The sequence below is a fragment of the Cupriavidus sp. 05L411 genome (assembly GCF_056398045.1).
In genome coordinates this window covers 1-115,343 of record NZ_JBFTOQ010000022.1, presented here as the reverse complement: position 1 = coordinate 115,343, position 115,343 = coordinate 1, and the positions used below count along the sequence as shown (strand labels likewise).

Annotated in this window: 94 protein-coding genes and 1 riboswitch (1 of these 95 running past the window's edge); of the genes, 54 read left to right on the top strand and 40 right to left on the bottom strand. The window is 66.3% G+C overall.

Translation table 11 applies throughout. The features are described 5' to 3' along the window. From AC1DQR_RS24285 to AC1DQR_RS24245, 9 genes are all read left to right on the top strand, one after another. Positions 1–2,952: the 3' portion of a DUF4347 domain-containing protein gene (locus tag AC1DQR_RS24285; protein ID WP_477133943.1), read on the top strand. Its footprint begins 4,539 nt before the window's first position; the window shows 2,952 of its 7,491 coding nt (coding positions 4,540–7,491); its start codon lies beyond the left edge, outside the window; it ends in the stop codon at positions 2,950–2,952. A 64-nt stretch (positions 2,953–3,016) separates the two neighbouring features. Continuing rightward, positions 3,017–4,537 carry a TolC family protein gene (locus tag AC1DQR_RS24280; RefSeq protein ID WP_416050703.1) on the top strand — a complete coding sequence of 507 codons (1,521 nt, stop codon included), beginning with the start codon at positions 3,017–3,019 and terminating at the stop codon, positions 4,535–4,537. A gap of 103 nt (positions 4,538–4,640) precedes the next feature. Next, complete coding sequence (locus AC1DQR_RS24275; protein WP_416050702.1) at positions 4,641–5,408, top strand: efflux RND transporter periplasmic adaptor subunit; 768 nt, start codon at positions 4,641–4,643, stop codon at positions 5,406–5,408. Further along, positions 5,405–6,748: an efflux RND transporter periplasmic adaptor subunit gene (locus AC1DQR_RS24270; protein WP_477133942.1), complete on the top strand. Its 1,344-nt coding sequence runs from the start codon at positions 5,405–5,407 to the stop codon at positions 6,746–6,748. The genes AC1DQR_RS24275 and AC1DQR_RS24270 overlap by 4 nt, the downstream gene beginning before the upstream one ends. Position 6,749: 1 nt before the next feature. Continuing rightward, positions 6,750–8,849, top strand: a complete 2,100-nt coding sequence (locus tag AC1DQR_RS24265) for a peptidase M50 (protein WP_477133941.1) — start codon at positions 6,750–6,752, stop codon at positions 8,847–8,849. A gap of 38 nt (positions 8,850–8,887) precedes the next feature. Beyond that, the gene (gene cysC, locus AC1DQR_RS24260; RefSeq protein WP_416050699.1) at positions 8,888–9,472 is read left to right on the top strand and encodes an adenylyl-sulfate kinase; all 585 of its coding nucleotides are present in this window, start codon (positions 8,888–8,890) and stop codon (positions 9,470–9,472) included. Positions 9,473–9,986: 514 nt separating this feature from the next. Further along, positions 9,987–10,409, top strand: coding sequence for a hypothetical protein (locus AC1DQR_RS24255; protein WP_477133940.1), 423 nt, complete (start codon positions 9,987–9,989; stop codon positions 10,407–10,409). A 174-nt stretch (positions 10,410–10,583) separates the two neighbouring features. Further along, complete coding sequence (locus AC1DQR_RS24250) at positions 10,584–11,036, top strand: GNAT family N-acetyltransferase (protein WP_477133939.1); 453 nt, start codon at positions 10,584–10,586, stop codon at positions 11,034–11,036. A 150-nt stretch (positions 11,037–11,186) separates the two neighbouring features. Next, positions 11,187–13,661 (top strand): ankyrin repeat domain-containing protein, encoded by a 2,475-nt coding sequence (locus AC1DQR_RS24245; RefSeq protein WP_477133938.1) that lies wholly within the window; start codon positions 11,187–11,189, stop codon positions 13,659–13,661. A gap of 3 nt (positions 13,662–13,664) precedes the next feature. Here the strand turns inward: AC1DQR_RS24245 and AC1DQR_RS24240 are convergent, their stop codons facing one another. Then, complete coding sequence (locus AC1DQR_RS24240) at positions 13,665–14,393, bottom strand: TetR/AcrR family transcriptional regulator (protein WP_416050695.1); 729 nt, start codon at positions 14,391–14,393, stop codon at positions 13,665–13,667. 226 nt (positions 14,394–14,619) lie between these two features. Between AC1DQR_RS24240 and AC1DQR_RS24235 the strand changes: the two genes are divergently transcribed. From AC1DQR_RS24235 to AC1DQR_RS24190, 10 genes are all read left to right on the top strand, one after another. Further along, positions 14,620–16,470, top strand: a complete 1,851-nt coding sequence (locus AC1DQR_RS24235) for an FAD-dependent monooxygenase (protein WP_477133937.1) — start codon at positions 14,620–14,622, stop codon at positions 16,468–16,470. A gap of 41 nt (positions 16,471–16,511) precedes the next feature. Further along, positions 16,512–18,458, top strand: coding sequence for an FAD-dependent monooxygenase (locus AC1DQR_RS24230; RefSeq protein WP_416050693.1), 1,947 nt, complete (start codon positions 16,512–16,514; stop codon positions 18,456–18,458). Continuing rightward, complete coding sequence (locus AC1DQR_RS24225) at positions 18,455–19,051, top strand: VOC family protein (protein WP_416050692.1); 597 nt, start codon at positions 18,455–18,457, stop codon at positions 19,049–19,051. The genes AC1DQR_RS24230 and AC1DQR_RS24225 overlap by 4 nt, the downstream gene beginning before the upstream one ends. 13 nt (positions 19,052–19,064) lie before the next feature. Further along, a complete protein-coding gene (locus AC1DQR_RS24220; protein WP_416050691.1) occupies positions 19,065–20,039 on the top strand; it encodes a fumarylacetoacetate hydrolase family protein in 975 nt (324 codons plus the stop codon). Between the two features lie 71 nt (positions 20,040–20,110). Further along, the gene (locus tag AC1DQR_RS24215) at positions 20,111–21,436 is read left to right on the top strand and encodes an OmpP1/FadL family transporter (protein WP_477133936.1); all 1,326 of its coding nucleotides are present in this window, start codon (positions 20,111–20,113) and stop codon (positions 21,434–21,436) included. Positions 21,437–21,575: 139 nt separating this feature from the next. Continuing rightward, a complete protein-coding gene (locus tag AC1DQR_RS24210; protein WP_477133935.1) occupies positions 21,576–23,009 on the top strand; it encodes a hypothetical protein in 1,434 nt (477 codons plus the stop codon). Beyond that, positions 22,952–25,036 carry an indolepyruvate ferredoxin oxidoreductase family protein gene (locus AC1DQR_RS24205; RefSeq protein WP_477133934.1) on the top strand — a complete coding sequence of 695 codons (2,085 nt, stop codon included), beginning with the start codon at positions 22,952–22,954 and terminating at the stop codon, positions 25,034–25,036. Before AC1DQR_RS24210 ends, AC1DQR_RS24205 begins: the two co-directional genes overlap by 58 nt. Before the next feature lie 57 nt (positions 25,037–25,093). Continuing rightward, on the top strand, positions 25,094–26,017 hold the full coding sequence (kce, locus tag AC1DQR_RS24200; RefSeq protein WP_416050688.1) for a 3,5-dioxohexanoate:acetyl-CoA acetone transferase: 924 nt from the start codon (positions 25,094–25,096) through the stop codon (positions 26,015–26,017). 230 nt (positions 26,018–26,247) lie between these two features. After that, positions 26,248–26,577 carry a hypothetical protein gene (locus AC1DQR_RS24195; protein WP_416050687.1) on the top strand — a complete coding sequence of 110 codons (330 nt, stop codon included), beginning with the start codon at positions 26,248–26,250 and terminating at the stop codon, positions 26,575–26,577. Positions 26,578–26,709: 132 nt separating this feature from the next. Further along, entirely contained in the window at positions 26,710–27,984 is a 1,275-nt protein-coding gene (locus tag AC1DQR_RS24190) for an MFS transporter (RefSeq protein ID WP_416050686.1), read from the top strand. Between the two features lie 30 nt (positions 27,985–28,014). Here AC1DQR_RS24190 and AC1DQR_RS24185 read toward each other — a convergent pair whose 3' ends face one another. Continuing rightward, a complete protein-coding gene (locus tag AC1DQR_RS24185; RefSeq protein WP_416050685.1) occupies positions 28,015–28,581 on the bottom strand; it encodes a DJ-1/PfpI family protein in 567 nt (188 codons plus the stop codon). 123 nt (positions 28,582–28,704) lie between these two features. Between AC1DQR_RS24185 and AC1DQR_RS24180 the strand changes: the two genes are divergently transcribed. Beyond that, a complete protein-coding gene (locus AC1DQR_RS24180; protein ID WP_416050684.1) occupies positions 28,705–30,123 on the top strand; it encodes an aminotransferase-like domain-containing protein in 1,419 nt (472 codons plus the stop codon). Between the two features lie 60 nt (positions 30,124–30,183). On the opposite strand, the gene AC1DQR_RS24175 is transcribed toward AC1DQR_RS24180, so the two are convergent. Then, positions 30,184–30,657 carry an Lrp/AsnC family transcriptional regulator gene (locus AC1DQR_RS24175; protein WP_477133933.1) on the bottom strand — a complete coding sequence of 158 codons (474 nt, stop codon included), beginning with the start codon at positions 30,655–30,657 and terminating at the stop codon, positions 30,184–30,186. Between the two features lie 235 nt (positions 30,658–30,892). Here AC1DQR_RS24175 and hppD point away from each other — a divergent pair, with 235 nt between their 5' ends. The 3 genes from hppD (at position 30,893) to AC1DQR_RS24160 (ending at position 34,790) form a co-directional block, all read left to right on the top strand. Then, a complete protein-coding gene (hppD, locus tag AC1DQR_RS24170) occupies positions 30,893–31,966 on the top strand; it encodes a 4-hydroxyphenylpyruvate dioxygenase (protein ID WP_174426710.1) in 1,074 nt (357 codons plus the stop codon). 158 nt (positions 31,967–32,124) lie between these two features. Next, complete coding sequence (locus AC1DQR_RS24165; protein WP_477133932.1) at positions 32,125–33,522, top strand: amino acid permease; 1,398 nt, start codon at positions 32,125–32,127, stop codon at positions 33,520–33,522. Positions 33,523–33,587: 65 nt separating this feature from the next. Then, positions 33,588–34,790 carry an amino acid aminotransferase gene (locus tag AC1DQR_RS24160; protein ID WP_477133931.1) on the top strand — a complete coding sequence of 401 codons (1,203 nt, stop codon included), beginning with the start codon at positions 33,588–33,590 and terminating at the stop codon, positions 34,788–34,790. Positions 34,791–34,873: 83 nt separating this feature from the next. On the opposite strand, the gene AC1DQR_RS24155 is transcribed toward AC1DQR_RS24160, so the two are convergent. Beyond that, positions 34,874–35,221 (bottom strand): YkgJ family cysteine cluster protein, encoded by a 348-nt coding sequence (locus AC1DQR_RS24155; protein WP_416050681.1) that lies wholly within the window; start codon positions 35,219–35,221, stop codon positions 34,874–34,876. A 124-nt stretch (positions 35,222–35,345) separates the two neighbouring features. Then, entirely contained in the window at positions 35,346–36,161 is an 816-nt protein-coding gene (locus AC1DQR_RS24150) for a fused MFS/spermidine synthase (RefSeq protein WP_416050680.1), read from the bottom strand. A 327-nt stretch (positions 36,162–36,488) separates the two neighbouring features. Between AC1DQR_RS24150 and AC1DQR_RS24145 the strand changes: the two genes are divergently transcribed. From AC1DQR_RS24145 to AC1DQR_RS24130, 4 genes are all read left to right on the top strand, one after another. After that, complete coding sequence (locus AC1DQR_RS24145) at positions 36,489–36,692, top strand: ribbon-helix-helix protein, CopG family (RefSeq protein WP_043356304.1); 204 nt, start codon at positions 36,489–36,491, stop codon at positions 36,690–36,692. A gap of 78 nt (positions 36,693–36,770) precedes the next feature. Continuing rightward, positions 36,771–37,100, top strand: coding sequence for a hypothetical protein (locus tag AC1DQR_RS24140; protein ID WP_416050678.1), 330 nt, complete (start codon positions 36,771–36,773; stop codon positions 37,098–37,100). Positions 37,101–37,175: 75 nt separating this feature from the next. Continuing rightward, positions 37,176–37,559, top strand: coding sequence for an ArsR/SmtB family transcription factor (locus tag AC1DQR_RS24135; RefSeq protein WP_253928782.1), 384 nt, complete (start codon positions 37,176–37,178; stop codon positions 37,557–37,559). After that, positions 37,556–38,641: an SRPBCC domain-containing protein gene (locus tag AC1DQR_RS24130; RefSeq protein WP_477133930.1), complete on the top strand. Its 1,086-nt coding sequence runs from the start codon at positions 37,556–37,558 to the stop codon at positions 38,639–38,641. Before AC1DQR_RS24135 ends, AC1DQR_RS24130 begins: the two co-directional genes overlap by 4 nt. Before the next feature lie 16 nt (positions 38,642–38,657). On the opposite strand, the gene AC1DQR_RS24125 is transcribed toward AC1DQR_RS24130, so the two are convergent. From AC1DQR_RS24125 to AC1DQR_RS24115, 3 genes are read right to left on the bottom strand one after another with little or no spacing between them, the layout of a single operon-like run. Continuing rightward, a complete protein-coding gene (locus AC1DQR_RS24125; RefSeq protein WP_416050675.1) occupies positions 38,658–39,071 on the bottom strand; it encodes a RidA family protein in 414 nt (137 codons plus the stop codon). Further along, the gene (locus tag AC1DQR_RS24120) at positions 39,061–40,206 is read right to left on the bottom strand and encodes a DSD1 family PLP-dependent enzyme (protein WP_416050674.1); all 1,146 of its coding nucleotides are present in this window, start codon (positions 40,204–40,206) and stop codon (positions 39,061–39,063) included. Before AC1DQR_RS24120 ends, AC1DQR_RS24125 begins: the two co-directional genes overlap by 11 nt. Positions 40,207–40,227: 21 nt before the next feature. After that, on the bottom strand, positions 40,228–40,929 hold the full coding sequence (locus AC1DQR_RS24115) for an HAD family hydrolase (RefSeq protein ID WP_416050673.1): 702 nt from the start codon (positions 40,927–40,929) through the stop codon (positions 40,228–40,230). A 148-nt stretch (positions 40,930–41,077) separates the two neighbouring features. On the opposite strand from AC1DQR_RS24115, the gene AC1DQR_RS24110 reads away from it, so the two are divergent. Further along, on the top strand, positions 41,078–42,007 hold the full coding sequence (locus tag AC1DQR_RS24110) for a LysR family transcriptional regulator (RefSeq protein WP_416050672.1): 930 nt from the start codon (positions 41,078–41,080) through the stop codon (positions 42,005–42,007). A gap of 34 nt (positions 42,008–42,041) precedes the next feature. Here AC1DQR_RS24110 and AC1DQR_RS24105 read toward each other — a convergent pair whose 3' ends face one another. Then, positions 42,042–44,018, bottom strand: a complete 1,977-nt coding sequence (locus tag AC1DQR_RS24105) for an alkyl/aryl-sulfatase (protein ID WP_477133929.1) — start codon at positions 44,016–44,018, stop codon at positions 42,042–42,044. Between the two features lie 100 nt (positions 44,019–44,118). Here AC1DQR_RS24105 and AC1DQR_RS24100 point away from each other — a divergent pair, with 100 nt between their 5' ends. The 11 genes from AC1DQR_RS24100 to AC1DQR_RS24050 all read left to right on the top strand — a co-directional run bounded on the left by AC1DQR_RS24100 (position 44,119) and on the right by AC1DQR_RS24050 (position 63,932). Then, positions 44,119–45,009 carry a LysR family transcriptional regulator gene (locus tag AC1DQR_RS24100; RefSeq protein ID WP_416050670.1) on the top strand — a complete coding sequence of 297 codons (891 nt, stop codon included), beginning with the start codon at positions 44,119–44,121 and terminating at the stop codon, positions 45,007–45,009. Positions 45,010–45,201: 192 nt separating this feature from the next. After that, positions 45,202–49,119 carry a DUF4132 domain-containing protein gene (locus AC1DQR_RS24095; RefSeq protein ID WP_477133928.1) on the top strand — a complete coding sequence of 1,306 codons (3,918 nt, stop codon included), beginning with the start codon at positions 45,202–45,204 and terminating at the stop codon, positions 49,117–49,119. A 102-nt stretch (positions 49,120–49,221) separates the two neighbouring features. Further along, positions 49,222–50,331, top strand: a complete 1,110-nt coding sequence (locus AC1DQR_RS24090) for an ATP-binding protein (RefSeq protein ID WP_416050667.1) — start codon at positions 49,222–49,224, stop codon at positions 50,329–50,331. Between the two features lie 22 nt (positions 50,332–50,353). After that, complete coding sequence (locus AC1DQR_RS24085) at positions 50,354–52,813, top strand: DUF5682 family protein (RefSeq protein WP_477133927.1); 2,460 nt, start codon at positions 50,354–50,356, stop codon at positions 52,811–52,813. Then, the gene (locus tag AC1DQR_RS24080) at positions 52,810–53,970 is read left to right on the top strand and encodes a VWA domain-containing protein (protein WP_416050665.1); all 1,161 of its coding nucleotides are present in this window, start codon (positions 52,810–52,812) and stop codon (positions 53,968–53,970) included. The genes AC1DQR_RS24085 and AC1DQR_RS24080 overlap by 4 nt, the downstream gene beginning before the upstream one ends. Next, positions 53,967–56,162, top strand: coding sequence for an SWIM zinc finger family protein (locus tag AC1DQR_RS24075; protein ID WP_477133926.1), 2,196 nt, complete (start codon positions 53,967–53,969; stop codon positions 56,160–56,162). The genes AC1DQR_RS24080 and AC1DQR_RS24075 overlap by 4 nt, the downstream gene beginning before the upstream one ends. A 189-nt stretch (positions 56,163–56,351) precedes the next feature. Continuing rightward, positions 56,352–56,819 (top strand): cobalt-zinc-cadmium resistance protein, encoded by a 468-nt coding sequence (locus AC1DQR_RS24070; RefSeq protein WP_477133925.1) that lies wholly within the window; start codon positions 56,352–56,354, stop codon positions 56,817–56,819. A gap of 193 nt (positions 56,820–57,012) precedes the next feature. Further along, positions 57,013–58,284, top strand: coding sequence for a TolC family protein (locus tag AC1DQR_RS24065; RefSeq protein WP_477133946.1), 1,272 nt, complete (start codon positions 57,013–57,015; stop codon positions 58,282–58,284). A gap of 2 nt (positions 58,285–58,286) precedes the next feature. Next, positions 58,287–59,447 carry an efflux RND transporter periplasmic adaptor subunit gene (locus AC1DQR_RS24060; RefSeq protein WP_416050662.1) on the top strand — a complete coding sequence of 387 codons (1,161 nt, stop codon included), beginning with the start codon at positions 58,287–58,289 and terminating at the stop codon, positions 59,445–59,447. Between the two features lie 6 nt (positions 59,448–59,453). Beyond that, the gene (locus tag AC1DQR_RS24055) at positions 59,454–62,573 is read left to right on the top strand and encodes an efflux RND transporter permease subunit (protein WP_477133924.1); all 3,120 of its coding nucleotides are present in this window, start codon (positions 59,454–59,456) and stop codon (positions 62,571–62,573) included. 57 nt (positions 62,574–62,630) lie between these two features. Beyond that, entirely contained in the window at positions 62,631–63,932 is a 1,302-nt protein-coding gene (locus AC1DQR_RS24050) for a helix-turn-helix domain-containing protein (RefSeq protein ID WP_477133923.1), read from the top strand. Positions 63,933–64,079: 147 nt separating this feature from the next. Here the strand turns inward: AC1DQR_RS24050 and AC1DQR_RS24045 are convergent, their stop codons facing one another. Further along, entirely contained in the window at positions 64,080–64,577 is a 498-nt protein-coding gene (locus AC1DQR_RS24045; RefSeq protein WP_416050659.1) for a hypothetical protein, read from the bottom strand. A 16-nt stretch (positions 64,578–64,593) separates the two neighbouring features. Beyond that, positions 64,594–66,243 (bottom strand): S8 family serine peptidase, encoded by a 1,650-nt coding sequence (locus AC1DQR_RS24040; protein ID WP_477133922.1) that lies wholly within the window; start codon positions 66,241–66,243, stop codon positions 64,594–64,596. An 829-nt stretch (positions 66,244–67,072) separates the two neighbouring features. Here AC1DQR_RS24040 and AC1DQR_RS24035 point away from each other — a divergent pair. Beyond that, a complete protein-coding gene (locus AC1DQR_RS24035) occupies positions 67,073–67,423 on the top strand; it encodes an alpha/beta fold hydrolase (protein ID WP_477133921.1) in 351 nt (116 codons plus the stop codon). A 133-nt stretch (positions 67,424–67,556) separates the two neighbouring features. On the opposite strand, the gene AC1DQR_RS24030 is transcribed toward AC1DQR_RS24035, so the two are convergent. From AC1DQR_RS24030 to AC1DQR_RS24020, 3 genes are all read right to left on the bottom strand, one after another. Beyond that, positions 67,557–69,278: a dipeptidase gene (locus AC1DQR_RS24030; RefSeq protein ID WP_477133920.1), complete on the bottom strand. Its 1,722-nt coding sequence runs from the start codon at positions 69,276–69,278 to the stop codon at positions 67,557–67,559. 85 nt (positions 69,279–69,363) lie between these two features. Then, positions 69,364–69,630 carry a cupin domain-containing protein gene (locus AC1DQR_RS24025; protein ID WP_416050654.1) on the bottom strand — a complete coding sequence of 89 codons (267 nt, stop codon included), beginning with the start codon at positions 69,628–69,630 and terminating at the stop codon, positions 69,364–69,366. A gap of 208 nt (positions 69,631–69,838) precedes the next feature. After that, positions 69,839–70,573 (bottom strand): XpsR family transcriptional regulator, encoded by a 735-nt coding sequence (locus AC1DQR_RS24020; protein ID WP_416050653.1) that lies wholly within the window; start codon positions 70,571–70,573, stop codon positions 69,839–69,841. Positions 70,574–71,832: 1,259 nt separating this feature from the next. Here AC1DQR_RS24020 and AC1DQR_RS24015 point away from each other — a divergent pair. Continuing rightward, entirely contained in the window at positions 71,833–72,564 is a 732-nt protein-coding gene (locus tag AC1DQR_RS24015; protein ID WP_477133919.1) for a sulfite exporter TauE/SafE family protein, read from the top strand. A 480-nt stretch (positions 72,565–73,044) separates the two neighbouring features. Further along, positions 73,045–74,019, top strand: coding sequence for a YeiH family protein (locus AC1DQR_RS24010; RefSeq protein WP_477133918.1), 975 nt, complete (start codon positions 73,045–73,047; stop codon positions 74,017–74,019). A gap of 91 nt (positions 74,020–74,110) precedes the next feature. Here the strand turns inward: AC1DQR_RS24010 and AC1DQR_RS24005 are convergent, their stop codons facing one another. The 4 genes from AC1DQR_RS24005 to AC1DQR_RS23990 form a co-directional block, all read right to left on the bottom strand. Then, positions 74,111–75,649 carry a flavin-containing monooxygenase gene (locus AC1DQR_RS24005; RefSeq protein ID WP_477133917.1) on the bottom strand — a complete coding sequence of 513 codons (1,539 nt, stop codon included), beginning with the start codon at positions 75,647–75,649 and terminating at the stop codon, positions 74,111–74,113. A gap of 137 nt (positions 75,650–75,786) precedes the next feature. Next, positions 75,787–76,782, bottom strand: a complete 996-nt coding sequence (locus tag AC1DQR_RS24000) for a Bug family tripartite tricarboxylate transporter substrate binding protein (protein WP_477133916.1) — start codon at positions 76,780–76,782, stop codon at positions 75,787–75,789. 41 nt (positions 76,783–76,823) lie between these two features. Beyond that, positions 76,824–79,190: an acyl-CoA dehydrogenase family protein gene (locus AC1DQR_RS23995; RefSeq protein ID WP_477133915.1), complete on the bottom strand. Its 2,367-nt coding sequence runs from the start codon at positions 79,188–79,190 to the stop codon at positions 76,824–76,826. A gap of 11 nt (positions 79,191–79,201) precedes the next feature. After that, positions 79,202–79,630, bottom strand: a complete 429-nt coding sequence (locus AC1DQR_RS23990; protein WP_416050648.1) for a CoA transferase — start codon at positions 79,628–79,630, stop codon at positions 79,202–79,204. Between the two features lie 265 nt (positions 79,631–79,895). On the opposite strand from AC1DQR_RS23990, the gene AC1DQR_RS23985 reads away from it, so the two are divergent. Further along, on the top strand, positions 79,896–80,972 hold the full coding sequence (locus AC1DQR_RS23985) for an MBL fold metallo-hydrolase (RefSeq protein ID WP_416050647.1): 1,077 nt from the start codon (positions 79,896–79,898) through the stop codon (positions 80,970–80,972). A 43-nt stretch (positions 80,973–81,015) separates the two neighbouring features. On the opposite strand, the gene AC1DQR_RS23980 is transcribed toward AC1DQR_RS23985, so the two are convergent. The 5 genes from AC1DQR_RS23980 to AC1DQR_RS23960 all read right to left on the bottom strand — a co-directional run bounded on the left by AC1DQR_RS23980 (position 81,016) and on the right by AC1DQR_RS23960 (position 84,814). Then, entirely contained in the window at positions 81,016–81,420 is a 405-nt protein-coding gene (locus tag AC1DQR_RS23980; protein ID WP_416050646.1) for a cupin domain-containing protein, read from the bottom strand. 93 nt (positions 81,421–81,513) lie between these two features. Then, a complete protein-coding gene (locus tag AC1DQR_RS23975; protein WP_416050645.1) occupies positions 81,514–82,329 on the bottom strand; it encodes an AraC family transcriptional regulator in 816 nt (271 codons plus the stop codon). 68 nt (positions 82,330–82,397) lie between these two features. Continuing rightward, positions 82,398–83,246: a hypothetical protein gene (locus AC1DQR_RS23970; RefSeq protein ID WP_477133947.1), complete on the bottom strand. Its 849-nt coding sequence runs from the start codon at positions 83,244–83,246 to the stop codon at positions 82,398–82,400. 206 nt (positions 83,247–83,452) lie between these two features. Then, on the bottom strand, positions 83,453–84,079 hold the full coding sequence (locus AC1DQR_RS23965; RefSeq protein WP_477133914.1) for a trimeric intracellular cation channel family protein: 627 nt from the start codon (positions 84,077–84,079) through the stop codon (positions 83,453–83,455). Positions 84,080–84,229: 150 nt separating this feature from the next. Beyond that, positions 84,230–84,814: a TMEM165/GDT1 family protein gene (locus tag AC1DQR_RS23960; protein WP_416050643.1), complete on the bottom strand. Its 585-nt coding sequence runs from the start codon at positions 84,812–84,814 to the stop codon at positions 84,230–84,232. Between the two features lie 9 nt (positions 84,815–84,823). Beyond that, positions 84,824–85,012: riboswitch (yybP-ykoY riboswitch) on the bottom strand. A 166-nt stretch (positions 85,013–85,178) separates the two neighbouring features. Between AC1DQR_RS23960 and AC1DQR_RS23955 the strand changes: the two genes are divergently transcribed. Beyond that, positions 85,179–85,751, top strand: coding sequence for an NADAR family protein (locus AC1DQR_RS23955; RefSeq protein WP_477133913.1), 573 nt, complete (start codon positions 85,179–85,181; stop codon positions 85,749–85,751). A gap of 46 nt (positions 85,752–85,797) precedes the next feature. Here the strand turns inward: AC1DQR_RS23955 and AC1DQR_RS23950 are convergent, their stop codons facing one another. Beyond that, the gene (locus AC1DQR_RS23950; RefSeq protein ID WP_416050641.1) at positions 85,798–86,802 is read right to left on the bottom strand and encodes a Bug family tripartite tricarboxylate transporter substrate binding protein; all 1,005 of its coding nucleotides are present in this window, start codon (positions 86,800–86,802) and stop codon (positions 85,798–85,800) included. Between the two features lie 55 nt (positions 86,803–86,857). After that, positions 86,858–88,282, bottom strand: coding sequence for an amidase (locus tag AC1DQR_RS23945; RefSeq protein ID WP_477133912.1), 1,425 nt, complete (start codon positions 88,280–88,282; stop codon positions 86,858–86,860). Between the two features lie 205 nt (positions 88,283–88,487). On the opposite strand from AC1DQR_RS23945, the gene AC1DQR_RS23940 reads away from it, so the two are divergent. Continuing rightward, a complete protein-coding gene (locus AC1DQR_RS23940) occupies positions 88,488–89,183 on the top strand; it encodes a GntR family transcriptional regulator (protein WP_416050640.1) in 696 nt (231 codons plus the stop codon). Positions 89,184–89,213: 30 nt separating this feature from the next. On the opposite strand, the gene AC1DQR_RS23935 is transcribed toward AC1DQR_RS23940, so the two are convergent. Beyond that, on the bottom strand, positions 89,214–89,351 hold the full coding sequence (locus AC1DQR_RS23935; protein ID WP_174426420.1) for a hypothetical protein: 138 nt from the start codon (positions 89,349–89,351) through the stop codon (positions 89,214–89,216). A gap of 269 nt (positions 89,352–89,620) precedes the next feature. Between AC1DQR_RS23935 and AC1DQR_RS23930 the strand changes: the two genes are divergently transcribed. Further along, positions 89,621–89,932 carry a hypothetical protein gene (locus AC1DQR_RS23930; protein WP_477133911.1) on the top strand — a complete coding sequence of 104 codons (312 nt, stop codon included), beginning with the start codon at positions 89,621–89,623 and terminating at the stop codon, positions 89,930–89,932. Positions 89,933–90,010: 78 nt separating this feature from the next. Beyond that, on the top strand, positions 90,011–92,188 hold the full coding sequence (locus tag AC1DQR_RS23925) for a TonB-dependent receptor (protein ID WP_477133910.1): 2,178 nt from the start codon (positions 90,011–90,013) through the stop codon (positions 92,186–92,188). A 71-nt stretch (positions 92,189–92,259) separates the two neighbouring features. On the opposite strand, the gene AC1DQR_RS23920 is transcribed toward AC1DQR_RS23925, so the two are convergent. The 6 genes from AC1DQR_RS23920 to araD all read right to left on the bottom strand — a co-directional run bounded on the left by AC1DQR_RS23920 (position 92,260) and on the right by araD (position 99,075). Then, on the bottom strand, positions 92,260–93,198 hold the full coding sequence (locus AC1DQR_RS23920; RefSeq protein ID WP_477133909.1) for a 2-hydroxyacid dehydrogenase: 939 nt from the start codon (positions 93,196–93,198) through the stop codon (positions 92,260–92,262). Positions 93,199–93,250: 52 nt separating this feature from the next. Next, complete coding sequence (locus AC1DQR_RS23915; RefSeq protein WP_477133908.1) at positions 93,251–94,246, bottom strand: Bug family tripartite tricarboxylate transporter substrate binding protein; 996 nt, start codon at positions 94,244–94,246, stop codon at positions 93,251–93,253. 80 nt (positions 94,247–94,326) lie between these two features. Beyond that, complete coding sequence (locus tag AC1DQR_RS23910; RefSeq protein ID WP_416050636.1) at positions 94,327–95,316, bottom strand: tripartite tricarboxylate transporter substrate binding protein; 990 nt, start codon at positions 95,314–95,316, stop codon at positions 94,327–94,329. A gap of 153 nt (positions 95,317–95,469) precedes the next feature. Then, positions 95,470–96,474 carry a Bug family tripartite tricarboxylate transporter substrate binding protein gene (locus AC1DQR_RS23905; RefSeq protein ID WP_416050635.1) on the bottom strand — a complete coding sequence of 335 codons (1,005 nt, stop codon included), beginning with the start codon at positions 96,472–96,474 and terminating at the stop codon, positions 95,470–95,472. Between the two features lie 107 nt (positions 96,475–96,581). Continuing rightward, the gene (locus tag AC1DQR_RS23900) at positions 96,582–97,322 is read right to left on the bottom strand and encodes a ribonuclease activity regulator RraA (RefSeq protein ID WP_416050634.1); all 741 of its coding nucleotides are present in this window, start codon (positions 97,320–97,322) and stop codon (positions 96,582–96,584) included. Positions 97,323–97,335: 13 nt separating this feature from the next. Further along, on the bottom strand, positions 97,336–99,075 hold the full coding sequence (araD, locus tag AC1DQR_RS23895; protein ID WP_416050633.1) for an L-arabinonate dehydratase: 1,740 nt from the start codon (positions 99,073–99,075) through the stop codon (positions 97,336–97,338). A gap of 213 nt (positions 99,076–99,288) precedes the next feature. On the opposite strand from araD, the gene AC1DQR_RS23890 reads away from it, so the two are divergent. The 4 genes from AC1DQR_RS23890 to AC1DQR_RS23875 all read left to right on the top strand — a co-directional run bounded on the left by AC1DQR_RS23890 (position 99,289) and on the right by AC1DQR_RS23875 (position 103,649). Beyond that, positions 99,289–100,008 (top strand): GntR family transcriptional regulator, encoded by a 720-nt coding sequence (locus AC1DQR_RS23890; protein WP_477133907.1) that lies wholly within the window; start codon positions 99,289–99,291, stop codon positions 100,006–100,008. 428 nt (positions 100,009–100,436) lie between these two features. Beyond that, positions 100,437–101,654 (top strand): CaiB/BaiF CoA transferase family protein, encoded by a 1,218-nt coding sequence (locus AC1DQR_RS23885; protein ID WP_416050631.1) that lies wholly within the window; start codon positions 100,437–100,439, stop codon positions 101,652–101,654. Between the two features lie 61 nt (positions 101,655–101,715). Further along, on the top strand, positions 101,716–102,546 hold the full coding sequence (locus AC1DQR_RS23880; RefSeq protein WP_477133906.1) for a GntR family transcriptional regulator: 831 nt from the start codon (positions 101,716–101,718) through the stop codon (positions 102,544–102,546). Positions 102,547–102,653: 107 nt separating this feature from the next. Further along, complete coding sequence (locus AC1DQR_RS23875; protein WP_477133905.1) at positions 102,654–103,649, top strand: Bug family tripartite tricarboxylate transporter substrate binding protein; 996 nt, start codon at positions 102,654–102,656, stop codon at positions 103,647–103,649. A gap of 157 nt (positions 103,650–103,806) precedes the next feature. On the opposite strand, the gene AC1DQR_RS23870 is transcribed toward AC1DQR_RS23875, so the two are convergent. Together AC1DQR_RS23870 and AC1DQR_RS23865 are read right to left on the bottom strand one after the other, a co-directional pair. Further along, positions 103,807–104,268 carry a GNAT family N-acetyltransferase gene (locus tag AC1DQR_RS23870; RefSeq protein ID WP_253928830.1) on the bottom strand — a complete coding sequence of 154 codons (462 nt, stop codon included), beginning with the start codon at positions 104,266–104,268 and terminating at the stop codon, positions 103,807–103,809. A gap of 80 nt (positions 104,269–104,348) precedes the next feature. Next, positions 104,349–106,325, bottom strand: a complete 1,977-nt coding sequence (locus AC1DQR_RS23865) for a sensor domain-containing diguanylate cyclase (protein WP_416050627.1) — start codon at positions 106,323–106,325, stop codon at positions 104,349–104,351. Between the two features lie 285 nt (positions 106,326–106,610). Between AC1DQR_RS23865 and AC1DQR_RS23860 the strand changes: the two genes are divergently transcribed. Continuing rightward, complete coding sequence (locus tag AC1DQR_RS23860; protein WP_416050626.1) at positions 106,611–107,072, top strand: CopD family protein; 462 nt, start codon at positions 106,611–106,613, stop codon at positions 107,070–107,072. A 57-nt stretch (positions 107,073–107,129) separates the two neighbouring features. Here AC1DQR_RS23860 and AC1DQR_RS23855 read toward each other — a convergent pair whose 3' ends face one another. The 3 genes from AC1DQR_RS23855 to AC1DQR_RS23845 form a co-directional block, all read right to left on the bottom strand. After that, the gene (locus AC1DQR_RS23855; RefSeq protein WP_416053297.1) at positions 107,130–108,290 is read right to left on the bottom strand and encodes a GGDEF domain-containing protein; all 1,161 of its coding nucleotides are present in this window, start codon (positions 108,288–108,290) and stop codon (positions 107,130–107,132) included. 139 nt (positions 108,291–108,429) lie between these two features. After that, a complete protein-coding gene (locus tag AC1DQR_RS23850; RefSeq protein ID WP_416050625.1) occupies positions 108,430–108,921 on the bottom strand; it encodes a DUF2269 family protein in 492 nt (163 codons plus the stop codon). Further along, positions 108,918–110,240, bottom strand: a complete 1,323-nt coding sequence (locus tag AC1DQR_RS23845; RefSeq protein WP_416050624.1) for an NAD(P)H-binding protein — start codon at positions 110,238–110,240, stop codon at positions 108,918–108,920. The genes AC1DQR_RS23850 and AC1DQR_RS23845 overlap by 4 nt, the downstream gene beginning before the upstream one ends. Positions 110,241–110,713: 473 nt before the next feature. Here AC1DQR_RS23845 and AC1DQR_RS23840 point away from each other — a divergent pair, with 473 nt between their 5' ends. Then, positions 110,714–111,013, top strand: a complete 300-nt coding sequence (locus tag AC1DQR_RS23840; protein ID WP_477133904.1) for a hypothetical protein — start codon at positions 110,714–110,716, stop codon at positions 111,011–111,013. Between the two features lie 79 nt (positions 111,014–111,092). Here the strand turns inward: AC1DQR_RS23840 and AC1DQR_RS23835 are convergent, their stop codons facing one another. Then, a complete protein-coding gene (locus tag AC1DQR_RS23835; protein ID WP_416050622.1) occupies positions 111,093–111,578 on the bottom strand; it encodes a hypothetical protein in 486 nt (161 codons plus the stop codon). 1,176 nt (positions 111,579–112,754) lie between these two features. Beyond that, on the bottom strand, positions 112,755–113,816 hold the full coding sequence (locus AC1DQR_RS23830) for an acyltransferase family protein (protein WP_477133903.1): 1,062 nt from the start codon (positions 113,814–113,816) through the stop codon (positions 112,755–112,757). A gap of 641 nt (positions 113,817–114,457) precedes the next feature. Between AC1DQR_RS23830 and AC1DQR_RS23825 the strand changes: the two genes are divergently transcribed. After that, entirely contained in the window at positions 114,458–114,793 is a 336-nt protein-coding gene (locus tag AC1DQR_RS23825) for a hypothetical protein (RefSeq protein WP_477133902.1), read from the top strand. Between the two features lie 40 nt (positions 114,794–114,833). Here the strand turns inward: AC1DQR_RS23825 and AC1DQR_RS23820 are convergent, their stop codons facing one another. Next, positions 114,834–115,208: a hypothetical protein gene (locus tag AC1DQR_RS23820; protein WP_477133901.1), complete on the bottom strand. Its 375-nt coding sequence runs from the start codon at positions 115,206–115,208 to the stop codon at positions 114,834–114,836. Positions 115,209–115,343 lie beyond the last annotated feature (135 nt).

The window sequence follows — 115,343 nt, the reverse complement described above, 5'->3', positions numbered from 1 at the left end:
AACGCCGTTCCGGCAGCCCAGAGTGTCGATCAGAACAGCGCGCTGACATTCAGCGCCGGCAACGGCAACCTGATCTCGGTCAGCGATGTCGATTCCGCCGGCGGCGTCGAACGAGTGACGCTGACGGCAACCAACGGCGTGATCACGCTCTCCGGCACGTCGAGCCTGAGCTTTCTGACCGGCTCCGGTGTGGGTGACGCCACCATGACATTCACGGGAACACTGGCGGACATCAACGCCGCGCTGAATGGCCTTGTCTATACGCCTACGCCCGGTTATCACGGCGCAGGCAGCATCCAGATCACCACGAACGACCAGGGACTGACGGGTTCCGGCGGCGCCAAGACGGCTACCGATACGATCGCGATCACCGTCAACAGCATCAATCCCGTCGTCACCAACGTCGATGCCCTCACCGCCAATGGCACTTACAAGGTTGGCGATACAGTCAGCGTGGTGGTGACGTTCGACCAGGCGGTGACCGTCGACACCACGGGTGGCACGCCGACCCTGCTGCTGGAAACCGGCGCGGTGGACCGCAATGCCACCTACATCTCGGGCTCCGGCACCAATACGCTCACGTTCCGCTATACCGTGCAGGCCGGCGACAGCAGCGCCGATCTCGATGTGGCATCGTCAGCCGCGCTGGCATTGAACGGTGGCGTGATCACCAATGCCAGCAGCGATGCCGCGGTACTGACCCTGCCCGCCGTGGGCGGCGCCCATTCGATGGGCGGCCAGCATGACATCGTGGTCGATGGCATTGCGCCGACCGTGGCCACCGTCAGCGTGCCGGCCAACGGCACTTACATCGCCGGCCAGAACCTCGATTTCACCGTCAACTACAGCGAGGCCGTGGTGGTCGACACCACCGGCGGCACACCGCGCATCGCCGTGACGCTGGACACCGGCGGCACGGTCTACGCCAGCTACGTGTCCGGCTCCGGCACCAGCACCCTGACATTCCGCCTGACCGTGGCGAGCGGCCAGCTTGACAGCAATGGCGTGGCCGTTGCCTCCGCGCTGGATCTCCACGGCGGCACGGTGCGCGATGTCGCGGGCAACGATGCGGTGACCGCGCTGAACAGTGTGGCATCCACCACCGGGGTACTGGTCGATGCCGTGGCGCCGTCAGCGGTAGCGGTCATCGCCGCGGACCCCACGCCGACCGCGGGCAACGCCGTCCACTTCACGGTGACCTTCAGCGAAAACGTCACCGGCGTGGATGTGAGCGATTTCGCCTTGTCGGGCACCGGCACGGCCGCTGGCCAGATTGCCTCGGTGACGCAGGTCGATGGGCATACCTATAGCGTGGTGGTGAACAACGTGACCGGCGACGGCCAGCTGGGCCTGGACCTGAAGGCCAGCGGCACCGGCATTGCCGATGTGGCAGGCAACGCCATCGCCGGCGGCCTGGCCGGCCAGCGCTACGTGGTTGACCACACCGCCCCGGTGGTGCTCGGCGTGAGCGCGCCGGCCGGTGGCGACTACAACGCTGGCAAGGTGCTTGATTTCACAGTGAGCCTGTCCGAGAACACGGTGATCGATACCACCCGCGGCACGCCGCGCCTGGCGCTCGACGTCGGTGGCCAGACCGTCTACGCCGATTACGTGTCCGGGAGCGGGAGCACCGCGCTGACCTTCCGTTACATCGTTGCGGCTGGCCAGAACGACGCTAACGGTATCACCGTGACCGCCTTGCAGGCCAATGGTGGCACGATGCGCGACAGCGCCGGCAATGCGATCGATGTGTCCCTGCACGGCGTGGCGGATACGCGGGCCGTGACGGTGGACACCACGCCGCCCACGGCTGTGGGCATTACGCGCGTGGATGCATCGCCCACCTCGGGCCGCGCGGTGAGCTATACCGTGACGTTTGCCGAAGGCGTCACCGGCGTGGATGCCGCCGACTTCGTGCTGACCCGGACCGGCTCCGCAACGGGCGCCATCAGCAGCGTCACCCAGGTCGATGCGCGGACCTATACCGTGCTTGTCACCGGTCTCGGCGGCTCCGGGCAGATTGGCCTGACGCTCAATGCAAGCGGCACGGGCATTGCCGATAGCGCGGGCAATGCGCTCGCTGCAGGCGCGAGCGGCGATCCGTACGAGGTGCGCTCGACTGTCCATCTGACGACGCAACCCGCGCCAGCTCCGGCGCCCGTGCCGGGGCCGGCACCGCTGGCGCCAGCCCCGTCGGCGCCGCTGATCACGCTGACCGCGCTTGACTCGGCGCCAGGCGTCGACGCGCCGACGCTCAACCCGGCCGGCAACGGCACCGGCTTGGGCGCCGACGCCGTTGGCCGGAACCCGTTCAATGCGGATCCGCTTTCGGCCGGCAGCCTGAGCTATGCGCTGCAGGCGCCGGAAGGGCGCATGAATCTGGTCGACGTTGGCGGCGCCGGCAGCATTGGCCTGCAGGCCATGCCGGAGATCGGCAGTTTCTCGGCGCGGGCGGGCGAGGCGATCAGCATCGCGCTGCCGGCTTCCCTGTTCCGCGCGAGCGACCGCGAAGCCACGGTGACGGTGGAGGTGCGCCTGGCCAACGGGCGCCCGCTGCCGCCGTGGCTCAAGTTCGATCCTGTGACCGGCACGTTGGCCGGCAAGCCGCCGCAAGGCATGAACCAGCAGCTCCAGATCGAAGTCACCGCACGGGACAGCAAGGGCAATCGCGCCAGCAGCCATCTGGACCTGAACGTGAAAGCGTCGGCCGACTCACGTGCGGGCCTGGAGCACGCCGACACGCTCGCACAGGGCGACGGCAGCCATGCCGATCCGTTGGCCGGCCTCCTGCAGGCCGCCACGGCGCCGCCAGCCGGCAAGCCGGCGCTGGCGGTGCAGTTCGATCAGTTTGGCCGGCCCGCGCAACAGGCCGCCAATGCGGCGTTGCTGCGCCACCTGCAAATGAGCCGGCAGCCGCAAGCGCCAGCACAAGCACAACCGGAGCGGGCCTAGGCCGATAGCGAATCACGCCATGAATCAATGTAAAACGCAGCAACCCCGGAAAGAGGAAAATCCGTTGTCGAACGCTATCTCTCGCCTTGTCCAACCCGGACCCAAACGGCTGGTTTCCGTGTTGGCCGCCGCCGCGATGCTGGGCGGTTGTGCCATTCAGCCCGTCGCTACCACCCTGGCCGAGCGCCAGGCCGAGCTGCCTGACCAACGCCAGGCGATGTTCCAGAACCAAGAGGCGCTGGCCGGCCCGGTTACGCTCGAGGAGGCCATGGCGCGCGCGCTGAAGTACAACCTCGACGGCAGGCTCAAGCTGATGGAAGAAGCCATGGCGCAGCGCCAGCTCGACCTGTCGCGCTGGGACATGCTGCCCCGCCTGACGGCCGACGCCGGTTACGCCTGGCGCAGCAACGAACTCGCCTCATCCTCCAGGGACGTGGTCACCGGGCAGCAGTCCCTCGTGCCGTCGACCTCGTCCGAGCGCTCGCACTATAACGGCGACCTGAACCTGTCGTGGAACGTGCTGGACTTCGGCGTCAGCTACTACACCGCGCGCCAGCAGGCCGACCGCGTGCTGGTGATGAGCGAGCGCCGCCGCAAGGTGGTTCACCTGATGATGCAGCAGGTCAGGCAAGCTTACTGGCAAGCCGTGGGCGCGCAGCAGCTCGAAGCCAAGGTGGAACCCATCCTCAAGCTGACGCAAGCGGCGCTGGACGACTCCCAGCGCATCGAGAAGGAGAGGCTGCAGTCGCCGCTGGAAACGCTGAACTACCAGCGCCAGCTGCTCGACATCCTGCGCCAGCTTGAAGCCGTGCGCGACGAGCTTGCGCAAGCCAAGCCGCGCCTGGCCTCGATCATGAACGTGCCGCCGGGCGATGACTACACGCTGGCCGCGCCAACGGGCTTCAGCCTGCCCAAGCTACCGGTGGCTGCCGACAAGATGGAAGAAACCGCCCTCGTCAACCGGCCCGAACTGGTCGAGGCCGGCTACAACGAGCGCATTGGCCTGGATGAAACCAAGAAGGCGCTCGCCAAGCTGCTGCCGGGCGTGACCTTCCAGCTGGGCGCGAACTTCGACACCGACAACTTCCTGGTGAACAACGCCTGGAACAACATCGGCCTGCGCATGAGCTGGAACCTGCTCAACCTGCTCAACGCCGGCAACATCCGTGCCGCCGCCGATGCGCAGTATGAAGTCGCCAAGCAGCAGCGCCTGGCGCTGAACATGGCGGTGCTGACCCAGGTGCACGTGGCATATCGCGGTTACATCGGCTACAAGCGTGCCTTCGAGTTGTCCGGCAAGATGAACGACGTCGATCAGCGCATCCTGACGCATACGCAGAATGCCACCCGTTCCGATGCAACCGGCAAGCTGGCCGAGATTCGTGCGGGCGCCAGCGCGGTGATGTCCGAGCTGCGGCTGTATCAAGCCTATGGCGCGCTGCAGAATGCCTCTGGCCAGATGATGGCAACCCTGGGCCTGGACCCGTTGCCGACCGCGGTTGGCGGCTACGACTTGCCGACCTTGCGCGCGGCCATCGCCGAGCACGAGAAGACCTTGGTAGAGCCGCCCAAGCAGGCTCAGTAATCAAGCAATCGAGCAATCGAGCAATCGAGCAATCGAGCAATCGAGCAATCGAGCAATCGAGCAATCCGGTCATCCCGTAATCCAGTCTTACTGTCACTCCGTAATGAAACGCTTTGCATTAAACGCCGCTGCCTTGCTGCCGCTGCTGGCGGCAGCAGCGGCCGGTGCCGCACCCGTGGCCGCACCCACCACGTTTGCCGGCGCCGACAAGGATGGCCGTATCCGGACCCAGCTGGCAGCGCGCGAATTCGCCACCATCTCCAGCGAGATCAACGCCAAGATCGACCGCCTGCCGTTGCGGGACGGCGACAGCTTCCGCGCCGGCCAGACGCTGGTCTCGTTCGACTGCGCGCTATTCAGCGCGCAGCTGCGCAAGGCCGAAGCCTCCGCCGAGGCCGCGCAGCAGGTGCTCGCCGTCAACAAGCGCCTGGCGGAACTGAACTCGGTCGGCAAGCTGGAGATCGAGCAGGCGCAAGCCAAGGCCAAGGAATCGGCCGCGGAGGCCGCCTATATGCGCTCCACCGTCAGCAAGTGCAGCATCGCGGCGCCTTTCTCGGGCCGCGTGACAAAGCGCCTGGCGATGGCGCACGAGTTTGTCACGCCGGGCAAGCCGCTGCTTGAGATTGTCGATTCCAGCGATCTCGAACTGCAGATGATCGTGCCGTCCAGGTGGCTGGCGCGCATCAAGCCCGGCACGCCGTTCACGGTCCTGGTCGATGAGCTCAACCAGTCATTCCCGGCCAAGGTCAGCCGCATCGGCGCCAGGATCGACCCGGTGAGCCAGGCGATTTCCATCACCGGCAAGATCGACGGCAGCCAGGCCTCCTTGCTGCCGGGCATGAGCGGCTGGGCGAGTTTCCCGGACAAATGACGCAAGGCGCCGATGCACCAACGGCGGTTGCCCCGCTGCTTGCACTGCTGCAGCTGGAGCGCCGCGCGCGGGAAGCGCAAAGCGTGGAGGCGCTCGGGTTTGTGATGGCCAACGAGACGCTCAGCCTCGTGCCCTACCGGCAGGCGGCGGTCTGGCTGGAGAGCGGCCTGGGCCAGGTCTCGGCCGTATCCGGCCTGCCGCAGGTCGACCCCAACGCGCCTTATCTGCAATGGCTGACCCAGCTCTGCCGCGGGCTGGCTCATGCGCACGCCGATACCACGTCCGTCGATGCCGGTGCCGCGCCAGCTAAAGCCAGCGCGGACTGGGCAGACTGGCTGCCGGCGCACGCCCTGTGGCTGCCGCTCAAAGACCAGCTCGGCCGGCGCGACGGCGCGCTGCTGCTCGCGCGCGAAGCGCCGTTTACCGAGCACGAGCTGGCGGTGCTGGCCGAAGTCACGCATGCCTATGGCCACGCGCTGGCGGCGTTCCGGCCCGCGCAGCCGCTGGCCCAGCGGCTCAAGGCCATGCTGCGGCCGGGGAGAATGCGCCGCCGGGTCCTGCTCGGCCTGCTGGTGGTCTGCCTGATTCCCATGCGCCTCACCGTGCTGGCGCCGGCCGAGGTGTCCGCGCGGGATCCGTTCCTGGTGCGCGCGCCGCTCGATGGCGTGATCGAACGCGTGTACGTCCAGCCGAACCAGCCGGTGCCGCAAGGCGCGCCGCTGTTCAGCCTGGATACAGTGGCGCTGCAGACCCGCCGCGCCGTGGCCGAGCGCGCTTACGATACGGCGCAGGAGACGTACCGCCAGTCGGCGCAGATGGCGGTGACCGACGACGAGAGCCGCCTCAAGATGGCCCAGACCCGCGGGGAACTGGACCAGAAGGCGCTGGAACTCGACTACACCGCCAGGCAACTGGCGCGCGTGCAGGTCAAGGCCGAGCGCGAGGGCGTGGCCGTTTTTGGCGATGTGAACGACTGGCAGGGCAAGGCCGTCACCATTGGCGAGAAGGTTTTGCTGCTGGCCGATCCGGCCAAGGTGGAACTCACCGCGCAGATGCCGGTGGCGGAGCAGGTCAGCATCCAGGCCGGCGACACGATCACTTTTTACCCGGACGCCAACCCGACCCAGGCGTTCGATGCCCGCATCATCAGCGTGTCCTACGCCGCGGCCGAAACCGATGGCGGCGTGCTGGCCTACCGCGTGCGCGCGAGCTTTGCCGCCAAGGACCTGCCGCGGCTTGGCCTGCGCGGCACCGCGCGGCTGTCGGCCGGCTGGGTTCCTTTTCTCTATCATGCGCTGCGCCGTCCGTTGACGGTGGCGCGCCAGTGGATAGGCATCTAACGTGTTGCCCCCATTACGTCAGGACCTGACGCTGCACCCCGGTCCGGCCGACACCAGCGGCGCACCCACCTGGACCTTGCACGACCCGGCCGCCAACAAGTTCTATCAACTATCCTGGCCGGCATTCGAGATCCTCTCGCGCTGGCCGCTTGGCGACGCGCGCGCGCTGCTGGATGCGGTGAACCGCGAGACCACGCTGACCGTGGGCGAGGACGAGCTCGAAGCGGTGGTGCAGTTGCTCCACCGGCACAACCTGCTGCTTGCCTGGCGGGCAGAAGACAGCGCGCGGCTGGGCCGCATCGCGGGCGCGCACCGCGTGAGCAAGGCCATGTGGCTGCTCAAGCATTACTTGTTCTTCCGCGTGCCGCTGGTGCGGCCCATGCCCATGCTGCAGCGTTGCGCGCCGTGGGTGGAGTGGGCATTCAAGCCGCGCTTCTGGTGGGGCGTGGGGCTGGTGGCCCTGCTTGGCCTTTACCTGGTATCGCGCCGCTGGGATGAATTTACCCATACCTTTGCCTCCTATGCGGGCCTGCAGGGATTGCTGGGCATCGGGCTGGCGCTGTCGCTGGCCAAGGTGCTGCATGAGCTGGGCCACGCGTTTACCGCCTACCGTTACGGCTGCCGCGTGCCCACCATGGGGGTCGCCTTCCTGGTGATGTGGCCGGTACTCTATACGGATACCAACGAAGCCTGGAAGCTGATGCGGCGCGAGGACCGGCTCAAGATCGGCGCCGCCGGCATGCTCTCGGAGCTGGCGCTGGCCGCTTTTGCCACGGTGGCGTGGCGCTTCCTGCCGGACGGGCCGCTGCGTGCGGGCGCGTTCATGCTGGCAACCAGCACGTGGTTGCTGACCCTCGCCATCAATGCCAGCCCGTTCATGCGCTTCGACGGCTACTTCCTGCTGGCGGACTGGCTCAACATGCCCAACCTGCACGACCGGGCATTCGCGATGGCGCGCTGGTGGCTGCGGGAGCGGCTGTTCGGTTTCGCGGATCCGGCGCCCGAATCCTTTTCCGCCTCGCGGCGCCGCTTCCTCATTGTCTTCGCCATCCTGACCTGGCTCTACCGGCTCGGCTTGTTCTTCGGCATCGCGCTGACCGTCTATCACCTGTTCTTCAAGACGCTGGGGCTGGCCTTGCTGGCCATCGAGCTAGGCGTGTTCATCGTCATGCCAGTCGTTCGCGAAGTACTGGTGTGGCGCCACCGCCGTGCGGATATCCACTGGAACGCGCAGACCCGGCGCGCCGTGGTCTTGCTCGGCATGCTGCTGGCCGTGGTCGTGATCCCCTGGGGCGGCACCATTCGCGCACCGGCCGTGCTCAGCGCCAGCCAGAGCCAGTCGCTCTATGCGGCCCAGCCCGGCTATGTGAGCGGCGGCGCGGTGCAAGCCGGGCAGACGGTCGCCGCCGGCCAGTTGCTGGCGCAACTGGTCTCGCCGGAACTGGACTTCCGCCTGGCCGCCGCACAGGCGCAGGCGCAGCAGCTGCGCTGGCAAATGGAGCAGCAGCCGTTTGCCACCAAACTGCGCGATGAGGGCGATGTGCTGCGCCGCCGCTGGGCCGCCGCCCAGGCGGAGGTGACGGGCCTTGCCGAAGAGCGCAAGCGCATGGAAGTGCGCGCGCCGTTCGCCGGGCGCGTGGTGGATGCCAACCTGTTCCTCGCCGATGGCGCGTGGCTGGCGCGCGGCGAACCGCTTTACCATATCGTCGGCCAGGGTAGCGAGCTCAAGGCGGAGGCCTTCATCGGCGAGCAGGACCACGCCGCGCTCACCGCCGGCAGCAGCGGCGTCTTTGTCGCCAATCTCCCGGAATTCGGCTCGGTGCGCTGCGCCGCCGCGCAGACGGACCAGGTCAATGTCGCCGGCCTGGAGCAGCGCACGCTGGCCAGCCTCTATGGCGGCCCCATCGCGGTCACGCGCAGCCAGCACAACGGACTGGCGCCAACCACGGCCATCTTCCGCGTGCGCTTGTCGCATTGCGACTCGCTCCCTCTCACACGCGAATTGCCCGGTACCGTGCTGCTGGCCCGCCAGCGCCATAGCCTGGCGGGCGATGCCTGGACCGCGCTGCTGGGTCTGATGCAGCGCGAACGCGGCCTTTGATCGCGCAGCCCGACGCCAAATACCGGATCACGCACAGCATGCACCTCACGCACCTCACGCCAAATTCACCGCACGACACCGGGCACCGGCCGGGAACGGTCTGGATCACCGGGCTATCTGGGGCGGGCAAGACCACGCTTAGCCACGCCCTGCGCAAGCGGATGCTGGCCGCCGGCCATCCGGTGCTGCTGCTCGATGGCGATGAGATGCGCGCTGGCCTTAACCGCGATCTTGGCTTTTCGGACGCGGACCGCACGGAGAACATCCGCCGCGCCGCTGAAGTGGCCAGGCTTGCCAATCGCAGCGGCCTGTGGGTGGTGGCGGCATTCATCTCGCCGCTGCACAGCCAGCGCCAGCAGGCGCGCGAGATCATCGGCAGCGATGCGTTCGTTGAAGTGTTTCTCAGCGCCAGCTTCGCGGTTTGCGCGCGGCGCGATGCCAAGGGGCTCTATGCCAAGGCGTCGGCCGGGCAGATCAGCCAGTTCACCGGCCTGAGCGCCCCCTACGAAGCCCCCCTTGCGCCTGACCTGGAGATCGATACCGAAATCGTCGGGCCGGAGCAGGCGGCGGATCTGATCTGCGAGGCGCTGGCAGCGCGGCCACCGCGGGCAGCGCCGGCATGAAATGAAAGCGTCTGCCCGAGTCCGTCCTGGTGGAAGTCCGCCTTTGGGTGAATACGGAAGGACTCGTCTATCTGACCGCGATTCAACCGTCCTCGGCGATAGGGGCACTTGACCAGGCAGCCGGGCGCGCCGGCGCCGTGCGCAATCACGAGGCACTCGACGCCACGGCGTGATCGCAGTGCGTTGCGGAATCCGGATTGATGCATTGCGACAGGGGAAACGGAGGCGCTAGATCCAGTGCTGGCGCGGTCCGCGCGGCATTGTCTGGCGTGCAGGAAAGTGTATCGGTCTATCTCAGGGTTTCCCCTGATCCCCGGACAGGAGTAAATTCATGCATCGCCATGCCGCACTGGATGTCGGCGAACCCCCCGGGCGCGGCGTTAACCCGAGGGTGTCCAGTGATCATGTCGCGCTCTGCCAGCGGCAAGCAGGATTTCATGCCGTTGGCGGAGCCTCGTGCCCGGGCGCATCCCGGTGCGCCTCCACCCAAGTCAGCCGGAAAGGAAGTGAACCCATGAGCTCCACGATCGAAGCACTGTTCCCGAAGCAACAAGGCGGCGCCGACAGCGTCGTCTCCGCTCTGAATCACCAGGAGATCCTCGTCGCCCTGTCGGCACTGGTCGCCGACCGGCGCGTGGCCGTGTTGCACATGCTGTACCCGCGCACCGACGCGCGCACGCACCGAAGCCTCGACACGCTGGTCAGCACGCTGCACGGCCACGGCCTGCACGAGGTGGCCACGCTGGTCTCGCAGGAAGCGCATTACCTGGTCTTCAAGGACCCCGCCAAGGCATGGAAAGCGTTCCAGGAAATCCGCCACGACTCGCTGGCGATCGGGGTGCACCTGTACTACAAGGGGCTCTCGGGGGACGACGCGGAGAAGTCGCTCGACGCGGACGCGCACCAGAAGACGGATACGCCTGTGCGCCGTTTCTGAGCGGCTTTGTTGCCGGCGCTGCTGCCGCCAACCGGACGGGCGGGGCGCTGGCCGCCCGCCCGCCTGCCTGCCTGCCTGCCGATTTTCCGGCATGGCATGCCTCGGCGGGAACCCCCGTGCACGCTCAGCCGCACCGGCCATTCAAGGCATCCCTTCACGCCAACGCTACGCAACATGAACATCGCGCTTGAAAGCCCCAGGCAAGCGGAAGTCATCCGCCTGATCGACGAACTGGACGCCTACCAGAAGCCGCTGTACCCGCCGCAGAGCCATCACGGCATCGACATCGACGCGCTGTCTCAACCCAACGTTCTCTTTGCCGTCGTGCGGGACCAGCAGGGCACTGCCGTTGGTTGCGGGGCGGTGGTCTTGCAGCCGGAGTTCGGCGAGATCAAGCGCATGTTCGTGCGCCCGGCGAACCGGGGCGGCGGCATTGCGATGCGGCTGTTGGCCACGCTGGAGAACGAGGCCGTGGCCAGGGCCTGTCCGCGCTTTGTGCTTGAGACGGGCGTCAGCCAGCCCGAGGCGCTGGCGCTGTACGCCCGGGCCGGCTACCTGCGGTGCGGCCCGTTCGGCGACTATGCCGACGATCCGCTGAGCGTGTTCATGCAGAAGGATGCGGCTTAGCTTGCCGAAAAGTGGATGAAAAGTGGCATTGACAGGTGAGCGGAGTATCATCGGGCCGCCTGTCACTCTTCCCAGTCCCGGATGTTCCGCCTTCCTGCCACGGCTCAAACTCAAGCTCTCCACGTTTCCTACGTTCCCCGATTTTCCCGCTTGCTCGGCGCCGCGGCGCTGGCACTGGCCTGCCTCGCCGGCACGCCGCGCCCCGCGCTGGCATACGATATCGGCGCGGTGATCGAAGCCATGCGCCTTAGCCGCTATGCCCTGAACGCGCCTGAGCGGCGCGTGTGGGGCACCGAAAACGCGCGCGATGCGCTGCTGGTCGGCCAGGTCGAAAACCGCTTGTTCTTCTACCGCTATGTGCGCGAAGGCAGCACGTCCAGGCTGGCGTTCCGCTCGCCACCGCTGGTGATCGACCCGGGCACCTGGCGGCCTGCGCACGAGGAAAACGTGTCCGTCACCACGCCCAGGGGCGACGAGCTCTTTTACTGGGTGGCCTATACCTACAACGATGTCGACGGCAAGCAGGTGAACGGCTACCTGGTGGACACAGCCGGCGAAGCCATCACCGTGCGTGCCGACGCCAGCACCGCAACGGTGACCAGCACGCGGCCCTGGGACGCGGCGCGCCAGGCGCAGGCCATGGCCACGCTGCGCAAAGCCTTGGTGAGCTACCCCAGCCGCCTGACGGCCATGCCGGCCGACTTGCGCTTCGTGCAGCGCCCGCCGGTCGACACGCTGGCTGCCTTCCGGGCGCTGCACCAGGCAGCGCGCGCCATCCCCCGTTCGAAGACCGCGGAATTCGCCCGCGCGCTGGCGCAGTTGCGCACCTTCGTCATGGAGCAGGACTATCGCGAGATCGATCCCAAGGGCGAATACCCCGACACACTGGTCGCCCTGAACGACTATGGATTCTGGCTGGCCGAGGCCGGCGATGCGGCCCAGGCCGACCTGATCCTTGGCGAGGTGCTGCGCCGGGACCCGTCGCGCATCGCGGCCTACCTGAACCGCGCGGACGCGCGCTGGCAGCAGCGCGAGCGCGAGCGCAACCCGGAAAAGCGCGACTATTACCTGGCGCTGGCGCGCGAGGACTACCGCCAGTACTGCAGCCTGCGGCTGGTGTCCAACAATGCCATCCCGTCCAACGTGGCGGCCCGCATCAGCACCGCGCTGGACGAGAAGCAACTGACCGCGGCCACCTGCCGGCCGCGCCTGGAGATCTTCCCGGCGATCAAGGCCGGCGACCTGCAGGCGGTGCGCCTGCAACTGGCGCGCGGCCAGGATCCGAACGGGGTCAACGAGCATGGCGTCTCCGCGCTGAGCGTGGCGGTGTACTTCCAGCAGGAGGAGATCGTGCGCGCCTTGCTGGCCGGCGGCGCCAAGGTGGACGGGCCGAACCGGGGCTCGGCCTTGATGGCTTCGGCCATGCCGGACGGACGCGACAAGCGGCCCCTGGCGCAGCGCTACGCCATCGCGGACATCCTGCTGGCGGCGGGCGCCTCGCTGGAGGCGCCCGACATCAACGGCACGCCTTTGCTGATCACGCGCACGTCCTACTATGGGGATGATCGCGCCACGCTGGAATACCTGCTGTCCCACGGCGCCGATCCGAACACGCATGAAAAAAAAGGCCGCACCGTACTGCACGCCTCTATCAGCAACTTCCGCACGCGCTGGTTTGCGGATCAACTGCTGGCCAAGGGCGCCGACATCAACGCGGCCTACATCCGCATGGTTTACGGCAATCGCTTCATGTGGGAAACACCCTTGCTGGAGGCGTTGCGCGAGTCGAGCGGTGAGCTCAAGCCGGGCGTGGCCCTCGCCATCCCGGAGCGCGTGGCCTTTGTGCTCGATCGTGGCGCGGACGCTTCGGTGGGCGGCTATGGCGGCAAGGACACCGTGGCGCGCAACGGCCTGGACGAGGCGCTGAGCCTCTCGGCCTCCTATTTGCAGCCCGCGCTGGTAGACCGGCTGGTGCAGGCCTCGCGCAAGCCGGCGGCGCCGCTGACCAGCGAGCCCCTGTCGGCCCTGCTGCGCGTGTGGAGCTACCAGGAGGCGCGGGCGCAAGCCAGCAAGGACAGCCCTGCGTGGGACGGCTTGCGCGCCAGCGCGCGTGCCACGGCCGAGCGGATGGTTGCGGCCGGCGTCAGCCTCAAATACCAGAACAGCGCGCAGGGCATGAAGGACAACGCGATCGCGCCGCTGAGCGTGCCCTGGCTGCCGGATGACTTGTACCTGGCGTGGCTGAAGGCAGGGGCCGACCAGACCGACCGCAGCGACGGTGGCATGCGCATCAACGGCGTGGACCAGAACGACGCGCTGCCGCTGGTGATCATGATGCAGCTGGGCCAGCAAGCCAAGGTGAAGATGCTGCTGGAGCACGACGCCGCGCTCTACCGCGACCCGCAACGCTGCGGCATGGCCGTGGCGGATGTGCTGTCATGGCAGCTGGGCAATGCCGGCAAGGCCATCAGCCCGGAAATGGCGGGCGCGATCAGCCATGTCATGCAAGGCGCCGCCAAGGCCGGCAACTGCGACATGAGCATGAAGGCGCGCGCCAGGCCGTATATCGGCGTGAGCGCCGATGAGCTGGCGCGCTACATCGAAAGAGGCGTCGCCGCGCGCTGAACGCTACCTGGCGCCGGCCGTCCGCCGGCGGCTGGCAGGGCGCGCAAGCATGCCGTTGAGCAGCACGTCGATGACCTGTTCCGCGTGCTGCTCCGCTTGTTCGGCCGTCATGGGGCCGACGCCGTAAAGGCGCTGGATCAGATGCGTGGCTGACTGAACCGCCGTGAGCGTGGCGGTCATCGTCACGCTGGCGTGTTCGGGCGGGTAGGGCTTGAGCAACTGCGCCGCGTGGCACTGCGCGATCAGCGCATCGAGCTTGTCATGAAACGGCTTCATGTAGTTGTCCACCAGCCAGTCCAGCCTGGGGCCATCCTGCGCGACTTCCATCAGCACAAGCGAGTGTGCCGCCGGATGCAGGATATTGCTGACCGCGAAAGCCCTTAGCGCGGCTTGCAGCCGCGCGAGCGGATCGGCGGGATCGGGCGCGTCCGCCGCTTGCCGGGATGCCGTGAGCGACCCCGTGTACGCGTTCTCCACCACCGCGCGCCACAGGCCTTCCTTGCTGCCGAAGTGGTAGTTCAGCAGCGGCTGCTTCACGCCCGCGCGGTTGGCGATCGACAGCACCGAGGCGCCGTCGTACCCCTTTTGCGTGAACTCGAGCTCGGCGGCTTCGATCAGCCGTTGCCGCCCCGATGCTTCGGCGGCGCGGGATGCGCTCGCCGTGGCCGCGGGTGTCTGTGCGGCTGGCTTGCGGGTGGAAGTCTTGGGGCGTCGGGTCTCGACAGGGGTCATGTTGGCTAGCGACGCGTTTCGCACACGGTAACGATCCCGTCATTCTCCCACATGCCCCGGGCTTGAATCCGGGCGGCCGAACGCCGGTAACCGGCAACGCCAGTCCTTTGCCAGTCATCCTGATATAAGTATAAGTACCAGTGTGCCGTTGACTTATACTTGTATAAATTCACGTCCCATGGCGGCCGTGAGGCGGCTGGCAACATTGGGGGCAGGTATGCGGGAGTTGGAAGTTCCGGTTTTGATCGTGGGCGCGGGCCCGGTTGGCATGCTCATGGCGGCGCTGCTGGCGGACCAGGGGATCGAGTCGATGCTGATCGAGCAGCGCGATGACCTGCATCTCGCCCCGCAGGCGCATGTCATCAACGCGAGAACGCAGGAGATCCTGGCCGGCATCGGCGTGGCGGACGAGGACCTGGCCGGCATCACCACGCACGCGGCCGGGGCGCGCTTCGTGACCTGGCGGCGCAACCTGGCCGAGGCAGACCTGGCGCGCATCGATATCGCCAGCGACACTTACCTTGCCAATCTGGCGGCGGCCAGCAGCAAGCGGACCGCGAATATTCCCCAGCACCATCTGGAGCGCCTGCTGTTTGCGCAGGTATCGCGCCGCGCACGCTGCGAGGCGCGCTTCGGCCACGTGTGGCAAAGCGCGGAGCATAACGCGCACGGCGCGGCCTCGGTCGTGCGGGATGCCGCCACCGGCCAAGCGTATCGGGTGCGCAGCGACTGGCTGATCGCGGCCGACGGCGCGGGCAGCGCCGTGCGCCGTGGGCTGGGGCTGCCGATGGTGGGGGAGACCAACCTGGCGCATCTCATCACCATCAACTTCGAGGCCGACATCCGGCATCTGGTCAAGGACAGTCCGTCGATCCTGTTCTGGATCCTCTCGGCGCAGGCCCCGGGCACCTTCATCGTGCACGATGCGGCGCGCTACGCCGTGTTCATGACGCCGTATTTCCCGGCGTACGAATCGCCGGCCGATTTCCCGGTGGCCAGGTGCGAGCGCATGTTGCGGGCAGCGCTTGGCGAGCGCCATCTGCCCTTGCGCATCACGTCGCTGTCGAACTGGACGATGCAGGCGCACATTGCCGAGCCCTACAGCAAAGGGCGCACCTTCCTGATTGGCGATGCCGCCCACCGTTTTCCGCCCACGGGCGGGCTGGGGCTGAACACAGGCGCAGCCGATGCGCACAACCTGGCGTGGAAGCTGGCCCTTGTCATGCAGGGCAAAGCGGCGCCCGGGCTGCTCGACACGTATGGCGCCGAGCGCAAGCCGGTTGCCGAGACCAACAGCCGCGTCAGCGTGGCCAACCATCAAAAGATGGGGCAGGTGACCGCGGCGCTGGGCCTTGACGAAGCGGGCTTGCCGACGCTCGCGCGGCTGCGCGCCAGCGCACCGGCCCGCGTGCTGCCCGGCGCCCTGCGCTCGGCGGTCAAGCGCCTGCTGGTGGCGCCCGTGGAAGCGCGGACCCGGAACGTGCAGCAAGCGTCCTCGCCAAAGTTCGCCCGCATCCGGCAAGACGTGCAGCGAGCCGCCGAAGCGCAGATGGAACACTTCAATACGCTGGGGCTGGACCTGGGCTACGTCTACCGGAGCGCGGCAATCTGCGCGAGCGGCGCCGCAACGCCGGTCGTGCCCATCGCATCGCATCCCGTACATCCCGCACATCCTGTACTGGAGGTGGCGCAGTCGTTCACGCCGGGCGCACGCCTGCCGCACTTCCGGTTGCAAGGCGCCCCGGGGGCGCCGGCGACCTCGCACGATCTCGTTGGCAACGCGCACTTCTTGCTCGCCGGCTTTGGCCGCCATGGCAAGCCGTGCGCCGCGCTCGGCCATAGCGTGAGCCAGGCGCTAGGCGTGCCGGTGCGCGGCCTGGACCTCGATGCCATCGCGCATCGCGACGACCACCCGCAACTTTCCGCGTGGAATGGTGGCCTTCCCGACGCCGCCATCCTGGTGCGCCCCGATGGGCACGTCGCATGGCGCTACGCATTGCAGGCGGACGTAGCGCCCGGCGACGTCCTGGCCGCCCTGTGCGAAGTGCTGCAAGTCCCTGTGCCTGTCAGTGCATGACCGTGCCTGACATCACCCAAGCTCAAGAGAAAGGTCCACCCGTGAACATCGATCCCGAAGCCGTGCCTCTCCGACAGGCCGGGCAGCCCAGCCCCGTGGCGATCATCGGCGCCGGCATCGCCGGCTCCGTGCTGGCGCTCCTGCTGGCCAGCCGCGGCATTCGCAGCCTGCTGGTCGACCGCCAGCCTGGCACGGATACGCATCCGCGCGGACATGTCTGGTCGGCCCGCGCCATGGAGGTGATCCGCTCGATCGATGCGGAGCTGGCCGAGGCCCTGCGCGAGATCAGCTCGCCGCCGCTCAAGCTGCGCTACATCACGTGGTGCACGGCACTGGCAGGGGTGGATCTGGGGCGCTGCGTGCCGATCGGCAACGACCCGGTGCATACCGCCCGCCTCCTGGGCAGCGGCCCTTGCCGCCCGCTGCACTTGTCCCAGAACGTGGCCGATCCCATCCTGCGGCAGCGCGTGGCCGACAGCCCGCTGATCGAATTACTGGCAGGGCATGAGCTGGAGGCGCTGTCGCAGGACGATGACGCCTGCGCATTGACGCTGCGCGAGCTGCGCAGCGGGCGGGTCGTCCGGCGCACCGCGCGCTTCGTTGCGGGCGCGGATGGCGCGCACAGCACCGTGCGGCATCTGCTTGGCGTGCGCTCCAACACAACCCCAATGCAAGCGGTCGCGCAGATCCATTTCCGCGCAAAGCTGGACAGGCTGACCACGTCGCGGCCCAGCCCGTTGTACTGGATTCTCAACCCCGACGTCGTGGGCACGCTCACGGCCCACACCGCCGACGACGAGGACTGGGTCCTGTCGACGGTGGTGCTGCCCGAGATCGAGCCCGCCGGCGAAATGCCCAAAGCGCGGGCGCTGGCACTGGTGCGTGCGGCGATTGGCGATGAACGCATCGATGCCAGCATTGTCTCGATCCGCCCCTGGACGATGGCGCTGCGCCGCGCCGAGACCAGCAGGGTGGGCCGGGTGGTGTTGCTGGGAGATGCCGCTGCCGGCTTCTCCGCCATCGGCGGCTTTGGCATGAACCATGGGATCGAAGACGCCGCGAGCCTGGCGTGGCGGCTGCAATTGCTGCTGGGCGGGTATGTGCCAGAAGGCCTTGCGCACGGCTTGTTGTCCAGCTACGCCACCGAGCGCGCGCAGAGCGCCGCCGCCCACGCGCACCGCACGCAGCAGCTCAGCGACCTGTCCGACGAAGTACTGCGTGCCGCCGGTGCGGACCCCGCCGGCCTCAAGACGCTGGCCGCGCTCTCCCGCTCCACGGTGGTCCGCCTGCTGCCCAGGCGCGCTGCGCGCACCCTGTTGCGCACCGTGGCGGGGGCCGGCCTGAAACCCCTGCGCCATCTGGCGAGCACCGCGCCCGCGGGCGTTGCCGTGCGCGCCAAGCTCAGAAGGGCGATCGACAAGCAACGCGAAGTCTTTGTCACGCTCGGCACCGATCTTGGCTATGCGCTATCGAGTGGATTCGTCTGCCGCGAGCCGCATCCGCATCCGCAGTCCCCGCACAGCGGCACTGAGTACTGGCCGACCACCAGCCCGGGCTCGCTGATCCCGCATCTCTGGAGCGAGGCCGCTGGCGAGTCGCTGTCGACGCGGGACCTCGCGCGCCGCGCGCCGCTGACGCTGCTGGTGGGCGACAAGGAGCGGGTGCGCTGGCAGGCGGCCTTGACGCAGTTGCGTGCCGACTGGGGCATCGACGTGGCGTGTCCGCGCATCGGGACCGAAGACGGCGCGCAGTTTCGCATCGGCCCCTCGGCCTTCGCCACTGCGATGGAGATCGATGAGTCCGGCGCGGTGCTGCTGCGCGGCGACGGCATCGTGGCCTGGCGCAGCCGGCGTCAGTGCGCCGATCCGTGCGCGACATTACCGGATGTGATTTCGCGCCTGGTGTCCCAGTCCGCCATTCCCGCAGCACCGCGGGCAAGCCCTACCAGCCCCCCCAGCCCCATCAGCCTCACCAAGGAGATGCAATGAGCGACAGCATGGACCAGTTTCCTATCCCCTGCCCGGACCCGGAGGCCCGTGCGCCGCAGAAGCTTGCGCACATCGTGCTCACCACGCGGCGCTTCGACGAGACGATCCACTGGTGGAGCGTGGTGCTGGGCGCGCGGGTGATGTACCGCAATGCCTTGCTTTGCTTCCTCTCCTACGACGACGAGCACCACCGCCTGGCCCTGATCAATGCCGCCAACTTCGAGCCGAAGCGTCGCGAGAGCACAGGCCTGGACCATGTGGCATTCACCTTCGGCTCGCTCGGCGACCTGCTGCATACCTACGAGCGCCTGAAGGGCCACGGCCTGCGCCCGCAATGGTGCATCAACCACGGGCCGACCACGTCGTTGTACTACCGCGATCCCGACGGCATCCAGGCCGAGCTTCAGGTGGACAACTTCGCCGCACCGGAGGAACTGGAGGCCTGGTTCCGCTCCGGTGCGTTCGCCGAGAATTCTATCGGCGTTGAGTTCGACCCGGAGCATCTGCTGGAGCGCTACCAGGCGGGCGAGCCCGCCGCGCTGCTGATGCGTCCCGGCGAGGTGACCAGCCGCCAGTTCCTGACGTTGCGTTGAGAGGCCGGCTACCGTGAGACTGTGTACGTTTTCCACCGCGGACGTGGCGAGCCACGTCGGCCTGGCGCTAGCGGGCGACCGTGTGCTGGATGTGACCGCATCCTTTGCGGGCGACCCGCGCTTTGCCACCTTGCTGGCGCTGATCGAGCACCAGGACGAGACCCTGCCTGCCCTGCGCAAGCTGCAAGCACAGGGTACGAAACCGGGTAGCACGCAGCAGGTGCATGCGCTGCGCCAAGTCCGCATCGAGGTGCCATACCGTCCCCCGCAGATCCGCTGCTTCAGCGTGTACGAGCAGCATCTGAAGAATGCGTTCAAACAGGTCATGGCACATGGCGTGAGCCCGGCGACGGGCATGCTGATGCGCGCGCTCGGTGCCGGCAAGGTGCCCAAGGCCTTCTTTGAGACGCCAATCTACTACAAAGGCGTGCGCCTCAACCTGTCCGGCCACGGCAGCAAGGTGCTGCGGCCGGATCCCGGCGCCAGGCTGGACTACGAGGCCGAACTGGGCGTCGTTGTCGGGCGTCACGGCAAGAACATCGACGCCTCGGTGGCGATGTCGCATGTCTTTGGCTACGTGATCTTCAACGATTTCTCCGAACGCGCACAGCTTATGAGGGAGATGCGCGCCCGGCCCAGCGCGGGCCCGGCCAAGGGAAAGGACTTCGACGGCAGCAACAGCCTCGGCCCCTGGATCGTCACCGCGGACGAGATCCGCGATCCCCACGCGCTGGGCGTGACCGTGCGCGTCAACGGCGAGGTGCGCGGCGAAGGCAGCACGGCTGGCATGACCCATCGTATCGACCGCATCGTCAGCTATGCGTCGGCCAACGAGACGCTGCACGGCGGCGAGCTGCTGGCCACGGGCTGCGTGCCGAACTGCGCCGGCATCGAGCAATGGCGCTTCCTGGACGACGGCGACCGGGTCGACGTGGAGATCGCGGGGCTTGGCGTGCTGACGAACTCGATCACCGGGCATCAACCGTAGCACCCCCCCAAGAAAATCGCGAGGAGCGCAAAGACGATCCCGCTTTGATCACAACGACAATGGAGACAACAGTGAATTCAAGACAGTGGATCGTCACATCCGCGGCAGCACTGTGCCCCGCGCTTGCGTTGGCCGACAACGGCTACTTCCAGATCGGCTACGGCGCCGAAGCGCGCGGCGTGGCCGGCGCCGCGGCGGCGTCGACGCGGGATGCGTTCGGCGGCGCGAGCAACCCCGCCACCACAGTCTGGGCCGGCAACCGCTTCGACGGCAACCTGATCGCGATCAACGGCAGGACCAGCATGAGCCGCGCAGCGGGCCTGCCGGCGCCAGTGGCCGGGGTGCTCGACACGCGCACGGACAGCGAGAGCCGCTGGGTGCCGCTGGCCGATATCGCGTACAGCCGCATGATCAACCCGGACCTGTCGCTGAGCCTTGTCGGCTACAGCAATGGCGCCGGCACGTACTTCGAGGGCAACACCACCACCTGCCTGGCGCCGTCGCCGGCACCGGCCGGCACCACCTATCGCGGCAACTTGCTATGCGGCAGCGGCAGGGCTGCCACCACGATCAAGCAGTTGACGATGGCGCCGACGGTGTCCGCCAAGGTCTCCGAGTCGTTCTCGGTGGGCTTCTCGCTGCTGCTCGCGGGGCAGCTCTTCAGCGCGGAGGGCCTGCAGGCACTTGCGCCGCAGTCGGCGGCGCCGAACCACCTGACCAACCAGGGCACGGCGTCGTCGTTTGGCATCGGCATGCGGGTTGGGTCCTATTGGCGCGCCAGCGATGCGCTGAGCTTCGGCGCGGCGTACTCGCCCCGCATCCGCATGGGGCGGCTCAAGGAGTACGAGGGCTTGCTGGCGGATCAGGGTCGCCTGGATATCCCGGAGAACCTGCTGCTCGGCATGCAATGGTCGCCGAGGCAGGATCTCTCCTTCCTGTTCGACTACCAGCGCATCAACTACTCGGGCACGTCGGGCCTTGGCAATCGCGCGTTCGATGGCACCGCCTTGCGCGGCAGCAGCGGTGGCCCGGGCAATGGGTGGAAGGACATGAATGTCTTCAAGCTCGGCGTGCGCTACCAGGTGACGCCGGCCTGGCACGTGTCGGGCGGCGTCTCCTTGAACAGCGCGGCCTACGCGGATGTGGATACGGCCAACAACGTCACCTCGCCGGCCACGTTCCGCCGGCACTACACGCTCGGGCTGGGCTATGCGACCGCCGCCAATGCCACCTGGTCGGTCTTCTACTCCTTGTCGCCGGGCCACACCAGTTCGGGCAGTTCGGCGCTGGGGTCGGCCGTGGCCACGCAGCTCTCGGGCAACGCCACGGTCTCGGGCCAGGAGACCCTGGCAACGCGGCAGCAGAGCATTGGCGTGCAGTACTCGCAGCGCTTCTGATTGCCCCCGGCGCTTTTTTCTGTTCATTCATCACGGAGTTTGTTTCGATGACGGCTTGTCTTCTTCCGCGTTCCAGCGGCAACCGGCTAGCAGCCACCCCTGCAACCACCCCTGCAATCGTACACAGCGGCGGCACGGCATGAACGCGCGGACGGAGCCAGCGGCATTGCAGCCGCCCCGCCTGGACGACCGGTTCGAGCAGCCGGCCGGCAAGGTGTTCCTCACCGGCAACCAGGCGATCCTGCGCATCGCGCTGGACCAGCGCCGCATCGATGCCCGGTTCGGGAAGAACACCGGCGGCTTTATCTCCGGCTACCGTGGCTCGCCGCTGGGCCGGCTCGACATGGAGCTGTGGCGCATCCAGCCGTTGTTGCAGGCCGCGAACGTGCGCTTCCAGCCCGGCGTCAACGAGGACCTGGCCGCCACCGCGGTGTGGGGCACGCAGTACGTCGGCACCTTTGCCGGCGCCACGGTGGATGGCGTGTTTGGCATCTGGTACGGCAAGGGGCCGGGCGTGGATCGCAGCGGCGACCCGCTCAAGCACGGCAACCTGGCCGGCACCAGCGCAGCCGGCGGCGTGCTGGTGCTGGCGGGAGACGACCATAGCGCCAAGTCGTCGACCACCGCCCACCAGTCGGATTTCTCGCTGATCGCGGCGGGCATACCGGTGCTGTATCCGGCTAACGTGCAGGACATCATCGACTTTGGCTTGCGTGGCATCGAGATGTCGCGGCGCACCGGATGCTGGGTTGGCATGAAGCTGGTGACCGACGTGGTGGAGTCCGCCGGCGAAGTCGACGTGGGGCAGCACGAGCCATTGGGAGCGTTGCCTGACGCCAACGGGCCCTTGCACATCCGCGCCTTCGAAATGGCGCCGGCCGCGGAGGAACGCTTGTACGTGCACAAGCTGCCGGCGGCGGTGCAGTTCGCGCGGGCGGCCGGGCTCAACCGCCTGGTGTGGCCTGGCACGAGCGCCAGGGTAGGGATTGTCACCGCCGGCAAGTCCTACGCCGACACCATGCAGGCGTTGCAACGCCTTGGCATCGACGCCAGCGATGCGCGCGGCGCCGCGCTGCGGGTGCTGAAGATCGGCATGGTGTGGCCGCTGGAGGACGAGATCGTGCGCGCCTTCGCGCACGGGCTCGACACCATCCTGGTGATCGAGGAAAAGCGCCCGCTGCTAGAGTCGCAACTTAAGTCCATCCTCTTCGATGCGCGCATGGCGCAGCCGCCGGTGGTGCGCGGCAAGTTCGAAGGCGCGCCGGAATGGTCGGCCTCCCGAGGCGCGCCGGTGCTGCCTATCTGCAACGAGCTGAGCGTGCTGCAGATCGCCGAAGCCATCCAGCGCTTGCTGGGGCTTGAGACCGCGGCCCCGGATGCTGTTGCGGCGGACCAGCCGGGACAAGCCGTGCCGCTGCGCCGCCCGAGCTTTTGCGCGGGCTGCCCGCACAATACATCGACCCGCTTGCGGATGGCAGCCGGGCGCTGGCGGGCATCGGCTGCCATACGATCGCCATGCTCAATGACCCGAAGAAGACACACACCGTCTCGCACATGGGTGGCGAGGGGATGATGTGGATGGGACAGTCGCCGTTTACCAGCGAGCCCCATGTCTTTGCCAACATGGGCGACGGGACCTATTTCCATTCCGGCTACCTGGCCATCCGCCAGGCGCTCGCGGCCAATCTGCGGATGACCTACAAGCTGTTGTTCAACGGCTTTGTCTCCATGACCGGCGGCCAGCCGGTGGACGGCGAGCTTAGCGTCGACAAGGCCGTGGCCCAGCTGCGGGCGGAGGGGATCAAGAAGCTGGTCGTGGTCACCGACGACGTGACGGCATACGGTGCGCCGCGCCGGGCCACGCTGGGCGTACCCGTGTACGACCGGGCGGCGCTGGAGACAGTGCAGATCGAGCTGCGCGCGTATCCCGGGCTGTCGGTGCTGATCTACGACCAGGCCTGCGCCACCGAGGCACGCCGTTTGCGCAAGCGCGGCAAGCTGCCCGACCCGCAGGTGCGCACCTATATCGATCCCGAGGTGTGCGAGGGGTGCGGCGATTGCGGCGATCAGTCCGGCTGCCTGGCCATCGAGCCGCTTGAGACGGCGCTGGGCCGCAAGCGCAAGATCAACCAGTCGTCCTGCAACAAGGACATGTCGTGCGTGCGCGGCTTCTGCCCGAGCTTTGTCACGCTGCAGGGGGCAAAGCCGCGCCGGCCGCAAGGCGCGGCGGCGGCGGGCTTCAAGATTCCCGCGTTGCCCGATGCCATCATCCCGGGCGATTTCGAGCCCATGGCGATCCTCGTCGCGGGCATCGGCGGCACCGGCGTGGTGACGATTGGCGGCGTACTGACCATGGCGGCGCACCTGGACGGCAAGGCCGGGAGCTCGCTGGATGTCACCGGGCTGTCCCAGAAGTACGGCGCGGTGGGCTCTCATATCCGCATTGCCCCGAGCGCCGCCATGCTGCACGCCGCGCGCATCGGCACCGGCGAAGCCGACGTGCTGCTGGGCTGCGACCTGATCGTCGCGGCCGGCGCGGACGCGCTGTCCAGGCTGCGTCCCGGGCTGGCGCGCGCCTTCGTCAACACGGAGGTGGTTCCCACCAGTGACTTCACCAGCCAGCCCGACTGGGCTGCCGATGAGGCCGGGCTCAAGCACCGCCTGAACGAAGCGCTGGGCGGGCGCGCCGAGTGCATCGACGTGACGGTGCTTGCGCAGCATCTGCTGGGCGACGCGATCCTGTCGAACATGTTGCTGCTGGGCTATGCCTGGCAGCAAGGTGCGATCCCCGTGCAGCGGGCAGCGATGGAGAAGGCGATACAGCTCAATGGCGTATCGACCGACACCAACCTGAAGGCGTTCGCGCTGGGCCGCTGGCTCGCGCATGACAACGCGGCGGTGCGCCGCCTGATGGCGCCCGCGCAGGTCGTTCAGCTGACGATGAACGCCGGGGGATCCCTGGCGGCGCTGATCGATGACCGGGCACGGCGCCTTGTCGATTATCAAAACGCCGCGCTGGCGGATCGCTACCGCCAGCGGATGGAATCGGTGCGGCGCATGCTGGCAGGCCGAAGCGATGCCGACGCCCTGGTCCGACAGGTGGCGACGCAGTATTTCCGCGTGCTGGCGGTCAAGGACGAGTTCGAGGTGGCGCGCTTGTATTCGCGCCCGGCCTTCCTGCAGTCCCTGAACGAGGCGTTCGAAGGCGAGTTCCAGGTCAGCTTCCATCTGGCGGGCGGCCCGTTCGGCAAGCTCGACAAGGTCACCGGCAAGATCAGCAAGACGGCGGTTGGCAGCTGGATCCGGCCCGCCATGCGCCTGCTGGCTGGCGTGCGCTTCCTGCGCGGCAGCTGGCTCGATCCCTTCGCCCGTGGCGTGGAAGCGCAGCTCAATCGCCGTGTGCGCGATGCCTACGAAGAGGATCTGGATGACATCGGGCACGCGGCAGCGCAATGGCCCGAGGCACGCCTGCGGGAACTGCTCTCGTGGCCCGCCAGTGTGCGCGGCTACGGGCATGTCCGCGAGCGCCAGGCGCGCGCCGGATTCGCAAGGCGCGCCACGGCCCGGGATGCGCCGGCCGGCTCGCACCCGGAAAACTGACGGACCGCGGCATCCAATGCATGCCGCAGCACCACCAACCCAGACAAAGACGTCGCCATGAACAAAGTCATCATTACCTGCGCCATCACCGGGTCGATCCACACCCCGTCGATGTCGCCCTATCTGCCGCTCACGCCCGACGAGATCGCCGCGAGCGCGATCGGCGCCGCGCGGGCCGGCGCCGCCATCGTGCACCTCCACGCGCGCGACTCCGGGGATGGACGCCCTTCGCAGGACCCGGCGCTGTTTCGCCGGTTCGTGCCCGCCATCAAGGGGGCGTGCGACGTGGTGATCAACCTGACCACGGGCGGCGCGCCCACCATGAGCGTGGAGGAGCGCCTGCAGCCCGCGCTGCAGCTGAGCCCCGAAGTGGCATCGCTGAACATGGGCACGATGAACTTCGGCCTTTATGAACTGCTGGACCGCTTTAAAGACCTCAAGCACGATTGGGAGCGCCCCTACCTGGAGCGCAGCTACGACGGCATCTTCAGGAATACGTTCAAGGACATCGCGTATATCCTGCAGTCCTGCAGCGCAAACCAGACCCGTTTCGAGATCGAGTGCTATGACATCGGCCACTTGTACACGGCAGCCCATTTCCTGGATCGCGCGCTCTTGACGCCACCGCTGCTGATTCAGTCGGTGCTCGGGCTGCGCGGCGGCATCGGCGCGCATGTGGAAGACCTCATGCATATGCGCCGCACGGCGGACCGGCTGTTCGGCAAGGACTATGTCTGGTCGGTGCTGGGGGCAGGGCGCAGCCAGATGCCGGCGGCGGCGATCAGCGCATCGGTCGGCGGCCATGTGCGCGTCGGCCTTGAGGATTCGCTATGGGATGGCCCGGGAAAGCTCGCCAACAGCAACGCCGCGCAGGTGCTGCGGGTGCGCAGCATCATCGAAGCCTTGTCGCTTGAGGTTGCCACGCCGGATGAGGCGCGGAATCTGCTGAAGCTGAAGGGGCGCGACAACGTTGGGTTTTGAAGAGGGGCACGCACCGCTAAGGGCTTGGCGAATGCTGTCGATACTATGTTTGAGCTTGCGTTGCTGATACCGGGGCTTTGGCGCGGGGTGCCGCGCCCCCCGAAATAACGAGACGGCCCGGGATTCTGGTTTGTGATTAATCCGGCGCATGGATATAATTCGTCGTCAATGCCCCGGATCCGGGGCATTCGTTTTTATATCCGCTTGATATCCATACCCGGGAGTTTTCCATGTTTCTGATCTGGCAAGGTTTAGGTTTTCTCGTTGTCATCTTGCCCCTTGCCGTCCTGCTTGTCATGAGCCTGCTAGGCTCGCTGGTGAATCTCTCCAATATCGCGACCATCGTGCTATCGCTGATCCTGTCGGCCGCGGCAGTCTTCTATCTTGGCAAACGCCTCAATTCGCGTCCGGGCCGCATCCTGGTCGATCCCAACACGCAGGAATCCGTGGAACTGCGCAAGCGCCATACGCTGTTCTGGATTCCCATGCAGTATTGGGCGTTCCCCATCCTTCTGATCGCGATCATTGCCTCGTTCGCGCTGTTCACCGCCGGGGCATAGCGCGGGCGAGCGGCCGGCCGGAGCAGGCCAGCGGGAGCGGGCGTAGAATACCGGTCCTGCATCCTGGATGCTCCGGCAAGCTGCGGGACAAGCCTGGTAAAAGGCAGCCCTCCTACGAAATGAGACACCAAGTTGAACAATCCGGCCAGCGCTGCGCATCATCGCGAGCTCACCTCTGCGGCTGACGCCGAGACTCTGGCGCGGCGCGCGCGCCGGGGCATCGTCCTGCTGACCTTCGCGTTCGCGCTGAGCCAGTTCTATCGCAGCTGCCTGGCGGTGATGGCGCCGGAGCTCCAGCACGACTTCGGCCTGTCGGCGGCGGGCTTCGGCACCTTGTCTTCCTCCTTCTTCCTGGCATTCGCGGTTGCGCAGATTCCCGTGGGGATTGCGTTCGACCGGTACGGCGTGGGCAAGCCGACCTCCTTGCTGCTGGCCATCGGCGCGGTGTCCGCCGTGGTGTTCTCGCTGGCGCCGGACGGTACCGTCGCCATGCTGGCGCAGGCCGGGCTGGGGCTGGCATGCGCGCCGGTCTTCATGGGGCTGCTGCATTTTGCTTCCGAGCAGCTTTCCGAGAAAAACTACACGCGGGTCGTCAGCCAGTCCAATGCCACCGGCATGATCGGCGCGCTGTGCGCCACGGCGCCGCTCGGATGGGCCATGCATCTGCTTGGCTGGCGCGTGGCGATGTCCTTCGCGGCGCTGTGCATGGTGGTGGCCTGCTACGGTGTCTGGCGCTTCGTGCGGGATGATGGCCATGCCGAGGCGCGCGGTGTGCCGCTGGGCTCCATGCTCTCGCAAAGCGCGAAGCTGCTGGCCATTGTCCCCTTGTGGACCCTGATCCCGATGTGCGTCGCCATGGCGGCAGGCACGGCGTTCCGCAACGCATGGAGCGGCCCTTACCTGGCCAGCGTGTACGGCTTGAATTCCGGCTCGCGGGGCATCGCGCTGACGCTGCTGAGCGTGAGCGGGTTCCTGACGGCGTTCTTCCTGCCCGTGCTGGTCCGGCGCAGCTCGCTCAAGACCACCATCGCGGGATGGTCCTGCTTTGCGATGTCGGGCGCCATCTTGCTGAGCCTCTGGCCCACGCATGGCATCGTCTCCGGTGTGGGGCTGATGGCCTTGCTGTCGACCATCGGCATGCTGCATCCGCTGGTCATGGCGCAGGGGCGCGGCCTGGTGCCGCCGTCTTCGCGCGGGCGCGGGCTTGGCGTGCTCAACACCTTTGTGTTCCTCGGCTCGGCGCTGACGTCGTGGGGATTCGGCATGATCGCCAGCATGGGCGACGCCCGGCACTGGCCGGTGGCGAAGACCTATTCGACGATCTTCCTCACGGCTGCGATGGTAGTGGCGCTTGCCGTGGCGCCGTATTTCTTCAGCCCATCCAGCCCGTCCGTGATCAAGCGCTAAGCCAGCGCTAAGCCCCGCGGCCTCGGTTCGTCACTCGACCTTGGCGATCATCTCCAGCATGCTGTCAGCAATATCCTGGCCAAGCAGCCGCGAGACCATCCAGCCCGCCAGATCCTGCGTCGCCAGGCATCCACCCGCCGTGGCGATCTGGCCGTGCACCACGAGCGGACGATGCTCGGTCTCCACGCCCATGGCCTCGAGCTCTTCGAACACGCCCGGGTAGGTGGTCGCGCTCAGGCCATCGAGCAGCCCCAGGCGGGCGAGAAACAGTACACCCGAGTCGATCGCGCCAATCACCTGCCTGACCGGATCCAGCTTGAGCTGCCCCATGAAGCCTTGATTGTTGAGCTTGGCCCGCGACCCGGGGCCGCTGACAATGAACACAGCATCGGCCTTGGCAAGCTCGCTCAAGCCGCCATGCGGCGTGATGGTGATGCCGGTGTTGGAGGTCACCTGCGGCGTGTCTGCGCAGATCCGCACCGACCAGGGCTTGGCGTAGCCGACATAGGCTGGGTCCTGGACCCGGTTGAACAGGTCCCAGGGCAGGAACAGATCGACGTCGGTGAAGCCATCGTAAGCCAGCATGGCAATGTTCATCGGGTTCTCCTATTGGATCAATGAAGGGAATGTCCGCTTCGGAGACGAGATTCTCACCGCGCCCGCGACTTAGCTGTATAGTCAATCAATAAATTTTCATGGCTATACAGATAGCAGATAGAGATGGCGGACAGCTCCCCGAACTACCAGGCGATCGCCAACCGGCTGCGCGCGGCCATCCGCCGTGGCGACCTGGCACGCGGCGCCAAATTGCCGTCGGTGCGCCGGCTGGCCGAGATCGAGCAGGTTAGCGCGCCAACGGCGGAACACGCGCTGCGGGTGCTGGAGGCGAGCGGCCTTGTGGTGGCCAGGCCAAGGTCAGGCTTCTACGTTTGCGCGGACATGCCCGCCGAGCCGCTGGCCCCGCAACCTGGCGCCACGGCCCGGCCGGTGACGCTGACCGCCAATGTGCATGCGCTATTCGCCCAGGTGCGCGCGCCCGGCCCGGTTGCGCTGGGGGCCGCATCGCCGTGCGCGGCATGGCTGCCGGACAAGGCGCTGGCGCGCAGCATGCTGGGCGCGGCCCGCAGGCTCGGGGCGTCTGGCCTGGCCTACAGCGTGCCACCGGGCCGCCTCGACCTGCGTAGCCAGATCGCGCGCCGCGCGGCGCGCTGGGGCCTGCACATCTCGCCCGATCAACTGGTGCTCACACAAGGGCAGAGCCAGGCCATGCGGCTTGCCCTGCAGGTGACCTGCAAAGCGGGCGATGTGGTCGCGGTCGAGTCGCCTTGCTACTTCGGGACGTTGATGCTGCTGCGCAGCCTCGGGCTGCGCGCCATCGAGGTGCCCACCCATCCGCGTACCGGGATGGACCTGGCGGCGCTGGCGCAGATCCTGCAGCGGCATCGGGTTAGCGCCGTGGTGTCGGTGCCCACCGCCAACAACCCGCTGGGCTTCACGATGTCCATCGCCGACAAGCGCACGCTGGTGCAACTGCTTGACGATGCCGGGGTGCCGCTGATCGAGGATGACGTGTACGGCGATCTCTCGGCCGGCAAGCCGCGGGCGCCGGCCTGCAAGGCGTTCGACGAATCCGGCAATGTGCTGTATTGCACGTCGGTGTCGAAGACGTTGGCGCCGGGATGGCGCATCGGCTGGATCGCGCCGGGCCACCGCTTCGAGGCGGTGCTGGAGGCGCGGGTCGAGGCGAGCCTGGCCGGATCGCCGCTGTTCGAGGCGGCGCTGGCCGACATGTTCTCGAGCGGCGACTACGACCGGCATCTGCGGCGCTACGGCCAGCGGATCAAGGACTCGGTGCGCACGTTCTCATCCCGCATCGCGGCCGCCTGGCCAGCGGGGACGAAGCTGCGCGCGCCCGACGATGGTTTCTTGCTGTGGGTGGAACTGCCTGCCCATGTCAACGCGCTATCGCTGTGCGAGGCGGCGGCGAGCGAGGGCATCAGCATCGGTCCGGGTGCCATGTTCTGCCCCGACGGCAGCCGGTACGCGCATCATGTCCGGATCAATTGCGCCCAGCCGGCCACGCCAAAGCTGCTCGCCGCGCTCGACCGCATCGGCGCGCTCGCGGCGGTGCAAGCTTGATCGTGCGCTGGCTGTGACTGCCCCGCGGCCTCGGCAAGCCAGCAGGCAGAGGATCCTGGCTCAAGGCTCCAGCGGCATGGCGCTGGTGCACTTGATCTCGTCCAGGCAAACGCTGGATTTCACGCCGCTCACGCCCGGGATGCGCATCAGGGTGTCGAGCAGGAAGTCCGACAGCGACTTCAGATCGCGCGCCACCACCTTGAGCACATAGTCGATATCGCCGGTCACGGAGAAGCACTCCTGGATTTGCGCCAGCTCAGCGACCAACCCCTTGAAGTTCGACAGGTCCCGGATGTGGCCGCGCTCCATCGTGACATGGATAAAGGCCACCACGCCGAAGCCCAGGCTGGCGGAGTCCAGCCGGGCCTCATAGCGCTTGATGATGCCAAGCTCTTCCAGGTGCCGGTGGCGGCGCAGCGTCTGGGCTGGCGACAGGCGGATGGCCTCGGCCAGTTCCAGGTTGGACGCGCGCCCATTTTCCTGCAACGCCCCCAGCAGGCGCCGGTCGATGCGGTCTAGCTCATCTTTGTGCACTTTCGTTTCCTACATGCCATGAATCATGAAATTTTATCTCATGATCTAGGGTTTGCCTGCGTGGATTACGAAATCCTATTTTGCGGCCCGGAATATACACTGAACTCCAGATTAGCAGTGCGGACGGGTAAATGAGAGCCTGTTCCGCACGTGCCTGGCACTGCGCATCGACGCGCTGGCGCGCAGGAGCCGCAATATTATTTCTCTCGTCCCCCAATTTTTCGTTGAACACACCATGGCCGATCTGTTTGAAAACCCGATGCAGTTGATGGGCTTCGAATTCGTGGAATTCGCCTCGCCTACTCCCAACCTACTGGAACCGATCTTCGAGCAGATGGGCTTCACGCTGGTGGCGCGCCACCGCTCCAAGGACGTGGTGCTGTACCGCCAGGGCGACATCAATTTCATCGTCAACCGCGAGCCGCACAGCCCGGCTGCCTACTTTGCCGCCGAGCACGGCCCCAGCGCCTGCGGCATGGCGTTCCGCGTGAAGGATTCGCACAAGGCCTATGCCCGCGCGCTGGAACTCGGCGCGCAGCCGGTGGAAATCGCCACTGGCCCGATGGAGCTGCGCCTGCCGGCGATCAAGGGCATCGGCGGCGCGCCGCTGTACCTGATCGACCGCTTTGAAGAAGGCAAGTCCATCTACGACATCGACTTTGAGTTCATCGAAGGCGTGGACCGCCATCCGGTGGGCCATGGCCTGCGCCTGATCGACCACCTGACGCACAACGTCTACCGTGGCCGCATGGCTTACTGGGCTAATTTCTAYGARAAGCTCTTCAACTTCCGCGAAATCCGCTACTTCGATATCCAGGGCGAATACACCGGCCTGACCTCGAAGGCCATGACCGCGCCGGATGGCAAGATCCGCATCCCGCTGAACGAAGAATCGTCCAAGGGCAGCGGCCAGATCGAGGAATTCCTGATGGCCTTCAATGGCGAAGGCATCCAGCACATCGCCTTCCTGACGGACAACCTGATCGAAGTCATCGACAGTCTGCAGATGGCCGGCGTGCCCCTGATGACGGCACCCAACGACTACTACTACGACGGCCTGGAAGCGCGCCTGCCCGGCCACGGCCAGCCCGTGGATCAGCTCAAGGCGCGCGGCATCCTGGTCGACGGCACCACCGAAGGCGGCAAGCCCCGCCTGCTGCTGCAGATTTTCTCCAAGGCCTCGCTCGGCCCGGTGTTCTTCGAGTTCATCCAGCGCAAGGGCGACGAAGGCTTCGGCGAAGGCAACTTCAAGGCGCTGTTCGAATCGCTGGAACGCGACCAGATCGAGCGCGGCACGCTCAAGGTCTGAGGCCCACAAGGCAAGCCGGCACGCCCGGCACAGACCGCATCAACACCGCCGGCGCAGCAGCATGACTGCGCGCCGGTGGTGCCTGGCCAAAGCCCAAGCGCCCGCGACACGCGAGAGGCGCAGGCCGACATTCCAAAAGAGTGGGTAGAGAGACAAAGATGGTTCCCAACGCTTCCGACAATACAGACGCGACGCTCAAGCGTGGCTTGAAAAACCGGCACATCCAGCTGATTGCGCTAGGTGGCGCGATTGGCACCGGGCTGTTCCTGGGCATTGCCCAGACCATCAAGATGGCGGGGCCCTCGGTCCTGCTCGGCTACGCGGTGGCCGGCATCATCGCGTTCTTCATCATGCGCCAGCTCGGCGAAATGGTGGTCGACGAACCCGTGGCAGGCTCCTTCAGCCATTTCGCCAACAAATACTGCGGCAGCTTCGCGGGCTTCATGTCGGGCTGGAACTACTGGGTGCTGTATATCCTGGTCAGCATGGCGGAGCTCTCGGCGGTGGGCATTTATGTCCAGTACTGGTGGCCGCACGTGCCCACCTGGGTTTCCGCGCTGGCGTTCTTCCTCCTGATCAACGCCATCAACCTGACCAGCGTCAAGTCCTTCGGCGAAATGGAGTTCTGGTTCTCCATCGTCAAGGTGCTGGCCATTGTCGGCATGATCGTGTTCGGCGGCTACCTGCTGGCGTCCGGCACGGCCGGCCCGCAGGCCAGCGTGTCCAACCTGTGGCAGCACGGCGGCTTTTTCCCGAACGGGATCTCCGGGCTAGTCATGGCCATGGCGGTGATCATGTTCTCGTTTGGCGGGCTGGAGCTGGTGGGCATTACCGCGGCAGAAGCGGATGAGCCGGAAAAGACCATTCCCAAAGCCACCAACCAGGTGATCTATCGCATCCTGATCTTCTACGTTGGCGCACTGGGCGTGTTGCTCTCGCTGTACCCGTGGGAGAAGGTCGTCACCGGCGGCAGCCCGTTCGTGCTGATCTTCCACGCGATGAACAGCGAGATCGTTGCCACGGTGCTGAACGCCGTGGTGCTGACCGCCGCGCTGTCGGTCTACAACAGCGGTGTGTATTGCAACAGCCGCATGCTGTACGGTCTGGCCAGGCAGGGTAATGCGCCCAAGGCGCTGCTGAAGGTCAACAAGCGCGGGATCCCGCTGGCCGCGCTGGGTGTTTCCGCGCTGGCCACCGCGGCTTGCGTGGCGATCAACTACTTCATGCCCGGCGAGGCCTTTGAGCTGCTGATGGGGCTGGTGGTTTCGGCACTGATCATCAACTGGGCGATGATCAGCATCATTCACCTCAAGTTCCGCCGCGACAAGCGTGCTGCCGGCCAGGAAACGCGCTTCAAGAGCCTGGGCTACCCGCTGACAAACTATGTGTGCCTGGCCTTCCTGGCAGGTATCCTCTACGTGATGTACCTCACGCCGGGCCTGCGCATCTCGGTATACCTGATTCCGGCATGGCTGGCCGTACTGGGCCTGAGCTACCGTCTCAGGCAAAAGCAGAAGCGCGCCGAACCGGCCCTGCCCGAGCGCGTATCGGCATAATGATGACCCTGGCGGCCACTGGCCGCCGGCTCCGACCCATCCCAGCACTCCAGCCAGAGTATCCAATGTTCGAACACATCGATGCCTATCCGGGCGACCCGATCCTCTCCCTCAACGAGAGCTTTCAACTCGATCCCAGGACCGATAAGGTCAACCTGAGCATCGGCATCTACTTCGATGACGAAGGCCGGTTGCCGGTGATGCAGGCCGTGCGCGAAGCCGAAGCCGCGCTGATGGCCGACATGGGCCCGCGCCCCTACCTGCCGATGGCCGGGTTTGCGGCGTATCGCGACGCGGTGCAGGCGCTGGTTTTTGGGCAGCCGTGCCAGGCGCGCGCCGAGGGGCGCATCGCGACGGTGCAGACGCTGGGCGGTTCCGGCGCGCTGCGCGTGGGCGCGGATTTCCTCAAGCGTTATTTCCCTGACGCCCAGGTCTGGATCAGCGACCCGAGCTGGGAGAACCATCGCGTGATCTTCGAGCGCACGGGCTTCACCGTCAACACGTACCCCTACTACGACGACGCCACCGGCGGCCTGAAGTTCGACGCCATGCTGGACGCGCTGCGCCTGATCCCCAAGCGCAGCATCGTGCTGCTGCATGCTTGCTGCCACAACCCCACTGGCGTGGACCTGAACCACGACCAATGGCGCCAGCTCATCACGCTGCTCAAGCAGCATGATCTGCTGCCTTTCGTCGATATGGCCTACCAGGGCTTTGGGGCCGGCCTGGACGACGACGCCTTCGCGGTACGCGAGCTGGTGGCCCAGGGCGTGCCGTGCCTGGTGGCGAACTCGTTCTCGAAGAACTTTTCGCTGTACGGCGAGCGTTGCGGCGGCCTGAGCGTGGTTTGCGACAGCGCCGAAGAAGCCGGCCGGGTGCTTGGCCAGCTGACGGGCGCGGTGCGCGCCAACTACAGCAACCCGCCCACGCATGGCGCCCGGGTGGTGGCCCGGGTGTTGACCACGCCGGCGCTGCGTACGATCTGGGAGCGCGAGTTGGCGCGCAAGTGCGAGCGCATCGCCAAGATGCGCGCGGCCATCCACAAGGGCCTGGCCGCCCACGTGAGTGGCGAGGCGCTGTCGCGCTACCTCACGCAGCGTGGCATGTTCACCTACACCGGGCTGACGGCCGACCAGGTGGACCGCCTGCGCACGGAGCACGGCGTGTACCTGCTGCGTTCGGGGCGCATGTGCGTGGCCGGGCTGAACGAGCGCAACGTGACCCAGGTGGCACAGGCGATTGCCAGCGTGCTGGTGCCCGCGGCCTGACGGGCGGTTGAACTACGTCCCGCGCGGCGGTTGGTCTTTCCGCCCGCGCGGGGCGGTGAGCTCGCCGTTTGCTTCAAATCAGTTCAAACCAGCACGTGGCGTGTTTCAACGAAGAAGCGTTGAATCTGGCGATCTATGTCCGGATCGACCATCGCCTCGGGCCGGTTCCCATTCGGGCAGGCCAGCCGCGGCGTCGTGCCGAACAAGCGGCAGATCAACGGACGCTCGGCATAGACCTGGCAACCCTGGCTGCCGAGATGCGGGCAGCTGAGGTCTGTCAGCGCGGCTTCGTGCTCGGCATCGCTTTTGACGGGAAGCCTCGACATCTCGTGCGTCGAGGTCATCACCGGTCCACAGCAGTCGTGGCAGCCCGGGGTGCACGCGAATGCGGGAATCCGTGAGCGGAAGAACCTGATTTTTTGACTGATCATTTGGCGTCCCTCTTCATTGGCCTGCCTGCGTACCTATGATTGGCCTGGTGGCCGGTTTCGTATGCCCAGGCACCGGGTGCGGAACATTCACGGCTCGCTGCGACAGCCATCCAGGCCGTGTCCTTCAGCCCGCGAGCTTTTGCCAGAATATGTGATCCGACGCGAGCCGTTTGCCCTGTTTCAGGCGACGCGCGGCCGATCGCAGATTCAGCGGGTGCGTGGTTTCCAGGGCGCGAGCCCGCGCCAGCAGCTCGTCCTGGGAGGGAAGCGCCCGCGCCCCCTTCCACGCGAACAGCGTGTAGTTGCAACTGTCCTCGGACAGGGCAATGGAAAATGATTCGCCGAACACCGAACGGATCTCTTCCAGGTAGAACGGGATATCAGCATCGCTGTCGAGGTAGTTGGCGACCAATACCCCGTCGTCGGCGAGCCGCGCATGGCACGCTGCGTAGAAGGCGGCGTTCCCCAGTTGTGTCGGCATGCCATGGGCGAGAAAGCCATCCACCAGGATGACCTCCGGCCGCGCGTCCTGACTCTTGACGTACTCGGCGCCATCCGCGCAGACCACTTCGAGCCGCTCGTCGTCGGGCGGAATGTGAAACGTATCGCGCAAGGCGATCACTGCCGGATCGATTTCAATGGCAACAACCTTAGCCTGCGGAAGATGCCGATAGCAATACTTGAGCAATGATCCCCCGCCCAGGCCAATCATCGAGATCCTGGTGGGTGTCGGCTGCAGCAGCAGAAAAGCCATCATCGTCCGTGTGTAGCCGAGGACAAGCTTGTCGGGGTCATGCCGCGACATGATGCTCTGGGTCGCCAGTGCATCGAAATGCAGTGAAAGTGCAAGCGGGGTTTCCAGCACAGTCGGGGTGCCGTCGTCAGGGGCTTCGGAGAGGAACTTCAAATAGGCTTCAAAGGATGTACGGCTGGGATCCATCTGCGGGCTCGATCAGGCTTGTTATTCGATTTGTCACTCAGTCAACAGCGCGGCGATGACGTCTCAATTGTCCCGTCTACCACATCGCCCTCAAACGAAAAGCGGCCCCTAGGCAACTTGCAGGCGTCAGGCCATCGGATTTCCGCCTCAGGCCGAAAAAGCGTCGCCGGATTGGCCCTGAGGGGCATAAAAGATATTTAAAGATCGCATTGCGTGGTTCTGGCATGCCTTCAAAGCCTTCTGGCGAAGGCAGTTGCCAGGCCGCACTTGGCCGATCAGTTGTATATAATGATAATGTTATTATCATACAATACTATTCTGAAGCGTATGGAATCCAAGACTGCCCGTTTCACCGTGTTGATCGACCCCGTGAAGAAGAAAGCCTTCGAGGCACTGTGCGCGGCGCAGGATCAAACGCCATCGCAGGTCGTGCGTCAGTTGATTCGCGACTATCTGGAGCAGCATGGGGTGGCCTATGCAACCCGGTCCCAGGTTGGCGCCACGGTTCTGGCCAAGAAGGACGGCGAGTGACCGATGTCCGCATCGCGGATTTCAATACTGCTGTCACTGAGTGACGAGACTGGAGCAGGCTCTTGCAACGATCGGAAGATGTCCATGCGTGAGGCGGTGACTTATCGCGTCACGCCGCGCGCAAAGGCGCTCGTCGACGGTAGCTACCAACCAAAGGTCCTGGTGGCTATCTATCGTGGCGATACGCTGGTCAGGGATGTTGTGCTTTATGCGCGATGCGACTCTTGTCCGTTGCGCGTGACTGCTGCAAGGCTTGCCGAAGCACTGGCCTTGCGGATTCGGGCGGTGCTCAAGGATGTGCACGAAACGGATGACGTTGCCGCAGCCGCCATTCAGACGCTATTGCGACGCGTTGGGCTTAGGACAACCCCACGCTCCGTTGCCGTACGTGGTGCTGGCGTCAGCTAGCCGGGTGCGGCGACACTCCGCCGGCACGCCATCTACTTTCTTGACTTTCATTTAACCTGTTGGTTAAATGAAGCCATGCCATCCTCCAACGACCCGCTGACCCCCATCTTTGCCGCACTGGCTGATCCCACTCGCCGCGCCATCCTTGCGCGCCTGGCCGAAGGGGAGGCGCCGGTGAGCGAGCTGGCGCGGCCGTTCGACATGTCGGCTCCGGCCATCTCCAAGCACCTGCGCGTGCTGGCGGACGCCGGGCTGATCGAGCGGGAAGTCAGTGCCCGCTGGCGCATCTGCCATCTGCGCGCGGACGCGCTGCGCGACGCGCATGACTGGCTGGGCGCCTACCGGCGCCATTGGGAGGGCAATCTCGATCGCCTTGTCGAGTTCGTCGAACGTACCCATGCGGCGGGCTCGACCGAAGGCACCAGCAACGCAGGCAAAGCCCGAGGGAAAAAATCATGACCCAAGCTGCTACCTTCCATCTGGAAATGGACCGCTTCATCCGCGCCCCGCGCGAGAAGGTGTTCGACGCCTTCACCAGCCAGGCCGCACTGTCCGAGTGGCATTGCCCGCGCGGCATGCACGTGCTGGAGGCCAGCGCCGATGCGCGGGTGGGCGGCAGGTACCGCATCGTGATGGGCGGGCGCGATGGTGCCAGGTACACCGTGGGCGGCGAGTACCAGGCGATCGACCGGGCGGATTTCCTCGCCTATACCTGGGCCTGGGAAGCCGGCCCGATGCCGCCGGAGATCAAGACGCTGATCGAGGTCACGCTGACGGCCAAGGATGGCGGCACCCACCTGCACATGCGCCACAGCGGCTTTCCCGAGGCGGGCGAGCGCGATTCGCACACGGGCGGCTGGCAATCGGTGTTCAATCGCCTCAGCGACTTCCTGGACCCGGAGGGCAGCGCCGGCTCCGTCACCGTGATTGGCGACCCGCGCAGCAGCTATTGCCGCACGGTGCGCATGGCGCTGGCGGAGAAGGGCGTGGCCTACAAGCTGCAGCCCGTGCCGCCGCACTCGCCGGAGGTGCTTGCGCATAGCCCGTTCGGCCGCATTCCGGTGTTGAGCGATGGCCCGCTTTCCTTCTATGAGACCCGCGCCATCCTGGCCTATATCGAAGAAGCCTTCGAGGGCCCGAGCCTGCTTGCGCGACAAGCAGGCGCCATTGGCCATGCGCGCTGCGAGCAATGGATCAGCCTGATCAGTTGCCATGCCTACGACGCCATGGTGCGCCGTTACGTATTGCAGTACATCTTCCCCAAGGGCGAAAACGGCCAGCCCGACCGCGCGGTGATCGATGCCGCGCTGCCGGAGATGGCCACGCAGCTAGGCGCGTTCGACGAAGCCTACGGCAATCGCGATTACCTGGTCGGTACGGCGATGTCGATGGCGGACCTGTTTCTCGCGCCAATCCTGGCGTATGTCGGCATGTTTCCCGAGGGCGCCGCCTTGCTGGAGAAGTGCCCCAACGTGCGGCGCGCGCAGGCAGTGATGCGCGAGCGGCCAAGCTTTGCCGCGACGCAGCCGCAGATGGGCTGACGCCACCGCATAGCGGCTACGCAGCGGGCAGGAGCACCGCCACCGCTTCCACCTCCACTTTCAGGCCAAAGTGCAGCGCACCGGTCGGCACCACGGCGCGTGCCGGGCACGCGCTGCCTGCCCACGCCGCGTAGATGGCGTTGAATGCCGGCCAGTTTTCCATGGCGTCCACATAGACCCGCACCTGCGCCAGGCCGCCGATGCCGCTGCCGGCGGCGATCAGCGCTGCTTCCATATTGGCCAGCACCTGGCGCGCCTGATCTTCGAAGGGCGCGCCGACGAGCTTTTCGCCGGCGGGCGTGATGGGCAATTGCCCGGATACGAACACGAAGCCATTGGCCACGGTTGCATGGCTGTAGTGTCCGCCCGGCGCGGATAGCCCGGCGGAGTTGACCGTCTTTACCGCGGCGCTTGCCTGATCACCATCCATGGAACCGGCTCCAGGTAGCGAGCGTGCCATCTTGCGCAAGCGCGTGATATTCGGGGAACTGCGCGCCAGTCGCGCAGGCGTGGTTGGGCAAGATGCGCAGCACCGTGCCGATGGGCAAGCGCGCCGCGATGTCCGGCTCGGGCGCGCCTTCGCGCGACACGATGCCATGTTCCTGATTGGCGCCGCTGAGCACATAGCCCGGGAGCACGGTGCCGTCGATGCCGCAGACCTGCCCGTAGCCGAAATCGCACTTCTGCTTTTGCGTGCCACGGTCGCGGCTCATGGCCATCCAGCCGGCATCGACGATGGCCCAGCCCTTGTCCGCCTGGTGCCCGATCACGGTGGTCAGCACGCTCAGCGCCACGTCTTGCGTTGCGCATACGCCGACGTTGCGCATCACCAGGTCGAAGAACACGTAGACGCCCGCGCGCACCTCGGTGACGCCTTCCAGGCTCGTTGCGGATAGCGCCGTGGGGGTCGATCCGACACTGACCACCGCGCATGGCAGCCCGGCCGCGCGCAGCCGCTCGGCCGCCATGACGCAGCCGGAGCGCTCCTGCTCCGCCATCGCCGCCAGGGCTTCGGGCGTATCCAGGTCGTAGCTGGAGCCGGCGTGCGTCATCACGCCGCCCAGGCGGGCGCCGCCTTCATGCAGCACGCGGGCCACGTCGATCAGCGCGGCTTCGTCCGGGCGGATGCCCGAGCGGTGGCCATCGGTGTCGATCTCGATCCAGACCTCGAACGATTCGCCATGCGCGGTGCCGAACGCGACGATGGCCTCGGCGGACGTCACGCTATCGGTGACGATCTTCAGGTCGCAGCCCTGGCGGCGCAGCGCCAGGGCCTGGGGCAGTTTGGTCGAGACCATGCCGACGCCGTAGAGAATGTCCGTGATGCCATCGGCAAAGAAATGCGCGGCTTCCTTCAGGGTGGAAACGGTGATGCCGCGCGCGCCGGCATCGATCTGGGCTTGTACGACCGCCGAGCATTTGCTGGTCTTGGCATGCGGGCGGAACCGCACGCCAAGCGCGTCCATGCGCGCCTGCATGCGCTGGATGTTGTGTTGCATGCGGGGCAGGTCGATCACCGCTGCCGGTGTTTCCAGGCTCGCCAGTGTGTGGGTGACAGTGTTCATCGCGTTCTTGAGAGTGATCAGTCAGTCCGGCAATTGGACTTTGGCCTGCGGCTGGGTTGGGGTTGCCGCATGAAAGGACCGCAGCCAGGGCAGCGCGGGCTCCAGCGTGGCGAACTCCGCATCGGGCACTGGCGCGCCGGCGGGCAGCGCCAGGCCGACGCGGTTGTGCCAGTAGGTGCGCAGCCCCACGGCCGAGGTGCCGAACATGTCGTAGCCCGAGCCCGCGACAAACGCGGCATCCGTTGCCTGCACGTCCAGTTGCTTCAGCGCGAGCTGGTAGGGGCGCGGATCCGGCTTGTAGAAGCCCGCTTGCTCGGAGGTGACCACGACATCCCAATCGATCTCCAGCAAGTCCGCGGCGCGGCGCCCCAGCCGCTCGGAGCAGTTCGTGACCACCGCCAGGCGGCAATGCGGCCGCAGGGCTTGCAGTAGCTCTCGCGCGCCATCCCACGCGGGGAGATTGTCCCAGCCGGCCTCGAGCGCCTCCGGCGCGCTGGCGGGCAGGCCCACGTGGCTGGCCGCCTCGCGCACCAGTTGCTCGTAGGGAACGTAGGCGCCGCAGCCGTAGGTGCGCTTCAGGTACTCCGCGCGCCAGGCCCGGCCTTGCGCCTGCGAGCCGGCGGCGGCGTTCCATACGGTCCAGGAATCCAGCAGCGCGGTGAGCAGGTCGAACAGCACGGCGCGGGGCCAGGCAGGGGCGGGCGATTGGTCGAGGATTTCCATACGTTCCTTATTGTGTGGGCGGATTAGCGGAATGGCGGAATAGCGGAATAGCCGAGCTGCGGAGCTGCATAACATCAGGCCCTCAGTGTAGGAAGGAGTACGTGGTCCGTGGTTAAATGCCGGAACATCAATCGTTAAGCTGAAGTGAATGATCCAGATCGAAGACCTGCGGCTGGTCGAGGCGCTGGCGCAGGCCCCGTCCCTGAGCGCAGCCGCCCGCGCGCTCAATGTGACGCCGCCAGCGCTGTCCATGCGCCTGCGCAAGCTGGAGGCCACGCTGGGCCTGGCGCTCGCCACCCGCACCGCCCGGCGCCTGAGCCTCACGCCCGAGGGCGAGCGCTTTGCGCAGGAAGGCGCGGCGCTGCTGGCGCAGCTTGAGGCGCTGCCCGAGTCGTTCCGCCGGGAAGACAGCCGCCTGACGGGCACGCTGCGCGTCGCCGCCCCCTTCGGCTATGGCCGGCACCACGTGGCGCCGGTGCTCGCGCGCTTTGCGCAGTGCCATCCCGGCTTGCGCCTGCAGCTGGATCTGCGCGAGGTGCCCTGGCCGGACAAGCATGACTCGGACGCGGTAGTGCATATCGGCGCCGTGCGGGACTCATCCTGGATTGCCCGCACGCTCGCCCCCAATGAGCGCTGGCTGTGCGCAAGCCCGGCTTACCTGCGCGCCCACGGCACGCCGCAGGAGCCGCGCGACTTGCTGGGGCACGCGTGCATCTGCATTCGCGAGAACGACGAGGACGTGACGCTGTGGCGTTTTCGCCGGGCGGGTTCCGGCACCGCGCGGCGGCCATCGGCCCGCGAAACGCTGCGCGTTGTCCCGGCCTTTACGACCAACGATGGCAGCGTGGCACGCCAGTGGGCGGAACAGGGGCTTGGCCTGGTGCTGCGCTCAGAGTGGGATACGGCGGATGCGGTGGCGCGCGGCACGCTGGTCCGGGTGTTGGCCGGCTGGGAGTTCGACAGCGCGCCGGTGACCCTGCTGGTGCCCACGCGGCGGGGCCGYACGGCGCGGGTACAGGCATTGATGCAATTTTTCGAGGTGGCCCTGGGCAAGCCAGGGCCACCCCCACCGCGCTAAAAGCCCTCGCCGGTGACGTGCTGCCCGTCCCCCCTCAGGGCGCCGCTTGTGGCGTCACAATGCTGAAGTACCCGTCAAACGTATCCAGCATGGCGAACAGCGACGCCACCGCTTGCGGGTTGCCGTCAATGCGGATGCTGCCATCGCGGATCGCGTCCGGCAGCGTCAGTTGCTTCAGGCTGATGCGGTCGAGCGTGGCCTTGTCCAGCGTGATGGTTGCCGTGGCCTGCGCGGATTGCGCGTTGGCCAGGTAGGTCAGGGCGCTGTTGCGCAGCGTCATGGCGTAGCGCTCTTGCAGGTCGGTGAAGTTCCAGTTCAGCGTCATGGCCTTGCCCGCGGCCTTGTCCGCATTCAGGCGCACCGCCAGGTAGTCGAAGAAGTGCGGCACGGTCAGCGCGCGCACCAGGTCGGGCGATGTCGTGCCGCTGGGCGCGCCCCGCTTGATGCCGTTGCGCAGTTCCTGCGCGCCGGTCAGGTAGGCGTTGCGCCAGGTCGCGTTTTCGGTCTGGTAGCCAAGCTGCTCCAGCGCGTCGGCCTGTAGCGCTCGGGCCGCGGTGTTGGCCGGCTCGGCAAAGACCAGCTCGTTGCCGATCTGCGCCACCCAGCGGTATTCGCCGCGGGCGTAGGCTTCGCGCGCCTTGGCCAGGACAGCGTCCGCGCCGCCCATCCATTCGATCGTCTTCTTCGCGCCCTGCACCGGCGGCAACGGGTTCAGGTGGGCCGGGTTGCCATCGTAGAACCCGAGGTAGCGCTGGTACACGGCGCGCACGTTGTGGCTGATCGAGCCGTAGTAGTCGCGCGCATACCATTTGCTGGCCAGCGGCTCGGGCAGCTTGCGCAGCGTGTCGGCAATGTCCGTGGGCGTGAGGCCATGGTTCATCAGGCGCAGCGTCTGGTCGTTCAGGTAGGCGTACATGTCGCGCTGGTCCGACAGGAACTCGTTGATGCGCACCTTGCCCCAGGTGGGCCAGTGGTGCTGGGCGATCAGGATGTCGCTGCGCTCGCCGTAGCGGGCCAGTGCCTGGCCGATATAGAACGACCAGGCCTTGGCATCGCGCACCTGTGCGCCGCGGATGGTCAGGATGTTGTGCTGGGTGCGGGCAGCGTTCTCCGCGATGCACAGCGTGCGCAGCTGCGGGAAGTAGAGGTTCATCTCGGCCGGCGCCTCGGTGCCGGGCGTGAGCTGGAACTCGATGTCGATGCCGTCGATGCGGCGGGTGTCGATGGTCTTGGCGACGAGATCGGTGGGCGCCAGCAGCGTGACCGTGCCGCGCGAGGTGGCCTTGCCCAGGCCCGCGTCGACCTGGCCCGTCGCGCTGCGGGGCAGGGTGGTGCCGTACATGTATTGCGCGCGCCGGCTCATGGCGTTGCCCGCCAGCACGTTCTCGCTGATGGCCTCTTCCATGAAGCCCGCCGGCGCGATCACCGCCACCTTGCCGGCTTTCACGTCGGCTTCGTCGACGATGCCCTTGGCGCCGCCGAAATGGTCGACGTGGCTGTGCGTGTAGATCACGGCGACCACCGGTTTGCGCGGCCGGTGCGCATAGTACAGCGCCAGCGCCGCGCGCGCGGTCTCGGCAGTGATCAGCGGGTCCATCACGATGATGCCGGTGTCGCCTTCGATGATGTTCATGTTCGACAGGTCGGCCCCGCGCACCTGATAGAGGCGGTCGGTGACCTTGAACAGGCCGGCTTCATTGTTCAACTGCGCGAGCCGCCACAGGCTCGGGTTCACCGTGGCCGGCGCGGCATCGGCGCGCTCGAAGGCGTAGGCGTTGAAGTCCCATGCCACGCGGCCGTCCGCGCCGCGGATGGTGTCTTCGGGGAAGCGGGCCACCAGGCCGCGGTGCGCATCCTCGAAATCCTGCCGGTCGCCAAAGGGCAGTGCCTGCAGCCATGCCGCATTGGCTTGCGCGGTGACGGGCGAGGCAGGCGCGCTGGCCGTCTGGGCGGTGGCGGACTGGAAGGCAACGAGCGCCAGGATGGCGGGGAGGGTACGGCGAAGGGGCATGGCAAGGCTCGGCGAAACGAAGAGGACGTCTATTGGAGTCCACCGCCACCTATAATTCAATTGCAAGTTTTTTATCTCAGCGATGCAAGGAGCGCATGTCTTGAACCTGAAACGGCTGGAGCACCTGATCGCGGTGGCGGAAGAGGGCTCGCTGGCGGGGGCCGCCCGCCGCGTGCACCTGAGCCAGCCCGCGCTGACCCGCAGCATCCAGGCACTGGAGGCGGAGGCTGGCATGCCGCTGTTCGATCGCGGCCCGCGCGGCGTGGCGCTGACCGCGGCCGGGCGCATGGTGGCGGAGCGGGCACGGCGGATCTTGTTCGAGACGCGTTGCCTGGCGCGAGACCTCACGCTGGTGCAGCAGCATGAGATCGGCAGCGTGCAGATGGGGATGGGGCCGTTTCCCGCCGCCATCCTGCTGCCCGGGGTGCTGTGCGCCCTCAACCGGGACTGGCCGAAGCTGCGGGTGAAGGCCGAAGTCAACAGCGCCCCGGCGCTGCTTGCCGCCCTGCATGCGGAGACGCTGGATTTTCTGGTTGCCGAGCGCCGTACCATGCCGGCGGCGGCAGAGCTGGAAGTCCGGCGACTGCGGCCCGAGCCATCGGGCTGGTTCGCGCGCCCGGGCCATCCCCTTGCGGGCGGGCGTGTCACGCCGGCGCAATTGCGCGAGGCTACGCTGGTGTCCGTGCCGTTGCCGGATCAAGGCCACGACCAGTTGCGCAGGCTGCTCGGCTGCCGGCCGGGCGAGAGCCTGCCGTTTCAGGTGCAGAGCAATGATCTTCATGCGCTCAGGCATCTGGCGTGCCAATCCGATGTGGTGCTGCTGGCGCCCGCGCGGGCGCTCAAGGCAGAGCTGGAGAGCGGCGCGCTGGTGGCGCTGGCGCTGGCAAGCATGGTCTCCATGGCCATGGACTTTGTCGTCGTGCACCTGGCGCAGCGCACGCTGTCGCCGGCGGCGGAAAGGGCGGTGGCAGCCGTGCTGGCTGCCGCTTGATTGGCGCGTCAGCGCCAATCAAAAGCCAACTAAATGTAACTTTGTTTGCACGGATGTACCTTTCTCTTAACATATCGGGCGGGCGCGAGGCGCAGCCAGGCGGGAAACCCGCATAGCCGCCCGCCGAACCCACGGCGATTCCCGTTGCCCGGTGGGTTTGTCGACGATGTGAAGCCAAAGGAAAAGCAAGGTATGAGGCGTTTCGAATTCCGCAGCGACAGCTCCAGCAAATTCTGGGAAGTGGAACAGGACGACGCGCAGCTCAACCTGCGCTGGGGCAAGATCGGCACCCATGGCCAAAGCCAGAGCAAGCCGTTTGCCGATGCCGCCAAGGCGGCTGCGGCAATGACCAAGCTGATTGCCGAAAAAACCGGCAAAGGCTATGTGGAGGCGCAGGTAGCGGCCGGCGCCAGCATCGGGGCCACGGCGCCGCCGGCGCCTGCTGCCGCCCCCGCCCCCCGGGCCGCCGCGCCCGCCGCCGCCGCGATTCCCCAGGATACCGCCCCGGCCTCTGCGCCCCGGGCGCAAGCACCAGAACCCGTTGCGCCGCCTGCTGCCGTCATCGTGCCTGCCGCGCGTGGCGATTCGCCGCCCTGGCTGGAGGGGGGCGCCGCCGTGCTGATGCCGGAATCGCTCAAGGACCTGGCCCAGCCCAGCCGGCGCCATCCCGGCACCGCGCCCGCCGAGCCGCTGGACCCGATGCGGGCCTGGCTGCGCGTGCGCGAATCCCTGCTCAAGCACTTGCAGCCGGAAATCGACGCCAGTGCCGCCCATTGGCAGGCCGCTTATGCCGAGGCATGGCAGCGCGTGGAAAGCCGCCGCATGGAGGGCTCGCCCGCGTCCGACGCGGTGCTGATGACGATCCTCGTCAAGCTGTCCTCGCAGCATTACCGCGACGACGCCGAACTGGGCGCCAATGGCATGGCCTTCATGGCGGGCCGGCTCGGCCTGGAAGGCGCAGTGGATGCGTTGCTGACCGCGCAGACCATGGGCACGGAGCTCGGCTGGGTGCGCGATACGCGCAAGCGCCGTCTGAGCCTGAACGACAACGTCGACAGTGCGCACGGCACCGGCTACGCGGGCATCCACAGCGATGCCGAGTGGGCGCTGCGCGCCCTGCTGGCGCGCGCCGAGCCTGCGCAGTGGCAAGCCTGCGCGGACAAGATCCGCGCGGCCCTGCCGCTGCTGCCGCCGTCACGCCAGCCGGTCATGGCCATGCTGCTGCCCGACCTGCCCGAGCTCAGCAACGAGACCGCGCAGCGCCTGCAAGGGCCACAGGCGCCGGCGTCGCTGCACTGGCTGCAGATGACCGTGACCGATCCTGTGGCGCTTGCGCTCGCGCAGCGGCAGAAGGTAGAGGGCTGGGGCAGCAATTTCTGGGGCGTGGAGACCATGGTGGCCACCGTGCTGCGCGAGCGCGGCGCCGATGCGTTACCCATCCTGGCGCCAGGCGCGGCCATCGAAGAGGCTGGCGAAGGCCTGGCGGCCATCGGCCTGCCCGACGCCGTTGCCGCGCTGGCGCGGGTGGCGACCAACGGCAAGCCCGCCATGGCGCGCTTCCAGCAGGCTACCGCCCGCTGGCCGTTGGCGGCGCTTGGGGCCTTGCCCGGCCTGGCGCTTGCCGGTGGCAAGGATGCCAGCCTGTACACGGCCAGCCTGGCCGCGCTGCTGCAGGCGCATGCCGCCGGGGCCGAGCGCGTGCTGCCGTGGCTGAGCCCGGCCGAGGGCGACCTGGTGAGGCAACTGCAGGCCAGGCTGGCGCAGCCTGCCGAGGCGGCCGCCGTTGAGGACCTGCCCACGGTGCTGGCCGATCCGCCCTGGCTTGGCAAGAAGCGCGTTGCCGCCGCCGGCCCGCTTGCGCTCGCGCCGCTGGATCTTCCCGCGGTCGAGCGCTGGGCCGAGGGCAAGCGCGAGGAATGGGCGTCGATGAGCGACTGGCAGGTGCGTCGCTACGACCAGGCCAAGGCCCGCGATGTGCAACTGCTGGCGAGCGACCTGGGGTTCGGCAACGCACGCGGCAAACAATCCGGCCTGCTCGAACAGGCCATGCTGGCGATTCGCCAGCGCGATGTGCAGGCGCTGTTCGCCGCCTGGCAGGCCTTGCGCAAGCTCACCAGCTGGTGCTCGCTCGATGCCATGATGGCGGCCTTGCTGCCCGAGGAACTGGCACTGCCGCTGTTCAATATGGTGGCCGCGGAGAGCACAACCCACAACGACACTTATATGGCAGCCAGGTTCGGCCTGCGGGTACTGCCCGGCGTGCTGGGCACGGTGCGCCGCGCGCCCACCGAGGGGCTGCCGCTGGCGATGCCGTTTGGCGCGGTCGAGCTGGCGGCGCCGGCGGCGCGCGCGCTGGTCAGGCTCAAGTCGCTGCGCGAAGTGGGCCGGGCCTGGCTGCTGCGCCATCCGGAGCATGCCGTCGCCGGCCTGATCCCGGCCGCGGTGGGCCGCATTGGCGAGGCGCGCGACAACGCCGCCACGGCGCTGCGCATGCTGGCCGGCGAGGGGCACGAGGCGCTGGTGATGGACGTGGCCGAGCGTTTCGCCCAGCGCGACGCGGACCTCGCCATCGTGGCCGCCGTGCGCGGGGTGCTGGATGAAGATCCGCTGCAGCGCTTCCCGGCCAAGCTGCCCAAGCTGCCCGAGTTCTACCAGCCCGGCAGCTTCCGCCGCCCCGTGCTCGCCACCGGCCAGGGGGCCGGCAAGCCGCTGCCGGATTCAGCCTTGCAGCACCTGGGCACCATGCTGGCGTTTCCCGCGGCGCAAGGGCGCTATCCGGGCCTGGACATGGTCAAGGCGGCCTGCACGCCCGAGTCGCTGGCGGACTTTGCCTGGGACAATTTCGCGGCGTGGCTGCTGGTCAATGCGCCTGCCAAGGAGAGCTGGGCGCTGAGCGCGCTGGGCGTGCTCGGCAACGACGATACCGCGCGCCGGCTCACCCCGTATATCCGCGCCTGGCCCGGCGAGGCCGCGCATGCGCGCGCCGTGGCCGGGCTGGATGTGCTCGCCCTGATCGGCAGCGATGTGGCGCTGATGCACCTCAACGGCATTGCGCAGAAGGTCAAGTTCAAGGGCTTGCAGGACCGTGCCCGCGAGAAGATCGACGAAGTGGCCGAGGCGCGCGGGCTCTCGCTCGAAGAACTCGAAGACCGCCTCGCGCCCGACCTTGGGCTGGACGCGCATGGCACCTTGCTGCTGGATTTCGGGCCGCGCCAGTTCCGTGTGGGCTTCGACGAAGCCCTCAAGCCCTTTGTGCGCGACACCGACGGCGCACGCCTGGCCGACCTGCCCAAGCCCAAGAAAACCGACGACGCCGCGTTGTCCAAGGAAGCCGTGGAGCGCTTCAAGGCGCTCAAGAAAGACGCCCGCACCATCGCCAGCCAGCAGGTGCTGCGCCTGGAGCTGGCCATGTGCGCGCGCCGGCGCTGGAGCGCCGCGGTGTTCGAGCCCTTCCTGGCGCAGCATCCGCTGGTGCGCCACCTGGTGCAGCGGCTGGCGTGGGGCGTGTACCGCGTGGCGCACGGCAGCGACAGCGGCGGCGAACTGCTGGCGTGCTTTCGCGTGGCCGAGGACGGCAGCTACACCACAGCCGACGACGATGCCTACGCGCTGCCGCAAGGCGAGGATATCCGCGTGGGCATTCCCCACGCGCTGGAATTGCCGGCCGAAGATGCCGCCGCCTTCGGCCAGCTGTTCGCCGACTACGAACTGCTGCAGCCCTTCGCGCAGATCGGCCGCGACACCTATGCGCTGACCGAGGCCGAGCGGCAGGCCATCGACCTGGATCGCTGGAAGGGCGTGGTCATCCCCACCGGCAAGCTGTTCGGCCTGGCCAACCGCGGCTGGCGGCGCGGCGCGGCGCAGGACGGCGGCGGCATCTGGTACTACACCAAGCAGGTCGAGGGCGGACGGGCCATCGAGCTGACGTTCGATCCCGGCATGATCGTGGGCATGCCCGACGAATATCCGGAGCAGACCTTGCAAAGCCTGCAGTTCGGCGTGGATGCGCACGGCTGGGGCATCGCCCGCAACGGCGGCAAGAAGTTCGCCGGGCTCGACCCGATCGCCGCCAGCGAACTGATCCGCGACATGGAGAGCCTGCGCGCATGAACGTCCGCGTCCACGCATCGCGTATGCCGCGATCCCCTATCCCGCGATCCCCTGTCCGGCGGCCCCAGAAGGCGCCGCTGACCGCACCAATGGAAAGCCGCCATGGTTGACAAGACAAGCCCCACGCTCCAGCGCCCGCCCGCCGAGCTGCTCTACGCGGACGAACTGGCGCGCCTGGGCGCCACCGACGATGCGCCACGCCCGCCAGGCTGGGCGCTGTCGCTGACTGCCGCGCGCCGCTTTATCCTGGGCGATGCCGGCAGCGATATCGCCGCCAAGCTGGTGGCCCCGGCGGCCATGATCGAGCGGGCGCTGGTCACGCTGGCCACCGGGCGCGGGCTCATGCTGGTGGGCGAGCCCGGCACCGCCAAGTCGCTGCTCTCGGAGTTGTTGGCGGCGGCCGTCAGCGGCACCTCCACGCTGACCATCCAGGGCGGGGCCTCGGTCACCGAGGACCAGATCAAGTACGGGTGGAACTACGCGCTGCTGATCAACGAGGGCCCAAGTCAGCGCGCGCTGGTGCCTGCGCCGCTGTATCGCGGCATGCAGCAGGGCCGCATCGTGCGTTTCGAGGAAATCACCCGCACGCCGCTGGAGGTGCAGGACTGCCTGCTGGCCATGCTGTCGGACCGCGTGATGGCGGTGCCGGAGCTCGAAGGCGCCGCCGGCATGCTGTACGCGCGAGAAGGCTTCAACATCATCGCCACCGCCAACACGCGCGACCGCGGCGTCAACGAGATGAGCGCGGCGCTCAAGCGCCGCTTCGATTTCGAGACGGTGTTCCCGATCCTGGATTTCCAGCGCGAGCTGGAACTGGTGGAGCAGGCCTCGGCACGCTTGCTGGCGCGCAGCGGCATTCCCCGGCGCGTGCCGGAGCCGGTGCTGGAGTTGCTGGTCACCACCTTCCGCGACTTGCGCGGGCAGGGCACGCAGCCGCGCCGCAACGCGGATGAGGGCGGCGCCGAGCGCATGAGCGCCGTCATGTCCACCGCCGAGGCCGTGAACGTGGCGCACGCGGTGGGCGTGCGCGCCTGGTTCCTGGAGCAACGCGATGGCAGCCCGGCCGACCTGGTCGACTGCATCGGCGGCACCGTGGTCAAGGACAACGCCGACGACCGCGCCAAGCTGCGCCGCTACTTCGAACAAAAGGTCTCGCGCCGTGCCGGATCGCACTGGCAGGCCTATTTCGCCGCGCGCGACCGCCTGCCTTGATGCGCCGCGCAGCCCCGGGCCGATGACAGCGCCGACCCCCATGCCGCACACCGAGCCGCATGTGATCGGCGTGCGCCACCACAGCCCCGCCTGCGCGCGCCTGGTGGCCGAGCGCATCGACACGCTGCGCCCGTGCTTCGTCTTGATCGAAGGCCCGGCGGATTTCAACGCGCGGCAAGCGGAGCTGCACCTGCCGCACCGCTTGCCGGTGGCGATTTTCAGCTACTTGTCGGGCCCTGGCGCGCAGCGCGGCTCGTGGACGCCGTTTTGCGAATACTCGCCGGAATGGGTGGCGTTGCAGGGCGCCGGGCGCATCGGCGCGCAGGCCCGCTTTATCGACCTGCCGGCCTGGCACGATGCACTGTCCGGGCGCACCAACCGCTACGCCGACGCTGACGACGAACATCACGCCGAGCGCGCTGCCGACTACGAGGCCGCACTGTGCACCACGCTGGGCATCGACGGCCGCGACGCGTTGTGGGAGCACTTGTTCGAGAGCGAGATGCYGCTGCCGGCGCTGGCCGCAGCGCTGGATACGCACTTTAGCCAGTTGCGCGGCGACGATCCCGGCTCCCCCGCCAATGCCGAGCGCGAGGCCATGATGGCGCGCTGGATTGCATGGGCCATGGGCCAGGCGCAGGGCGCGCCGGTGCTGGTCGTTTGCGGCGGCTATCACGCGCCCGCACTGCGCGCGCTATGGCGCGCGCATGCCGAGGCAGCTGGCAGCGAGCCCCCCCCCGTGCCGCAGCCAGAGGTAGCCGCCGACGTTGAAGACGGCGCAGCGCCCGTGCGCAGCGGCAGCTACCTCGTGCCCTACACCAGCAAGCGGCTCGACGCCTTCGCCGGCTATGCCTCCGGCATGCCGTCGCCGATGTACCAGTCCTGGGTGTGGCAGCACGGCAGCGCCGAAGCCGGCAAGCTGGCCCTCGCCCGCACCATGCATCGCCTGCGCGAGAAGAAGCTTCCCGCTTCCACCGCCGATCTCAAGGCCTTGCACGCGCATGCCCACGGCCTGGCGATGCTGCGCGGCCATGCCCAGCCCTTGCGCTGCGACTGGCTCGACGCCAGCGCCGCCACCCTGATCAAGGACGCCCTCGACGCGCCACTGCCGTGGACCTATCGCGGCCCGCTGCTGCGCGGCACCGATCCCGTGCTGGTCGAACTGATGGACGTGCTGGCCGGCGACCAGGTTGGCGTGCTGGCGGCCGGCACGCCGCAGCCGCCGCTGGGCGATGCCGTCGACGCCGAGCTGGCTGCGCACGGTATCGTGCTGCAGCCGGGCCGTGCGCTGCAGCTCAAGCTGGACTTGCTGCAAACCGCTGACCGCGAGCGCAGCCGCAGCCTGCACCGGCTGCGCATCCTGGCGTTGCCCGGGATCCAGCGCGAGCGGGGCCCGTCGCTGGCGCTGTCCGGCGAGCGCGAGGAGCACTGGCGGCTGCTTGGCTCGCTGGAGCAGCGTGCCGCGTTGATCGAGGCCGGCGCCTATGGCGCCACGCTGCACGACGCCGCGCGCGCCCGGCTGGAGGAAACGCTGCGCAACGCCGCGGGCAAGCTGGCGGCGCTGGCAGCGCTGCTCAACGATGCCGCGTTCGCCGGGCTGCCGGAAGCCGGCGCCGCCTCGCTCGCCGAACTGGGCCGGGCGGTGGGCGCGGCCTCCCGCTTCGAGGCGCTGGGCGAGGCGCTGGGGCTGCTCCATGCCTTGCTGCGCCATGGCCAGGTACTCGGCATGGCCGGCGCGCCGGTGTTGCATACGGTGGTGGCGGCCGCGGTCGAGCGCGCCCTGTGGCTGCTCGACCTGCCGGGCCAGGTGGCCAGCGCCGAGCAGCAGGCACACCTGCTGACTTTCCGTGCGGTGCGCGATGTGGTGCGCGACGTGCGCAATGGCGCGTTCGGCGATGGCCAGCCGCTGTCCGCGCTCGATCCGCAGCGTGCCCTGGCTGTGTGGCGCCGCAAGGCGCGCGACCCGCAGGCGGCGGCTGCCAGCCGTGGCGCGGCGCTGGGTGCGCTGGCGAGCCTGGACGAGCCGGCTGCGCCGCAAGACGGCTGCGGCGACGACAACAGCATCGCGGGCGCACTGCGCCTGCTGGCGGGCTTGCCGCCGGCCAGCATCGGTGATGCGCTGGCCGGCCTGCTGGCACTGGCGCGCGATGTATTGACCGATGCCGGTGGGTTTGCCAGCGGGCTCGACGGCCTGTTGCAGCAGCTCGATGACGAGGCCTTCGTGCAGGCGCTGCCCGCCATGCGCATGGCCTTTGCCTGGCTGCCGCCGGCGGAGCGCGGCGCGCTGGCGCGCCAGGTGCTGGCTCTGCGTGGCGGCGAAGCCTATGGCGAGCGCTCGCTCACCGCGCCGCTGGGCGCGCATGATCCGGTGGACATTGCCGCCGCGCGCTTGCTGGAGGCCGCCGTGACGGCGCGCCTGCGTTACTGGGGCGTGCCCGTCGGCGCGGCCCCCGATCCCAACCCGAAGCCCTCCGCGCCATGAGCCTGCACCTGCCTGATCCCTTGCAACGCTGGCGCCTGCTGTTGGGCGAAGCCGCGCAGCCCGCGCTGGGCGAGCTCGATGCCGATGCCGCTGCGGCCGACGCCGCCCTCGACTGGCTCTATGGCCGCGACCCCGAGCGCGCGCGGCGCGGCGAGCGCACCGGCAGCGGCGGCGCCTCGCAACTGACCACGCCGGACTGGATCAACGAGATCCACCGCCTCTTTCCGCGCGAAGTGATCGAGCGGCTGGAGCAGGACGCCGTGGAGCGCTACGGCATCGACGAAGTCGTCACCAACCTCGAAGTGCTGGAGCGTATCGAGCCGTCCGAAGCGCTGCTGCGCGCGGTGCTCCACACCAAGCACCTGATGAACCCAGAGGTGCTGGCCGCCGCGCGCAAGCTGGTGGCCGAGGTGGTCCGGCGCATCATGGAAAAGCTCGCCACCGAAGTGCGCCAGGCCTTCGCCGGCACGCGCGACCGGCGAAGACGCTCGCGCGTGCGCATCGCCCGCAACTTCGATTTTCGGCGTACCTTGCGCGAGAACCTGCATCGCTGGGACCCGCAGCGCGGCAAGCTGTTCGTGGAGGCGCCGGCATTTTTCAGCCGCGTGCGCAGCCACGCGCAATCGTGGGACATCATCCTGCTGGTCGACCAGAGCGGCTCGATGGTGGACTCGGTGATCCATGCCGCGGTGATGGCCGCCTGCCTGTGGCAATTGCCGGGCATGCGCACGCGGCTGGTGGCGTTCGATACCGCGGTGGTGGACCTCACCGCCGACGTGGCCGATCCGGTTGAGTTGCTGATGCGCGTGCAACTTGGTGGCGGCACCGATATCGCGCGGGCCGTGGCCTATGCCCAGGCGCAGATCGCCACGCCGGCACGCAGCATCGTGGTGCTGGTCAGCGATTTCTACGAGGGCGGCAGCGACTATGAACTGGTCCGCCGCGTCAAGACGCTGGTCGGCGCCGGCGTGACCGTGCTCGGCCTGGCCGCGCTGGATGCGCGCGCCGAGCCGGTCTTTAACCGCGAACTGGCAGCCCGCCTGGTGCGCGAAGGCGCCCACGTGGCCGCAATGACGCCCGGCGAGCTGGCCGCCTGGCTGGCCGAGAAAGTCTCCGGCAAGGCCGGCGGGCAAGTGCCCGGAGGGCTGGTCGCATGAGGGYAGACCGCGCCGATCTCCTGGAGCTGACGCCCGAAGCGCTGGTGGCGCTGGCCAATGCCGGCTTCGTCAAGCGTGCGCAGAAGGAAATGGCCGAGGGCAAGGCGCCCGAGCTTGCGCAAGATGCCGATGGCACCTTGCATGCCGCCTACGCCGATGGCACCCGCACCAGCCTTGCCGCAGGCCGCGCGCTGCGCGATGCGGTCTGTAGCTGCATTGCCTCGGGCCTCTGCCGTCACCGCGTCCTGCTGGTGCTGGCTTACCAGCAGGCCTGCCGGGATGTGCCCAGCGTGGATCAGCCAGGGGGCGAGGGCACGCAGGCCAGCGTGGAAGAGGGCAGCGCCCATACGCCCCTCGCCACGCCCGTCACCACGCCCGTCACCACGCCCGAAGGGCTGGCCGGCGGCCCATGGTCCCCGGCGGATTTCGACGATGCCGCGTTGCAAGCCGCATTGCGCCCGGCCACGCTGCGCCAGGCCGCCGAGCTGGCACGCGCGCGGCCGGTGGCGCGGCTGGCCGGCTGGCGCGTGGAAGCGCCGGTGCCCACCGCGCACCTGCCGATGTGCACGGTGCGGTTTTTCTCGCGCCACAGCCTTGGCCACGCGCGTTGCGATTGCCAGGAGGGCAGTAGTTGCGCCCACGTGGCGCTGGCGGTCTGGGCCTTTCGCGCTGCGGCCGGCCGCCATCGCGGCCAGGTCGATGCCACCGTGGAGATCGCGCCGCCGCAGCCGGACGCCGCCGATGCCGATACACGCCAGGCCGATGCCGAAGCGCTGCGTGCCCTTGCCGCCGCGGCCGATGCACTGGCGCGGCAACTGTGGGCGGAAGGCACGGCCCAGGCGCCGCTGGCGCTCGCCCCGCGCCTGGGTCTGATGCGCAGCCTGGCCGCCGATTTCGGCGCGGCCTGGGTCAGCGCCGACGTCGACGCGCTGGCGGCGCAGCTCGACGACCAGCACAACCGCAGTGCCCGCTATGACCCGCGCCGCCTGCTGGACGCGCTGGCGTGCCTGCAAGGCCGGCTGGCCGCCGCGCTATCGGCCGATGGCGCCAGCACCGCCAGCACCGCCGGACCGGCCGGCGGGCAGCCCGGGGCGCTGYTGCCGGCGCGCCAGATCCTCGGCCTTGGCGTCAAGGGCGAAGTCGCGCTCGACCACCTCAAGCTGGTTTCGCTGGGCGCCGTCATGTGGGACGACGGCGACCATCCCGATGCGGCCTGCGGGGTCTCCATCGCCTTCGCGGACCCGGACACCATGGGCGTCGTCGCGCTCGAGCGCAGCTGGCCCAGGTCGGAGGGCGCCGCGCCGCCGGTGCCGCTGGTGCAGCGGCGCGTGGCGGGCAACCCGATGGGCCGGCTGGCCGCCAGCCAGGTGGTCACGCGCGCGGCGCGCCGCCGCGCCAACGGCTTGCTGGAGATCGGCAGTGCGGCGCGCCAGACCAATGTGCTGCCGCTCTCCGCCCAAGCCTGGAACGACCTGCGGCCGCCGCTGGCCTTTGCCACGGTGGCGGCATTGCGCCAGCACCTCACGCAAGCCGCGCCCGCCTGCCTGCTGCCGCGCCAGGCCATCGGGCACCTGCACGTGCTGGACGTGATGGCCGTGGAGCAATGGGGCTGGGACGCCGCCGCGCAGACCTTGCTCGCCAGCCTGCTCGACTCCGATGGCCAGCGCTGCCTGCTGCGCTGCCGCCACGGCAGCGGCGCGCCCGGCGCTGTCGACGCGCTGGCAAGCGTGCTGCGCACTGCCGAGGCGGGAGGCGACGCCATCCAGCGCGTGGCGGGCACGGTGCGTGTGATTGGCGGCGCCCTGGAGATGGAGCCGCTGGCCCTGATGACCCAGGCTCGCGCCGTGGTGCTGGCGACCGAACCCGCCAGCCCCGGCGCCATGCCGGCCTGCGTCGCGGCCGCACCGGTGCCGCATGCAGCCCTGGCCGGCGCCGCGCTGGCGCTGCTGGCGCAGTGGCTGCGCCAGGGCTTGCGCAACCAGCGTCCGGCCGCGCTTGAGCGGGCTCGCGAACTAGCCGCGGCGTTGTCGCGCGCCGGGCTGGCGGAGACGGCGCTGCGCATCGAGGCAGCGCTGGAGGGCTTTGGCGGCGGGCAGGGCGAGAACACCGCCTCACGCTGGTGGGAACTGATCCTGTGGCTGACAGAGATCGAGAGCGCGGCGCTGCGGCCCCCGATGGCAGCGCCCGCATAGCGGGGCCGGCAGCCCGTTCCAGCCCGTCCTGCACGCAAGCAACTTTTGTCGCGCTTGACCGGAACGCACCGGCCCTTTGGCGGTCTATGACTTACATCCGCGTTACAATGCTGTGGTGCACCATCGGCGCCGGGTGGCTGATTTATCACCATCTGCGCCGGTTCGGCCTTTGTCGTTCTACCCCGATTCATGCGATCCCTGCTGCTCCTGATCACCGTTTTGTGCTTGTCTGCGCTGTCCTTCGGGGCAGCGGCGAACACGCACGCCGGTATGTCGGGGCCTGCATTTGATCCCGCATTTGTTCCTGTACGCGCCGAACTCCCGATTACCGAACCGGCGTTCTCGCGCACGCTCGATGAGCTGGACGGCAGTGCCGGCCTGGAGCGCGTTGTGGCGCCGGGCGACGATGGCCTGGCGGGTGATGCAATGGCGGCTGCGGCGGAGGAGGAGGACGATCCTCCCGGCTACTGCGAGATCTGGTCCGCCGACCTGCTCGACCCCCTCGACATGCTCGACGAGATCGAAGAATCCAGCGCGCTCTTCGCGCTGCCCACCGTGCGTGTGTCGTTGCCCCCCAACGAGATCGCGCAACAGCTGCCCGCACGCCCGGATCCTTTGCCCGCGGCGTTCTTCAAGCCCCCCATCTCCCTGATCTGACAGCCCTGGCAACCCCGGCGCGCTCCTTGCGCGCCCGGGCTGCGTTCCTATTGCCTGGGCGCCTTGGCCCGATCGCGTCAGCGATCGCTGGCTGACCGTTGGCGCGCGCTTTTCGCGTGCGCCGGCGGCGGGCGCGCAGCCGTTTCGCCTGCCCCCATTTGTCATGCAGATCAAACAGATCACTATGTTTTCCATGGTGGCGTTGCTGTCGCTCGGAGCCTTGCCGGCTCTCGCGGCACAAACGTTCACCTTGCCGCAACTGCTGTCCCTTTCGCAGTCCACCAACAAAGGCGTGGAGGCGGCGCAGGCCGGCGTCGATGCCGCCAGCGCCGCCGTGACCAGCGCGCGTGCCTATCCCAATCCGCAGGTCGAGGTGATGTACGGCCGGCTGTCGCCGCGCACTTCCGGTGTGACCGGTGGCGCCGCGCCGACCATGGCTATCACCCAGAAGCTGGACTATCCGCAGCAGCGCAAGCTGCGCGCCGAGATCGCAGGGCGCAGCCTGGAGGCCACCGAAGCCGGCCGCCAGGCGTTCCGCGCGGACCTGGCGGCGCGGGTCAAGACGTCGTACTTCGATGTGCTGCGGCGCGAGATGGAGCTGGCCGCGGCCAAGGAAGACCTGGCCATGATGCGGCAGATCCAGGACCGCGCCCGGCTGCGGGTGGAGGTGGGCGAAGCGCCGCGCTATGAGCTGATCAAGGCCGAGACCGAGCTGCTGAGCGCGCAGAAGACGCTGCAGAGCGCCCAGCTGCGCGTCAACCAGGCCAAGGCGGCGCTGCGCCAGCAAGTGGGCGGCGCCATGCCGGCGGCCTATTCGCTGTCCGGCAGCCTGAGCCAGCCCGCCGCGCTGCCGGCCCTGCCGATGCTGCGCGACACCTTGACCGGCGCCAACGCTGAGCTGACCCAGCGCCGCCTGGAAGCGGACCGCGCCAGCCTGGCCGTGGACTACCAGCGCTCGCTGCGCCTGCCCGAGCTGGCAGTGCGCGCCAGCGCAGAGCGCCAGCCGGACAACACGGTCTCGCAGGTTGGCCTGGTCCTCACTATCCCGCTGTGGGACCGCCGCAGCGGCCCGGTGGGCGAGGCGACCGCGCAGGCGATCCAGGCCCGCACGGCGCTGGAGGCCCGCGAGTTCGAGCTCACGCAGGAGCTGGAATCGGCTTACCGCCAGTACGAGATCACGCAGTCGCAGGTCAGCGCGCTGGAGGGCGGCATCGTGCGCCAGGCCGAATCCGCGCTGGCGGTGGCCGAGTCGGCCTATCGCTTCGGCGAGCGCGGCATCCTCGACTACCTCGATGCGCAGCGCGTGCTGCGCGGCGCGCGCAGCGACCTGATTGCCGCGCAGTTCGAGCTGCAGGCCGCCACCATCCAGATCGAGAAGCTGCTGTCGAGCGTGCCCGGGCAGACCGCGGCACCCACGGCCCCGTCCGTACCCACGGCCCCCCCGGCATCTACGGAAACCAAATAAGCATGCGTCCCCATTTTCTTCTTTCCCTGACGGCAACCGCAGCCCTGCTGTTTTCTCTCGCTGGCTGCTCCGATGAACCCGCACCGGCCGCCGAGCCGCCCAAGCAGCCGCCCGGCGTCGTCAAGCCGGAAGAGACGCTGCAAAAAACCCTGAAGGTGGCCGCGGTGGCTGCCAGCCCGTTCAGCGAAGTGCTGCGCGTGTCCGGACGCATCGATTTCGACGAGCAGCGCGTGGCGCGCATTGGCGCCAGCGTGACCGGCCGCGTGACGGATCTCTACGGCATCCTGGGCCAGGAGGTCAAGGCGGGCCAGGTGCTCGCCCGCCTGCATAGCAGCGAGCTGGGCGCGGCCCAGATGGCCTTCCTCAAGGCAGAGGCGCAGACCGAGCTGCAGGCCCGCAACGCCGAGCGCGCGCGCCAGCTGTTCGCCGCCGACGTGATCGGCCGCGGCGAGCTGCAACGCCGCGAGAGCGAGCTGGCCATTTCCTCGGCCGAGATGCGCGCCTATCGCGACCAGCTGCGCGTGCTTGGCATGTCGGCCGCCGCGGTGGCGCAACTGGCCAAGAGCGGCAGCATCGATTCCTACTCGCCGGTGTTCTCCAGCATCAGCGGCACCGTGGTGGAGCGCAACGTCGCGCAAGGCCAGGTGGTGCAGCCGGCCGATGCGCTCTACACCGTGGCCGACCTGTCGCGCGTGTGGGTGGTGGCGGAAGTGCCCGAACAGCAGGCCGCGCTGGTGGCCGAGGGCCAGAGCGTGGACATCGAGGTGCCGTCCCTTGGCAACGGCGCGGGCCAGAAGCAGATCACCGGCAAGCTCATCTACGTGGGCCGCACCGTGAATCCGCAAACGCGCACCGTGCTGGTCCGCACCGAGCTGGATAACCGCGAAGGGCGCCTGAAGCCGGCCATGCTGGCCAGCATGCTGATTGCCAGCGCTGCATCCGAGCAACTGGTGATCCCGGAATCCGCCATCGTGCGCGACGGCAACGACGAGCTGGTGTACGTGGAGCAGGCCGGCGGCCTGTACCGCCAGGTCAAGGTCAAGCTGGGCGCCGAGAGCGACGGCATGCGCGTGGTGCAAAGCGGGGTGAAGGCGGGCGAGCGCATCGTGGTGGATGGTGCCTTCCACCTCGACAACGAGCGCAAGCGCCTGGAACAGGGGTAATCGATCATGCTGAAATCCCTTGTGGAAGCCGCCATCAAACAGCGGCTGGTGGTTTGCGTGCTGGCGGTGGTGCTGTTCTTCTTTGGCCTGCGCGCGGCAACCAAACTGTCGGTGGATGCCTTCCCCGACGTCACCAACGTGCAGGTGCAGATCGCCACCGAAGCCACCGGCCGCTCACCGGAGGAAGTGGAGCGTTTTGTCACGGTGCCGGTGGAAATGGCCATGACCGGGCTGCCCGGCCTGGAAGAAATGCGTTCGCTCAACAAGGCGGGCCTGTCGCTGATCACGCTGGTGTTTACCGATGCGACGGATGTCTACTTCGCGCGGCAACTGGTGATGGAGCGCCTGATCGAGGTGGCCGGGCGCATGCCCGAGGGCGTGACGCCGGTGCTCGGCCCGGTCTCCACCGGCCTGGGCGAGGTCTACCAGTACACGCTGGACCGCGTCGACGACGGCAACCGCGCGCTCACGACCGAGGAACTCTCCGAGCGCCGCATCGCGCAGGACTGGGTGGTGCGCCCGCTGTTGCGCTCGATCCCGGGCGTAGCGGAAATCAACTCGCAGGGCGGCTTCGTCCGGCAATACCAGGTGCTGGTCAACCCGGACCGCATGCGGCATTACCAGGTCACGCTGCAGCAGGTCTACCAGTCGCTCGCGCGCAATAACGCCAACTCCGGCGGCGGCGTGCTGCCGCACTACGCCGAGCAGTACCTGATCCGCGGCGTGGGCCTGGCCCGGGGCGTGGAGGATATCGGCAGCATCGTGCTCAAGGAGGTCGCGGGCACGCCGGTCTATGTGCGGGATGTGGCCAACGTGACCATCGGCCATGAAGTACGGCAGGGCGCGCTGGTCAAGAACGGCGAGACCGAGTCGGTCGGCGGCATCGTGATGATGATGCGTGGCGGCAACGCCAAGGAAGTGGTGAGCCGCGTCAAGGCCCGCGTGGCCGAGATCAACGAGCGCGGCATGCTGCCGGGCAAGCTGCAGATCGTGCCGTACTACGACCGCAGCGAGCTGGTGGACTCCGCGCTGTGGACGGTCACCAAGGTGCTGCTCGAAGGCGTGGTGCTGGTGGTGATCGTGCTGTTCCTGTTCCTGGGGGATGTGCGCTCGTCCGTCATCGTGCTGGCCACGCTGGTGCTGACACCGCTGATGACCTTCATGGTGATGAACCAGGTGGGCTTGTCGGCCAACCTGATGTCGCTCGGGGGGCTGGCCATCGCCATCGGCTTGATGGTGGATGGCTCGGTGGTGGTGGTGGAGAACGCGTTCGAGCGGCTCGGCCACCGCGACAAGAGCGGCATGAGCAAGACCGAGATCCTGGTCAAGGCGGTGCAGGAAGTGGCCACGCCCGTGATCGTCGGCGTGGGCATCATCATCCTGGTGTTCCTGCCGCTGATGACGCTGACCGGCATGGAAGGCAAGATGTTCGCGCCGCTGGCGTTCACCATCTCGATTGCGCTGGCGATCTCGCTGTTCCTGTCGCTGACGCTCTCGCCGGTGTTGTCGTCCTACCTGCTCAAGGGCGGCGCGGAGCACGATACCTGGCTGATTGCCTTCATGAAGCGCCATTACCTGCGCATGCTGCACTGGGCGCTGAACAATAGCCGCAAGACCGTGATTGGCGCGGTGGTGGCGTTCATGGCCACCGTAGCCATCGTGCCGCTGCTGGGCACCTCCTTTATCCCCGAGATGAAGGAAGGTTCGATCGTGCCGGCGCTGGACCGCGTGCCTAACATCTCGCTGGAGGAATCGGTCAAGCTGGAGATGGAAGCCAACAAGCTGGTGCTGTCGGTGCCCGGCGTGAAGTCGGTGGTGTCCGGCGTGGGCCGCGGCGAGAGCCCGGCCGACCCGCAGGGCCAGAACGAATCGACGCCGATTGCCAGCCTGAAGGACCGCGACGAGTGGCCCGACGGCTGGACCCAGGACGATATCGCCAACGCCATCCGCGAGAAGCTCAAGGCCATTCCCGGCGTGCAGATCGTGATGGCGCAGCCGATTTCCGACCGCGTCGACGAGATGGTCAGCGGCGTGCGCTCGGACGTGGCGGTGAAGGTGTTCGGCGACGACCTCGACAAGCTGCGCGAGCTGGCCGGCGAGATCGCGCGGGTTGCCGGCGGCATCCAGGGCTCGCAGGACATCCGCATCGAGCGGATCTCCGGGCAGCAATACCTGTCGATCGAGATCGATCGCCAGGCCATCGCGCGTTATGGGCTCAATGCCTCCGACATCCACGACATCATCGAGATCGCCATCGGCGGCAAGCGCGCCACGGACATCTTCGAAGGCGAGCGCCGCTTTGCCGCGGCAGTGCGCCTGCCCGAGGCGTTCCGTGACAACGTGCAGGCCATCCGCCAGTTGCTGGTGGCCACGCCCAACGGCGCCCAGGTGCCGCTGCAAAGCGTGGCCAAGATCGAGGTCACCGACGGCCCCGCGCAGATCAGCCGCGAAATGGCCAAGCGCCGCGTGGTGGTGATGATCAACGTGAAGGACCGCGACCTCGGCGGCTTCGTCGCCGAGCTGCAGCAGGCTGCGCACGCCAAGGTCAAGCTGCCGGAAGGCTACTACCTGGAGTGGGGCGGCCAGTTCCAGAATATGGAACGCGCCATGGGCCACCTGAAGATCATCGTGCCGGTGACCATCGCCGCGATCTTCTTCCTGCTGTTCCTGCTGTTCAACTCCGTGCGCTTTGCCACGCTGATCATCACCGTGCTGCCGTTCGCCTCCATCGGCGGCATCATCGGCCTGTTCGTCACCGGCGAGTACCTGTCGGTGCCGGCCTCGGTGGGCTTTATCGCCCTGTGGGGCATGGCGGTGCTCAACGGCGTGGTGCTGGTGTCGTACATCCGCACGTTGCGTGACTCCGGCTTGTCGCTGGACCAGGCCGTGATCCAGGGCGCGACCCAGCGCTTCCGCCCGGTGATGATGACAGCCACTATCGCCATGCTGGGGCTGGTGCCTTTCCTGTTTTCCACCGGCCCGGGCTCCGAAGTGCAGCGCCCGCTGGCGGTGGTGGTGATCGGCGGGCTGATCACCTCGACCCTGCTGACGCTGGTGATGGTGCCTACGTTGTATCGCTGGTTCGATAACCGGAAACCGGACCCGATGAAGGACGTGCCGGTGTAACGCCCAGACATCGCACAGTCAGGCAACGCCCCACGCGGTCCCGGTGGGGCGTTTTTTTTGGAGCAAGCCGCCGCGCTAACGCATGGCCTCGTCCATTCGATATCATGTGCCCTGCAGCGGCACCAGCGCGCACGCTACGGCATGGCATCACACCCGGGTGGGGCGGACAGGGTGCCGATGCGCAGCGCGCCGAAGCCTTTTACCGCTCCCCCAAAAAAAAGGAATCGCGTGGCAGGCCCAGCATCAGCACAGATGACAGCGGAGTCCGAAACCAGCGCGCAGGCTGGCGGCGGCGCGGCGACGCCGCCGCCGCAAGTGCATGTCCGGCTTGATGGGCGGGCACTTCCCGACGCCGGCGAACTCTGGCGCGCAGCGCTATCGCCGCTCTTTGACGTCGAAATTGGCGCCGCGCCCGACGCGTTTTCGGCCGAACTGAAGGGCGTCCATCTGGGCGACAGCCTGATCGCCCGTGTCGGGGGCTCCGTGGCGCATCGCTTCAAGCGGGGCAGCGTCGAGATCCGGCGCAGCAATATCGACCACATCCTGATCCAGCTTTACGTCACGGGCGGCGTTCAGGGCGAGTATGGCAACCGGCCGTTCCATGCGAGCGAGGGATCGATCAGCCTGCTCGACCTGGGGCGGACGTTGGATAGCCGGACGCCGGCGTTCTCGAACATCACCCTCACCGTGCCGCGCGACCGCCTTCCCGCCGCGCTGAGGAGCTGCAACCTGCACGGCACCGTGCTGGATGCCGGCCAGGGTTCCACACGCTTGCTGGCGTCTCACCTGTCGCAACTCATGCTGGCCGGCGCCAGCCTGACAGCGCAGGAGATGGCCGCATCGGTCACCGCGGCGCTGATCATGCTGGAGGGCAGCGGCGCCAAGCTGCGCGATAGCGAGCCCGAAGTGCAAACGGCGGCACGCCGCAGCATGCGCAAGCTGGTACGGCGCTACATCGAACAACATCTGGCCACGGAAGCGCTCTCGCCGGAGCAGGTTGCCAGCGTCTTTCGCCTGTCGCGAGCCAGCCTCTACCGGCTGTTCGAGAGCGACGGCGGCGTGAACGCCTACATCCAGGGCAGGCGGCTGGATCGCTGCTTCGATGAACTGGCCCGATCCAAGGGCAGCGGGCTCAGTATCGCCGAGCTGGCATATCGTTACGGCTATTCCAATGAGAGCACGTTCAGCCGCGCCTTTCGCCGCCGCTTCAGCCTGAGTCCGCGGGAGGTGCGCGCGCTCGCGGAGCGTCCCCGCAACAACTGGCCAGCGGCGTCGGCCAGCGGCAGCGAAGCTGCCACCATTAACGAATGGCTGGAGAGCCTCCGCAGCGAAATCACCGCCATCGGCGCCGGCGCCTGATAGCAAGGCCTCAGCCCTCGATGTCGATCACCTGCCCGCCGCACTGCATGTAGCACGCCAGGCACGTACCGTGACAACGACAGGGCCCGAGGCAGCCGGGGTCTTCAAACGCGGCAAGAAGGGGTGGCTCCGGCCGCGAAAGCCGGCTCAGCGCACCTTGGGCTTGCCATACCGGATCGGAACATCGACCGTGGCCCCTGGCGCAAGCAGGGTCTTGAGCTGTTCCCTGGCGCTGACCGCGTCCTGGAACGTAGCAAACGTCAACTGGCTGATGCGCATGTGGTCGAAGTACTGGACCCCGATTGCGGCGTGGCTTAGCTTGCCGATCGTCTGCTGGACTTCCTGGGTCGACACTTGCGAAACAACCACCTCGTTGCGGCTTTCGCCCACAACACCGCGATCGTTGACGACCAGCGTCACCGCACTGCCCACGGCTCCCGCGCTTTTCGCTGCGGCCGAGGCCGGCAGCGTCTGGAACGACTGGCTGCCAAGGCGAACGACCGTGGTGCCCGCAAGGCTCTTCAATTGGGCGGGCGACAGCTGTTGCCCAGCCACGTAAGTCGACGCGCCCGCGTAGCACAGCGTGGTGGCCAGCGCCGCGACGCCGCACAGCAAGACCCTGAAGGACAAATTCATTTTCATCATTATTCTCCTCGCCCCGTTATTTCGCGGCAATCACACGGTATTCAACAGCCAAGGGCTTGCCGAGCTTGACGCTGACACCATCGGCTTCCGGCTGGAAACTGCTGCACGTGCCGGGCGCAGCGGTGGCCGGCATCACGCTGACCGCATACACCTCCCAATTCCCGGCGGCGTTCTCGCCATGGAATGCATAGCTGCCTAGCCCGTAGCTTTTCACTTCCGGAACGCCCGTGCTGTAGTAGCTGTTGTATGGAACAGCGAGTGCGGAAATGGTCCCGGAGGGCGATTTGACAAAAACGCCAACGCTGCCGACGCAGATGGAGCCGCTCAGTCTCAGCTGCAGGGCATCCACCTTGTCATTGCCGCCGACCGTGAACTGCCCCAGTTTCTGGACCGAGCCGTACTTGAGCTGGGCGCTATCGGCGAACGCCTTGGTGAAGTCGCCAATGGCCAGGGTTGCCGGCTTGTAGGCACTGTATGCCTTCGCCAGCCTGACAGCGGCCGCGGCATCCGCCAGGCCGAAGCCGTACCAGTTCGAGTAGTAGTTGCCCGCGGCATTCTTTTGCCAGCCCAGGTCCAGCCGTGCCGTTTGGCTGCCATCGACGAGGCTGGCATCTTCGCTGGCGGTGAATGTCCCCTGCTTCAGGTCAAGCCGGAGATTCCGGTTGTTGCGCGAGCCATAGTCCGGATCGATTCTCCTGGCGGTTACGCGCAGAATCTCGCGCACGTCTCGCCACGTCAGGTTTGGATTTGCCGCCAGCATCAGTGAAACCACCCCTGAAATGGTCGGGGTGGCGGCCGAGGTGCCATTCATGCTGGAATAGTCGCAGTTCGGGTTATCTTTCTTGTTGGTTGCGCTGCCGCCAATGCTGAATGCGTTGGTGAGTTCCAGGAAGTTGCGGCTATAGCCTCTCGCGCAAGAGGTCAGGTCGGTCGAGAAGATCATCGGGCCGGAGCCGAGCTCTCCGTATTGCCCCGCTTCTCCGAATTCACCGCCAAGCCCGGTGATCCAGTTGACCGCCCCGGCGTTGGAGTAGCTTGACTTGATGCCCTTGGCGTTGGCCGCGCCGACCAGGATGACGCCCGGCTCCAGCGCCTCTGTGTCGTTCGCGGGATTCTCGCAACTGATGACGCCGCTTATCCCATCGATATTGGGGCAGAACCTGGGATTGTCGCCCCCGGTGTTGTTGTACTCATTGCCTGAGGCCTTCACCATGACCAGGCCCTTGCCGCTTCTCAGATTTGGAAAGGCCCTGATGACGGAACTGCTCCCGGATTCAGTGTCGTACTCGTCCGGCACCACGGGATTGCCTCCGTACGATGCATTGATGATGTGGGCATTCCTGGACCAGTCGGCACCGCCGTAGGCCTGCAAGATATTGGCATTCGCGGTGCCGATGAAACGCGCGCCGCCCAGGGTGGCGCGGGGCGCGATGCCAATCACGCCTTTCCCGTTCTGCGCCGCGCTGATGATGCCGGCCACATGGGTGCCATGGGCCTGTGCAATGTTATTGGGGATATCGGCGGGCGTGGGGTTGTTGGTGCCGTCGTCAAAGTTGTAAGTCATCGACCTGTTCACATTGGCGGCCAGGTCCTCATTGCCGATATCGACGCCGTCGTCGAGCACCAGGACATTGACGCCCTGGCCTTTGATGCCCGCGGCATGCACGTCTTCCACGTTGAGATCGGTGACGCCATCCGCGATCCCTGAGAAAGACTTGAAGTAGCTGGTGGCCTGCTTGAGCGCCCATTGGTAGATGTAGAGCGGCTCCGTGGCCCCGGTCTGGCAGGCGAACTTCGCATCCACGCCGGTTTCGGCGCAGGTGGACGCCGGAGGCACCGGCGTGGGCGTGGGCGCGGCGGGCGTCTGAGCGTTCGCGGCCGCGTTCTCTGGATTGTCGCCCCCGCATGCCGCGAGCGCGGCGGCGGCCAGGAGTGTCAGCGATATTAATGTCGTCCTACTTTTCAGCATGAGATTTCCCGCCTTCAATATTGTGTTTTCAGTACGCTATGGCTCGCACCGGGCGCATCCCGCAGGAACTGCATGGTGTCGGCAAGCCGCGGCGCTGCGCCGCACACAAGCTGCGCTGCCGGGCTGCTATCGAGAACCCTTGGGGTGGCCTGGTCGTGCGCGGCCAGGTGCCGGCAAGCGAGTCGTGCTTGCCATCGAAGGTCGCGTGCCACTCAGGCCCGGGGCCGCGCTCTTGCTAGATGGGTGGCGCGTACCACGAACCGGCGCCAATTTTTGCAGAGTTATCGTTTCGTCACTTGACGCTGTGTCTCACAAAAACCGACGTTTCGTCTCACATGAGGGGGCAGGGCCGTGTTCAACGGGGTGGTTGCCCGTGGCGGCCATGATTCAGGATGGCGAGCGTTTCCATCGTCGTGCCAAGCGTGATTGCTAAGCAGATAGGCCCAGCCGGCGTAGCAGGAAATCGATCTGGACGCGCACACGCCGAGGCATGTGGCGATTTGATGGGTAGATACTTACGCGTCCAATGCGCAATATGCTCCCACTGATCCTCTTGCCTGCCATGCCGTGTGACGCGCGCTTGTATCGCGCCCAGCTTGAAGGCTTGTCGGATATCGTCGACCCGGAAGTCAAAATCCTCGCGGAGGAGAGTTTCGCCGCGAGTGCCAATCTTCTGCTATCCCAGGTCAAAGGCCGCTTTATCGTGGCCGGTACCGCATACGGCGGTTGTCTCGCCATGGAGGTACTTGCCAGAGCCCCGGATCGCGTGGCAGGGCTTTGGCGGATGAACTGCAACCCCGGCACGCATCCGGATCCTGCTGGCGTACGGGCAATCAGTGCACGAATCCGCAACGCAACGATGAACATGCCGCGGTGACGCAGGAATTCGCCAAGAAGGCGATTCCGCCGACCGACACGCTCTCGCGAGCGATGTTCGTGCAGATGGCACGGGATTGCGGGGCGGCGCTGTTTGCAACGCAATGCGGCCCCCGGTCGCCGCAGCAGCAGCCTCACTGCATCGTCTTCAGATCCCCGATGCGGATCAGCATCTCGGTGAACATCTGCATGTCCAGGTCCAGGTCGGCGACTTCCTTGTACTCCTTGGCGTTGTGCGCGGTGTACTTCTTGCCGGGCATGGCGGGGCCGAAATTGATGGCATTTGGCATCAGCTTGGCGGTGGTGCTGCCGGCGGTGGGCACGGGCTTGGCTTCCAGCCCCGTGGTGTCGCCGAAGATGTTGAGCAGCGTGGACAGCCACGCGCCTTTAGGGTCGCGTGCCATCCAGTCGCCCTGGTCGTGGCCGATGGTCAGCGTTGCGTGGTTGGCGGCAGCCCAGGCGTTGATCTTGTCGGCTATGGCCTTGGACAGCGCTTGCGGCGTGTTGCCGCGCGGCATGCGCACGTTGGTGGTGACTTCCAGCTGGCCATTTTTTTCCTGGACGAGGTTGGGCGACAGGGTGAGCGGGCCCATGAAGTCGTCTTTGTAGGCCACGCCCATCTTCTCGCCGAGGTAGCCCGTGCCATACAGGTCGTCGAGGTACTTCGCTGCGCGGGCGTAGTGGTTGTCGGCCAGCGCGATGCCGGATTCCCGCAGGAACAGCGTCAGGCGCGGCAGGGGATTCACGCCTTCCTCGGGCCGGGAGCCGTGGGCGGAACTGCCGGTGACCTTGACCTCCAGGCTGTCGGCGCGCTGGGTGATATCGATGGCGAACTTGCCCTGCGGCGAGTACTTCTCGATAAAGGCGGCGCGTGCGGCTTCAAGCCGGGCGCGGGCCGCGTTCAGGTCGCCGCCCTTGAGTTGCGCGCTCGCGGTCTGCGGCACGGCGTTGGCGGCGGCTGCGCCGCTCATGCCGACGATGGCGGTGGCGTTGCCGTCGGTGGCCTGCACGGGGAAGAACACCTTCAGGCTGCCCGAGCCTTTCTCGGCCACCACGGCGGGGTATTTGCTGTCGAGCACGATGTTGTACTCGGGCAGCTTGGTGTGCTGCCGGTAGTACTTCATGCCGTCGCCGCCCGTCTCCTCGGTGGTCTCGATCATCAGCCGGATGGTGCGGTTGAGCTTCAGCCCGCTTTCCTTCACGGTTTTCATCGCGTACAGCACGGTGGCAATCGAGCCCTTGTCGTCGATGGTGCCGCGGCCGTACAGATAATCACCCACGCGCGTGACCTTGAACGGATCGAGCTTGGTGCCGTCGTCCAGCACCCATTCGTCCGCCACGGCAGGGACGACGTCGGCATGGGTAAGCAAGCCGAATTCTTCCTTGCCGGTGCCCGGTAGCGTGACTTCGAACACGCGGTTGTCGACATTGCGGAAGGTGAGGCCGAAGTCCTTGGCCATGCCTTCCACCAGGTTGCCGAAGGCGATGATGGCGGGGTTCTCGTGCTGCGGGATCTTGTCGTCGCGCACGGTGCGCAAGGCCACCATGCGCTCAATGGCGCCGATCACCGCCTGGTGGTTGTGAATCCGGTTATAGAGGCCCAGCAAGCGCCCGATATTGGTCAGGTCGTCGCCGTGCAGCGGCGCGCGCTTTCGATAGGCGGCGACACTGCCTGCCAGCGAAGGATCGGCCTTGGCTGCCGCACTCAGGAATGCGTTGAAATCGGCTGGCGGGCTGGCCTGCGCGGCGGCGGCAAGTGCGTCGAGGCGGGGCTTCTTCAGCGTGTCCGCGAGGGCGGGCTGCCCCACGGTCAGCGTGAGCAGGGCTAGCGATGCGAGCAAGGTCGAGCGTTTCATGGGCCGGGCTCCCAAAAACGGAGGATGTTCGCATGAGTTGGCCAGCTGGTGCAAATCCCGACGGGCGGCCGGCAGCCGCGGCGCGCTATTTCCTGCCGACCATGTACTTCACGCCCTGTGGCCCGTAGCGCTCCGAATGCGCTTCGTTGGCGCGCAAGTGGAATTCATCCCCGGCCCGGAAGGCTTGTTCCTCGCCTTCGGTGGCCAGGTAAAGCATCCCTTCGAGAATCAGCGCCCTGGCTTCGAAGGGATGCGCATGGACGTCAAGAGATCCGTTAGCCTCGCGGGTGACGGTGACGACTTCCCGGAACCCCTCGCGGGCGAGGAGACCGGCAAAGGCTTCAGGATCCATGGCTGCCCCCTGTCCGTGCGCTTGGTTCGGTCTTTGAATATAGGCGTAATCCGTAGGCCCGGCGCAAGCTTGCTGCTTCTGGAAGCATGGATCCGGTCGCCTGGAAGGCACATTGGCTCCCTACGCCCGGCGCTATTGGTGTCATCAGGCGTGCCGGGCTTTCCAGGCGCATGGCCGTGGCCGGCGGGCTGAACCATGGCTCCGGCGGCTACATGGCCTGGGGTACGAAATTGGATCGGGGTTGGCGCGCGTCCCCTGGGTCAGGGTGGTGATGCCGTTGGGCAGGATATCCGCCGCTGGGCAGTCCGCCAGATGCATTTCCGGCCAACAGCGCATTCAGGCTCTCCGGCAATCTGCCCGGACCGCGTGCCGCCGCGCAAGGGTGATCGAAGTCGCTCGGCGCCAGGCTGGCGCCGAGCAGCTTGCCGAACGCGTTGAGCTGCACGTCGGAGGTCAGCCCCGCGCTACCCGCCAGTGCGGGGCAGACGATCCACGTGGTGCCATCCCTCTTGTAGATGTGCAGGAGCCTTACCTGGTCTGCCGGCTGCAATTGCCGCTCTTCACATGCGACCTGCTCGAGCCCAAATGCGCGTACGAAGTCGTCAGCCTGGCGATAGCCGATGCAGACGACCACCTTGGGCCGCCAGTGCGCGCAGAGCGTACGCAGGAAGCGGAATCGCCCGCCATGCCGGCACAGGTCCAGGTAGCGATCCTTGGGCACGAGCTCGGACTGGCCGCGGAACACTTTGGACCAGGGTGTCAGGCCATCGAGCATGACAGGCAAGGGAAACAGGTTCAGCTTGAATTGCGCGCCGTCGGGTGCGTAGAGCTCGTCCCGGTAGTACGCCTTCCAGTCATTGTCATCCAGCCGGATACCGAGCGCTTGCGCGCGCGCCGCGGCCATGATGCGGGCAATGCGCTGGTGGTTCAGCCATTTGCCCATGTCTTCCCGATGTTTCGCGCGAAACGCCGTATCCCATGCCGGTGGCTCCGTGCGCGGCCGTAACGGCCCCGCCAGGCGCTCGTACCAGGGATGCGGGCTTCTGTCGCAGATCCAGAGATTGGCCCTCGGGTTTCCGCCTTCCATCCCTACGTACGAGGCAAAGTAATTGTCCAGTTCCTGACGCGTGAATACCCCTGTGTGCTGCACTTTTTGCCCCCTACCTTCTGGTGGGACCCCGTTTTCACCGATTCCACAACGTGCCGCCCGGCGCTTGCAGCGCCGCGTGTGCCGCGTGGTTGTTTAATGTGTCCGGCAGGTCGGCTACACGGTGCGGTGGTTCCCCCTCCCGCGCCGGTTGCGGCCTCGCTCGTTGTATTTGTCTTAGACGGTGCTGGAAACTGAAAATAGCCAGTTCATGCCTGTCGGCCTGATCTGTTCATATTCCGAGTTACTTCCCACGGTAAATCGATATGAAATAAATAAAATGCTAAATATTCAATTGCTGCGACGCACTATATCCGAGATCATTTGTGGCACACATTGCAATATTTTAATGTCTGACATAAAAACGATGGAATGCCAGGTATTACGGCGTATCTATTATTTTCATCCCCTCTGATGGGGGGATTCGTTTTTTGAAAACGCCCCTGGATTGACACGTCCTGGCCCTTCAAACGGAGTGAAGAAAGGGAAAAAGGGGTGTAGGCCGGGGAGATCGCCTACACCCTCAAGGGATGGCAACAACAGGGTCGATCGAGTTGCCGTTGGTAAGTGTGCTGCAGTACAGCAATTTCAGTACCCTTCTGAAAGAGGGTGGATACCAGCCAGCAGAGTGGGGAGCGGGTGCCGGTTGCGACCGCACGGCTGAAGTTCCTTTTGCCCCAGGTTTGTCAGTTTTTCAGGGCGCGCTTCGGGCCGCCCTTTTGCGACCTAAGCCGAGCCGCCAGGACGTCCACCGGAACCGGGGCGAAGCCGGTGACGATGGTCACCGCGTTTGTGTCCGGGCGGCTGATCTGCCGAAGCCAAGGAAAGGAACCCCTGTGGCGTGCCAATGCGATGGCCCCAGCAACGCGACGCGGGCATGGCGCTCTCCTGCAAGAGTGCCTCTGGCACCATCGAAATGACGCCACTGGCACTATACGTGCGTCATGAATGTTGCGAATATGCTGGCCCTCTCCTTGGGGGTATGTCGTCTTGCGTGCACGGTAGCGATCGATTTTGCCTTCATATTTTCTTGTCTACCGCGAATAAAGCGACGCATGAGTTTTGTCGATTCCCCTTCCGTACTGGGATGTCTTGCCTTGATCTGCATGGTGGCCGGTTTGGCTAAAGGCATGACCGGATTTGGCGGTGCACTTGTCATGGCGCCCTTGTTCGGGTTGCTGATCCCAGCCCCCGAGGTCGGTGTCCTGATCGTGCTGATACATCTAGCGACCTCGCTGCAGGGCGTGCGCAATTGGGCTAGCGCGGCGCGCTGGCGCACTGTGATTCCGCTCGCGCTGATCGCCACGGGCTGCGCCGCCGTGACGACGCGTTGGTTGGTAAACGACAGCGGGGTCGATCTGCGTCGGATCGTCGCGGTCGCAGTCCTCCTTTCCACGTTGATGCACATCAGGGGCTGGCGCTGGCTGCACGATAGCGGCTGGCGTCCCACCTTTACCGCCGGCGCCATCAGCGGTGCGCTGACTGTATTGGGGGGCATCGGCGGTCCACCGATCGTCTACTATCTCAATGGCATCGGGCAGGGCGCAACTCTGCGCGCGAATCTCCTCGCTTATTTCGCGGTGCTGTATGTCGGCGTGGTTGCCTTGTTTGTGGTCGAGCGTCAGGTTCACACATCACAGCTCTATTCGACAGCGCTGCTTGTGCCAATGTTCGCCCTTGGTGCCTTTGTTGGGGAGCGGCTATGCAAGAGGCTACCCTCGCGCAGGCTCGAGCACATCGTAAGCGGTTTGCTACTGACTTCCGGCCTGATCGCATTGGTGGCATGAAGCGCTGTGTTGTCGTTACGGGCACAAACTGAACTGGGACTTACCAGCGGTTTGTGGCGCAGTCTCAGCTCGATAAGCGTCCCGCTATTTGCGCTTTCACGTAGTGACAGAAGTTATCGCTTGGCCTTGCTGCCCGATATGCCGACGCTGCGGGAAGCCGGCGTAGCAGGCTTTGACATGGCATCGGGCTGGCATTGCGCGTTCGCGGACAAGTGCGTTCCCCCCGTACGTGACCCCCGCCGTGATCTGAATTCGTCACTTGATTGTGCGTGGCTAGCTGAAGTCCAGCCTTGTCGAAGTAGAGCCGCCGCCGCCCATCCCCTGCGGCGGCTTTTTTTTGTGCACTTCGTGCCAGCCCAGGAGCGTCCTTATCGATTTTTTCAATAGCAATAACCCAAAAATGGCGTTGGCTCCGATATGCGGTATGGGCATATCGTTATGCCAAATTCATCTAAGAAGGTGCTGCACATGGCGTTCAGAATGCTCTCGACCAAGTCCTCCTTCCCCGGACTCCTCCTGGTCGTCGCCGTAGCGGTGCCTGCTGCGTTACTTGGCAAGCTGGTTCCAATACTTGGCGGTGCTGTCTTCGGCATGCTGCTTGGTGTGCTCTGCCGAGCCTTTCTCAAGCCGGGCGACCAATACAAGTCAGGTATCCAGTTCGCCTCCAAGCAGATGCTGCAATACTCGATCATCGGACTGGGCTTCAGCCTGCCGCTGCACGAGGTCGTGCAGACCGGGCTGAGGTCGCTGCCGGTCTCGCTGGTCACGCTAGCGGTCGCCTTCGCCGCCGCCATCATCGCCGGCCGCATCCTGCGCATCCCTGAGAAGCTCAAGATCCTGATCGGCGCCGGCACCGCCATTTGCGGCGGATCGGCTATTGCGGCAATCGCGCCTGTGCTCCAGCCCGACGATCACGACATGACGTATGCGCTGTCCACGATCTTCATGTTCAACGTGGTGGCCGTCGTCATTTTCCCTATTCTTGGCAAGATGCTTGGCATGTCCGATGCCGGATTCGGCCTCTGGGCCGGAACCGCGATCAATGACACGTCCTCGGTCGTCGCAGCCGGCTATGCCTGGAGTTCGGCCGCGGGCGAATTCGCGACGATCGTCAAGCTGACGCGCGCCATGATGATCGTGCCGGTCACGCTGGTGATCGCGCTGATCTGCCAGCGCAATCAGCCTGGCGGGTCGATGCGTCGTGCCATTCCGTGGTTCATTGTCTTCTTCGTCCTGGCTTCGGCTGTCAATGAATGGCTGCCATCTGGCCTGACACATGCGATCCAGTTGATGACCCCGTTCCTGGTCGTCGGCGCCCTCACCGGGGTAGGCCTGAGTACCGACATCGACAGGCTGAAGCGCGCTGGGGCACGACCGCTGCTGCTTGGCCTGATCGTGTGGGTCAGCGTGGCGATGAGCAGCCTGGTCATGCAACACATTGCCGGGACGCTGTGACCAATAGCGTCCTGCGTGTCGGGAGGGTCAGCGGCAGCGCCGCAGCCGATCGAAGATAAGGAGGGCGTTGCAACCCTGCTGTCCGGTGCCGTCAAGCAAGCGGTGGCTTGGCGCCTCCTGGCAATTCGCATGTGTAGTCGAAGACCGCATCATCGAGATCGATGGTGGGGAATTCGTCCTTCTCTGCCCAATAATCCTGAGTATGCTGCCACTCGCGTTTGCTGCCCCGCTTGGGGAGCAGATGCATGCCGCGCATCAGGTAGCCGGGATTGAAGTTCTCCGGGTCCACCCATGACCCAAGCGTCATGTTCTCGTCCTCGGGCCGCAGCGTCGGCATGACCCTGCTCGCGCCCTTGCTTTTCATGTGGCGAAGCAGCCGGCAGACGAAGTCGCCGATCAGGTCAGCGCGCAAGGTCCAGCTCGCACGGAAGTATCCGAAGACCCAGACCAGATTGGGCACGCCTGTGAACATCATCCCGCGGTAGGTGACGGTGTCGGAGAAGCTCAGAGGCTTGTCGTCGATGGTGAAGGCGATGTCGCCGAGCACACTCAGATCAAAGCCCGTGGCCGTGACGATAATATCGGCGTCCAACGTCTGGCCGGATTTCAGCTCGACGCCGGTTTCCACGAACTGCTCGATCTCGTCGGTGACGATCGAGGCCTTGCCGTCGCGCACACCCTGGAACAGGTCTGCGTCCGGGATGAAGGCGATGCGCTGCCGCCATGGCCGATAGCGCGGCGTAAAGTGCGTGTCGACATCGAATTCCGGGCCGAGATGGGCCCGCACGCCGGCGAGCAACTCCTGCTTGACCACCTCCGGCTCTTCCCGGGCGCGACGCGTGAACTCGGCCTGATCGTGCAGGATCTTACGGCGCACAATCTCGTGGATCCACGTCTCGTCGATTTCCAGTTGCCGCAGTTCGTTGGCAAGCACGTTGGCGTTGYGCCCTGTGAAGAAATAGGTCGGGGAACGCTGGAGCATGGTGACATGCGCGCATGTCCCGGCGAGCGTCGGCACGAGCGTTGCTGCCGTGGCGCCCGAGCCGATGATGAGGACCTTCTTGCCTTCGTAGGCCAGATTCTCGGGCCATGTTTGCGGGTGGACGATCTGTCCCTTGAAGGACTGCATGTTCCGCCATTCCGGCGTGTAGCCCTGCGAGTGCCTGAAGTAGCCCTGGCACATCCAGAGAAAATTGGTGGTGAACCGGACCATCTCGCCGGTGTCGGTCCGCTCTGCCTCGATGGTCCAGAGATTGTCCTGGCTCGACCACGATGCCGAGCGGATGGCATGCCGATAGCGGATGTGCCGGTCGAGCCCGTTCTCCTCGATGACCTCGCCCATGTACGAACGGATTTCCGCCGCAGTAGCGATCGGTGCGCCAGTCCAGGGCTTGAAGCGATAACCGAAGGTGTAGAGGTCGCTGTCGGAGCGGATGCCGGGATAGCGATGCGTGTGCCAGGTGCCACCATAGCTTTCCTGTGACTCCAGGACGACGAAGCGCATCTCCGGGCATTGGTCGGCGAGATGATAGGCGGATGCTATCCCCGAGATGCCGGCCCCGACGATCAAGACATCGAAATGCTCGGGCGTCTGCGACCCGGCCTTTTCGGGAAACACGCTCTCTGTCATTTTTTACCCCAACTTGTAGATGAATCGACAGGCCAGGTTCCTGTGGCAGGCTACCAATGCCCGGAAAGACGATCACGCTGCGTGCGACATCTTGGCCTGATCGACCGCCCCTTCATGCTCAGCACCCACGAAGTCAATCAATCCAGCGTCAGATGCGCTGTCTGGATGACTTCTCCCCACCGTTTCCGCTCGCTTGCCACGAATGCGGCGAACTTCTCCGGTGGCTGGCCTCCCGCAACGCCCCCCATTTCGCGAATCTGGGCCAACAGCTCCGGATCGCGCATGATCACGGCAAGCTGCTGCTCCAGCTGGGAGACGATCGCCGGCGGTGTCTTGGCAGCAACGAAGATGCCGATCCACGCAGTCGAGAGGAAACTGTCAAAGCCGGCCTGCGCCATCGTGGGCACCTCTGGCAGGCTCGGCATGCGCTGCGCCGAGGTCACGGCGAGCGCGCGCAGCTTTCCGGAGCGGATATGCGGCAGTGCCTGTGTCAGGTTGTCGAACTGGAATGTCGTCTCTCCTGCCAGCAATGCCGTGGTGGCAGGCGTGGAACCCTTGTATGGCACGTGAATGGCATCGGTGCCGGTGCGCATCTTGAAGAGTTCGCCCACAAGATGGCTGGTCTGGCCAATACCGGCCGAGCCGAAGGAAAATTTGCCGGGTTGTTGCCTGAGTTGCGCGACCAGGTCGGCCACGCTCCTGATGGGCGATTGGGCATTGACCACCAGGACATTGGGAAAGGCAATGATGTCGGTGACCGGGGTCAGATCCGACGGCCCATAGGTGAGGTGCTTGTAGGCGCTGTAGTTGATCGCTTGCGGGCCGACATTGCCTGCCAGCAACGTGTAGCCGTCGGCCGGGGCACGCAGCGCCGCCTGTGTTCCGATGATGCCGCCGCTGCCGGGGCGGTTGTCGACGACGACGGACTGCCCCAGGCGCGCGCTGAGTTTCCTGGCCAGCAGCCGGATTGGAATATCGATCGTCCCACCGGCCGCGCCCGGCACAACGATTGTGACCGGCCGCTTTGGCCATGTCGTATCCGCCTGCGTGCCGGCAGTGGCTGGCAGTGTCGTCGCGGCCAGGGCGCAGACGAGCGAAAGGGCGAGGCGCTTTTCCGGGGGCCATGCATGCATAGGTCTTGTCCTCTCTTGGTTCCGTCGATGTCCTCGCCGTATTACATGCGGGGAGCGTCCATGGTGGCGGCAAAGCGCCCGAGATGCGTGGCGGCATTGCCCAGAAGCAGTTCATTGCCGATCAGCCGCTTGCTGTAATGGCTGATGGCTGTCTCGTCCTGCAGGCCGATGGCGCCATGCAACTGCAAGACATCCAGTGCGATACCGCGGCCGGCGGTACCGGTCATGTACTTGGCCGCGCTGACGCGGCGCTCGCGTTCCGCCGGTTGCACGGTATCCCAGTCTGCCAGTGCCAGCCGCACCAGATGGCGCGCGTTGTTCCATGCGCGGTAGTGTTCAGCCACGCGGTGCTGGAGGACCTGTTGTTCCGACAAGGTGCGGCCGAATTGCCTGCGTGTGCGCAGGTATTCGACTGTGATGCCTAGCGCGCGCCGCATGGCACCGACGCTCTCCGCGCAGAGCGCTACTGTGGCCAGTGCCAGGGCCTGTTGCATTGACACGGGGGCATGCTCGGGGCCAGCGAGCAATGCGGCGCGCGGCAGTACCACGCCGTCCAGGTGCAGGTCAGCCGCGCTGCGCCCGTCGTGGAGCTGATAAGCGCGTTTGCCAATGCCGCCGATGCTGGCCGGCACGTCGAACAGGCCGATGCCGCCCTCACTCAGGCACGCCGCCACGACAAAGCGATGGGCCTGGGCGCCACCCAGCACCATCGGATTGACGCCATCGAGACGCCAGCCTTCGCCGGTGCGCTGCGCCGTTATCTTCGGGCGCGGTATCCGGCCATCGCTGGCGCCGTCACCGCAAGCCAGCGCGCAGCGGGTCTGTCCGCTGGCCAGGGCCGCCAACAGCGCGTCGCGGGCCGGGCCATGCGGCGCCGCGAGCAGCGCCTGCGTGGCAAGCACCGCGCTCCACGGCAGCGGTTCGAGAACCAGCGCTTCGCCAAGCGCTTCAATGATCGGCAGCAGGTCTGCCATGGTGTTGCCCAGGCCTCCGGCTGCCTCCGGAATGGCCAGGCCGGTCAGGCCAAGTTCGGCCAGGCCGGTCCACGCTGCTTCATCGAAGCCGCCATGCGTGCCGATGATCTTCTGCCTGCGCGCGAAGTTGTAGTGCTTGTCCARCCAGCGGCGCACGGTATCGACCATCATGGCCTGCTGTTCGCCCAGGTGATCGGCGCGCGGGCAGTCGATCTCGGTCTGTCCGGAGAAGATTGCTTTGGCGATGATCTGGCGCTGTATCTCGGAGGAACCGCCAGCCAGCGAACTGCCGCGGTAACGCCACATGTGCAGGGCCAGGTTCCCGGCATGCCCAGCGAGCCCGTCGCCTGGCCTGCCCTCGACGGCTTGCGGATCGAACACCAGGGACGCGGTGCCATGGGTATCCATGCTGAACAGGTGCAGGTCCTGCAGCAACTGGATGCCTTCGAGTTTCAGCAACGAAGCCTCCAGTTGGGGACTGCCGCCTTGCGCGGCCTGCTGCACGGCAGGCCACCACGCCGCCTCGAGTGCGCGCATGCGAATGTCCAGGGTGGCGTGGCGGCGCCTGAGCAGGGCATGCTCCATGCTCCGCGCCGGATCGTTGCCGCCGTGCTGCCGCTCGACCAGCCCTGCGGCTCGGGATAGTTCTGCCTTGCACTCGGCCACCCGCGCCACGAACAGACGCTCGATGACCAGCAGGCCCTTGGCGATGGCCCAGCCTGAATTCTCCGTACCGACCAGGTTTGCGGCCGGGACGCGCACATCGTCAAAAAACATCTGGACGTGAAAGTGCGAGCCATTGATATAGCGAATGGGACGTACCGTCACGCCGGGCGAGCGCAGATCGATCAGCAGCACTGAAATCCCGTCCTGCTTGCGTTGCGCGGCCGCGTCCGTGCGTGCCAGCACCAGAGCCCAGTTGGCCCAATGCCCGAGGCTTTGCCAGATCTTGGTGCCATTGACGACCCACATATCGCCATCGCGGCGAGCCCCAGTGCGCAGCGATGCCAGGTCCGAGCCGGCGTCGGGCTCGGAGTACCCCTGCGCCCAGAAGTCGTCGAAGGTGAGCATGCCGGGCAAGAAGCACCGGCATTGTTCAGGCGTGCCATGGCGGATCAGCGTAGGGCCGATCGTGTCGATACCCAGGTTCTCCACATGGGGCGCGTCACTGGCAGCGAGTTCCTCCCGGAAAATGGCCTGCTCCACCAGCGACCAGCCCGGGCCGCCGTGCTCGCGTGGCCAACCGGGCGCAGCCCAGCCGTGCGCATGCAGGATGCGGTGCCATCTGGCGGCCTGCTCGCGCGTGACGAGGCAGTGCGCGCGCGTGGCGGCGCGGATGTCGGGCGGAACCGCCTCTCGCAAGAAGTCGCGGATCTGCTTGCGAAATGCCTCCAGGCAGGAGCCGGGCGTGCCGGTGTCCGGGGAATCTGGCATGACCATTCCTTCTATGAGAACGTTATTTGATCTGTGTGCCGCACGGGATGATCCAGCGCCCGGTCCAGCCTGTGGATGGGGGAGCGGGCGACGTTGGCAGCGCGCAGGGTATCGCGCCATTCGGCCACCGGCCGGGGCCGGACGCGCGCCGGGACGAGATCGACCGTTTCGGAAACACTCGCCACGCAGGCGGTGATCGTGGTGAAATCCGGCGCATCGACCACCTCTTGCAGGTCGGCCGCCAGACCGAAGCGTCTTTGCTGTGTATCGTTGCCTATGCCGATCAGCGCCGGCCCGTCAGGGGCCTCGAACACGTGGTTGGGAGCCACGGCCGGATGCAGGCCGGTGCGCCTATCAGGAAAGTACAGCGGCTCAGTTTCATTGTGTCTCCGCGCGATATTTTTGCCGGGATCCGCCGACTTTTGCGGCAGTGGCCCCACTATTGCCCTGCCGCCGCTAAATGTCCAAGATAGTTTTTTGATGCCGGATATAGAATCTGGATATACCCCGCCGTATTAGCCAGCGCCGTGGCGCCCGCGCGCCAGTTGCGCCGGGTACGTGCTGCTGCGCGAACGCCCGGACCTCGGTAGAATCGTTCACGGCGTCGCACGCAAGGGTGCGCAGCCTTGCCCCATGCCGGTGCAGTTTCCCGAGCGCCACGCGGCGCGGCTGGCATGTCCGCACGGACCCACGGAAAACAACAATATGAGCGACGAGAGTTTGACCCCCCCACCCGAGGCCGAGAGCAAGCCTGTTCTCGACTACCCTTGCGGAGAAGCGCCGGCGCCAGGCAGCGCGGTTGAGGTCGCGCCGGGTGTGCTGTGGATCCGCATGCCGATGCCGTTTGCGCTGAGCCATATCAACCTGTGGGCGGTGCGCGACGGCGCAGGCTGGGCGGGGGTGGACGCGGGATTGCAAACCAGCGAGACCGCCGCCGCCTGGCGCGATCTTTTCGCGCAGGGTGGGGCGCTGGCGGACGGGCTCACCCGGCTCTTCGTCACGCACATGCATCCCGACCATATCGGCATGGCCGGCTGGCTGACCCGCAAGTTCGGCTGCCGCCTGTGGATGACCCGGCTGGAGTACCTGAACTGCCGCGTGCTCGCGGCGGACACCGGGCGCGAGGCGCCGGAAGACGGCGTGCGTTTTTATCGCCGCGCAGGCTGGGACGACAATGCCATCGAAGCTTACCGCGTGCGCTTTGGCGGCTTCGGCAAGTACGTCCATGCCTTGCCCGACAGCTACCGGCGCTTGCGCGACGGCGAGAACCTGACGATTGGCGAGCACCAGTGGCGGGTCGTGGTTGGCAATGGCCACTCGCCCGAACACGCCTGCCTTTATAACGAGGCGTTGAAGATCCTGATCAGCGGCGACCAGATCCTGCCGCGCATCTCTTCCAATGTGTCGGTCTTCCCCACCGAGCCCGATGCCGATCCGATGGGTGACTGGCTGGCCTCGCTCGCCAAGCTGCGCCGGGAAGTCCCGGACGACGTACTGGTGCTGCCGGCACACAACGAGCCCTTCCGTGGCTTGCACGCGCGTATCGACTATCTGGAGCGCAGCCAGCACCACGCGCTGGACCGGCTGCGCGCCGCGCTGGCCGAGCCCAGGCGGGCGGTTGACGTCTTCGGCGAGCTATTCTCCCGCCCCATCGGCGCCGAGCCCGGGCTGCTCGGCATGGCAACCGGCGAGAGCATTGCCCACCTGAATTATCTCGTGCAGCGGGAAGAAGCCGTGATGGAGGTGGGCCCGGACGGCATCGCACGCTATCGCAAGGCCTGAGCGCCGGGAGGATAGCGCGGATAGGGCGGGCACGGCGGGGCGGTCAGATCCAGACGTCGTTGACCGCCGTCCGCTCGCCGCCCTCGCCGCCGGTATTCAGCACGCCCCTGGGCTCGATCAACAGCAGCTTCACCTCCGTCTCGGCAAAAGGCTTGTGCTCCACGCCCTTGGGCACCACGAACATCTCGCCCGCCGATAGCCGCACGTGCCCGTCGCGAAAATCGATGCGCAGCGTGCCCTCCAGCACGATGAACGCCTCATCGGTCTCGGCATGCTGGTGCCAGAGAAATTCGCCTTCGATCTTGACCAGCTTGAACTGGTAGTCGTTCATCTCGGCGATGACTTTCGGTGTCCAGCGCTCATGGATCAGGCCGAGCTTCTGCGCGAAGTTCAGGCTCTTGTATTCACCGGGCTCTTTGTGTGGGGCGCTTGCCAGATCGTGTTGCATAGCGTGTATCTCCTTGCCTTGTCGTGAATGCGCACGTTAGCAAGGCCGGCAGGTGAAATCTTGTACGATCGTGCAAGCTGTCGGCCGGCGCCCTCAGCGCAGCCTTTGCTGCATCTTTACCCAGCGTGCCGGCGACATGCCATAGGCCTTGCCGAAGTGACGCGTCATGTGGCTCTGATCGGTGAATCCCGCGGCCAGCGCGGCATCGGCCAGCGACTGGCCCCGCATCAGCAGCGAGCGGACCAGGTCAAGCCGGCGCATGGTCAGGTAGCGGTAAGGGCTGGTGCCGAACAGCAAGCGGAAGTCCCGCGACAGGCTCCAGCGATCGCGCCCGCTGCACGCTTCCAGCTCACTCAAGGTGACCGTGCGGTGCAGCGCGCCGTGAATGAACTCCCGCGCCATCTCTGCAGCCCGGTAGTCGTAGCCCTGGTGCCTGGCGCGAGCGCCGGCCGCGGCGCTCAGGGCATGCGCGAGATCGAACAGCGCATCGTCCTCCTCCAGCGGATCGAGCGGGCTCTCCATGCTTTGCAGCAAGACGCCGGTCGCTTCGCACAGCCGCGCATCCGAGGACAGGCCGTTCTTGATAAAGGGCAGCGGCTTGCCGCCCAGCACCTGCTGGATCAACGCCGGCTCGATATACAACATCCGGTACTGGAAGCCAGCGTCGGTGCCGGCCTCGCCGTCATGGACTTCATCGGGATGCAGCACGATGGTCCCGCCAGGCACGCTGTTGCACTCTGCGCCACGATATTGAAAGCGCTGCACGCCCGACAGCGTCCGTCCGATGGCATAGGTATCGTGGCGGTGCGGATCGTAGCCATGCCCGGAAAAGAACGCCTCGATGCGTTCCATGCGGCCTGCTTGCGGCGCGCGCAGAACCCAGTCCTTTGGGGTGTCTTTCAACGGCATGATGCTCCATCCGTGGCTGCGGTAAGCTGCCCGGTCAGTACGAGCGCTGCAGTAGCCCTGGCGACCGCTTAGTTGCCGGCGGCGGCCTGCATGTCGACCTTGTACGCCTCAAGCTCCACCGTGTCCCGGTTTGAGAGGCCGCCTCCAGAGTTGTACTGCTCCTCGATGATTTTCACTGCCCGCTTGACCGACGGCACATACCAGTACGCCCGGTAAATGCGGCCTGTGGCTGGATCTGGAGTAGTGGGCCTTTGGCTCTGCATCGTGACACTGGAACCATTCTGATCCACCTTGGCAACCGCGGCGGCGGCCGACGGCGTGGGCTGGAACTCCAGGTACCAGGTCCCGTCGGTTTCGATCTTCAATGCGTGGAATTTGCCGGCAGGCACAGTGATATCGTCCCAGCCAATCACCTTGTATTGCATCTGGGTATGGCGCTGCTTGATCGTGGGATTTGGATGTTCCTCGTCGTAGGAGACGGTCCATGTCTTGCCGATCTTCATGGGGAACGAGAGCGGCTTGTTGACGACCTGCATATGGCCGTTGATGCTTCTCGCCTGGCTCCAGTCGAGACCCAGCAGGATTTCCTTGGGGGGGAGGCTGGAATCGACTGGCTTGGTCGATATCAGGATGCTATCCCCGCCGGAGCGGACCAGGGCGCTGACGAAGCTGCGTTCGCGCGTTTCACCATTCTGGAACTGGTTCTTCAGGTGCATGGTCCAGCTATCGCCTTCCTTGAACGCCGGTTGCTCGACGCTCTGGGCCGACGCCTGGGTTGTCGTGAGCGCGGCGCAGGGCGCCAGTAGCAGAGCGCCCCCGAGGGTCATCAGTGCCTTGCGGATTCTTATTGTTTTCCCGCCATGTGTCTGCATGTTGTTTTTCCCGAATCTTGTTGTGTCCAGTTCCTGGGCATTCACGCTTCGCCCCCCCTGTACTTCGCCTGCGCCAAGCGATTGCGATCATAGCGCATGCGAACTCGATGTTGCACCTGGCACGGCGGTCGGGGCACGCACGGGTGTTGCGCCGGAGCAGGCAGGGAAATCGCGTTTGTCTTGCTATCCCTCAAATGGCGGGCTTCGTCCTTGCAATCCGTTGCCTGCTCCCAGATCCCAGATCCGAGCACTCACCAGACCGRCACCTTCGGCAGGTGCCAGTCATGTTGCACGGCAAGCAGCCGCAGCGCAAAGCAGCTGGCGCCGCCGGCCAGCGCCGCGACGCTCGGCGGCAGGCGCAGGGCCCGGGCACTGACCAGTACCGCGGATCCCAGCCAGGCCGCCGTGGCGTAGATGTCGGCGGTCAGCACGGTTGGCACCTGCGCCAGCAGCATGTCGCGCACCACGCCGCCGCCCACGCTGGTGAGTGTGCCCATCAGCGTCGCCACAAGCGGGCGTACGCCGTAGTTTGTCGCCTTTTGCACGCCCGCTACGGCAAACAGCGCCAGGCCCGCCGCATCCAGCACGATGATCAATGGGCCGGTAAACCCCTGCGCCGCCGAGTGAAACACGAACGCCGCGGTGCCGGCAAGAAAGGCAAGCGCGGGATAACGCCAGTCCCGGATCGCATTGGGCGGCGCCGCGCCGATCAGGAGGTCGCGGATGATGCCGCCGCCCACCGCGGTGACCAGCGCGACCACCAGCACCCCGAGCAGGTCCAGGCCATGCCGCATGCCGATGATGGCGCCCTCCACGGCAAACACGGTGGTGCCGGCAAGATCGGCTGCCAGCACGACGACTTCGGCTCTTGTTTTCATTGGGCTGGCAAGTTGGGCTTGGGACTCGGGGGGGGCGGGACGGCTTCAGGGAGGATACTGCCCTCGGGGCAGTGGCGCCATAGGCGCATGCCGGCACGCAAGCACAAGCTGGCGTGCCGGCATGCGAGTTGGCCGTGCCATGCCGCTGGCTCAGGTCCCCAGGTTCAGGCCAAAGTTCACCTTGAAGAGGATCAGGATGCCGAAGATGGCGAACAGCGCCGCGGCGACGAAGCGCATCTTGGAGAGCGGGATGATGCGGGTAAGGCGTTCACCCAGCAGGACCGCGGGCACGTTGGCCGCCATCATGCCGAGCGTGGTGCCGACCACGACCATGCCCAGGTTGGCATACTGCGCGCCTAGCGCAATGGTGGCGAACTGCGTCTTGTCGCCCATCTCGGCGAGGAAGAAGGCGACGACGGTGGTGGCGAAGGCGCCGGCGCGCTTGCCGTTGTTCCCTTCGTCGTCCAGCTTGTCGGGGATCAGCGCCCAGGCGGCAAAGGCCAGGAAGGCGATGCCCAGCACCCAGCGTGTCACATCCGGGCTGACGTGCGATGCAGCCCAGTCGCCCAGGGCGGCGGCAAAGAGGTGGTTGAAGATCGTTGCGACGAAAATGCCCGCAATGATGCTCCATTGCTTGCCGGGAAACCGGGAGGCCAGGAGAAAGGAAAGGAGCTGAGTCTTGTCGCCCATTTCAGCCAGGGCGACCATACCGAACGAAGCAATGAGTGCTTCCATGTGACATCCAAAGGGGGCCGGCAACAAACGAACCAATGACTTCGCTGCCCAGTGCCAGCCCCAGCTGGTGGACAGAAAAGTCAAAGGTCTCGCTGAGCCAATCAGGCCGCCGGCGCCATGGTTTTTTGTACCAAGTATGTTGACGCAGGCCCCTCCAGTAGGGACTGGAGGCTAGCTACTCCCCTAAGACGGCGCAGATGATACCACAGGCTTGCGCTGGCGAGGATCCGATGCCCCGGCGCTCAAAACGCCTTGCTCATGAACACGCGCCTTGCGCCATTTGACGCACACCTTTGCCGCGAACAATACTAGAGAGCTTTGGGGGCGCCCAGGCTCCATCCATGCCAGACCATACCGACTTACGATGACCCAGCCCGATATCCATGACCACGCCTCCCTGATCAGTGCCTTCCGGCGCGGCCACCGTCCCGCCTACCTGTTTTTCTGGGGCCACAGCGCCAGGCCGGGAGCCGCGGTGGGCAAGGAGTGCCTGTCGCAGTGGTGGCCCGCCCGGTTCAGCGTGGATGGCCAGGTGTTCGCCAGCGCCGAGCACTTCATGATGGCTGGCAAGGCGCGCCTGTTCGGCGACGAGCCTGCCCTGGCGCGGATCCTGGCGGCGCCTTCGCCCGCCGCGGCCAAGCGGCTCGGCCGCGAGGTGCGCGGCTTTGAAGAAGGGCGCTGGAATGCCGCGTGCCAGGCGCTGGTGACGCAGGGCAATATCGAGAAATTCCGCCAGAATCCGGACCTCGCTGGCTACCTGCTCGGCACCGGGCGGCGCGTGCTGGTGGAGGCCAGCCCGGTGGACCGCATATGGGGCATTGGCCTGGCTGCAGACGATCCGCGCGCGGCCAATCCCGATCAGTGGCGCGGGCCCAATCTGCTCGGATTTGCGCTGATGGCTGCGCGCGAGGCGCTCAGGGAAGGCGCGGCGCATTAGAGCGGGAGGAAGGGGCGGAGTCATCCGCCCCTTCCTCTGATCCTGATCAGTCCTCCGCGACGAAACCGGTAGCCTCCACAATCGGCTTCCAGGCGGCGCGCTCCAGCTGGATGCGATGCCGCGCGTCCTGGCCAGGCTTGGCTGCCACTTCCAGCCCAAGGGCCTCCAGCTTGCCGGCGGTCGCGGCGTTGCCGGAGGCGACGATGAACATCTTCTCGACCTTGGCAACGACGTCCGGCTGGGTGCCGGCCGGCAGGAACGCGCCGTACCAGCTGGTGGCGTAGTCATACTGGCTGAAGCCTTGCTCCTTCAAGGTCGGCACATCCGGCAGCGCCTTGGCGCGCCGCGTGCCGCTCACGCCCAGGAACTGCAGCTTGCCGCCCTTGTACAGCGGCATCATGCTGGCCACGGCATCCCAGCCGATCGACACCGTGCCGCTGATCACGTCGACCAGCATCGGGGACGCGCCGCGGTAAGCGGCCGGCGTGATGGCGATGCCGGCCGCTTTGCCCAGGGCTACCGTGCCGAGATGGCCGGCGCTGCCGATGGTCGCCAGGCCCAGGCTGGCGCTATTGGGATTGCGCTTGGCCCACTCCACGTACTCCTTCATGTTCTTGTACGGCTGCTGCACGCCCGCCGCGATCACGGTTGGCACGTCGGTCAGCACGGCTGCGGGCACCAGGTCCTTGTCCGCGTCGTAACCCAGCTTTTTGTAGGTCAGCGGGAAGATGGTGAACAGCGGCGACGGCCCGATGAAGATGGTCTTGCCATCCGGCTTGGCGCGCTTCACGTAGTCGAGCGCCAAGCGGGCCGATGCGCCGGGTTTGTTCTCCACGATGACGGTGCCATGCCCATCCTGGCGCAGTTGCTCGGCATAGATCCGGGCGAGGCTGTCGGCCGCGCCGCCGGGGGCGTAGCCGACGATGATGTGCATCGCGGCATCCGGGTTGTCCGCCGCGCTGGCCGGCCGGGGCAGGGCGAGGACAGCAACGGCGCAGGCCGACAGCGCCAGGGTGTGGATCACGAGGTTGCGGCGTAAAGCTTGGGTCATGGCGGATGCGGTGGCGAGGTCTATCGGTGATAAAGGGGGGGGCGGTTGCAGCGGATTACGGTTGCGGCCACTGGCCAAGCAGCCCGTGCGACGCCTCGAACAGCGCCGACACACGCAGCAGTTCAGCGTCGCCGCGGAACTGGCCCACCAGCTGCAAGCCGATCGGCAGCCCGTCGCTGCCGAAGCCGCAGGGCAGGCTGATGGCGGGGTGGCCGGTCATGTTGAACGGCATGGTCCACGGGAACCAGTGCGCGCGCACGTTTTCGAATGTCTCGCCGTCGATGTCGATGGTGCCGAACAGGTCCTGCCCGATGGGCAGCGCCGTGCGCGTCAGCGTAGGCATGGCGAGGAGGTCTGCGCGCTGCAGCAGCGCCTGCACGCGCTGGAACAGCTTCGTGCGGTCGAACATGGCTTGCTGGTACTCCACGCCGCTGACCTGCGCGGCGGAGGCCACCTGCCGCAGGAACGTGGCGCTGAGCTGGTCGCCGTGCTCCTCGGCAATAGCGGCAAAACGCGCGCGCCAGACCGTATGGTTGATGGCGCGCCAGATCGGCTCCACGTCAAAGCCTTCGCCGGAGAAAGGTTCCAGCTCCGCGCCAAGGTCGGCCAGCTTGGACAGGCTCGCCTCGAAGGCCCGCGCCACTTCCGCCGATGCCGGGCGTCCTGGCGGCGTCAGGCAGTAAAGGATGCGGCGCCCGCGCAGGTCGCCTTGCGCTCGCGCCGCGCTGACATAGTCCGGCTTGGGCACGCCGATGGACCAGGGGTCGCAGGCATGCTCGCCCGCCATCGCCTGCAGCATCAGGCCGGTATCGGCGACCGTGCGCGTAGTCGGCGTGACATAGGTCTGGTTGCCGAACAGGTCCTGCGCCTGGCTGTGCGGAATCACGCCGTTGCTCTGCTTGATGCCGACCACGCCGTTGCAAGCGGCCGGAATCCGCGTGGAGCCACCGCCATCGGTTGCGACCGCCAGCGGCGCGATGCCGCTAGCCACGGCAACCGCCGCGCCCCCGCTCGATCCGCCGCTGGTGCGCTCGCGGCTCCAGGCATTGCGCGTGCGGCCAAACAGCGGCGAATCGGTCAGGCATTTGGAGCCGAACTCGGGCGTGGTGGTCTTGCCGATCAGGATGGCGCCTTGCTCGCGCAGGCGGGCGATGGCCACCGCATCGTGGTCGGGCACGTTGTCCCGGTACGGCGCCACGCCAAATGTGGTGCGCACGCCCTTTGTATTGACGAGGTCTTTCGCGGTGAAGGGAATACCGTGCAGCAGCCCAAGTGGCTTGCCCGCCATGACGGCTTGCTCCGCCTCGCGGGCGGCGGCGATGGCTTGGTCGGCGCACAGCGTGATGAAGCAATTCAGCTCAGGCTGCAGCCGGGCGGCGCGGTCGAGCACGGCCTGCGTGAGCTCGACGGGTGAGATTTCCTTGCGGGCGATGCGGCCTTGAAGCTCGGCGGCGGACAGAAAGCAAAGCGCATCGCTCATCGGCGGGCGTCTCCAGAAAGTGTCTCGGGGGCCTGGATGCCACGCTTTGCGAGGCTTTGGTTTTTGGATCCAGAATCCACTGTTTGCGGCTATAGTAGACCCGTGGGCAGCCCTTGTAAACTGCGCCACCCAAGCTGAATCACCCTGCGCCCAAACGGCGCCGGGATGCGCAAAATTGCGTGAAGTTTCATAAAATTGGGGGCAAATGGCAGAAACGTTCGAATGGCAAGGCCGGGTGCGGCTGGTCGAGGAAGTCGCACAGGTACTGCGCCAGCGCATCTACCGCGGGGTGTATCCGCCGGGCAAGCCGCTGCGCCAGGTGGAGATTTCCGAGGACCTGAAGATCAGCCGCACGCCGCTGCGCGAAGCCCTGCGCATCCTGGAGCGCGAGGGCCTGGTCAGCGCCGAGACGGCGCGCGGCGTGACCGTGGTCAGCGCGGATTTCCGGCAGCTGATGGACGCGTACGAGTTGCGGGAGGTCATCGACGGCCTGGCGGCCCGGCTGGCGGCGTCACGCGCCAGCGAGCTGGCTGGAGCGCCCTTGCGCGCCATCATCGAAGTGCAGCGGGGGAGCCTCGAGCCATGGCGGCCCGAGGTCTATACAGCGGCCAATGTCGAGTTTCACACGGCCATCATCGGGCTGGCAGCGAACGAGTACCTGGCGCGGCAGGTGCCCATTGTGCATATGACATCGCAGGTGTTCGCGCCAAGGGTCCTGTTTGCCCGGGACCGGGCACTGGCGGCCATCGAGGAGCACGAGCAGATCGTGGCGGCGATCGAAGGCGCGGATGCCGATGCGGCGGAACATCTGGCCCGCCTGCATATCCGCAATTCGATGGCGCGGCTCAGGGCGCTGGCGCAGGGGGAAAGCGACGACGTCGCGGTGGTTGCTGAACCCTAAGTGCTGGCGGGGGGGCCGCAAGGGCCACGTTTATGGCTGCTGCGGCTCCGCGGCAACCGGCAATTCCTGGCGCAGCGCCGGATGGTGCCGGTTCACGCTTCTCGCCCCGAGGACCAGCGCCAGCAGAAACGCCAGCAGGTACCCCGCAAACGTAATGGTTGCTTCCATCTCTGACCCCTCGATGCGCGTTCGCGCTATTTTTTTGCTAGCCGCGAGTATGCGCAATAGCACACCTGGCCCGCTACCACTCGACGGAGGGGGGTGTGGCCCGAATCACAACGTTGTTGGCCGCACAGGCAGCTAGGTACATGGGTGTTGACTTCGCTTGTGTCCTGATGGGTCCTGATGGCACACTTGCAACATTGTTGCAAAAATAGAAAGCCGGGCCGCTCATGGCCCCTCGCCCTCCCAGCCATCCCATGTGGCGACGCCCGTTAGTGCTCCTGCTCTGCGTGTTCCTGCTCTTCGGGCAGGCGGGCGTCGTCGTCCACGCGCTTTCCCATCTCCACGCGTCCCAGCAGAGCAATCCATGCGCGGCACCGGCCGACATTGAGCAGTGCGGGCCCGGCCACGACGCCTGCCTGCAATGCCTGGCTTTCGCGGCCGCCGCGGTGGGCATGCCGTCGATGGCTTGCTGGCTGCTGCTCGTCAGCTTCCGCCGCTGGCATTACCCGCTGCTCGCCGAGCGGCACATCGCGCCCATCTTCTCGCCACGGCCCCGCAGCCGTGGCCCCCCTCTGTCCCTTTGACTGGCGGATTGTTCGCTTAGTGCATGCGCGCGGGCCTGAAGGCCGTGCGCGACATTCCCATTCCATCAGAGGCACCCCATGTCCCGTTTTCCGCTTCGAGCCATCGCGGCCGGCGCCGCGTCGGCGCTTGCCCTGTCCGCCCACGCGCAGTCGTCGCCGGCCGACCCGCCCGCTTCCTCGCCATCCTCGCCATCGGCTCCCGCGCAGGCCGCCAGCGACAAGGCCCTGAATGCCGTCGTGGTCACCGCCAAGCGTCTCGACGAGGCGCGCAATGCCTTGTCGCCCGAGACCGGCAGCTCGGTCTATCGCTTCGATAGCGAGGACATCAACGCGCTGCCCCAGGGCGAAAACACGCCGCTGAACCAGGTCCTGCTGCAAGCCCCCGGCGTGGTGCAGGACTCCTTTGGCCAGTTGCACGTGCGCGGCGACCACGCCAACCTGCAATACCGCATCAACGGCGTCATCATTCCCGAGCCGATCAGCGGCTTCGGGCAAATGCTGGATACGCGCTTCGCTGACGAGATCAAGCTGATCACCGGGGCGCTGCCGGCGCAGTACGGTTTTCGCACGGCGGGCATCGTGGACATCCGCACCAAGGGCGCGGCCGCCGACGAAGAGGGGCAGCCCAAGGCCTTCGGCGGCGAGATCGGCACGGTCTTCGGCAGCCACGCCGACCATGAGCTCAACGGCTATGTGCAGGGGGCCAAAGGGCCGTGGAGCTATTTCCTGAGCGGCTCCTTTGTCGAGAACAACCTCGGCATCGAGAACCCCGCCGCCGGGCGCAATGCCATACACGATCACACCGACCAGGGCAAGGCATTCGGCACGCTGTCCTACCTGATCAATCCGGACAGCCGGGTGAGCTTCATGTTTGGCAGCGCTGACAACCGCTTCCAGATTCCGAACCGGCCGGGCCTGTCGCCGTCGTTTACCATCGACGGCGTGGTCACGCCGCCCTCCGACCAGCTCAACGCCAACCAGCGCGAGAAGACCGATTTCCAGATCCTCTCGTACCAGAACAAGGTATCGTCCGCGCTCGATTTCCAGGTGTCGCTGTTCCATCGCACCAGCCGCGTCGACTACAACCCGGACCCGATCGGCGACCTGGCCTACACCGGCGTTGCCGCCAACATCACGCGCAGCAACGAAGCCTACGGCGTGCAGGCCGACGGCAGCTACGTGCTCAACCCCAGCCACACGCTGCGCACCGGCGTGTTCGTGCAGCGCGAGCACTACGGCGTGGACAACACCTCCAGCGTGCTGCCTGCCGACGCCAACGGCAACCAGACCAGCGGGGTGCCATTCACCATCGTGGACAACACCAGCAATACCGGCACCACGCTGGGCTTTTACCTGCAGGACGAGTGGAAGGCCACCGACAAGCTGACGGTCAACTACGGCGCGCGGTATGACCACGTCAACACGGTTGTCAGCGAGCAGCAGCTCAGCCCGCGCGTGGGGCTGACTTACGATCTCACCAACGTGACCCGCCTGCATGCCGGCTACGCGCGTTACTTCACGCCGCCGGCGACCGAGAAGATCGACACCACCTCGGTGGCCAGCTTCGCCGGCACCACCAACGCCTTGCCGTCGGACGCCAACACGGCCGTGCGCTCGGAGCGCTCGGATTACTTCGACCTTGGCGTGTCGCACCAGGCCACGCGCAACCTCACGCTGGGGCTGGATGCCTACTACCGCAAGGTGCGCCACCTGCAGGACGAAGGGCAGTTCGGCAACGCGCTGATCTTCTCCTCGTTCAACTACGACCAAGGCAAGATCTACGGGCTGGAGGGCACGGCCAACTACCGGCAGGGGAGCTTCGCCGCTTATGCCAACCTGGGCGTTTCGCGCGCCTTGGCCAAGGGGGTCGAGACCGGGCAGTTCCATTTCGGCGCGGATGAGCTGGCGTATATCGCCAGCAACTGGGTCCATCTCGACCACGACCAGACGGTGGCGGGCTCGTTCGGTACCTCGTACACGTGGCACGGCACGCTGCTGAGTGCGGATGCGCTGTTCGGCAGCGGCTTGCGCAACGGCTTCGCCAACACCAATCACCTGGGCGCCTACTTCCAGGTCAACGTGGGCGCCGGACACGCCTTCGATGCACCGGTCATCGGCAAATTCAAAGTCCGGCTGACGGTGATCAACCTGTTCGATCGCAACTACCCGTTGCGCGACGGGACCGGCATTGGGGTGGGCGCGCCGCAGTATGCACCGCGGCGCAGCTTCTACGTGGCGTTGTCAAAGCCCTTCTGAGCGCGGGGGCGGCGCGCGGCGTTGGCCTGCGTCGTCCCCCCCTCCCCCCCCTTAACGTCGATCTAACCGCTCTACACCGCCGAGGCTTTCACCGCCCCATTGGCAAAGAAAGCCTGCAGGTTTTCAAACACCAGATCCGCCATCGCATTGCGCGTCTCGTGCGTGGCGCTGGCGATATGCGGCAGCAGCACGACGTTGTCCAGCGCGAACAGCGCCTGCGGCACCTGCGGCTCGTTCTCGAACACATCCAGCCCGGCGCCTGCAATGCGCCCCTGCACCAGCGCATCCACCAGCGCGTTTTCGTCGACCACGGTGCCGCGCGCGATATTGATCAGGAAGCCTTTCGGGCCCAGCGCGTCGAGTACCTTGGCCGATACCAGGTGCCGCGTCTCGGGGCCGCCGGCGGTGGCGATGACCAGGAAGTCCGCCCACCTGGCCAGCTCGGTCAGGGAGGGCTCATGGCGGTAGGGCGCATCCTGCGCGGGGCGGCGGCTGTGGTAGCGCACTTCCATGTCGAAGCCCGCGCCGCGTCGGGCAATGACGCGTCCGATGCGGCCCATGCCGACGATGCCCATGCGCTTGCCGCTGACGCGGGTGGCGAGCGGGAACTGCGCCTTTGGCCACTCGCCGCGCCGCACGAAGCGGTCGGCCGCGCTGAAGCCGCGCGCCACGTCCATCAGCAGGCCGAAGGCCGTATCGGCCACGCAATCGTTGAGCACGTCGGGCGTATAGCCAACGGCGATGCCGCGCGCGCGTGCGGCGTCCAGATCGATCTTGTCGAGGCCCACGCCAAAGCTGGAGATAACCTTCAGCTTTGGCATGGCCGCGATCATCGCAGCGTCGACGCCGATCGCGGCGCGCGTGGTCAGTGCGGCGAACTCGCCGCCGTGGCTGGCGAGGAAGGCGGCGGGATCGGTCTCGGCCCACAGCGGGTGGACGTCGTAGTGCTCGGCCAGGCTGGCTTCAAGCGCGGCGGGCAAGCGTCCGTGCTGGGCAAGGCGTGGTTTCATGAGAAGAGGTCCAAATGGTGAAAATGGTGATGGTGGTCCGGCGGTGCTTGATTCAGTCCGCGCTGAGCTTGTTGTCCTGGATGATCCTGGCGTAGCGCTTGCGATCCGTGGCTATCAGGTCGGCGAACTGCGTGGGCGTGCTGCCCACGGGAATGGCGCCTTGCGCAATCAGTTGCTCCTTCACCGCCGGCATCGCCACCACTTCCTTCACGCCAGCGGCGATCTTGTCGACGATGTCCTTGGGCGTGCCGGCCGGCGCCAGCAGGCCGACCCAAGATCCCGACTCGGCGCCGGCGATGCCCGCCTCTGCCAGCGTTGGCACATCCGGCAGCGCGGGCGAGCGGACCTTGCTGGTCACGGCCAGCGCGCGCAGCTTGCCGGATTTCACATGGCCGGCGGTTTCCAGGATCGAGGCAAACAGCATGTCCACATTGCCTGCCATCAGGTCGGTCATGGCCGCGCCGCCGCCCTTGTAGGGCACATGCAGCAGGTCGGTGCCGGTAGCTGCCTTGAAGATCTCGGCCGACAGATGCGGCGAGCCGCCGCTGCCCGAGCTGGCATAGGTCAGCTTGCCGGGCTGCGCCTTGGCCAGCGCCACCAGTTCCTTCGGGTTCCTGGCCGGCAGTTTGGGCGTTACCACCAGGGCAAAGGGCAACTCCGCCATCAGGCTGACCGGCACGAAGGCGGCCGGGTCATAGTTGAGCTTCTTGTAAAGCGAGGGATTGATCGATTGCGTGCCGACATTGCCGGCCACCAGCGTGTAGCCATCCGGCTTGGCGCGGGACACGATGTCCAGCCCGACATTGCCGGCCGCCCCGGGGCGGTTGTCCACCAGTACCGGCTGGCCCCAGAGTTGCGAGAGCCGCAGCGCCACCAGGCGGGTGCCCACGTCGGTGCCGCCACCGGGGGCGAACGGCAGGATGATGGTCACCGGCTTGGTCGGCCAGGCAACGCCGGGCTGGGCCTGCGCGGCGGGCAGCCAGGCGCCGATGGCCAGGGCGACCAGGGCCGCGCGGCGGCTAATTGTGGGGGTGTAGAGCGAGCGCATGTTTTGTCTCCGAAAGTACGGCTTGATGGCCGGGCGCCATGGCGCCGGCACGCATGGGTTGGTGGCTGCCTGGTGGCAACTCACTCGGGCTGGATGCCCGCATCCTTGGCCACCTTGGCCCACTTGCCCATTTCCACCTGCAGGAAACTGGCGAATTGCGCGGGCGTGCCGCCTGCGGGTTCGATGCCGGCGTTCTGCAGGCGCTCGCGCACGTCGGGCGAAGCCAGCGCCTTGTTGATCTCGGCGTTGAGCTTGTCCACCACCGCCTTGGGGGTGCCGGCCGGGGCCAGCACGCCACCCCAGGTGCTGGTCTCATAGCCGGGCAAGCCGGCCTGCGCCATGGTCGGCACCTGCGGCGCGGCCGATGAGCGCTTGGTGGTCGTCACCGCCAGCGGGCGCACCTTGCCGCCCTTGACCTGCGGCCCGATGGCGGCAACGGTGTCGAACATCAGCGACACGCGGCCGCTGGTCAGGTCCGGATGCGCCAGCGTGCTGCCCTTGTACGGGATGTGGACCATGTCGATGCCCGTCATGCTCTTGAACAGCTCGCCCGAGAAATGCGGCGCGCCGCCCGAACCGCTGGACGCGAACGACAGCTTGCCCGGGTTGGCCTTGCCGTAGGCGATCAGTTCCTTGACGGACGTCACCGGCAGGGAAGGGGACACCACCAGCATCAGCGGCACCACGTGGGTCAGCGCCACCGGCTCGAAGCTCTTGATGGTGTCGAAGGGCAGCTTCTTCACCATGCTGGGATTGATGGCGTGGCTGCTGGCCACCAGCGCCAGCATGTACCCGTCCGGCGGGCTCTTGGCGACGAGGTCGGTGCCGATGATGCCGGTGGCGCCGGGGCGGTTGTCCACCACCACGGACTGGCCCCAGGCTTCGGTCATCTTCTGGCCCACCAGCCGCGCTACCAGATCGATGGCGCCGCCGGGGGAGGCGGGGACGATGATGGTGATGGTCTTGGTGGGGTAGCTGGCTTCGGCGGCATGGGTGGCGGGGGCGGTCAAGGCGAGTGCGGCCGCCATGCCCGCTAGCGCTGCGGCAATGGGCTTGGTGTAGAAGTGCATGTTGTCTCCTGCGCGATTTTGATTCGGGATTCGGTCTAGTGCTTTCCATCCAACGCGCAGCGATAGCGCCAACGCATCACTTCGCAACTGCGCGGTTCCCCTCTCCCACGTCGTGGGAGAGGGGAGAAAACCGTGGCAACGCCGGACCAGCCATCAATTGGCCGTCGCCCCCGATTTCTTCACCAGTTCGGCCCAGCGCGGGATCTCCTTGCCCATGAACGCCGCGAGTTCGGCGGGGCTGCTGCCCACCACTTCCATGCCCAGTTGCTGCGTCATGCGTTGCTGCACGGCGGGCTGCCTCAGCGCGCGCACCACTTCGGCGTTCAGCCGCTGCACCACGTCCTTGGGCGTGCCGTGCGGCGCGTATAGCGCCTGCCACGACACCATCTCGAAGCCCGGCACGCCAGCCTCGGCCATGGTCGGCACATTGGGCGCCAGCGCGGAGCGCTTGGGCGAGGTCACGGCCAGCGCGCGCAGCTTGCCGGCCTTGATCATGGCGTCGCCCGCGGTCAGCTGGTCAAAGAGAAAGGGAACGAGGCCGGCGGCCACGTCCTGGATCGCCTGCGGGCTGCCCTTGTAAGGCACGTGGGTCATCGGCACCTTGATCATGTCGGCGAACAGCTCACCTGCCAGATGCGTCGAAGTGCCCGCGCCCGACGACGCGAAGCTCAGGCCCGGATGGCGCTTCGCATAGGCGATCAGCTCCTTCACGTTGTTGATCGGCAGCTTGGCGTCGACCATCAGCACGTTGGGCACGTAGGCGATCAGGCAGACCGGCTCGAAATCCTTGACCGGGTCGTATGAGAGATTCTTGTACAGGCTCGCGTTGATGGCATGCGTGCTGATGGTGCCGCCAAACAGCGTGTAGCCATCCGGCTTGGCGCGCGCCACGTAGCCCGCGCCCACCGCGCCGGCCGCACCGGGCCGGTTCTCGACCACCACCGGTTGGCCCAGCGCCTTCGAGATTTCCTGCCCGATGGTGCGGGCGACGATATCGGTGGAGCCGCCCGCCGCGAATGGCACCACCCAGGTGATCGGGCGCGACGGCCATTTGTCCTCGGCCTGCGCGCCGGTACTGAACATGAGCAGGGCGCTGGCCGCGGCCAGCATACCGAGGGCGGCAACGCGGCGCAGCGCGCCTCGCTTGTTGTGATGCATCGTGTCTCCATCCGTGGCCGCCTTGCCCCCTCGCGTCGGGAGCCGGCTGGCTCATGTGCTTGTTTTTGGCTTGTTCGTGGCTTGTACGGTCCGGCAGGCGGCGATGCTCAGCGGCCCTTGGCTTCGCGCCAGGCGGCAAAGTCCAGCCGGCTTTGCTCCTGGGTCGGCGGATACAGGCCGATGATCGAGCGGCCCTTCATCACTTCCTCCGTGACAAAGTCTTCGAACGCGGTCATCTCCACCGCTTCCGCCGCGATTTCCTCGGCCAGGTGGCGCGGCACGATGATCACGCCTTCGGCATCGCCCACCACCACGTCGCCCGGGAACACCGCCACGTCGCCGCAGCCGATGGGGCCGTTGATCTCGATGGCCTGGTGCAGCGTCAGGTTGGTCGGCGCGGAGGGGCGATGGTGATAGGCCGGCATGGCCAGCCGGGCAATCTCCGGCGAATCGCGAAAGCCGCCATCGGTGACGACGCCAGCCGCGCCGCGCTGCATCAGGCGCGTGATCAGGATCGAGCCGGCGGAGGCCGCGCGCGCGTCCTTGCGGCTGTCGATCACCAGCACCGCGCCGGATGGGCACTGCTCAACCGCCTGGCGTTGCGGATGGTTCGGATCCAGGAACACCGAGATCGGGTTCAGGTCTTCGCGCGCCGGGATGTAGCGCAGCGTGAAGGCCTCGCCAACCATGTTGCCGCGCTCGGGATTGAGCGGATGCACGTCCTGGATGAACTGGTTGCGCAAGCCGCGCTTGAACAGCGCCGTGCACAGCGTGGCGGTGCTGACGGTCTTGAACTGGTCGATGGTCTGCTGGCTGAGCTTGCTGGCTTGGGTCGTGGTATCGGTCATGATGGGTCCGCTATCAGTAGATGCTGGGTTCGCCCGTAGGCGCGCCAAAATCGGTTTGCAGGAAGTCGAAGTCGCAGCCGTCGTTGGCTTGCCGGATATGCTTGGAGAACATCCAGCCATAGCCGCGCCCGAAGCGCGGCGGCGGCGGCGTCCATGCGGCCTTGCGGCGCGCCAGCTCTTCGTCGGACACCTCCAGGTGGATGCTGCGCCGGTCGATGTCGACCGAGATCATGTCGCCGGTGCGCACCAGCGCGAACGGGCCGCCGATATACGATTCCGGCGACACGTGCAGGATGCAGGCGCCGTAGCTGGTGCCGCTCATGCGCGCGTCCGACATGCGCAGCATGTCCCGCACGCCTTGCTGGACCAGCTTCTTGGGGATGGGCAGCATGCCCCATTCCGGCATGCCCGGGCCGCCTTGCGGGCCGGCGTTGCGCAGGATCAGGATGTGGTCGGCGGTGACGTCGAGATCGTCGCGCTCCACCGCTTCCTTCATCGACGGGTAGTCGTCGAACACCAGCGCCGGGCCGGTGTGCTTGAAGAACCGTTTCTCGCAGGCGCTGGGCTTGATCACGCAGCCGTCCGGCGCGATATTGCCCTTGAGCACGGCCAGCGCGCCCTCCTGGTACAGCGCGTTGTCCTTGGTGCGGATCACGTCGTCGTTATAGACCTCGGCACCCGCGATGTTTTCGCCCAGCGTGCGGCCGGTGACGGTCAGCGCATCCAGGTGCAGCTTGTCGCTGATGCGGTTCATCAGCGCGGGCAGGCCGCCAGCGTAGAAGAAATCCTCCATCAGGTATTTGTCGCCGCTGGGCCGGATATTGGCGATCACCGGCACGTGGCGGCTGGTCTTGTCGAAATCCTCCAGCCCGATGTCATGCCCGGCGCGGCGCGCCATGGCGATCACGTGGATGATGGCGTTGGTGGAGCAGCCCATTGCCATGGCCACGGCGATGGCGTTTTCAAACGAGGCGCGCGTCTGGATCCGTTGCGGGGTCAGGTCCTCCCACACCATGTCCACGATGCGCCGTCCGGCCTCGGAGCACATGCGGATATGGTTGGCGTCGGCGGCCGGGATGGATGAAGCGCCCGGCAGTGTCATGCCGATGGCCTCGGCAATCGCAGTCATGGTGCTGGCCGTGCCCATCGTCATGCAGGTGCCGTGGCTGCGGGCGATGCCGCCCTCGATGCCGATCCACTCGGTCTTGCTGATATTGCCGGCGCGGCGCTCGTCCCAGAACTTCCAGGCGTCGGAGCCRGAACCCAGCACATTGCCCTTCCAGTTGCCGCGCAGCATCGGGCCGGCCGGCACGTAGATGGCCGGTACGCCCGCGCTCGACGCGCCCATCAGCAGGCCCGGCGTGGTCTTGTCGCAGCCGCCCATCAGCACCGCGCCGTCGATGGGGTGGGAGCGGATCAGTTCCTCCGCCTCCATCGCCAGCATGTTCCGGTACAGCATGGTGGTGGGCTTGACCGCGCTTTCCGACAGCGAGATGGCGGGGAGCTCGATCGGGAAGCCGCCGGCCTGCAGGATGCCGCGCTTGACATCGTCGACACGCTGCTTGAAGTGGGAGTGGCAAGGATTGATGTCGGACCACGTGTTGATGATCGCGATGATCGGGCGGTCCAGCCATTCGTCGGGCGAGTAGCCCATCTGCATGATGCGCGAGCGGTGCCCGGAGGAGCGCAGGTCGTCGGGGGCAAACCAGCGCGCGCTGCGCAGGGTCTCAGGCGTCTTCTTTCGTGACGTCATGTTGTCTCTTCCACGGATGTTGTCATTGGGCCGGACCTCCGGTGCCAGAACTGGGCGGTAGAGATACGACATCTGATATCGTCGGAAGGATTAAAGCACTAATATATTAGTGTGTCAAACCGTAAAGCTTTCCATTAAACTGCTGCCATGAGGCGCAATACAGCGTCTTTGTGCGTGATAAACCACGCCCGTGCAGTGAAACCAGAACGCCCGATGGAAGCCACTGAAGCCACTGAAGCCACCTTGTCCGCCCCGCAGATTCAATTCCAGTTCGACCGCACCCGGCATGCCGCGCCGCAGGTGTTCGAGCATATGCGGGACATGATCATCTCCATGACGCTGCCGCCCGGCACGGTGCTGTCGCGCACGGATCTCGCCGCGCAGTACGGCATCAGCCAGACGCCGGTGCGCGATGCCCTGATGCGCCTCGCCGAGGAAGGGCTGGTCGATATCTTCCCGCAGCACGCCACGGTGGTCAGCCCCATCAGCATCGCGCTGGCCCAGCAGGCGCATTTCCTGCGGCGCTCCGTGGAAGTGGAAATCGTGCGCACGCTGGCCAAGCAACCGGACCCCGCGCTGGTGGAGCGGCTGCGCCTGAGCGTGGCGCGGCAGCAGGCCATGCTGGCCGCCCAGGACTTCGCGGAGTTCTCCCTGTTCGACCAGGCCTTCCACCGCCAGATGTACGAAGCTGCCCGCGTGCCGGACCTGTGGATGCTGGTGCGCCGCCAGAGCGGCCACCTGGACCGCCTGCGCCGCCTGCACCTGCCGATCGCCGGCAAGGCCAACGCGGTAGTGGCGGATCACACTGCCATCATCGATGCGATCGCCAGCGGCGACCCCGACGCCGCCCAGGCCAGCCTGCGCCGGCATCTTTCCGGCACGCTCGCCAATCTCGAAGAGATCCGCGCTCGCTACGGAGATTTCCTGCAGTAGCAGCAAGCAGCAGCCGGTGCGCCGCGCGATACCCAGCAAAGGGCGGCGATCGACGCCCGTGGCTTCGACAACGGCATCCATGCCATGAATGTGCCACAAAATCTTCAAGTTGCTGAAACAATAGGCAGTCCGACCGGATTGGCGGCTGCAAGCCGGTTGGCGGGAAGCGAGGTGCCTGTTATCCACAGTATTTGTGGATAACACGACCCATAAAAACGGGTGTTTCTGCACAGACCGGCACAAATTGTCAAGCGGTTAGAGGGTTTTCTCGAATGGCTGGCGGCAGGGGCTGTTCGACCAGGTTCCCCGCACCCGGCGGCGTTCGGATCCTTCCTTGTCCCATCCGTTTTATTTTCCTATAGTCCCATTCATAGAACTATTCATAGAACTATTCATAGAACTATTCGAACGTGCGATGAGGGGAGACGATGGAGATGACGGCTGGCGCCCTGTCCGGGGTCAAGGTGGTGGACATCACAGCGGTATTCATGGGCCCCTCGGCCACGCAGATGCTGGGCGACCTCGGCGCCGACGTGATCAAGGTGGAGTCGCCCGAGGGCGATGTCACGCGCGGCATCGGGCCGTGCGGCGACGAGAAGATGGGGCCGCTCTACCTGGGCCTGAACCGCAACAAGCGCAGCGTTGTGCTGGACCTCAAATCGGAAGACGGGCGCGAGGCGTTGCTGCGGCTGGTGCAAGACGCCGACGTGCTGGCCTACAACGTCAGGCCGCAAGCCATGCAGCGCCTGGGGCTGGACTACGAGACCCTGTCCGCGCTGAACCCGCGCCTGGTCTATGTCGGCATGTTCGGCTTCTCGCAGCGCGGCCGCTACGCGCCGCAGGCCGCGTTCGACGACCTGATCCAGGCGGCCTGCGGCCTGCCCCAGGCGGTGGCCAAGGGCAGCGGCGATATCCCGCGCTATCTCCCGATCACCATTGCCGACCGCTCGGTAGGGCTCTACGCCTTTGGCGTGATCTGCGCCGCGCTGTACGCGCAAGCGCGCACCGGCAAGGGCCAGCGCGTGGACGTGCCGATGTTCGAGACCATGGTGCCCTATGTGCTGGGCGACCACCTTTACGGCGAGACCTTCGTGCCGCCGCGCGGCGGCTTTGGCTATCCGCGCCTGCTGTCGCCTGAGCGCCGGCCCTACCAGACGCGCGACGGCCATGTGTGCTGCCTGATCTATCACGACCATCACTGGCGCACCTTCCTCAAGGCCATCGGCAAGGCCGGCTTGTTCGACACCGATCCCCGCTTCGCCAGCATCACCACGCGCACCGCCCACATCACGGAGCTTTACGCGATGGTCAGCGACGAAATGGCCAAGCGCACCACGGACGAATGGCGCGCGCTGCTCAAAGAGGCCGATATCCCGGTGTTTCCCATGCACACGTTCGAAACGCTGCTCGATGATCCGCATCTGCGCGACATCGGCTTTTTTCGCGAGACCGACCACCCGGGCGTGGGCCGCATCCGCGAGATGGCGGTCCCGAGCGAATGGTCGGGCACGCCGCCCACCAGCCAGCGCCACGCCCCCGCGCTGGGCGAGCACAGCCGCGAGGTGCTGCGCGAGGTGGGCTATGACGACGCCGCCATCGACCGCATGATGGCCGCGGGCACCACGCGCGGATCGGCAAAGGCATGACGCAGAGACTACAGGCCATGCCCATGCCCACGCCCATGACGGTGCCGAGGAGCCTGCCGTGATGCGCAATGCAACACGCGCGGCCGACTCAGCAGCGGCCCCCGGCGGCGAGGCGCATGCGCTGCCAGGCGATGGCACGGGCGGCGTGGCGCGCTACCGGCAGCTAGCCAGCGTGCTGCGCCACCGGATCATCTCCGGCGAATGGCCGCTGGGGCACCAGCTGCCCACGGTGGAGCGCCTTGCGCAGACCTACGGCATCGCCCGCGTCACCGTCAGGCAGGCCTTTGCCGTGCTGGCCGAGGAGGGCCTGGTCAGCAGCCAGCGCGGGCGCGGCACGCACGTCACCGGCCAGCCGCCCGGGCCGAGCGAAGGCATGCGATCCGCGATCAACAACGAGCTGGTCGGCGGCAGCGAGCTGGAAATCCGCATCCTGGACAAACGCAGGGACGTCAGCCTGCCGCCGGGCTTGCCCACGCGCGGCGAGCCGCTGGGCCGCTACGTGCTGCTGCGCAAGCTGCACGTGCATGATGGCGAGCCGTTCTGCCTGATCGAGCTGTACGTGGCCGAGTCCGTCTTCAGCCAGTTCCCGCGCGGCAGTGAAAGGCACCGCAAGATCGCCCGCCTGCTGCGCGAGGCCGTGGGGGAGCGCCTTGGCATCATGCACCAGACCATGACGGTGGAACCCGCCGACTATGCGATGGCGCGCGCGCTGGCCTACGGCTTTGCCGCGCCCATCGCCAAGATCGTGCGCACCACGCTGGATATCGACGGCAAGGTGCTCACGGCGGGGTGTTTCTGGTATCGCGGGGACCACTTCATCCTCGACGTGGAATTGCCCGCCCACCTGGCCGATCGCTACCCGGCGCTCGCGGTACCCCATAGCCGCAATTGAGCGTTACCCCGAAAGAAACCCGGCAGATGCCGCAAAGGCACAAGCGGTAAAAAGACGTAATAAAAAAACGTAATAAAAAACGTAAAAGTGGCAAACGAGGAGACAACATGACGCACCCCTTCACCCGGCGCGCGATCGCCGGCTTGCTGCTGCCCGTCGTCGCGCTGGCAGCCATGCCTGCCAGCCTGGTGCGCGCCGCCGACACGGGCGACTACCCCGCCAAGCCGGTACGCGTGGTCGTGCCGTTCCCGGCGGGCAGCGGCACCGACAGCAGCGCGCGCTTCGTCGCCGAAGCCGTCACCGGCCAGACCAGCAAGTCCGTGGTGGTGGACAACCGGCCCGGCGCCAATGGCTTTATCGCAGCGCAGGCGGTTGCCACCGCGCCAGCCGATGGCTACACCATGCTGGTGACCACCAACACCACGCACGCCGCCAATGCATCGCTGTTCAAGAAGCTGCCCTATGACCCGGTCAAGGATTTCGCGCCGGTCTCGCTGATCGCCAAGAGCGGGCTGGTACTGGTGGTGCCGCCCGACAGCCCCGTGCACACCGTGGCCGAGCTGACCGCGCTGGCCAAGGCCACGCCCGGCAAGCTCACCTTCGCCAGCGGCAGCTCCTCCACCCGCATCGCCAGCGAGCTCTACAAGATGATGGCCGGCGTGCAAGCGCTCCACGTGCCCTACAAAGGCGTGCCAGTTGCGCTCACCGACCTGATGGGCCATCAGGTCGACTTCATGATCTCGGACATATCACCCGCCATGACCCTGATCCAGGGCGGCAAGCTGCGGGCCATCGCCGTCACCACGGCGCAGCGCCATCCCGTGCTGAAAGACGTGCCGACCATGGCGCAAAGCGGTTTGCCCGGCTACGAGATGGTGGCCTGGTCCGCGGCATTCTTCCCCGCCGCGACCCCCAGGCCCGTGGTGGAGCGCATGAACCAGATGGTGCGCAAGGGGCTGACCGACGCCAGGGCCGCCGAGTACTTCAGCCGCACCGGCGGCGAGCCCGCGCCATCCACCCCGGAAGAGCTCGCCGCCTTCGTGCGCAGCGAAACGCAGAAGTGGGCGAAGGTGATCAAGGCGGCGGGGATCGAGCCGGAGTGAAGGGCGGGCGCTCGCGCAGCGTGAAACGCCTCGCTCTTGCGCAGGCCCGCCCTCTCCCCCAACCCCACTTCCGCTGCGTGGGAGAGGGGAGCTACGGCAGCGCTGGATTCGGCCCGGCGATGCATCGACCCCCGCTGAGGTCCGATGCATCCAAGAACTAAACCGGCTTGCGATAAACCACGAACCCCGAGTTCTCCGCGACCTTGTCGTAGAGCTTCATCGCCGTCGTGTTGGTCTCGTGCGTTTGCCAGTAGACCCGCTTGGCGCCGGCGGTTTCGGCGCGCTGGTAGACCGCCTCGATCAACGCGCGGCCAACGCCCGTGCCGCGTGCCGCCTCTGACGTAAAGAGATCCTGCAGGTAGCAGCTCGGCCCGATCTGGATGGTGCTGCGATGAAACAGGTAATGCACCAGGCCAAGCAATTCGCCGGAGCGCTCTGCCACCAGCGCGTGCATGGGCTCGTAAGCGTCGAAGAAGCGCGACCACGTCATGCGGGTGATTTCAATCGGCAGTGCTGTCTCTGCCTTGCGTCCATAGAAGGCGTTGTAGCCATCCCATAGCACTTTCCATGCTTCGAAATCGCTTGGCTCGGCGGGGCGGATCAGGATCGGGTCGGTCACGGGGTCATCCTCAGGGTGAGCGTGCAGCTGTGTTGTTGTGTTGTTGCGTTGTTGTATTTTCGTATTGTCGCGTATTGATGCTAGGCGCGGTTGCTCGAAGCAGGCGGCGGCGTGTAGCGCGCCTTGCCGCTGCGCTTGGCTTCGTAGAGCGCCATGTCCGCACGCATGAAGAGTTCGTTCGCGGTCTGGCCGTCGTCCGGGTAATGGATGGCCATGCCCACGCTGGCTGTCGCCACGATGGTATGGCCTTCGATGAAATGCGCTCGCCGGGCTGCGTGCACGATGGCCTGGGCGACGCGCTCCAGCGTTGCGATGTTGAGTGCGTCGTCCAGCACGACGGCGAACTCGTCGCCGCCGATCCGGGCCACGGCGTCGCCAGTGCGCACGCAGGCCGAAAGGCGCTCGGCAAAGGAAGCCAGCAGCTGGTCGCCAACGGCGTGCCCAAACGTGTCGTTGACGGTCTTGAAATCGTCGACGTCCACCAGCAACAGGGCGGCGCTGGCGTGGTTCGCGCCAGCCCGGGCCATGGCATCGGCCATGCGCCGGTCGAACCCCTTGCGGTTAAGCAGGCCCGTGAGGTGGTCCGTGAGCGTCTGCGCTTCCAGGCTGCGCATCTTCTGGCGCTCGCTGGTCACGTTGCGCGCGAACATGTACAGGCCCTGGACCGTGTCCTTGCCGTCATTCCAGGCGGGCTGATACGTAATCTCCATGCACTCGGCATGATCCTTGCCTTCCAGGCTGAAGGTGACCGACGCGCCCAGGTAGGCCTGTTCCAGGTAAGGCTTCGATGCCACGTAGACGGAGGTGCCCCAAAGCTCGCGCATCGTCAGCCCGACAATCTGCTGCACCGGCAGGTTGAACCGCTGCGCGTAGGCCTCGTTGACAAAGACATAGCGCTCGCTCATGTCGAGGAACGAGACAAAGCCGGGCACATGGTTGGCAATGGCCTCGATGCGCTTCTCGCTCTCGGCGGCGCGATCCTTGGCGGCGCTCAGCGCCGCTTCCCGCTCGGAGAGCTGGTGCATGACCGCGCCAAAGGTGGTGGCCAGCTCACCAATCTCGTCATCGCGCCCGGTTGGCAGCGCAGCCAGGGCGGCAGGATTCTTGGGCACCTCGCTCACCACGCGATGCAGCAACTCCAGCGGCGCCAGCAGGCGCCGTATCACCAGCCACATCAGCAGCGCGGCCAGCAACAGCGACATGGCGGCGACCATGAGCGTCTTGTGCCGGGCCTCGAGCAGCGGGGCGTACGCTTCCTTGGCGGGGAGGACCGAAACCACCTCCCAGCCATTGGACTCGAGCAGGTAGCGCGCCACCACGGGCTGCGTCGGGGTGATGCTTTCCCACTCGGAGGGCGGCGCGCCAACGCCGCAGGCCTCGCCATGCGCCTTGGCCGGCGTCATCACCTTCGACGGATCGGGGTGCATGGCGTAGCGCGGGTTCGTGCCGGAGGAAACCAGGCAATAGCCGCCGGTCAGGCCAACCCGGCTGTGCGCCAGCTGGCCAAGGAAGTTGCTCTCGGTGAAATTCAATGCGCCGCCAACCACCCCCAGCAGCCTGCCGTCCGGGGCGCGCAGGGGCACGGCAAGCACCACGCCGGGCGAATCGCTCATCCGGCCCCGCAGCAGGTCCGACACGGCAAACTCCGAACCGTTGAGGATTGCGCGGAAGTAGTCGCGGTCCGACAGGTGGATGCGCTGCCCGATGGGTACGGCGGTGCTGAACACCATGTCGCCGTCAGGCAAGGCCAGGAACACGGCATTGAAGATCTGCGGCATGGACATCGCCTGGGTGGCGAAGCGCCGCAAATCGGCGGGCGGCTGCCCGAGCATGGGCGCCAGCTGCTGCCCCAGGCGGCGCAGGGCAATCGCCCGCGTCTCGAACTTCTCGTCGAGTTGTTCGGCAACCAGCTTGACCAGCGTTTCCTGCTGGGCCTGGCGCAGCGCAGCCAGGGTCTGGAACGCGTAGTACTGGGTAAACAGCGCGCGCGCCAGGATGATGAATGTCACCACGAGCGCCGTGGCTAAGGCGACCCGATACTTTAAAGAGTGCCGCATGAGTATCTTATTTTTGGTTTTGCGGACCAGCCTGACCACCGGCCTTTCCGTCCCGGCCGCCCATCCCCATCGCGGGCGACTGACCCGGTTGGTAGGTTAGCAGAAGCGGGGGAGCGCTCCGCTTATGCCGACGCCTTTGCTCTGGCATGTGTGTCTTATTCGTTGCTTGGGCCGGCACAAGTGGCGTTCGGGGGCTAGTAGAATGCGGCATTCCCCCAACAGTCCCCGCCGCGGTTCGCCGGCCGGGGCCTGCCCATCTCCGTCATCCGAAAAATCCAAAAAACCATGACCCTCGATCCCGTCCTCCGCTTCCTGCACATCGCTGGCGTCACGCTCTGGGTGGGCGGCATGTTTTTCGCCTATGTCTGCCTGCGCCCGCCGGCGGCCACCCTGCTGGAGCCGCCGCAGCGGCTGCGCTTGTGGCGTGCCGTGTTCGCGCGGTTCCTGGCCTGGGTCTGGGGCGCCGTCGCGCTGATCGCCATCAGCGGCGTGTCCATGCTCGGCGCGCTCGGGTTTGCCGCCGCGCCGGTCCACTGGCACATCATGTTCGGCCTTGGCCTGATCATGATCGGGATCTTTGCCTATGTGTTCTTCGGCCCCTACGGTACGCTGCGGCGCGGCGTCGATGCGCAGGACTGGAAGGCCGCAGGCGCCGCGCTGGGCCGCATCCGGCAGGCCGTCGGCCTGAACCTGGCGCTTGGCGCACTCACCATCGCGGTAGCCACACTCGGCCGGCTGCTCGCCTGATGGCCGCCCCGTAGTCTCCCCTCAGGCCCCTCAGGCCCCTCAGGCCCATCAGGCCCATCAGGCCGCTTGCATCACCGCCTCGACCCGGTTCCTGCCCGCGCTCTTGGCCCGGTACAGGGCAAGATCGGCGCGGCCGATGGCGTCGTCCAGGCGCGTCTCCGATTTTTCCACGCAGGCCACGCCGATACTGATGGTGAGATGCGTGACGCGCTCGCCAAAAAACCGGGACGACGTAGCCCGCAGGCGCTCCGCCAGCGCCAGCGCGCCCGCCATGCCGGTATGCGGCAGCAACACCAGGAATTCCTCGCCCCCGAAGCGCCCCGGGCAGGCGCCGGGCGGCAGCTCGCGCTTGAGCATGGACGAGAACTCCGTCAGCACCCGGTCGCCCTCGGCGTGCCCCATGCTGTCGTTGACGCGCTTGAAGTGGTCAAGGTCGATCAACAGCAAGGCCATCTCGCTACCGTCCTCGGCCATGCGCTCCAGCGCCTCCTGGCCGGCCGCATTCAAGGCGCGCCGATTCAGCAGCAGCGTCAGCGGGTCGGTCCTGGAGAGCACGTCGAGTTCCACGTGCAGGCGCCGCGTGATCACCAGCATGAAGGCGACCGACAAGGCCAGGTCCATGAGGGTGTTGGAACTCAGGTAGATGATCTGGATGACGTCCCCGGGGGCAAAAAAGGACTGCCTGGTCATCCCGGCAAACAGGCTGGTGACGAAACGCAGCTCCACCACCAGCGCCTGGACGATCATCAGGGTGCCAAAGAAGTAGGTGCTGAAATGGCGTTCGCCATAGCGCACGATCAGCACGCATTGCGCGACGTAGAAGATCCCGGCGACAAAGGTCACGATGGTCACCCGGGCCACATAGTTCGGCTGCCCAAGCGCATACCAGGCCAGCAGCAGCGTGCCCAGCACCGTCAGCGCGGCGGCGGACCGCCATGTTTGCGGCCGCCCGTAGAACGCTTGCACGGCGAGCATCCACAGGGCCATGGCGGCCAGCACCAGGCAGTTGGCCACCACAATGGAGAGCCAGTCCGGGGCGATATCGCGCAACCAGAACAGCAGCGGCGCAACAATCAGCAGCAGCGAGCCGCTGACCCAACGCCCAATCCCCTTGATCGACCGCGGGAAACTGTAATACGCCGACAACAGCACGACCGACATCAAGGCCGACATCACCGCTGACAGCAAGACTGTCGTTCTCAGGTCGATCTGGGGCATTGTCAGCACGCATCTCAATCCGTGGCGATTGGCCATCCTACCAAAGACGGATCGGCTAAGGTTGCCCGCCGGCTTGCGTGGCTTGCGTGGCTTGCGTGGCTTACGTGGCTTACGTGGCTTACGTGGCTTACGTGGCGGCCTAGGCCGGCTTGCTCACCATCAGCCAGTACACCACCAGCAACCCACCGAACGCCGGAAACCCCAGCGCCACCCAGATACGCTCATACAGCCAGTAGCGCGGCGCAAGCCCAGCGGCATCGGTCGCGCCGCCTGATGCCTGCCATGCCTGCGCAGCCTGCCCGGCCATATCGCGCATCCGCCATTGCAGCCACAGCACCGGCAGCCAGCAAGCCCCCGCCAGCGCATAGAGCGACAGCGAGATCCACAGCCAGGACGCCGAAGGCGGATACCCCGCCGCATGCATCATGTAAAGCCCGCTCAGCGGCTGAAAGACCACGGCCGGCGCGGTGATCCAGGTGTCCGCGCGCACCACCCAGCGGGTCACCACCGCCATGGCCTGCACGTTCTTGCTGCGGTTCACGAAGAACAGATAGAAGGCGGTGCCAAAGCCCGTGCCAAACATGAAGGTGGCGGACAAGATATGCAGCCACTTGACGGTCAGGTAGGTCATGCTTGCTCCTCGGTTGGTCCATATGCGGTGGCTTGCCGGCCGACGTTGGTGTCGATCCCGGCATGGGTATCGGTATCCAGCTGCAGGAAGAGGGCGAACCACGCCAGCATTGGCAGGTTCTTCAGCACCGGCCCGAAGGGATGCGCCCACCACGCCGGCGCCAGCCAGGTGATCAGCGCGGTATAGCCAAGCACCAGCGCCATCTGCATGGCCCACACCGCGCGGGTGGGGCGCCACAGCACCAGCACGCCAAGTGCCAGGTCCAGCCCCGCGCCCAGCCACACCAGCGGCGCGCGCCAGGCCGGCGGCAGCCCCGCCTCGCGCAGCAAGGCCGTGCCCGCGGCAAGGTCCGCGAAACAGACCAAGGCGGTGGCCAGCCAGACCGCGGCAATGGCCAGCCGGGCAGCCAGCAGGGTCCAGAACAGCAAGGCAGGCAGCCGCTCGGCAGCGGTGGCAAAGGCAGCCGGCGGCCGCAAGCGCCGCACAGCCAAGGTGGCCGCGGCATGCGGGCTGGCGCTGTTGTCGGTGCGCAGCATGGCCAGGCTGTCGCCATTGGCCAGGCTGCCCGGCAGCCTCGCCAGGCATTGCGCCCCAAGGCCGGCCACCCAGCCCGGCACACGCAGCACCCGCGCTGTGCGCAGCCCCATGCCGCCTCTAAGGGCGCCAAGCCAGTCGCCAAACCGCAGCCGGACCGGCCCAACCGCCGCCACCGTGCGCCGGCCCGCGCAGTCAGTGCGCACTACCCGCAGCAGCAGCGCAACCAGGTCGTCGATATGGATCGGCTGCACATGCCCCGCATCCGCCGGCACCGGCAGCAAGGGCAACGCCGCCCAGCGCCGGAACAATGTTGCACTGCGGCCGGACGGCGCATACACCAGCGACGGCTGCACAATCACCCAGTCCAGCGCGCTAGCGCGCAAGGCATCGTCCGCCATGCCCTTGCTGCGCCAGTAGGCGGTAGCGCCATCCGCCGCCGCACCCAGCGCGGATAGCTGGACCACGCGCCGCACGCCAGCCCGCTCGCAGGCCCGCATCAGGGCAAGCGGCATATCCACGTGCAATGCCTGGAAATGCTGCGGCCCGGTTTCACGAAAGATGCCCACCGTGTTGACGACAGCATCGGCACCGCGCAAGGCCGCCAGCCAATGCGCCGGCGTGGTCCAGGTGGACAAGTCCGCCGCAACGCGGTGAAGCCGTGGGTGACGGGGCAGCGCATCGAGCCGGCGCGCCAGCGCCACCACGTGATGCCCCTCGGCCAGCAAACGGGCCACCAGCGCCGATCCCACCAGCCCGCTCGCCCCGGTCACCAAGATCTTCATCGCGTCACCTGTTCGTTCTGTAATTTCTGTGTAGACAGAAATTACAGAACGAGAGACGGGAAGTCAAGCGCTGCTGCTCAAGGGGATGGCGTGGCCCTGCGCGACGTTTCGCTCCGGGTTCTGGTCGGGGTATACTCTCCGGGTCGCTGCAACAACAGTGATCGGGAATAGCAGCCCGAAGTACGTAGACGGACGGCCGCCGCTAGGCGGGATTTTCACGTCCGGTGCCTTCGCACGCCTCTATGGGCGGGCCTGGGTTGGGGAGCCTTCGGGCTCGCCGGCACCTACGTTCCGGTCTGCTACCCGGCCTTGCGCCCGCCCACCCCGAATAGCAGCGGGGAGCGGAGTTCGATTCGCTACCGTAGGAGGCACTCTCATGCCCCAGTCTTCACTCGCCCATTCCGGGCAACGCTTGACCCACCTTAGTCCACTCGTCCACACACTCCGGAACGCCACCGCGACGGAGGCTGCCCATGTTTAGGCACAGCCGCTACGGCGTCACTGCCGAACATTCCGGCGCGGACATGTTCGTGACCGCCCATACCCCATGCGAAAGCCCGCAGAGCCTCGCTGGCGAAAAAGCAGCACAACTCTACGCGCTACTCTTCATGACCCGCGACAGCGCGGCCACCGGCACATTCGGCGATCTGGTCGCAGACATCCAGGGCCCTCTGCTCTCGCTGGCGACCGGACTGGCGCAAGAAATACTGGTGCTGAGCGAACTCGCGGCGGAGCATGGGGAGCATGGGGAGGACGGGCGCGGCGACGCATAGCGGCGGGTCGGTCGTCCGCTGCTTGCATTGATAAATTGATAAGGGGCGGCCTGGCCGCCCCGTCTGTGCGCGCCGTCGCTCAGCCCGCTTGAGATTCCTTGGCCGGCCGGCGAGCATCCCGGCGCTTGAGCGTATCGCTGGCCACGGATTCCGACAGGAACTGCCACAAGGTGCGAACCCGGATCACCCCATCCCCGGGGCCATCATGGGTCAGGCGCCTCGCCACCTCCTCCAGCTTGCCAAACATCTCCTGGCGAAGCTGCCCGCGCAGCACCGCAACCTGCTCGGCCGGCACCACCACCTCGTCGCGGTTACCGAACCAGCGGCGCTCCCCAAGGAGCAGCAGCGCGGCCACCACCGCCGCGCCAATCCCCACGTTCTCAAAACCGTCGAGATGGAAGCTACTCGCTGCGAAGCACAGCACGGCCACCGCCGCCATCGCGATAAAGGCAGTGCGAAGCAGAACAAATGCGCGAGGATGCGAGATGTTCCGCGCCAGATCCCGGACAGCAGTGATTTCACCCTGCTCCAGGACGTTGAGGACGTTGGTGGTCGAAACTTTCATGATTTTATTGTCTTGTCTCGTTGTTACGGCCGCGCAGGCTAGACCACGCTGCAAAGTCGCGCTCCCGCGCGGCACTCGCAGGACCCTGTCACCCGCGGAGAACCGGCAGTGTATACGCATGCAGCCAGAGGCGCTTTCCGTGCTGTGTCCGGCTGGACAGGCCGTAGCCAAGGAGATCGAGCCAGATTAATTCGATGGTAGCGCCCGAGCATAGGCCGTCAATTCACCGTTTGCCCTAGCCCGTCATCCTTTCGGGCTAGGTTCTAGTGTACAGGGCCCGTGTACCTGCTCAGCCCGGGTTGCCCGTTCCAGTTCACTTCGAAGCACCGAAAACGGGGGGACTTTCTTACCGTCGAGGGCATGAACGCCGTCCACGTTGCTCTCCTGCAGCGTATCGACCTTCGCGGCCTTCGCGGCCTTCGCGGCCTTCGCGGCGGCGGCTGCTTCTGCTGCTTCATTTGCTACCTTGGCTTCCGCCCCTTTATCGGGACCTGCCGTATCGCCGGCTGGCGCTAGATCCCCCAATTCAGCGGCTCGAAAGCCTTGAGCATCTGCTCAAGGCCTGCGTTCAGATCGATTTCCATTCCGCTCCACGTATTGCGTTGGCTGCGAGGTTCGTCCTTGCACGGTTCGCCTATACGGGCAGCACGGCTACTGTGTTGGGTTCATGTGGATGCTAGGGGGGGGCGAGGAGCAATTCGAGCTCGGCTCGCGGACATGAAAATGCCACCCGAAGATGGCTTGGCTCCTAAACTTGAGAGAGGCTAGCTCGTCGCGGCATCCGGAATCAAATTGGAGGTGCCGGACATATACTTTGCTGCGACGCAGCGATCGCCAGCTCATGCAAGCACGGACCGGTGCTGGGTACGCCCCGACCAACACAACATCGTCTTGACGGCATAATGATGACCAACCTACTTGGCTTGCTCGTGTTCGAGGCAATCTGGTTTTCCCCATTCTATCGAGCGTTTAGAGCCGCGTAGTTCCATCCGGCCTATGCCATTATTACCCTGATCCCCATCGCAGGGCATCTGGCTACTTGCGATGCGGCCATGGCCCTTGAAGAACAGATTGATTCGTCTTCCTTGACATCAGCAAGAATGCCCCGTGATGTGGGTATTAGAAAGCTACCCGGAAGTGGCGGTGGTCATATTGGCGGCAGGAAAGTCGGCGAGACTAATTTGCTTCCCGTGGGCGGCTGCTTGGCCCCCATGCGGCATACGCACGCATTACAGCGGGCTGAAACACCAACTCGAGAATGTAGGCACAGGTCAGAGCACAGAGAATCGTGATGAAAATCTCTGCAATCCGTGGCAGACCAAGCTCGTGCACCAAGATAATTACGGGCTGGTGAGACACATAGAGTCCATAGGAAATCGGCGCAAGCCGGCTAAAAGTGCTCACGAACTGCTTTGGAATACCGCCAAACCGCCGAATGAAAACAACCGCGAATACCAGGATTACTCCCGTAGCGAAATGGCGAATCTGTAGGACCGGCTCCGCACCTGTCGATAACGGACTACCTGCGGCCACAAATCGAATTGCGAGGAATGCCCACAAAGCCGCCCCCAAAAGCATAAGGCCTATGGAGAAGCGCTGCCCCGAAAGCGATATCGAACTTGTGCCTATATACTCCCTCGCGAGTTCCAAGCCTGCCCACCAGAGGCAGAAATACGAGGCGAATAGGAACGGCTGGGCTGGAAATGCGATATAGGCCAACGTCCCCAAAACTACAAGCGCCGCAACTGCGATCCGCTTTGAGTTGTGTCGACTGAGGCCTCTGCCGAAGAATAGCGCAGTGAATGCAACGTAGAACCACCACTCGTATGAGAGCGACCATAGCGGAGTATTTGTGCATAGCGGGGCGACCCACGTCCCACTCTTAAGGCGCCCAACATCCTGCAGCATCAGAAGATTTCCAACCAGCCCCTGAACAGTCAGGCACGAAATATCGCCCTTTGCCGCGTTCGCGAGGACAGCCAGGCCGAGAGCGGCAATGAAGATCGGATAGATGCGTAGCGCCCGCCTCCACATGAACTCTCCAGCCGTCTGCCCTCCCTTCGATTTTGCATAAGAGAGGTAGATCACGAAGCCGGAAACGAGAAAGAACATGATGACCGCCTCCTGCCCGAACCGCAGCAATGGCTGGAACCTAGTACCTGCCAGGGGGTCAAGGTGGTGCAATACCACATAGAGAGCGGCGAAACCACGGGCCGCCTCAAGGTTTTCCAGTTTCATCGTGGGTGCTCCTCGGAGCAAAATCGGAACCTCAGCCTGTTTAACCGACCATAAGCCCTGCCACCACCCCTCCAAGGGAGTGATCAAATCTCCTGTATGTGCTCTGGCCACGAGGACACCTCCCGTCCGACGACCCACGAATAGTCTGCATGGGGTACCGCTTGCGGGTCACGGCCACTTCGCACGTGGTTCTCCATGAATGCCCGGTACAAACGCCATTTCACGGCAGTGGCCTGCATCCCGATTGGCGCTTGCCAGAACCCAACATCCAGCAGGCGTCGAGTTGATGCGGCTACATCTTTGCGAACTTGCCCGCGAGCTGAGCATGGGGCATGCTTACCAGCACATCTTTTTCGCTATGTGCAGGCGGATCGCCTGCCCGGGAGGTCGCTGAGGGAGTTGGGCGTGGGCTTCGTGGCCGTCTTGCTGGCCAGTCCCTGGGCTTCCTGCGTCGACTGTTCCGGCGTCTTCCGTGAAGCGACAGGCGTCGCACTTGGGATCTCTATTGCACCGTGCCTCGACTCGACGAGCCTGTCCAGATCGGCTAAGCGTTCAGCGAGGCGATTTTCGGCCCACTTCGGATCGGCGCGCAGGACAGCGTCGAAGCGCCGGGCCGTGGCAAATTGATCCGGGATAGTGGCTTGGATATGCGCCAGCTTTGGTGTCATGTCGATTGCATCGTGGACCACTTCGGCTTCGGTGCACTGGCGCTCGGCTTGTTGCTCATGCCGTTCCTCATCCACCTGCTGTTGCTATTCCTTCAGGGCTTTGATGGTTGCTTGCTGCGCCGGGTACACCTCGTACTGGGTTGGGAAGTCTTCCTTGATGGCCTCCAACTCTCGGGGCGTCATTGCTACCGCTTCGGCCGCTGCCTCGATTTTGCGGGCGCTCTCACCACGTTTCGCCCCTTGATGCGCTGCAGCCAGCCGCGCTTCCAGCGCGGCGATCTTGTCGGATGCTTCCTTGGCTATGCCTGACACCGGGGTCAGGAGCGGGAAGATAGTATGAGGATGTCAGTCAGAACGTTACGCCAGGGACTCTCGGAACCTGGCGCGTCTTGATATTGAAATGCGGCTCGCCGTAGGCCTCCAGCAAGCGAATGATCTCCCGGGCAGAATCCGCGCGCGTCGTGCGGATCTCGCTAAGCCGCCGGGGTGCGGTCGCGCCACTCACTATATAGTGCCGCCGCACCGTCAGCACCGACTCGCTGGGCGCCGGCATCAAGACGGGGTGCGCATCCTCCTCCTTGTAGCTGCCATATACCCAGCCCGACGGCGTCAGATGCGCCTCGATCCACGCCTCGCTCGACGCAAACACCGCCGCATCGGCCGCCAGGTTTTTTTCGATTGAATCCAGCATCTGCTTCTGCCCTTCAAGGTGGCGTTGTTGCATAAATCCGGCTGTGCTAGCTGACGTTTACGCGCAACAGCCAGGGTGGCACGTCTGTTAACTTTCCGGGGACTTGCGTAGATTCTCGACTTTTTCCCGAGAAGATGCGCAAGGACGAACACGAGCGAAGCGAGCCGA

Bases quoted from the DNA above. Each gene is read 5' to 3' on its own strand.
- AC1DQR_RS24275 (WP_416050702.1), top strand. From the start codon at position 4,641: ATGAAACGCTTTGCATTAAACGCCGCTGCCTTGCTGCCGCTGCTGGCG.
- AC1DQR_RS24270 (WP_477133942.1), top strand. From the start codon at position 5,405: ATGACGCAAGGCGCCGATGCACCAACGGCGGTTGCCCCGCTGCTTGCA.
- cysC (WP_416050699.1), top strand. From the start codon at position 8,888: ATGCACCTCACGCACCTCACGCCAAATTCACCGCACGACACCGGGCAC.
- AC1DQR_RS24255 (WP_477133940.1), top strand. From the start codon at position 9,987: ATGAGCTCCACGATCGAAGCACTGTTCCCGAAGCAACAAGGCGGCGCC.
- AC1DQR_RS24250 (WP_477133939.1), top strand. From the start codon at position 10,584: ATGAACATCGCGCTTGAAAGCCCCAGGCAAGCGGAAGTCATCCGCCTG.
- AC1DQR_RS24240 (WP_416050695.1), bottom strand. From the start codon at position 14,393: ATGACCCCTGTCGAGACCCGACGCCCCAAGACTTCCACCCGCAAGCCA.
- AC1DQR_RS24225 (WP_416050692.1), top strand. From the start codon at position 18,455: ATGAGCGACAGCATGGACCAGTTTCCTATCCCCTGCCCGGACCCGGAG.
- AC1DQR_RS24210 (WP_477133935.1), top strand. From the start codon at position 21,576: ATGAACGCGCGGACGGAGCCAGCGGCATTGCAGCCGCCCCGCCTGGAC.
- AC1DQR_RS24205 (WP_477133934.1), top strand. From the start codon at position 22,952: ATGCTCAATGACCCGAAGAAGACACACACCGTCTCGCACATGGGTGGC.
- kce (WP_416050688.1), top strand. From the start codon at position 25,094: ATGAACAAAGTCATCATTACCTGCGCCATCACCGGGTCGATCCACACC.
- AC1DQR_RS24195 (WP_416050687.1), top strand. From the start codon at position 26,248: ATGTTTCTGATCTGGCAAGGTTTAGGTTTTCTCGTTGTCATCTTGCCC.
- AC1DQR_RS24185 (WP_416050685.1), bottom strand. From the start codon at position 28,581: ATGAACATTGCCATGCTGGCTTACGATGGCTTCACCGACGTCGATCTG.
- AC1DQR_RS24180 (WP_416050684.1), top strand. From the start codon at position 28,705: ATGGCGGACAGCTCCCCGAACTACCAGGCGATCGCCAACCGGCTGCGC.
- AC1DQR_RS24165 (WP_477133932.1), top strand. From the start codon at position 32,125: ATGGTTCCCAACGCTTCCGACAATACAGACGCGACGCTCAAGCGTGGC.
- AC1DQR_RS24160 (WP_477133931.1), top strand. From the start codon at position 33,588: ATGTTCGAACACATCGATGCCTATCCGGGCGACCCGATCCTCTCCCTC.
- AC1DQR_RS24155 (WP_416050681.1), bottom strand. From the start codon at position 35,221: ATGATCAGTCAAAAAATCAGGTTCTTCCGCTCACGGATTCCCGCATTC.
- AC1DQR_RS24150 (WP_416050680.1), bottom strand. From the start codon at position 36,161: ATGGATCCCAGCCGTACATCCTTTGAAGCCTATTTGAAGTTCCTCTCC.
- AC1DQR_RS24145 (WP_043356304.1), top strand. From the start codon at position 36,489: ATGGAATCCAAGACTGCCCGTTTCACCGTGTTGATCGACCCCGTGAAG.
- AC1DQR_RS24140 (WP_416050678.1), top strand. From the start codon at position 36,771: ATGTCCATGCGTGAGGCGGTGACTTATCGCGTCACGCCGCGCGCAAAG.
- AC1DQR_RS24135 (WP_253928782.1), top strand. From the start codon at position 37,176: ATGCCATCCTCCAACGACCCGCTGACCCCCATCTTTGCCGCACTGGCT.
- AC1DQR_RS24130 (WP_477133930.1), top strand. From the start codon at position 37,556: ATGACCCAAGCTGCTACCTTCCATCTGGAAATGGACCGCTTCATCCGC.
- AC1DQR_RS24125 (WP_416050675.1), bottom strand. From the start codon at position 39,071: ATGGATGGTGATCAGGCAAGCGCCGCGGTAAAGACGGTCAACTCCGCC.
- AC1DQR_RS24120 (WP_416050674.1), bottom strand. From the start codon at position 40,206: ATGAACACTGTCACCCACACACTGGCGAGCCTGGAAACACCGGCAGCG.
- AC1DQR_RS24115 (WP_416050673.1), bottom strand. From the start codon at position 40,929: ATGGAAATCCTCGACCAATCGCCCGCCCCTGCCTGGCCCCGCGCCGTG.
- AC1DQR_RS24105 (WP_477133929.1), bottom strand. From the start codon at position 44,018: ATGCCCCTTCGCCGTACCCTCCCCGCCATCCTGGCGCTCGTTGCCTTC.
- AC1DQR_RS24095 (WP_477133928.1), top strand. From the start codon at position 45,202: ATGAGGCGTTTCGAATTCCGCAGCGACAGCTCCAGCAAATTCTGGGAA.
- AC1DQR_RS24090 (WP_416050667.1), top strand. From the start codon at position 49,222: ATGGTTGACAAGACAAGCCCCACGCTCCAGCGCCCGCCCGCCGAGCTG.
- AC1DQR_RS24080 (WP_416050665.1), top strand. From the start codon at position 52,810: ATGAGCCTGCACCTGCCTGATCCCTTGCAACGCTGGCGCCTGCTGTTG.
- AC1DQR_RS24070 (WP_477133925.1), top strand. From the start codon at position 56,352: ATGCGATCCCTGCTGCTCCTGATCACCGTTTTGTGCTTGTCTGCGCTG.
- AC1DQR_RS24065 (WP_477133946.1), top strand. From the start codon at position 57,013: ATGGTGGCGTTGCTGTCGCTCGGAGCCTTGCCGGCTCTCGCGGCACAA.
- AC1DQR_RS24060 (WP_416050662.1), top strand. From the start codon at position 58,287: ATGCGTCCCCATTTTCTTCTTTCCCTGACGGCAACCGCAGCCCTGCTG.
- AC1DQR_RS24055 (WP_477133924.1), top strand. From the start codon at position 59,454: ATGCTGAAATCCCTTGTGGAAGCCGCCATCAAACAGCGGCTGGTGGTT.
- AC1DQR_RS24045 (WP_416050659.1), bottom strand. From the start codon at position 64,577: ATGATGAAAATGAATTTGTCCTTCAGGGTCTTGCTGTGCGGCGTCGCG.
- AC1DQR_RS24035 (WP_477133921.1), top strand. From the start codon at position 67,073: ATGCGCAATATGCTCCCACTGATCCTCTTGCCTGCCATGCCGTGTGAC.
- AC1DQR_RS24030 (WP_477133920.1), bottom strand. From the start codon at position 69,278: ATGAAACGCTCGACCTTGCTCGCATCGCTAGCCCTGCTCACGCTGACC.
- AC1DQR_RS24025 (WP_416050654.1), bottom strand. From the start codon at position 69,630: ATGGATCCTGAAGCCTTTGCCGGTCTCCTCGCCCGCGAGGGGTTCCGG.
- AC1DQR_RS24020 (WP_416050653.1), bottom strand. From the start codon at position 70,573: ATGGGCAAATGGCTGAACCACCAGCGCATTGCCCGCATCATGGCCGCG.
- AC1DQR_RS24015 (WP_477133919.1), top strand. From the start codon at position 71,833: ATGAGTTTTGTCGATTCCCCTTCCGTACTGGGATGTCTTGCCTTGATC.
- AC1DQR_RS24010 (WP_477133918.1), top strand. From the start codon at position 73,045: ATGCTCTCGACCAAGTCCTCCTTCCCCGGACTCCTCCTGGTCGTCGCC.
- AC1DQR_RS24000 (WP_477133916.1), bottom strand. From the start codon at position 76,782: ATGCATGCATGGCCCCCGGAAAAGCGCCTCGCCCTTTCGCTCGTCTGC.
- AC1DQR_RS23985 (WP_416050647.1), top strand. From the start codon at position 79,896: ATGAGCGACGAGAGTTTGACCCCCCCACCCGAGGCCGAGAGCAAGCCT.
- AC1DQR_RS23980 (WP_416050646.1), bottom strand. From the start codon at position 81,420: ATGCAACACGATCTGGCAAGCGCCCCACACAAAGAGCCCGGTGAATAC.
- AC1DQR_RS23975 (WP_416050645.1), bottom strand. From the start codon at position 82,329: ATGCCGTTGAAAGACACCCCAAAGGACTGGGTTCTGCGCGCGCCGCAA.
- AC1DQR_RS23960 (WP_416050643.1), bottom strand. From the start codon at position 84,814: ATGGAAGCACTCATTGCTTCGTTCGGTATGGTCGCCCTGGCTGAAATG.
- AC1DQR_RS23955 (WP_477133913.1), top strand. From the start codon at position 85,179: ATGACCCAGCCCGATATCCATGACCACGCCTCCCTGATCAGTGCCTTC.
- AC1DQR_RS23950 (WP_416050641.1), bottom strand. From the start codon at position 86,802: ATGACCCAAGCTTTACGCCGCAACCTCGTGATCCACACCCTGGCGCTG.
- AC1DQR_RS23945 (WP_477133912.1), bottom strand. From the start codon at position 88,282: ATGAGCGATGCGCTTTGCTTTCTGTCCGCCGCCGAGCTTCAAGGCCGC.
- AC1DQR_RS23940 (WP_416050640.1), top strand. From the start codon at position 88,488: ATGGCAGAAACGTTCGAATGGCAAGGCCGGGTGCGGCTGGTCGAGGAA.
- AC1DQR_RS23935 (WP_174426420.1), bottom strand. From the start codon at position 89,351: ATGGAAGCAACCATTACGTTTGCGGGGTACCTGCTGGCGTTTCTGCTG.
- AC1DQR_RS23925 (WP_477133910.1), top strand. From the start codon at position 90,011: ATGTCCCGTTTTCCGCTTCGAGCCATCGCGGCCGGCGCCGCGTCGGCG.
- AC1DQR_RS23920 (WP_477133909.1), bottom strand. From the start codon at position 93,198: ATGAAACCACGCCTTGCCCAGCACGGACGCTTGCCCGCCGCGCTTGAA.
- AC1DQR_RS23915 (WP_477133908.1), bottom strand. From the start codon at position 94,246: ATGCGCTCGCTCTACACCCCCACAATTAGCCGCCGCGCGGCCCTGGTC.
- AC1DQR_RS23910 (WP_416050636.1), bottom strand. From the start codon at position 95,316: ATGCACTTCTACACCAAGCCCATTGCCGCAGCGCTAGCGGGCATGGCG.
- AC1DQR_RS23905 (WP_416050635.1), bottom strand. From the start codon at position 96,474: ATGCATCACAACAAGCGAGGCGCGCTGCGCCGCGTTGCCGCCCTCGGT.
- AC1DQR_RS23900 (WP_416050634.1), bottom strand. From the start codon at position 97,322: ATGACCGATACCACGACCCAAGCCAGCAAGCTCAGCCAGCAGACCATC.
- AC1DQR_RS23890 (WP_477133907.1), top strand. From the start codon at position 99,289: ATGGAAGCCACTGAAGCCACTGAAGCCACCTTGTCCGCCCCGCAGATT.
- AC1DQR_RS23885 (WP_416050631.1), top strand. From the start codon at position 100,437: ATGGAGATGACGGCTGGCGCCCTGTCCGGGGTCAAGGTGGTGGACATC.
- AC1DQR_RS23880 (WP_477133906.1), top strand. From the start codon at position 101,716: ATGCGCAATGCAACACGCGCGGCCGACTCAGCAGCGGCCCCCGGCGGC.
- AC1DQR_RS23875 (WP_477133905.1), top strand. From the start codon at position 102,654: ATGACGCACCCCTTCACCCGGCGCGCGATCGCCGGCTTGCTGCTGCCC.
- AC1DQR_RS23865 (WP_416050627.1), bottom strand. From the start codon at position 106,325: ATGCGGCACTCTTTAAAGTATCGGGTCGCCTTAGCCACGGCGCTCGTG.
- AC1DQR_RS23860 (WP_416050626.1), top strand. From the start codon at position 106,611: ATGACCCTCGATCCCGTCCTCCGCTTCCTGCACATCGCTGGCGTCACG.
- AC1DQR_RS23855 (WP_416053297.1), bottom strand. From the start codon at position 108,290: ATGCCCCAGATCGACCTGAGAACGACAGTCTTGCTGTCAGCGGTGATG.
- AC1DQR_RS23850 (WP_416050625.1), bottom strand. From the start codon at position 108,921: ATGACCTACCTGACCGTCAAGTGGCTGCATATCTTGTCCGCCACCTTC.
- AC1DQR_RS23845 (WP_416050624.1), bottom strand. From the start codon at position 110,240: ATGAAGATCTTGGTGACCGGGGCGAGCGGGCTGGTGGGATCGGCGCTG.
- AC1DQR_RS23840 (WP_477133904.1), top strand. From the start codon at position 110,714: ATGTTTAGGCACAGCCGCTACGGCGTCACTGCCGAACATTCCGGCGCG.
- AC1DQR_RS23835 (WP_416050622.1), bottom strand. From the start codon at position 111,578: ATGAAAGTTTCGACCACCAACGTCCTCAACGTCCTGGAGCAGGGTGAA.
- AC1DQR_RS23830 (WP_477133903.1), bottom strand. From the start codon at position 113,816: ATGAAACTGGAAAACCTTGAGGCGGCCCGTGGTTTCGCCGCTCTCTAT.
- AC1DQR_RS23820 (WP_477133901.1), bottom strand. From the start codon at position 115,208: ATGCAACAACGCCACCTTGAAGGGCAGAAGCAGATGCTGGATTCAATC.